This window comes from Pseudarthrobacter sp. NamE2, from assembly GCF_005796205.1.
Taxonomy (GTDB): Bacteria; Actinomycetota; Actinomycetes; order Actinomycetales; family Micrococcaceae; genus Arthrobacter.
In genome coordinates this window covers 1-110,162 of sequence record NZ_VAHN01000013.1, presented here as the reverse complement: position 1 = coordinate 110,162, position 110,162 = coordinate 1, and the positions used below count along the sequence as shown (strand labels likewise).

The 110,162-nt window shown below is 66.0% G+C and carries 98 protein-coding genes and 1 pseudogene; 31 read left to right on the top strand and 68 right to left on the bottom strand.

Annotated features, from left to right (window positions below):
* The first annotated feature begins 142 nt into the window (after positions 1–142).
* Positions 143–778 (top strand): DUF2461 domain-containing protein, encoded by a 636-nt coding sequence (locus FDW83_RS15295; protein ID WP_138138933.1) that lies wholly within the window; start codon positions 143–145, stop codon positions 776–778.
* Between the two features lie 42 nt (positions 779–820).
* Here the strand turns inward: FDW83_RS15295 and FDW83_RS15290 are convergent, their stop codons facing one another.
* From FDW83_RS15290 to FDW83_RS15275, 4 genes are all read right to left on the bottom strand, one after another.
* The gene (locus FDW83_RS15290; RefSeq protein ID WP_138138932.1) at positions 821–1,423 is read right to left on the bottom strand and encodes a TetR/AcrR family transcriptional regulator; all 603 of its coding nucleotides are present in this window, start codon (positions 1,421–1,423) and stop codon (positions 821–823) included.
* Between the two features lie 86 nt (positions 1,424–1,509).
* On the bottom strand, positions 1,510–3,057 hold the full coding sequence (locus FDW83_RS15285; protein ID WP_138138931.1) for an amino acid permease: 1,548 nt from the start codon (positions 3,055–3,057) through the stop codon (positions 1,510–1,512).
* Positions 3,058–3,308: 251 nt separating this feature from the next.
* Entirely contained in the window at positions 3,309–4,739 is a 1,431-nt protein-coding gene (locus FDW83_RS15280) for an FAD-dependent oxidoreductase (protein ID WP_138138930.1), read from the bottom strand.
* 18 nt (positions 4,740–4,757) lie between these two features.
* Complete coding sequence (locus tag FDW83_RS15275) at positions 4,758–5,756, bottom strand: DNA topoisomerase IB (RefSeq protein WP_138138929.1); 999 nt, start codon at positions 5,754–5,756, stop codon at positions 4,758–4,760.
* Between the two features lie 105 nt (positions 5,757–5,861).
* Between FDW83_RS15275 and rarD the strand changes: the two genes are divergently transcribed.
* On the top strand, positions 5,862–6,914 hold the full coding sequence (gene rarD / locus FDW83_RS15270; protein WP_138138928.1) for an EamA family transporter RarD: 1,053 nt from the start codon (positions 5,862–5,864) through the stop codon (positions 6,912–6,914).
* A gap of 84 nt (positions 6,915–6,998) precedes the next feature.
* On the opposite strand, the gene gabT is transcribed toward rarD, so the two are convergent.
* Both gabT and FDW83_RS15260 read right to left on the bottom strand, forming a co-directional pair.
* Positions 6,999–8,369, bottom strand: a complete 1,371-nt coding sequence (gene gabT, locus FDW83_RS15265) for a 4-aminobutyrate--2-oxoglutarate transaminase (protein ID WP_138138927.1) — start codon at positions 8,367–8,369, stop codon at positions 6,999–7,001.
* An 81-nt stretch (positions 8,370–8,450) separates the two neighbouring features.
* Positions 8,451–9,881: a gamma-aminobutyraldehyde dehydrogenase gene (locus FDW83_RS15260; RefSeq protein WP_138138926.1), complete on the bottom strand. Its 1,431-nt coding sequence runs from the start codon at positions 9,879–9,881 to the stop codon at positions 8,451–8,453.
* Positions 9,882–10,051: 170 nt separating this feature from the next.
* Here FDW83_RS15260 and FDW83_RS15255 point away from each other — a divergent pair, with 170 nt between their 5' ends.
* Positions 10,052–11,488: a PucR family transcriptional regulator gene (locus tag FDW83_RS15255; RefSeq protein ID WP_138138925.1), complete on the top strand. Its 1,437-nt coding sequence runs from the start codon at positions 10,052–10,054 to the stop codon at positions 11,486–11,488.
* A gap of 3 nt (positions 11,489–11,491) precedes the next feature.
* Here FDW83_RS15255 and FDW83_RS15250 read toward each other — a convergent pair whose 3' ends face one another.
* The gene (locus FDW83_RS15250; RefSeq protein WP_138138924.1) at positions 11,492–13,087 is read right to left on the bottom strand and encodes a CYTH and CHAD domain-containing protein; all 1,596 of its coding nucleotides are present in this window, start codon (positions 13,085–13,087) and stop codon (positions 11,492–11,494) included.
* A gap of 142 nt (positions 13,088–13,229) precedes the next feature.
* Between FDW83_RS15250 and FDW83_RS15245 the strand changes: the two genes are divergently transcribed.
* From FDW83_RS15245 to FDW83_RS15235, 3 genes are all read left to right on the top strand, one after another.
* A complete protein-coding gene (locus FDW83_RS15245) occupies positions 13,230–14,543 on the top strand; it encodes a CynX/NimT family MFS transporter (protein ID WP_138138923.1) in 1,314 nt (437 codons plus the stop codon).
* Positions 14,544–14,549: 6 nt separating this feature from the next.
* Positions 14,550–15,230 (top strand): FadR/GntR family transcriptional regulator, encoded by a 681-nt coding sequence (locus FDW83_RS15240; protein ID WP_138138922.1) that lies wholly within the window; start codon positions 14,550–14,552, stop codon positions 15,228–15,230.
* Positions 15,231–15,314: 84 nt separating this feature from the next.
* On the top strand, positions 15,315–16,568 hold the full coding sequence (locus tag FDW83_RS15235; RefSeq protein WP_138138921.1) for an AI-2E family transporter: 1,254 nt from the start codon (positions 15,315–15,317) through the stop codon (positions 16,566–16,568).
* Positions 16,569–16,721: 153 nt separating this feature from the next.
* Here the strand turns inward: FDW83_RS15235 and FDW83_RS15230 are convergent, their stop codons facing one another.
* Positions 16,722–17,258, bottom strand: coding sequence for a hypothetical protein (locus FDW83_RS15230; protein ID WP_138138920.1), 537 nt, complete (start codon positions 17,256–17,258; stop codon positions 16,722–16,724).
* 154 nt (positions 17,259–17,412) lie between these two features.
* Here FDW83_RS15230 and FDW83_RS15225 point away from each other — a divergent pair, with 154 nt between their 5' ends.
* From FDW83_RS15225 to FDW83_RS19565, 3 genes are read left to right on the top strand one after another with little or no spacing between them, the layout of a single operon-like run.
* The gene (locus FDW83_RS15225; protein ID WP_138138919.1) at positions 17,413–17,703 is read left to right on the top strand and encodes a hypothetical protein; all 291 of its coding nucleotides are present in this window, start codon (positions 17,413–17,415) and stop codon (positions 17,701–17,703) included.
* Between the two features lie 3 nt (positions 17,704–17,706).
* Positions 17,707–18,534 carry a DUF1206 domain-containing protein gene (locus tag FDW83_RS15220; RefSeq protein ID WP_138138918.1) on the top strand — a complete coding sequence of 276 codons (828 nt, stop codon included), beginning with the start codon at positions 17,707–17,709 and terminating at the stop codon, positions 18,532–18,534.
* 30 nt (positions 18,535–18,564) lie between these two features.
* Positions 18,565–19,776 (top strand): SRPBCC family protein, encoded by a 1,212-nt coding sequence (locus tag FDW83_RS19565; protein WP_240721008.1) that lies wholly within the window; start codon positions 18,565–18,567, stop codon positions 19,774–19,776.
* Positions 19,777–19,838: 62 nt separating this feature from the next.
* Here FDW83_RS19565 and FDW83_RS15205 read toward each other — a convergent pair whose 3' ends face one another.
* The 13 genes and pseudogenes from FDW83_RS15205 to FDW83_RS15145 all read right to left on the bottom strand — a co-directional run bounded on the left by FDW83_RS15205 (position 19,839) and on the right by FDW83_RS15145 (position 34,423).
* A complete protein-coding gene (locus tag FDW83_RS15205; protein WP_138138917.1) occupies positions 19,839–21,305 on the bottom strand; it encodes an FAD-dependent oxidoreductase in 1,467 nt (488 codons plus the stop codon).
* Between the two features lie 97 nt (positions 21,306–21,402).
* Positions 21,403–22,662, bottom strand: a complete 1,260-nt coding sequence (gene cobA, locus FDW83_RS15200; protein ID WP_138138916.1) for a uroporphyrinogen-III C-methyltransferase — start codon at positions 22,660–22,662, stop codon at positions 21,403–21,405.
* Positions 22,663–22,753: 91 nt separating this feature from the next.
* Positions 22,754–23,200 (bottom strand): SRPBCC family protein, encoded by a 447-nt coding sequence (locus tag FDW83_RS15195; RefSeq protein ID WP_138138915.1) that lies wholly within the window; start codon positions 23,198–23,200, stop codon positions 22,754–22,756.
* Between the two features lie 42 nt (positions 23,201–23,242).
* Positions 23,243–24,184: a PLP-dependent cysteine synthase family protein gene (locus tag FDW83_RS15190; protein ID WP_138138914.1), complete on the bottom strand. Its 942-nt coding sequence runs from the start codon at positions 24,182–24,184 to the stop codon at positions 23,243–23,245.
* 150 nt (positions 24,185–24,334) lie between these two features.
* Positions 24,335–25,297, bottom strand: coding sequence for an ABC transporter permease (locus FDW83_RS15185; RefSeq protein WP_138138913.1), 963 nt, complete (start codon positions 25,295–25,297; stop codon positions 24,335–24,337).
* Positions 25,287–26,012 carry an ABC transporter ATP-binding protein gene (locus FDW83_RS15180; RefSeq protein ID WP_138138912.1) on the bottom strand — a complete coding sequence of 242 codons (726 nt, stop codon included), beginning with the start codon at positions 26,010–26,012 and terminating at the stop codon, positions 25,287–25,289. The genes FDW83_RS15185 and FDW83_RS15180 overlap by 11 nt, the downstream gene beginning before the upstream one ends.
* 26 nt (positions 26,013–26,038) lie before the next feature.
* Complete coding sequence (locus FDW83_RS15175) at positions 26,039–27,169, bottom strand: ABC transporter substrate-binding protein (RefSeq protein ID WP_138138942.1); 1,131 nt, start codon at positions 27,167–27,169, stop codon at positions 26,039–26,041.
* Between the two features lie 130 nt (positions 27,170–27,299).
* A pseudogene (locus FDW83_RS15170) lies at positions 27,300–28,464 on the bottom strand (RtcB family protein).
* 133 nt (positions 28,465–28,597) lie between these two features.
* Positions 28,598–30,001 (bottom strand): sulfate adenylyltransferase subunit 1, encoded by a 1,404-nt coding sequence (locus FDW83_RS15165; RefSeq protein ID WP_138138911.1) that lies wholly within the window; start codon positions 29,999–30,001, stop codon positions 28,598–28,600.
* Entirely contained in the window at positions 30,001–30,948 is a 948-nt protein-coding gene (gene cysD / locus FDW83_RS15160; protein WP_138138910.1) for a sulfate adenylyltransferase subunit CysD, read from the bottom strand. The genes FDW83_RS15165 and cysD overlap by 1 nt, the downstream gene beginning before the upstream one ends.
* Entirely contained in the window at positions 30,945–31,751 is an 807-nt protein-coding gene (locus tag FDW83_RS15155) for a phosphoadenylyl-sulfate reductase (protein ID WP_370281326.1), read from the bottom strand. Before FDW83_RS15155 ends, cysD begins: the two co-directional genes overlap by 4 nt.
* Entirely contained in the window at positions 31,748–33,493 is a 1,746-nt protein-coding gene (locus FDW83_RS15150; protein ID WP_138138909.1) for a nitrite/sulfite reductase, read from the bottom strand. The genes FDW83_RS15155 and FDW83_RS15150 overlap by 4 nt, the downstream gene beginning before the upstream one ends.
* Positions 33,494–33,547: 54 nt before the next feature.
* Positions 33,548–34,423: a sirohydrochlorin chelatase gene (locus FDW83_RS15145; RefSeq protein ID WP_138138908.1), complete on the bottom strand. Its 876-nt coding sequence runs from the start codon at positions 34,421–34,423 to the stop codon at positions 33,548–33,550.
* A 60-nt stretch (positions 34,424–34,483) separates the two neighbouring features.
* Here FDW83_RS15145 and FDW83_RS15140 point away from each other — a divergent pair, with 60 nt between their 5' ends.
* Together FDW83_RS15140 and FDW83_RS15135 are read left to right on the top strand one after the other, a co-directional pair.
* Positions 34,484–35,149, top strand: a complete 666-nt coding sequence (locus tag FDW83_RS15140; protein ID WP_138138907.1) for a trimeric intracellular cation channel family protein — start codon at positions 34,484–34,486, stop codon at positions 35,147–35,149.
* 13 nt (positions 35,150–35,162) lie between these two features.
* A complete protein-coding gene (locus FDW83_RS15135; RefSeq protein WP_138138906.1) occupies positions 35,163–35,585 on the top strand; it encodes a hypothetical protein in 423 nt (140 codons plus the stop codon).
* 103 nt (positions 35,586–35,688) lie between these two features.
* Here the strand turns inward: FDW83_RS15135 and FDW83_RS15130 are convergent, their stop codons facing one another.
* The 4 genes from FDW83_RS15130 to FDW83_RS15115 form a co-directional block, all read right to left on the bottom strand.
* Entirely contained in the window at positions 35,689–36,528 is an 840-nt protein-coding gene (locus FDW83_RS15130) for a DUF559 domain-containing protein (RefSeq protein WP_138138905.1), read from the bottom strand.
* A gap of 387 nt (positions 36,529–36,915) precedes the next feature.
* Positions 36,916–38,016 carry a polyprenyl synthetase family protein gene (locus tag FDW83_RS15125; RefSeq protein WP_138138904.1) on the bottom strand — a complete coding sequence of 367 codons (1,101 nt, stop codon included), beginning with the start codon at positions 38,014–38,016 and terminating at the stop codon, positions 36,916–36,918.
* Positions 38,013–39,344: a geranylgeranyl reductase family protein gene (locus FDW83_RS15120; protein ID WP_138138903.1), complete on the bottom strand. Its 1,332-nt coding sequence runs from the start codon at positions 39,342–39,344 to the stop codon at positions 38,013–38,015. Before FDW83_RS15120 ends, FDW83_RS15125 begins: the two co-directional genes overlap by 4 nt.
* A gap of 5 nt (positions 39,345–39,349) precedes the next feature.
* Entirely contained in the window at positions 39,350–40,126 is a 777-nt protein-coding gene (locus FDW83_RS15115; RefSeq protein ID WP_240721007.1) for a demethylmenaquinone methyltransferase, read from the bottom strand.
* A gap of 117 nt (positions 40,127–40,243) precedes the next feature.
* Between FDW83_RS15115 and FDW83_RS15110 the strand changes: the two genes are divergently transcribed.
* The 4 genes from FDW83_RS15110 to FDW83_RS15095 all read left to right on the top strand — a co-directional run bounded on the left by FDW83_RS15110 (position 40,244) and on the right by FDW83_RS15095 (position 44,419).
* Positions 40,244–41,650 carry an isochorismate synthase MenF gene (locus FDW83_RS15110; protein ID WP_138138901.1) on the top strand — a complete coding sequence of 469 codons (1,407 nt, stop codon included), beginning with the start codon at positions 40,244–40,246 and terminating at the stop codon, positions 41,648–41,650.
* Between the two features lie 233 nt (positions 41,651–41,883).
* Positions 41,884–42,687 carry an ABC transporter substrate-binding protein gene (locus FDW83_RS15105; protein ID WP_138138900.1) on the top strand — a complete coding sequence of 268 codons (804 nt, stop codon included), beginning with the start codon at positions 41,884–41,886 and terminating at the stop codon, positions 42,685–42,687.
* Between the two features lie 127 nt (positions 42,688–42,814).
* Positions 42,815–43,606, top strand: a complete 792-nt coding sequence (locus FDW83_RS15100) for an amino acid ABC transporter permease (protein ID WP_138138899.1) — start codon at positions 42,815–42,817, stop codon at positions 43,604–43,606.
* A gap of 12 nt (positions 43,607–43,618) precedes the next feature.
* Positions 43,619–44,419 (top strand): amino acid ABC transporter ATP-binding protein, encoded by an 801-nt coding sequence (locus tag FDW83_RS15095; protein WP_138138898.1) that lies wholly within the window; start codon positions 43,619–43,621, stop codon positions 44,417–44,419.
* 119 nt (positions 44,420–44,538) lie between these two features.
* Here the strand turns inward: FDW83_RS15095 and menD are convergent, their stop codons facing one another.
* The 3 genes from menD to FDW83_RS15080 form a co-directional block, all read right to left on the bottom strand.
* The gene (gene menD / locus FDW83_RS15090) at positions 44,539–46,338 is read right to left on the bottom strand and encodes a 2-succinyl-5-enolpyruvyl-6-hydroxy-3-cyclohexene-1-carboxylic-acid synthase (protein WP_370281323.1); all 1,800 of its coding nucleotides are present in this window, start codon (positions 46,336–46,338) and stop codon (positions 44,539–44,541) included.
* A 203-nt stretch (positions 46,339–46,541) separates the two neighbouring features.
* The gene (locus tag FDW83_RS15085) at positions 46,542–48,617 is read right to left on the bottom strand and encodes a PhoX family phosphatase (RefSeq protein WP_138138896.1); all 2,076 of its coding nucleotides are present in this window, start codon (positions 48,615–48,617) and stop codon (positions 46,542–46,544) included.
* Between the two features lie 150 nt (positions 48,618–48,767).
* The gene (locus FDW83_RS15080; protein WP_138138895.1) at positions 48,768–49,778 is read right to left on the bottom strand and encodes an o-succinylbenzoate synthase; all 1,011 of its coding nucleotides are present in this window, start codon (positions 49,776–49,778) and stop codon (positions 48,768–48,770) included.
* A gap of 125 nt (positions 49,779–49,903) precedes the next feature.
* Here FDW83_RS15080 and FDW83_RS15075 point away from each other — a divergent pair, with 125 nt between their 5' ends.
* A complete protein-coding gene (locus FDW83_RS15075) occupies positions 49,904–50,809 on the top strand; it encodes a phosphatase PAP2 family protein (protein WP_138138894.1) in 906 nt (301 codons plus the stop codon).
* 130 nt (positions 50,810–50,939) lie between these two features.
* Here FDW83_RS15075 and FDW83_RS15070 read toward each other — a convergent pair whose 3' ends face one another.
* From FDW83_RS15070 to FDW83_RS15020, 11 genes are all read right to left on the bottom strand, one after another.
* A complete protein-coding gene (locus FDW83_RS15070; protein WP_138138893.1) occupies positions 50,940–52,718 on the bottom strand; it encodes an N-acetylglutaminylglutamine amidotransferase in 1,779 nt (592 codons plus the stop codon).
* A gap of 740 nt (positions 52,719–53,458) precedes the next feature.
* Positions 53,459–54,274: a gamma-glutamyl-gamma-aminobutyrate hydrolase family protein gene (locus FDW83_RS15065; RefSeq protein WP_138138892.1), complete on the bottom strand. Its 816-nt coding sequence runs from the start codon at positions 54,272–54,274 to the stop codon at positions 53,459–53,461.
* 110 nt (positions 54,275–54,384) lie between these two features.
* Positions 54,385–55,185, bottom strand: coding sequence for a carbon-nitrogen hydrolase family protein (locus FDW83_RS15060; protein ID WP_138138891.1), 801 nt, complete (start codon positions 55,183–55,185; stop codon positions 54,385–54,387).
* A gap of 11 nt (positions 55,186–55,196) precedes the next feature.
* Positions 55,197–56,318 (bottom strand): glutamate--cysteine ligase, encoded by a 1,122-nt coding sequence (locus tag FDW83_RS15055; protein WP_240721006.1) that lies wholly within the window; start codon positions 56,316–56,318, stop codon positions 55,197–55,199.
* A 73-nt stretch (positions 56,319–56,391) separates the two neighbouring features.
* A complete protein-coding gene (locus FDW83_RS15050; protein WP_138138890.1) occupies positions 56,392–56,907 on the bottom strand; it encodes a hypothetical protein in 516 nt (171 codons plus the stop codon).
* The gene (locus FDW83_RS15045) at positions 56,904–57,551 is read right to left on the bottom strand and encodes a signal peptidase I (RefSeq protein ID WP_240721005.1); all 648 of its coding nucleotides are present in this window, start codon (positions 57,549–57,551) and stop codon (positions 56,904–56,906) included. The genes FDW83_RS15050 and FDW83_RS15045 overlap by 4 nt, the downstream gene beginning before the upstream one ends.
* Complete coding sequence (locus FDW83_RS15040) at positions 57,541–58,149, bottom strand: SipW-dependent-type signal peptide-containing protein (protein ID WP_138138889.1); 609 nt, start codon at positions 58,147–58,149, stop codon at positions 57,541–57,543. The genes FDW83_RS15045 and FDW83_RS15040 overlap by 11 nt, the downstream gene beginning before the upstream one ends.
* Positions 58,150–58,217: 68 nt before the next feature.
* On the bottom strand, positions 58,218–58,772 hold the full coding sequence (locus FDW83_RS15035) for an alternate-type signal peptide domain-containing protein (RefSeq protein ID WP_138138888.1): 555 nt from the start codon (positions 58,770–58,772) through the stop codon (positions 58,218–58,220).
* A gap of 112 nt (positions 58,773–58,884) precedes the next feature.
* Entirely contained in the window at positions 58,885–59,814 is a 930-nt protein-coding gene (locus tag FDW83_RS15030; RefSeq protein WP_240721004.1) for an LssY C-terminal domain-containing protein, read from the bottom strand.
* 5 nt (positions 59,815–59,819) lie between these two features.
* Positions 59,820–60,524: a triacylglycerol lipase gene (locus FDW83_RS15025; protein ID WP_138138887.1), complete on the bottom strand. Its 705-nt coding sequence runs from the start codon at positions 60,522–60,524 to the stop codon at positions 59,820–59,822.
* A gap of 83 nt (positions 60,525–60,607) precedes the next feature.
* Positions 60,608–61,825 carry an MFS transporter gene (locus FDW83_RS15020; RefSeq protein WP_138138886.1) on the bottom strand — a complete coding sequence of 406 codons (1,218 nt, stop codon included), beginning with the start codon at positions 61,823–61,825 and terminating at the stop codon, positions 60,608–60,610.
* 157 nt (positions 61,826–61,982) lie between these two features.
* On the opposite strand from FDW83_RS15020, the gene FDW83_RS15015 reads away from it, so the two are divergent.
* Positions 61,983–62,327: a hypothetical protein gene (locus tag FDW83_RS15015; RefSeq protein ID WP_138138885.1), complete on the top strand. Its 345-nt coding sequence runs from the start codon at positions 61,983–61,985 to the stop codon at positions 62,325–62,327.
* Here FDW83_RS15015 and FDW83_RS15010 read toward each other — a convergent pair.
* Entirely contained in the window at positions 62,295–64,223 is a 1,929-nt protein-coding gene (locus FDW83_RS15010; RefSeq protein WP_138138884.1) for a hypothetical protein, read from the bottom strand. The two genes, FDW83_RS15015 and FDW83_RS15010, sit on opposite strands and share 33 nt — an antisense overlap.
* Positions 64,224–64,403: 180 nt before the next feature.
* On the opposite strand from FDW83_RS15010, the gene FDW83_RS15005 reads away from it, so the two are divergent.
* On the top strand, positions 64,404–64,727 hold the full coding sequence (locus tag FDW83_RS15005) for a hypothetical protein (protein ID WP_138138883.1): 324 nt from the start codon (positions 64,404–64,406) through the stop codon (positions 64,725–64,727).
* Positions 64,728–64,892: 165 nt separating this feature from the next.
* Here FDW83_RS15005 and FDW83_RS15000 read toward each other — a convergent pair whose 3' ends face one another.
* From FDW83_RS15000 to aztB, 5 genes are all read right to left on the bottom strand, one after another.
* Positions 64,893–65,216 carry an EAL domain-containing protein gene (locus FDW83_RS15000; protein WP_240721003.1) on the bottom strand — a complete coding sequence of 108 codons (324 nt, stop codon included), beginning with the start codon at positions 65,214–65,216 and terminating at the stop codon, positions 64,893–64,895.
* Positions 65,217–65,500: 284 nt separating this feature from the next.
* Positions 65,501–66,718 carry a zinc metallochaperone AztD gene (gene aztD, locus FDW83_RS14995; RefSeq protein WP_138138882.1) on the bottom strand — a complete coding sequence of 406 codons (1,218 nt, stop codon included), beginning with the start codon at positions 66,716–66,718 and terminating at the stop codon, positions 65,501–65,503.
* Between the two features lie 29 nt (positions 66,719–66,747).
* Positions 66,748–67,668, bottom strand: a complete 921-nt coding sequence (gene aztC / locus FDW83_RS14990) for a zinc ABC transporter substrate-binding protein AztC (RefSeq protein ID WP_171027582.1) — start codon at positions 67,666–67,668, stop codon at positions 66,748–66,750.
* Positions 67,665–68,870 (bottom strand): hypothetical protein, encoded by a 1,206-nt coding sequence (locus tag FDW83_RS14985; protein WP_240721002.1) that lies wholly within the window; start codon positions 68,868–68,870, stop codon positions 67,665–67,667. The genes aztC and FDW83_RS14985 overlap by 4 nt, the downstream gene beginning before the upstream one ends.
* Positions 68,863–69,783 carry a zinc ABC transporter permease AztB gene (gene aztB, locus FDW83_RS14980; protein WP_138138880.1) on the bottom strand — a complete coding sequence of 307 codons (921 nt, stop codon included), beginning with the start codon at positions 69,781–69,783 and terminating at the stop codon, positions 68,863–68,865. Before aztB ends, FDW83_RS14985 begins: the two co-directional genes overlap by 8 nt.
* A gap of 58 nt (positions 69,784–69,841) precedes the next feature.
* Here aztB and aztA point away from each other — a divergent pair, with 58 nt between their 5' ends.
* Positions 69,842–70,480, top strand: coding sequence for a zinc ABC transporter ATP-binding protein AztA (gene aztA, locus FDW83_RS14975; RefSeq protein WP_138138879.1), 639 nt, complete (start codon positions 69,842–69,844; stop codon positions 70,478–70,480).
* Positions 70,481–70,847: 367 nt separating this feature from the next.
* On the opposite strand, the gene FDW83_RS14970 is transcribed toward aztA, so the two are convergent.
* A complete protein-coding gene (locus FDW83_RS14970) occupies positions 70,848–72,350 on the bottom strand; it encodes an MFS transporter (RefSeq protein WP_138138878.1) in 1,503 nt (500 codons plus the stop codon).
* 233 nt (positions 72,351–72,583) lie between these two features.
* Here FDW83_RS14970 and FDW83_RS14965 point away from each other — a divergent pair, with 233 nt between their 5' ends.
* The 3 genes from FDW83_RS14965 to FDW83_RS14955 all read left to right on the top strand — a co-directional run bounded on the left by FDW83_RS14965 (position 72,584) and on the right by FDW83_RS14955 (position 74,656).
* On the top strand, positions 72,584–72,973 hold the full coding sequence (locus FDW83_RS14965; protein ID WP_138138877.1) for an Hpt domain-containing protein: 390 nt from the start codon (positions 72,584–72,586) through the stop codon (positions 72,971–72,973).
* 64 nt (positions 72,974–73,037) lie between these two features.
* Positions 73,038–73,802: an SDR family oxidoreductase gene (locus tag FDW83_RS14960; RefSeq protein WP_138138876.1), complete on the top strand. Its 765-nt coding sequence runs from the start codon at positions 73,038–73,040 to the stop codon at positions 73,800–73,802.
* Between the two features lie 98 nt (positions 73,803–73,900).
* Positions 73,901–74,656: an ANTAR domain-containing protein gene (locus tag FDW83_RS14955; protein ID WP_240721001.1), complete on the top strand. Its 756-nt coding sequence runs from the start codon at positions 73,901–73,903 to the stop codon at positions 74,654–74,656.
* A gap of 16 nt (positions 74,657–74,672) precedes the next feature.
* Here the strand turns inward: FDW83_RS14955 and FDW83_RS19680 are convergent, their stop codons facing one another.
* The gene (locus tag FDW83_RS19680; protein ID WP_255469947.1) at positions 74,673–74,807 is read right to left on the bottom strand and encodes a hypothetical protein; all 135 of its coding nucleotides are present in this window, start codon (positions 74,805–74,807) and stop codon (positions 74,673–74,675) included.
* Between the two features lie 509 nt (positions 74,808–75,316).
* On the opposite strand from FDW83_RS19680, the gene FDW83_RS14950 reads away from it, so the two are divergent.
* Positions 75,317–76,579, top strand: coding sequence for a glycoside hydrolase family 26 protein (locus FDW83_RS14950; RefSeq protein WP_138138875.1), 1,263 nt, complete (start codon positions 75,317–75,319; stop codon positions 76,577–76,579).
* Between the two features lie 291 nt (positions 76,580–76,870).
* On the top strand, positions 76,871–77,125 hold the full coding sequence (locus FDW83_RS14945) for a three-helix bundle dimerization domain-containing protein (protein ID WP_240721009.1): 255 nt from the start codon (positions 76,871–76,873) through the stop codon (positions 77,123–77,125).
* A gap of 72 nt (positions 77,126–77,197) precedes the next feature.
* Here FDW83_RS14945 and FDW83_RS14940 read toward each other — a convergent pair whose 3' ends face one another.
* The 7 genes from FDW83_RS14940 to FDW83_RS14910 all read right to left on the bottom strand — a co-directional run bounded on the left by FDW83_RS14940 (position 77,198) and on the right by FDW83_RS14910 (position 86,393).
* A complete protein-coding gene (locus tag FDW83_RS14940) occupies positions 77,198–78,160 on the bottom strand; it encodes a glycoside hydrolase family 16 protein (protein ID WP_240721000.1) in 963 nt (320 codons plus the stop codon).
* Between the two features lie 412 nt (positions 78,161–78,572).
* Positions 78,573–78,794: a hypothetical protein gene (locus tag FDW83_RS14935; RefSeq protein ID WP_138138874.1), complete on the bottom strand. Its 222-nt coding sequence runs from the start codon at positions 78,792–78,794 to the stop codon at positions 78,573–78,575.
* Between the two features lie 1,165 nt (positions 78,795–79,959).
* Positions 79,960–81,399, bottom strand: a complete 1,440-nt coding sequence (locus FDW83_RS14930) for an SLC13 family permease (protein ID WP_138138873.1) — start codon at positions 81,397–81,399, stop codon at positions 79,960–79,962.
* 258 nt (positions 81,400–81,657) lie between these two features.
* On the bottom strand, positions 81,658–82,041 hold the full coding sequence (locus FDW83_RS14925; protein ID WP_138138872.1) for a universal stress protein: 384 nt from the start codon (positions 82,039–82,041) through the stop codon (positions 81,658–81,660).
* A gap of 34 nt (positions 82,042–82,075) precedes the next feature.
* Positions 82,076–84,046, bottom strand: coding sequence for a tripartite tricarboxylate transporter permease (locus FDW83_RS14920; RefSeq protein ID WP_138138871.1), 1,971 nt, complete (start codon positions 84,044–84,046; stop codon positions 82,076–82,078).
* An 8-nt stretch (positions 84,047–84,054) separates the two neighbouring features.
* A complete protein-coding gene (locus tag FDW83_RS14915) occupies positions 84,055–85,248 on the bottom strand; it encodes a hypothetical protein (RefSeq protein WP_138138870.1) in 1,194 nt (397 codons plus the stop codon).
* Positions 85,249–85,313: 65 nt separating this feature from the next.
* The gene (locus FDW83_RS14910; protein ID WP_138138869.1) at positions 85,314–86,393 is read right to left on the bottom strand and encodes a PrpF domain-containing protein; all 1,080 of its coding nucleotides are present in this window, start codon (positions 86,391–86,393) and stop codon (positions 85,314–85,316) included.
* A 278-nt stretch (positions 86,394–86,671) separates the two neighbouring features.
* Here FDW83_RS14910 and FDW83_RS14905 point away from each other — a divergent pair, with 278 nt between their 5' ends.
* Positions 86,672–87,586 carry a LysR family transcriptional regulator gene (locus tag FDW83_RS14905; RefSeq protein WP_138138868.1) on the top strand — a complete coding sequence of 305 codons (915 nt, stop codon included), beginning with the start codon at positions 86,672–86,674 and terminating at the stop codon, positions 87,584–87,586.
* Positions 87,587–88,152: 566 nt separating this feature from the next.
* Here FDW83_RS14905 and FDW83_RS14900 read toward each other — a convergent pair.
* A complete protein-coding gene (locus FDW83_RS14900; RefSeq protein ID WP_138138867.1) occupies positions 88,153–88,944 on the bottom strand; it encodes an SGNH/GDSL hydrolase family protein in 792 nt (263 codons plus the stop codon).
* 856 nt (positions 88,945–89,800) lie between these two features.
* Here FDW83_RS14900 and FDW83_RS14895 point away from each other — a divergent pair.
* Positions 89,801–90,340 carry a DUF1697 domain-containing protein gene (locus FDW83_RS14895; protein WP_138138866.1) on the top strand — a complete coding sequence of 180 codons (540 nt, stop codon included), beginning with the start codon at positions 89,801–89,803 and terminating at the stop codon, positions 90,338–90,340.
* 103 nt (positions 90,341–90,443) lie between these two features.
* Positions 90,444–90,722, top strand: a complete 279-nt coding sequence (locus tag FDW83_RS14890) for a hypothetical protein (RefSeq protein ID WP_138138865.1) — start codon at positions 90,444–90,446, stop codon at positions 90,720–90,722.
* Positions 90,723–90,785: 63 nt separating this feature from the next.
* Here the strand turns inward: FDW83_RS14890 and FDW83_RS14885 are convergent, their stop codons facing one another.
* The gene (locus FDW83_RS14885; RefSeq protein ID WP_138138864.1) at positions 90,786–91,601 is read right to left on the bottom strand and encodes an MBL fold metallo-hydrolase; all 816 of its coding nucleotides are present in this window, start codon (positions 91,599–91,601) and stop codon (positions 90,786–90,788) included.
* A 191-nt stretch (positions 91,602–91,792) separates the two neighbouring features.
* Between FDW83_RS14885 and FDW83_RS14880 the strand changes: the two genes are divergently transcribed.
* The 3 genes from FDW83_RS14880 to FDW83_RS14870 are packed head-to-tail and all read left to right on the top strand — an operon-like array spanning position 91,793 to position 95,114.
* Positions 91,793–92,176 (top strand): hypothetical protein, encoded by a 384-nt coding sequence (locus FDW83_RS14880; protein WP_138138863.1) that lies wholly within the window; start codon positions 91,793–91,795, stop codon positions 92,174–92,176.
* Positions 92,169–94,205: a matrixin family metalloprotease gene (locus FDW83_RS14875; protein ID WP_138138862.1), complete on the top strand. Its 2,037-nt coding sequence runs from the start codon at positions 92,169–92,171 to the stop codon at positions 94,203–94,205. Before FDW83_RS14880 ends, FDW83_RS14875 begins: the two co-directional genes overlap by 8 nt.
* Positions 94,206–94,238: 33 nt before the next feature.
* Positions 94,239–95,114: an SGNH/GDSL hydrolase family protein gene (locus tag FDW83_RS14870; protein ID WP_138138861.1), complete on the top strand. Its 876-nt coding sequence runs from the start codon at positions 94,239–94,241 to the stop codon at positions 95,112–95,114.
* A gap of 817 nt (positions 95,115–95,931) precedes the next feature.
* Here the strand turns inward: FDW83_RS14870 and FDW83_RS14865 are convergent.
* Positions 95,932–97,455: a SulP family inorganic anion transporter gene (locus FDW83_RS14865; protein ID WP_138138860.1), complete on the bottom strand. Its 1,524-nt coding sequence runs from the start codon at positions 97,453–97,455 to the stop codon at positions 95,932–95,934.
* A 178-nt stretch (positions 97,456–97,633) separates the two neighbouring features.
* On the opposite strand from FDW83_RS14865, the gene FDW83_RS14860 reads away from it, so the two are divergent.
* Complete coding sequence (locus FDW83_RS14860) at positions 97,634–98,005, top strand: MerR family transcriptional regulator (RefSeq protein ID WP_240720999.1); 372 nt, start codon at positions 97,634–97,636, stop codon at positions 98,003–98,005.
* A gap of 36 nt (positions 98,006–98,041) precedes the next feature.
* Here the strand turns inward: FDW83_RS14860 and FDW83_RS14855 are convergent, their stop codons facing one another.
* From FDW83_RS14855 to FDW83_RS14805, 11 genes are all read right to left on the bottom strand, one after another.
* On the bottom strand, positions 98,042–98,338 hold the full coding sequence (locus FDW83_RS14855; protein WP_138138859.1) for a DUF3040 domain-containing protein: 297 nt from the start codon (positions 98,336–98,338) through the stop codon (positions 98,042–98,044).
* 382 nt (positions 98,339–98,720) lie between these two features.
* A complete protein-coding gene (locus FDW83_RS14850) occupies positions 98,721–99,137 on the bottom strand; it encodes a hypothetical protein (protein ID WP_138138858.1) in 417 nt (138 codons plus the stop codon).
* 296 nt (positions 99,138–99,433) lie between these two features.
* The gene (locus FDW83_RS14845; RefSeq protein WP_138138857.1) at positions 99,434–100,489 is read right to left on the bottom strand and encodes a LacI family DNA-binding transcriptional regulator; all 1,056 of its coding nucleotides are present in this window, start codon (positions 100,487–100,489) and stop codon (positions 99,434–99,436) included.
* A gap of 25 nt (positions 100,490–100,514) precedes the next feature.
* Entirely contained in the window at positions 100,515–101,849 is a 1,335-nt protein-coding gene (locus FDW83_RS14840) for a NosD domain-containing protein (protein WP_138138856.1), read from the bottom strand.
* 37 nt (positions 101,850–101,886) lie between these two features.
* Positions 101,887–102,834, bottom strand: a complete 948-nt coding sequence (locus FDW83_RS14835) for a carbohydrate kinase (protein ID WP_138138855.1) — start codon at positions 102,832–102,834, stop codon at positions 101,887–101,889.
* Positions 102,835–102,867: 33 nt separating this feature from the next.
* Positions 102,868–104,451 (bottom strand): glycoside hydrolase family 32 protein, encoded by a 1,584-nt coding sequence (locus FDW83_RS14830; RefSeq protein ID WP_138138854.1) that lies wholly within the window; start codon positions 104,449–104,451, stop codon positions 102,868–102,870.
* A gap of 39 nt (positions 104,452–104,490) precedes the next feature.
* Positions 104,491–105,534: a LacI family DNA-binding transcriptional regulator gene (locus FDW83_RS14825; protein WP_138138853.1), complete on the bottom strand. Its 1,044-nt coding sequence runs from the start codon at positions 105,532–105,534 to the stop codon at positions 104,491–104,493.
* A 5-nt stretch (positions 105,535–105,539) separates the two neighbouring features.
* Positions 105,540–106,490, bottom strand: coding sequence for a carbohydrate ABC transporter permease (locus FDW83_RS14820; protein WP_138138852.1), 951 nt, complete (start codon positions 106,488–106,490; stop codon positions 105,540–105,542).
* Positions 106,490–107,377 carry a carbohydrate ABC transporter permease gene (locus FDW83_RS14815; protein ID WP_138138851.1) on the bottom strand — a complete coding sequence of 296 codons (888 nt, stop codon included), beginning with the start codon at positions 107,375–107,377 and terminating at the stop codon, positions 106,490–106,492. The genes FDW83_RS14820 and FDW83_RS14815 overlap by 1 nt, the downstream gene beginning before the upstream one ends.
* A 66-nt stretch (positions 107,378–107,443) precedes the next feature.
* The gene (locus FDW83_RS14810; protein ID WP_138138850.1) at positions 107,444–108,721 is read right to left on the bottom strand and encodes a sugar ABC transporter substrate-binding protein; all 1,278 of its coding nucleotides are present in this window, start codon (positions 108,719–108,721) and stop codon (positions 107,444–107,446) included.
* Between the two features lie 484 nt (positions 108,722–109,205).
* Positions 109,206–109,664: a DUF4383 domain-containing protein gene (locus tag FDW83_RS14805; protein WP_138138849.1), complete on the bottom strand. Its 459-nt coding sequence runs from the start codon at positions 109,662–109,664 to the stop codon at positions 109,206–109,208.
* Between the last annotated feature and the right edge of the window lie 498 nt (positions 109,665–110,162).

Below are 110,162 nucleotides of genomic sequence, written 5' to 3'. Positions count from 1 at the left end.
AGCCGCCAACAAGATCGGCTAACCCCGCACCCCAAGCAAAGAACCGCCCCGCCACAAACACCAGTGGCGGGGCGGTTCTTTCGCTTTCCACATAGCTGAACCTGCCATGGTGGGAAGGAGGCCAGCTTCCTAGGATCGCCGTATGACTACGTTCCAGGGCATACCTGCCGGTGCATTCGACTTCTACGCCGAACTGCAGGACAACAACAACCGGGACTGGTGGCTGGAGCATAAGGAGAACTACCAGGTGCTGGTCCGTGATCCACTGGCGTCGCTCCTGGCCGAGCTTAAGCCCCGGTTCGGGCCGGGCCGGCTCTTCCGCCCCAACCGGGACATCCGATTTTCACATGACAAGTCCCCCTATAAAACGGCCCAGGGCGCCTTTGCTTCGGTGCAGGAGGGGGTGGGTTACTACCTGCAGATCAGTGCGCACGGCCTGGTGGTGGGCGGCGGCTACCATTCCCACTCGCCGGCACAGCTGGTGAGGTACCGGAACTCCGTGGATGCTTCCGGCACCGGCGATTCATTGCGGCATATTGTCGACGCCATCGCCGCCGCAGGCTTCGCGGTAGAGGGCGAGAAGCTCAAGACGGTGCCGCGTGGCTACGCCCGTGACCATCCGCGCGCAGAGCTCCTGAAGCATAAATCACTGGCAGCGAGCATGGACCTTGGCCGGCCGGACTGGCTGGACAGCCCTGCGGCCGGGCAGGAGCTTTCCGGGCTGTGGGAGAAGCTGCGCCCGATGGTGGATTGGGTGGGCAGGCACGCCGCTCCGTGACAACCGGCCTGCCGCGGGGCGTCCCGTTGTCTCCCCCTGAATTCAGGTCTCCTGGGCCGCGGCCAGGCGGCTTTCAAGGTTGTTGAAGAAGACCGACAGCATCAGCTCAAAGGCCTTCGTGGCCGCCTCGGGTTCATTCATTACCACGAAATCAAACTGCAGGCCGTAAAAGGTGGACGTAAAAAGGCGGGCGTCGGTGTCAGCATACTCCGCGGGAATGCCCTGTACCATCAGCCAGTCGCGGGTCTTGTGGTGGAGCATCCGGAAATGCTCCTGCGACGTCCCCCGCGGTTCGGCAGCAACGATGTCCTGGGCGGTTGCCTCGAATTCAAGCCGGGTGAGGTGACGGTTCCGCTGCGCCATGGTCCACTGCCACGAGTCGCGCAGGAATTCGCGCCAGGCAGCGCGGTCGATATCGTGCACGTCGGTGTTCCGCATCCGGTCAAGCCGGGACTCGATGGACACCACAATGTCGTTGATCAGCTGTTCCCGGTTCCCGAAGTGGTACACCAGCACATACGCGCTCATCCCCAGCCCCTCGGCGAGGCTCCGGAACGTCAACTCCGCAAGGGTCTTATCCATCAAGTAGTCGAGGATGGCGGCCAGCAGTTCGGCTTTTCGCTCGGGTCGTGTCTGGCGTGCCATATGTCCATCCTAAGAGCCGGCGGGTGTCCGGCCCGGCAGGCGAATGCCCGCCCGGGCAGGCCCGGGCGGGCATTCACGGGGAGCCGTCAGGCCCGCGTGCGCTCTTCCTGGTCGGCGGACAGCGGTGCGGCAGCAGTGCCGTTGACAGCAGTGCTGGCCTCGCGGAAGCGGTCATTGAGGCGCGAGTGGCGCTGTCCGTAGGCGAAGTAGATTGCGATGCCGATGGCCAGCCAGATGGCGAAGAAGATCCAGGTCTCCACGGCCAGGTTGGTCATCAGGTACAGGCACAGCACAGCGGACAGGATCGGAAGGACCTTCCCGAAGGGGACGCGGAAGGCGGGCTTCAGGTCCGGCCGCTTCTTGCGCAGCACCAGAATGCCCAGGCTGACCACGACAAAGGCGGACAGGGTGCCGATGTTGATCATTTCCTCGAGCAGGTCCACATTTGTGAGTCCGGCAACAAGGGCGACGGCGGCACCGCAGATGATCTGGAGACGGGCGGGTGTGGCGTGCTTGTCGCTGGTGCGGGACAGCGCCCGCGGCAGGAGTCCGTCCCGGCTCATCGCCAGGACCACGCGGGACAGACCCATCAGAAGGACCATGATCACCGTGGTCAGGCCTACCAGGGAACCGAACGCGATGATCTTTGCAGCCGAGGTATCCCCGACTGCTTCAAAGGCTGTGGTCAGTGTGGGGCTTTCGGCCTCGGCGAGCTGGGTGTAGGACACCATGCCGGTCAGCGCCAGGGACACCAGGATGTAGAGCAGGGTCACCAGGGCAAGGCCGCCGAAGATGCCGCGCGGCAGGGTCTTCTGCGGGTTCTTGACCTCCTCGGCGGAGGTGGCCACGACGTCGAAACCGATGAAGGCAAAGAACACCAGGGCCGCGCCGGCGAAGATTCCCAGGGTGCCGTACTGGGCAGGGGCTGCCCCGGTGAGGAAACCAAAGAACGACTGCTTCAGCACATCCGCGGTGCCGGTGCCGCCGGTGGGTTCGGCCGCGGGCACGAAGGGGGTGTAGTTTTCAAACTTCACGTAGGTGAAGCCCACCACGATCACGAACAGGACGACGCCGATCTTGATCAGGGTGAAGATGTTGCCCACGCGGGCAGAGAGCTTGGTGCCGAGCACCAGCAGCACGGTAAAGACGGCAACAATGAGGAACGCGCCCCAGTAGAGGTCAACGCCGCCCAGCGAAAGAGCCGGCGGGATGTCGGCGCCCATGAGCGCGAACACCTTGCTGAGGTAGATGCCCCAGTATTTGGCGATGACCGCGGCTGCGGTGAACAGTTCCAGGACCAGGTTCCAGCCGATGATCCAGGCGAGGAGTTCGCCCATCGTGGCGTAGGTGAAGACGTAGGCGGAGCCGGCCACGGGGATGGCAGTGGCGAACTCGGCGTAGCACATGATGGCGAGCGCACAGGTGATGGCAGCGATCGCGAAGGACAACGTTACGGCGGGGCCGGAGAAGTTGGCTGCAGCCTTGGCACCGACGGAAAAGATGCCCGCGCCGACAGCCACGGCGACGCCCATGATCATGAGGTCCCAGGTGCTGAGGGAGCGCTTGAGCTTGCGTCCGGGTTCATCGGAGTCGGCGATGGACTGCTCGATGGATTTAGTCCGGAGAAGGTTCATAGGGGATCACAATCCTGGTATGTGATGGAAACAGACTTGTAAACGATAGTGTCCACCCAGTGAACGGCCACAATCGTCCCGGATAGTGAGACGGCCGCCGCGCCAAACATTCTTCAGCAAACAGCAGTTGAGGCCCTCCAGCAGAGGGCCTCAAGTGCTTGTACGCCGAATCAACCCTGCGGGGCAGCTCCAGGACTGCCGGTGCCACCCCGAAGAAGAATGCTCTCGGGCGGCGTCACGGACCGCACGGATCAGTCGCGGGAAATGCGGATCATTTCGTCCCGCGGAACCACCTTGATCCGCTCGCGGATTACATGGTCCAGGCCTTCAGGTCCCGTCCATGCTGCGCCGAGGCCCGCCTCATGGGCGTCGAGCTTGTTCCAGCCTTCCCACGTGGTGTACTCGATACCGCGCTCCTCCAGCAGGTCGATGATGGCCTGCGGATCCGGGTTCCGGGCCGGCGGCAGCATCAGCCGGTCCTCCAGCAGGAAACCAATGGTCTCAAGGGCGTCGCCCTTGGTATGCCCGATCAGGCCCACCGGACCGCGCTTGATCCAGCCCGTGGTGTAGATGCCGGGGACCGGTTTTCCATCGGCGTCCAGGACCCGGCCGCCCTCGTTGGGGATGACGCCGCGCTTGGGGTCATACTCCAGCTCGTCCAGCGCGGAGCCGTGGTAGCCGATGGCCCGGTAGACCGCCTGGACCGGGTACTCGATGTACTCCCCCGTACCCTTTGCGTTACCGGTGCCGTCAAGCTGCATGCGCTCGAACTTGATCCCGCCCACTTTGCCCGTGCCGTCGTCGAGCACTTCAACTGGGCTGTGCAGGAAGTGCAGGTGCAGGCGGCGGGAGGACGGGTTCCCGGACTCGGCGTGCTCCTCCACCAACCAGTTGGTCAGGGTATTTACCATGGTCTTGATCTGGTTGTTGCTGCGGATGGCGTCGTCGGAGGCCTCGTCGAACTCGAAGTCCTCGGGGTACAGGACAATGTCCACGTCATTCATGTGGCTGAGCTCGCGCAGCTCCAGCGGCGTGAACTTCACCTGCGCCGGGCCACGCCGGCCGAACACATGCACGTCCGTCACTGGCGAGGACTTCAGCCCCCGGTAGACATTGTCCGGGATCTCGGTGCTGAGCAGCTCCTCCGGGTGCTTCACCAGCATGCGGGCAACATCCAGTGCCACGTTGCCGTTGCCGATCACGGCAATCTCCTTCGCGTCCAGCGGCCAATCCCGCGGAACGTCCGGATGCCCGTCATACCAGGACACAAAGTCAGCGCCGCCAAAGGACCCGTGCAGGTCGATGCCAGGGATGTCCAAATCAGCGTCCTTGACCGCCCCGGTGGAGAAGATCACGGCGTCGTAGAAGGCACGGAAATCGTGCAGGGTGAGGTCCCTGCCGTACGTCACGTTGCCAAGGAACCGGATGTCGCCGCGGTCCAGCACCTTGTGCAGGGCATTCACGATCCCCTTGATGCGGGGGTGGTCAGGGGCCACCCCGTACCGGATCAGGCCGTAGGGCGCGGGGTAGGCCTCAAAGAGGTCGATACTGACTTCGAAGTCCCCGTCCTTGACACCGCTGGACTTGGTGAGGATGTCCGCAGCATAGACCCCCGCCGGTCCTGCCCCCACTATGGCGACGCGCAACGGACGGGTGGAAGCTGGTTCGCTGGAGTTGGTCACAGTCCCCAATTCTAGGCCTCAGCCGCTTTTGGCCAGCGGAACCACGTCCCCTTCGCGGTATAGCAGCGCCCGCAGTTCCGCCTCCGCTGAGTCCGGCCGTTTCGGATCGATGGTTTCGCCCTCGTGGTAGTGGTCCAGCACCCGGGGATCAACGTAGCTCTTGCGGGCAATGGACGGCGTGTTGCCCAGCACCTCTGCGGCGTCCACCATGGCCCGGCTGATGGCGCGCTTCCGCTTCGCGACGGTCTTTTGCGGGCCGGTGCGGGCCAGGCTGCTGGCAGCTGCCAGGGTGCCCCGCAGGGTGCGGAAGTCCTTGGCCGTGAAGTCGGACCCGGTGCGTTCCTTCACGTAGGCGTTGATCTCGGCACTGGTCACCGGCCGCCAGGTCCGCCCCTCCTTGTACGCCAGCAGCCGGGCGTTGGGGCCCCGGCGCTTGAGCAGGCGCAGCAGGACTGCCAGGTCGGGGTCGCGGATTTCCGATGCCCAGTCCTTCCCGCTTTTGGCCGGGAACCGCAGGATGATCCGGTCCTTCCGGACCTGCACGTGCGCGCACAGGAGCGTCGCCAGGCCCCGGCTCCCGTTCTCGTTCGTATACCTCTCGGACCCGACCCGAAGCGAGCCGCTGTCAAGCATGCGGAACGCCCCGGCCAGGACACGGTCCCGGGTAAAGCCGTCGCTGCGCAGGTCCATGGTGACACGGCGGCGGGCGGCGGGCAGCGATTCGGCCAGTTGCAGGGACCTGTCGAACTTCAGCCGGTCCTTCCGGGCACGCCATTCCGGATGGTAGATGTACTGGCGCCGGCCGACGGCGTCCACCCCGGTGGCCTGGATATGGCCGTTTTCGAAGGGCGCTATCCAGACGTCCGTCCAGGCCGGCGGGATGCCGATGCTTTCCAGCCGTTCACGTACAGGGCCCTGCGGCACCGTGGAACCGTCTAAGTCCCGGTAGCTGAACCCCTTGCCCGAGGCGATCCGGCGGTATCCGCGGCCTGAGGCGTTGCTGCGCCGGAGCCTCATGGTTCTGCAACCGGAAGGTATGCACATGTCATAAAAGCAAGCCTACTGACTATTTGCCGGTTGTCAGGCGTGCTCGCTTGGAATACCTGTCCGGCGGCTGATGTTATGGGTTTCGTGCCCTTCCCCGACCGCTCCCCCGCCAGTTCCCCGGCCCGCGCTGCGGCCGCAGCTTCTTCGACAGGAACGGGCGCCGGCCGCACTGCCGCCGCAGCTGCCCCGAAAGCCGTCGATAAGGACACGACGGCGGGAATCCTGTTTGGCATTGGAGCCTACGGGCTCTGGGGGCTGCTCCCGCTGTACTTCTTTGTGCTTATGCCCGCGGGCGCCGTCGAAATCGTCGCCAACCGCGTGGTCTGGTCCCTTCTGTTCTGCGCCCTGCTGATCACGGTGACCCGCGCCTGGCCGGCCCTGGTTGCCGCGTTCCGGGACCGCGCGGTATTCGGGACGCTGGCCTTCGCCGCCTTCCTCATCGCCGTCAACTGGCTGACCTACACCTACGGCGTAACCACCAACCAGGCGGTGGAAACCTCGCTGGGCTACTTCATCAACCCGTTGGTGTCCGTCCTGCTTGGCGTCCTGGTCCTGAAGGAAAAGCTGCGCCCGCTCCAGTGGGCCGCCGTCGGAATCGGCTTCGTGGCCGTGGGCGTCCTGACCTATTCATACGGCAAGCTTCCGTGGATCGCCCTTACCTTGGCCTTCAGCTTTGGCCTCTACGGCTTCGTGAAAAAGCGCGTGGGGCCCAAGGTCGATGCGGTGACCAGCCTGAGCGTGGAAACCATGGTGCTGGCACCCTTCGCGGCAGCCACCATGGTGGTCCTCGCCCTCAACGGCACGGCCACCCTCACCAGCCAGGGCGCCGGGCACTTCTGGCTCCTGCTTGCATCCGGCGTGATCACCGCGGTGCCCCTGGTCTTCTTCGGCGCTTCGGCGCGCCGGCTGCCGATGACCACCATCGGCCTGCTCCAGTATTTCGCTCCGGTCCTGCAGTTCATCGTGGCGCTGGTGGTGTTTCGCGAGGCCATGCCCGTGGAGCGCTGGATCGGTTTCGGGGTGGTGTGGCTGGCCCTGCTGGTCCTGACCGTGGACATGCTGCGGACTGCGCGGAGACATGCGGCGGCCCGGAAAGCCGCCCTGCAACCGGCCGGCGGACCGGCCTAAGCAGCAGAAGGCTGAAACCACGGAAGGCGGACCCAGCTGGCGCTGGACCCGCCTTCCTGGCGTTGCCGGAGGGAGTCGTTCCGGTTAAGCGTTGGCCTTGATGGCCGCCGCCAGGACGTCCAGGCCGTCGATGAGGAGCTCATCGGTGATGACCAGCGGCGGCAGCAGGCGGATGACGTTGCCGTAGGTGCCGCAGGTGAGGATGATGACGCCTTCCTTCAGGCAGGCGGCGGCAACAGCCTTGGTCAGTTCCGGGTCCGGTTCCTTGGAGCCGGCCTGCACCAGTTCGATGGCCAGCATGGCGCCGCGGCCGCGGACGTCACCGATCACGCCGTGGCCGGCCCCGGCCAGCTCGGCCTGCAGTTCACGGAGGCGGGAGGTGGCGAGGGATTCGATGTGGCGGGCACGGCCGGCCAGGTCGTATTCCTCCATGGTGCCGATGGATGCCAGGGCCGCGGCGCAGGCTACCGGGTTGCCGCCGTAGGTGCCGCCCAGGCCGCCCGGGTGGACGGCGTCGAGCAGATCCGCCCGTCCGGTGATGGCGGACAGCGGCATGCCGCCGGCGATGCCCTTGGCCAGGGTCATGATGTCCGGGACAACGCCCTCGTGCTGGACTGCGAACCATTCGCCGGTGCGGCAGAAGCCGGACTGGACTTCGTCAGCGATGAAGACAATGCCCTTCTCCTTTGCCCAGGCGGCCAGCGCCGGCAGGAAGCCCTCGGCGGGGACGATGAAGCCGCCCTCGCCCTGAATGGGCTCGATGATGATCGCGGCAACCTGGTCGCCGCCAATCTGCTTCTCGATCATGGTGATGGCGCGCTTGGCCGCCTCGGCACCGGTGATCTCCGGGTTTTCCTCGCGGTACGGGTAGCTCATGGGCATGCGGTAGACCTCGGGCGCGAAGGGCCCGAAGTTGGTCTTGTACGGCATGGCCTTGGCGGTCAGCGCCATGGTGAGGTTGGTGCGGCCGTGGTAGGCGTGGTCAAAGGCGACGACGGCGTCACGCCCGGTAGCGAGGCGGGCCACCTTGATGGCGTTCTCCACGGCCTCGGCACCGGAGTTGAAGAGGACGGTGCGCTTCTCGTGGTCACCGGGAGTCAGGCGGTTCAGCTGTTCGGCGACTGCGACGTAGCCTTCGTAGGGCGTCACCATGAAGCAGGTGTGGGTGAAGTGCTCCACGGCTTCCTTCACCGCACCGACGACGGCGGGATCGGATGCGCCCACGCTGGTCACGGCGATGCCGGAGCCAAGGTCGATGAAGGAGTTGCCGTCGACGTCCTGGATGATGCCGCCGTCGGCGTCTGCCACGTAGACAGGAACGCCGGAGGCGACACCGGCAGCGACGACGGACTTGCGGCGTTCAGCGAGGGCGGCGGACTTGGGGCCGGGGAAAGCGCCGTTGATGGAGCGCTTCTGCTCCAGCCGGTAGTTGAGTTCGGGTGCGGTGGTGGTCATGAAAATATTTTCCTTACTGATGGGCCCACGCCGGCAGGGTTCCCTGGCCGAAGCGAAGCGAGGTTAGGGGGCCGGTGGGGACTAGGAGTCGAGGGCGGACATCACGTGCTTGATGCGCGTGTAGTCCTCCACGCCGTACATGGAGAGGTCTTTGCCGTAGCCGGACTGCTTGAAGCCGCCGTGGGGCATCTCGGCAGTGAGGAGGATGTGGGTGTTAATCCAGACGGCGCCGAAGTCCAGGTCGCGGCTCAGGCGCATGGCGGTGCCGTGGTTGGACGTCCAAACGCTGGAGGCCAGGGCGTACTCGACGCCGTTGGCCAGCTCAACGGCCTCTTCCTCAGTGCTGAACTTCTGCACCGTGATGACCGGGCCGAACGTTTCCTTCTGCACCACGTCGTCGGTCTGCTTCGCGCCGGTGATGATGGTGGGTTCGAAAAAGAAGCCCTTCTCACCCGCGCGGTGGCCGCCGGTTTCGATCCGGCAGTTGGCGGGAAGGTTTTCCACCACGGAGGTGACGGCGTTGAAGTGGTTGACGTTGTTCAGCGGTCCGAAGTAATTGTCTTCGTCGTTCTGCGAGCCGGTGTGCAGCGTGCGGGTGTGTTCCACCATCGCGGCCACAACGTCATCGTGGACTGATTCCTCCACCAGCACACGGGTGATGGCGGTGCAGTCCTGGCCGGCGTTGAAGAACGCGAACTCGGCAATGGCAGCCGCGCTCTTCTTGATGTCCGCGTCCTTGAAGACGATGGCAGGTGCCTTGCCGCCAAGTTCCAGGTGGGCCCGCTTGAGTCCCTTGGCTGCGCCGGAGGCCACGGCCACGCCCGCGCGGACGGAGCCCGTGATGGAGACCAGGCCGGGGACCTTGTGGTCCACCATCATGGCACCGGTTTCGCCGGTGCCGAGCACAACGTTCAGGACACCGGCGGGGAAGATCTCCTTGGCCAGCCGGGCCAGGGCCAGGGTGGATTCGGGGGTGGTGTCCGAGGGCTTCAGCACTACCGTGTTGCCGGCGGCGAGGGCGGGGCCGATCTTCCAGATGGCCATCAGGAACGGGTAGTTCCACGGTGCCACCTGGGCCACCACGCCGATGGGCTCGCGGCGTACGTAGGAGGTGTGGCCCTCGAAGTACTCACCGGCGGACTTGCCTTCGAGGATGCGGGCGGCGCCGGCGAAGAAGCGGAGCTGGTCTGCACCGGCCGCCACTTCCTCGGACGCGATCAGGGAGCGGACCTGGCCGGTGTTGCGGTGCTGTGCTTCCACCAGTTCATCGCTGTTGGCCTCTACGGCGTCGGCGAGCTTAAGCAGCATCAGCTGCCGCTGGCCCGGGGTGACGCGCTTCCAGGTCTTGAATGCCTCCTGCGCCGCGTTCATGGCAGCGTCAACGTCAGCCTGCACCGAGATGGGCGAACGTGCCACCACTTCCCCGTTGGTCGGATTGACCACGTCCAGCAGCCTGGTGCCGGCAGGTGTGACGAACTCTCCGTTGATGAAGTTCTGCAAGGTTTGGACCACGGTGTGCAACCTCTTTCATAGGGACCATCAGCGCCGGAGCGTATGGACCAGGGCGGATGGATGGAACTGGTCTGAGCCTATGCCAGCGCCCCTGCCCAGTGAATAGCCACCTGCACACCCTTCCTTCCGGTGTTTAGTGCGCTTGTCCAGCTCCCGTCTATCCTTGATCCATGGCCATTTCCCTCGCTGCCCTGCTGGGCGTGAACTCCTTGAGGCTGTCCAGGGCAGGCGTGGCCGAGACCACCTGGCACCACGACATCAACTGGGTGGCCGTCACGGAACTGGAGGATCCGCAGCGGTTCCTCAACGGCGGCGAGCTGGTCCTGACCACCGGGCTGCGGTTGCGCTCCGCACCCGAGCAGCGCCGGTTTGTCCGCCAGGTGCAGCGGGCCGGCGCAGTGGGTATCGGCTTCGGCGTCGGGCTTTCGCACGAGTCGGTGCCGCCGGCGCTGCTGGCAGAGGCCAACAGGTGGGGGCTGCCCGTGGTGGAAGTCCCCTACGAAACCCCCTTCATCGCGATCACCAAGCTTGTTGCGGATGCCCAGTCCGCGGACCACTACGCCAAGCTGGAGAGGCTGATCGCCGGGCACCAGGTGCTGGCCCGGGCGCTGCTCACCGGCGGCGGGCTGGCGGAGCTGCTGAAGCACCTCGGCGGCATGCTCCGCACGGACATCGCACTAACCCAGTTCACGGCGCAGCTCTACAACAGCAGCAAGGAAACGCCGACGGCGGAGTCCTGGTCCTCCTACCCCATCCCCACCGGCCGCCGTGACGCCTGCACCCTGTGGGTCCGGCAGCCGTTCGAGGACACCGGAATCATCGGCTACGCACAGAACCTGATCAGCGTGGAACTGAACAACATGGTCAAGCAGCGGCAGGCCCAGCGCGCGCTGTGCGGGCAGGTACTTGAAGACGTCATCCACGGGGCGCTGGAAACCAGTGAAGCCCAGCGGCGCCTGGCCGGCGTGGGCATCAACAGCACCCGCAAGAACGTGGTGCTGCTGGCCGTCTCCGCAGCCCATACCAAGGCCCTGGGAAGCACCGCGGTGCCGCGCGAGCTCGAAAACGCCATTGCCGCCGTCGTGGGCAAGGACCTGGTGCTGGTCATCAATGACGACGGCGGGGCGGCGCCGGCCCTCGCACGGAAGCTCAGCGACCACCTGGCCGAGGCCGGTATCCACGCCACCATCGGCATCGGCGGTGCCTACACAAAGCCGAACGGCCTGCGCTGGAGCTACTTCGAGGCCCGGGACGCGGCAAGCCACGGCCTGCCGGTCAACGAGCCGGAGCGGCTCAGCCTGACATCGCTGCTGCTGGCCAGTGAGGATGTGCCCCTTGCGGACATGGCGCATGAATCGCTGAACCCGCTGCGCACCTTTGACGCCGCCCACGGCTCTGAGCTGATGGCCACGCTGGAAAGCTACCTGAACAACAACGGCTCGGTGGCAGCGGTGGCCGAGCAACTCACGCTGCACCGCAACACGGTCCGTTACCGTCTGGCCCAGATCACAGAACTGACCGGCTATGATCCTGCCGTCACGTCGGACCGGGTGCAGCTGTGGCTGGCTTTGGCCGTTGCCCGGCTGACCGCCCGGCCGGACAAGTAGCGGTTAAAGTACGCCCCGGCGCAGCAGGTCGCGGGACTTCTTGCGGGCTTTGCGGTACTTCGCCTCGGTGTCGGCCATCAGCTCCTCCTGCCGCTTCAGGAGCGCTGCGTAGGCTTCCGCCGTCGCGGGCCGGTCCAGGTCCGGGCCGAGGCCTGCCAGCAGGTCCCGGGCCAGCACGGCGTCGTGGAAGTGGCCAAGGATCTTCTGTTGCCGGTGGGCGGCTTTGGCCACCTTTCCTGCCCGCTTGCCCTTGAGCAGCGCCGCCGATTCAGCCACATGCCGCAGCCGCTTGGCGTTGATGCGGACACGGTGGAGGGCGTTTTCGTGGTCCCTGCCAGGCCGGGCATGCAACGCGGCCTTGTGCGAGCGGCGCAGCCTTTTTGCGGCCTTGTCCACGGCTTTTGAAGCAACTTTCCGGCCCGGGGGTACCGTTGCCATCCGCACGGGCGGGTTGTCGCGGAATTCCTCGAGACTGTCCAGAAGCCGGAAGTAGCGGTCCGAGCGCAGCGCTTCCTGGAGCCGGCGGTAGCCGGCGTCGTAGGCGCCCCCGGCCTTGTGCTCCACCCGCTCGCGGGCGGCATCAGTGCCCGGACCGGCCGCGAGTTCGTCGAGGTGGCCGGCCAGCCCGGCCAGCAGCACTTCGGCGTCCCGCGGATCACCAAGCAGATGCCCCAGCCATCGCAGCTCGTCCCGCAGCCGACGCACCGGTGCTGGACGATAGAGCTTGCGGTAGGCGGCAAGGACAGAGCGGATGCGCCGGGCGGCCGAGCGCATGTCGTGCACCCCTTCCGGCTCTTCCAGCCTGATGGAGGCATCCTTGGCGAGGAGTTCCTCGATGTGCGGGGCTATATAGGCCGTGACGATGGCACCGGCCGGGGCCCTCTTTCCAGCCAGCACTGCCGGAGTGGTTGCCTCCCCGTCGCCGGTGCCGCTGCCGGGGACGTCGCGGGCCGCCGTTCCGAGGGCCTTGGCAAGCTTGGAGGCGTGCCCGGCGGGGCGGGCGCCCGCGGCGAGCAGGAGCTTTTCGGCGGGAGCGAAAAGTGCGGCGTCGCCGTTGACCAGTTCCAGCTCCCACTCGCGCCACTCCTGCGTGCGGCCTTCCCCGGCCGGCCCGGCGTCGTCTTCCTGTCCTTCCAGCCGTTCCGCCGTCACCCGGTCGTCGGCAAGGTCCGCCAGGTGCACACCATTTCCCCCATACAGGGCGCGGGTTGTGCGTTTGGTGTGCAGCCGGACCACGGGTGCCAGTTCAGCGCCCCGCAGGTACGCCTGCACCCGGGCCAGGAGGGCCTCGGGCACGACGTCGGCCTGGCCAAGGGGCGCGTGCACCTCGCGGCGTTGCTGGGGTTCTCCTCCTTGCGGCGCAGATTCGGGCGGCAGCTTGAGGTGCCACCCGGCATCCGTTCCGCCCGAGCGGCGGCGGAGGGTGATGCGCCGGGAAGCCAGGGCGTGTCCGGGAGTATCGAAGTAAACGGCCTCCAGCTGCGCCGTGTGGGGCTTCCCCACCCGCACCACCCCGGAAAGGTCTTCAAGCCGTGGCACCTTGGCGTTGGGGCCGACGTCGTACTTCTTCTCTACCTCAAGAGCCTGGGAAGCTGTCACAGCCGTCCTTCCTTCCCGCCGCGTTGCCTGCACCCGGCGCTCCGCACCCGGCGTAGGAAGTCTATTGCCGGGCGGTACCGTGCAGGGAGAGCTTGCGCACAAAACCCTAGACATCAAACGTCTAACCTTTACCCTTGAAGGTATGCCCGCCACTCCACCTGCTTCCGCCCTTGCCCCGAAGAACTGTCCCTCCGGCGCTTCCCGGACCGGGGCATCCGCCGGCGCCGTTGTGAACGCGGCAGGGCAACCGCGGCAGGCCGTGCGGGAAAAGCCGCGGACCGCCGTCGTTTTCAGCGTCATAGCGCTGGTGCTGATCGGCCTGAACCTGCGCGCGGGCATCAGCGGCGCGTCGGCACTGCTGCACGACCTCCAGTCCGTGCTTGGATACGGACCCCTGGTGGCGGCCGTCATACCGTCCATTCCCACGTTATGTTTTGCCCTCGCCGGCGCGGGAACGTCATGGCTTACCGGCCGGCTGGGCGTGGAGAAGGCCATTCTGCTCGCCCTTGCCCTGCTGGCCGGCGGGCTCCTGCTCCGCGGCATCCCCGCCGCCGGCATGCTGGTGGCCGGCAGCGTGGTGGGCATGTCCGGCCTGGCCGTGTGCAACGTGGCCATGCCGTCCTTCATCCGGAAGCATTTCGCTTCGCGGACCTCCCTGATGACGGCCGTCTATACGGTGACCATGACCACGGGGGCAACCGTGACGGCCGTCGCCGTCGTCCCCCTGGCGCAGGTGCTCGGATCGCCCTCCGCCGCCGTCGGCACCATCGGGATCACCGCCGTCGCCGCGTTCCTGGGCTTCCTTCCCGTGGTGCTGCACGCGCACCGCAACAGCAGGCGCGACGCCGCCGTGCACGTCTCCCCGTGGCCGCTGCTGCGGACCCGCAAGGGGCAACTGCTGACCGCGATCTTCACCCTGCAGGCACTGCTCGCCTACGCGCTCCTGAGCTGGTACCCCTACATGCTGACCACCCTGGGGCTGAGCGCCTCGGACAGCGGCCTGATGTTCGGGCTGATGCAGCTGGTTTCGGTGCCGGCCGGCATGATCCTGATCGCCATCGGATCCAGGCCCCGGATGCTCCGCCCGGCGTTCTACCTGGTGAGCGTGGTCATGGTCCTGGGTCTGGCGGCACTGCTGGCGCTGCCCGTCCAGCTGGCCTTCGTCTCCGCCGTGCTGCTGGGCTTCGGGCTGGGAATCTTCCCGCTGGTGATGGTGATGATCAGCCGCAGCGGAACGAACACCGCCGAAACCACCGCGTTGTCCACCCTGGCCCAGTCCTCCGGCTACTTGCTGGCGACGGCGGGGCCGTTCGGCATGGGCCTGCTGCACGGTGCCACCGGCGGCTGGACGCTGCCCCTTGTGCTGCTGCTGGCGCTCGCGCTGGTCCAGGTCGTGGTGGCGCACCTGATCACCGGCGCCGCCATGACCGGCAAAAACCGGGGACCGGTAAAGTAGGACGCCATGGCACTGAGCCCCTCCACCCGCCCGCCGCTGGCAGACGAAGTCACCGCGAAGCTGCGCGCCATGGTGCACTCCGGCGAGTGGCCGCTGAACCAGCGAATCCCCTCCGAAACCGAACTGATTGCCGGTCTTGGGGTTTCCCGGGGCACCCTCCGCGAAGCCGTCAAGGCACTCGCGCACAGCGGCATCCTTGAGGTCCGCCGCGGCGACGGCACCTACGTCCGCGCCACGAGCGAAATCTCCGGCGCGGCCCGGCGGATGTACCAGGACCACACGGACCAGCACATCCTGGAAGTGCGGCTGGGACTGGACACCCAGGCTGCGCGCCTGGCGGCCAGGAACGCAACGGCCGACGACGTTGCAGAGTTGCGTGCGCTCCTCACCGCCCGGGACCAGGCCTGGAAGGGCGGCGACCTGGAAGCCTGGGCACGCGCCGACTGGGGGTTCCACGAGCGGGTGGCGCAGGCTTCGGCCAACCCGTTGCTGCACGAGCTTTACGCCAGCTTTGGCACCGTGTTCCACCAGGACCTGCTCGCGCAGCAGGGCCGGCCGGGCTTTGACGGCCTCCCAGCCGAGGGGCACAGCGTGCTGCTCCAGGCGATCGAACAGCACGACGAGGAGGCCGCGGTGGCCACCGTCAACAGGAACCTGAACTCCTGCGCGGAGTGGCTCAGCTCCTGATCGGTCAGTACGCTTACTATCTGACGCAGGTAGTAAGCCTGCCCCGCACCTGCGGGCAGACGCCGCCGAGGATGAGGAGCTCCCATGGCGCGATCAACTCGCCTGACGGAACACACGTTGGGCAACGAGCCCCCGGAGCCGCACAAGGAGGCTGCGCCTGGGCTGGCGGGAAGCGGCGTTGCCCGGCAGGGCGAGCCCCTTGGCGCATCCACCAGCGGTGGCCTCTCCGGGCAGGACAAGGCCAAACCGCCCAGCGCTTTGTGGACCGACGGGCTGGGAAGGGTCGGGATCCGGGCTGCCCAGATCCTGCTGATCCTCACCGTGGCCGTGGTGTCCGTTTACGGGCTGATGCAGATCAAGCTCCTGGTCATCCCAATCCTGATCGCGCTGATCCTGGCCGCGGCGATCGGCCCGTTCGTGAACATGCTGCGGCGGCGCGGGGTGCCCGGCGGCCTGGCCACCGGCATCGCATTCATAGGGCTCCTGCTGCTGCTCGGCGGCGTTTTCACCGTGATCTACTTCTCCGTCCGCAACCAGTGGGGCGAGCTGGCAGCGCAGGCTTCCTCCGGGCTGGACGAGCTGGAACAGTTCCTCCGCACCGGACCCATCCCGATCGACCAGGAGCAGCTGGGCCAGGCCCGGCAGGCCGTCATCGATTTCGCCACCAGCAGCCAGGTCCGCTCCGGAGCGCTCACCGGCCTCTCCGTGGTCACCGAGTTCCTCGCCGGGACCGCCTTGGTGATTGTCATCCTGTTCTTCTTCCTGAAGGACGGCGCCAGCATCTGGAACTTCTTCCTGCGCCCCTTCAAGGGCCGCCGGGAGGCCAAGCTGCGCCGGGTGGGCAGCAGGACTCTGGAGGTCTTGGGCGGGTACGTCCGCGGCACCGCCATTGTGGCTGTGGTGGACACTGTGGCCATCGGCGCGGCGCTGCTGATCATGCAGGTTCCGCTGGCCTTCCCGCTGGCGATCATCGTATTCATCGGCGCCTTCATTCCCCTGGTGGGCGCCACAATTGCAGGCATCCTGGCCGCGCTGGTTGCCCTGGTGGCCAACGGTCCGGTGGTGGCGCTGATCGTGGTGGCCGTGGTGATCGCCGTCAACCAGCTGGAAGGCGACCTCCTGCAGCCCATCGTCATGGGCAAGTCACTGCAGCTCCACGCTCTGGTGATCCTGATGGCGCTGACCGCCGGCACCATCCTCGCCGGCATCGTGGGTGCCGTGCTGTCCGTCCCGCTGGCCGCCGTGGCTTGGGCCATCATCCAGGTCTGGACGGCGGAAGACCCCAACCTGGAGGACATGAACCCCGACCTTCCGCCGGCGGGCACCAAACCCGTGTAACCCGGCCGGAGTTTTTGTCCAGCTATGCAGACCTGCGAGGCCCGGAAGTCTGCATATCCGGCCAAAAACTCCAACGGGAGGGAAAGCACGACGACGGTCCGGCACCCGGGTGCCGGACCGTCGTCGTATGTGGCGCGTTACTGCCGGAGAAGGCTAGCGGCGCAGGCCCTCGAACACGTTCTTGGGCCGCTGCATCTCACCGTGCTTGGCACCGAGGATGACCACGAGGCCGGCGAAAGCGGGGATGACCCACTGCAGCGTCTTGAGCTGCTGCTGCGCTGCCTTCAGTTCCTCGGAAGCGCCCGGACGGGGCTCGGTGGCACCTTCGGACCCCTCCTCGGCAAGCTTCTCCACCTTCTTGCCGAGGATGCCGGAGTACAGGGTCACTGCGGCGCCTGCCACCGTCACCGCAGTCTTAATCGCCGTATCCCGGGCCACGCCCTCCTGCTTTGCAATTCGGCCCTTGTTCTCCCAGGCGATGGCCAGGTCGGCCACCAGGTGGGAGGCGAACGCGGCCGTCTGGATCGGCGCCCACTTCATCCAGCCGACGCTGGAGAGCCGGGTCCGCTCGGAAGGGTCGCGAGCTTCCGCCGCTGCCCCGTTCAATCCGATGGCACCCATCAGGGAACCGCCGAACCATGCCGCCGCCGTCAGATCGTGGACTGACCGGGCAATGAGATTTCCTGCCATGATGTGCATTCCTAACGTTGAACTGGTTTCGGGATGCCGCTGCCGCGGACTTTGGTTTCCGTGCCCCTCAGGTCAAGGTGCGACTATGGTAAGCACACTTACTAATGTTACGAAAGCCCGTCTTGGTGACCGCGGAACGCGTAATATCGTGGCCATGGGAATCACAGGGACATTGTTCGGCTGGGCCTTTGGGGACCCGGCTAGGGAAGACGAAGGCACGTACGTGGACGGGCTCCAGCGCGAGGCGCTCCGGAACGCCCGGGAGACGGCAGAAGCCAAGGGCGTGTCTGCCGTGGCGGGCTCGGAAGTGTTCACTGTGTTGAGCGGGGACGATTCACTGGTGGAACTGGATAACGCCCCGGGCCGGCTGGTGGTCCGCTGCACCATTCACGTCGAGGGACCGGGCGCGGAAAAGCTGCGTGCCGAAGGGCCCATGAACGGCTGAGCGATGTCGGACGGGGAATCCACCCTCAGCCAGGCTGCGGACGTCATCGAGGAGGCGTCCAACCACAAGATCCTGGACGTCCTCGCACGGGCCGGCTTCGCGGTCATGGCCTTGCTGCACGTCATTGTGGGAGCCATCGCCGTTGCCGTTGCGTTCGGCCAGCCGGGCGAAGCGGACGCCACGGGTGCCATCGAACAGCTCGCCGCCAATCCGTGGGGCCCCGCCGTCCTGTGGGCGTGCGTCCTGGCGTGCGGCGGCCTGTCCCTGTGGCAGGCGAGTGAGGCAACGCTCCGCATGCGCGGCAGGCCCCGGAAGGAACGGGTCTCCAAACTCATCTCTTCCGGATTCCTGGCCGTCGCCTACGGCAGCGTGGGCTTCACCTTCGCCAACTTCGCCGTCGGCCTGCGCGGGGACTCAGGCGACAACACCCGCGACTTCAGCGCATCCCTGATAGCCAACCCGCTGGGCCTGTGGGTCCTCGTGGCCCTGGGCCTGACGATCATCGGGATCGGCATCTACTTCATTCATAAGGGGGCACGGCGGGGCTTCAAGGAAGAGCTTTACCACTTTGACGGGACGCGCCGCGGCAGGATCATCGACAGTCTGGGCGTCATCGGGCACATCGCCAAGGGAGCAGCGCTCAACCTCACCGGGCTCCTGTTCGTCATCGCTGCCGCCAAGCACACCCCGGAAGAATCCACCGGACTCGACGGCAGCCTCAAAGCCCTCCGCGACCACGCCTTCGGCCCGTACCTGTTGGTCGCCATCGGTGCCGGTTTCATCGCCTACGGCATATTCGCCCTCATCCGCTCCCGGTTCGGCCGCATGTAGGTCCGCGGCTTTTCGGGGTAGGTAACAAGCATGACGCAGCTGACAACTGACCAGACGTCCCACGGCGGCATTGCGCCGGGCCTTTCGGTGGCGGCGGGACAAGCCTTTGCCGGGCTCTTCCGCCTGCTGAAGCTCGTCCGGCCTGACCGGCCGATCCATCCCCACGGTTTGGGCCTCACCGGAGAGCTGACCCGGACCGGCAACCCCTTCGAATCCAGCGGCGTCGAATGGCTTGACTCCCCCGGGCTCGATACGGTGGAGGCCCGGTTCTCTCGTTCTGCCGGACTGCCGCAGGTCCTGCCGGACGTTATGGGGCTCGCCCTCCGGGTCACGCCGGGAGATGCTCCGGGGAACGCACCGGCGGACGTTTTGTTCTCCTCAACGGGCTGGCGCGTTCCGGGCAGGTTCCTGCTGCGGCCCCGGCTCGACGTGGACGGCGCCACCATGTCCACGCTTATGCCGTACCGCGGCAGCAGCGGCCCGGTGCTGCTGGGTTTACGGACCCTCAGCCTGCCGCCGGGTTCGCTCTCCGCCGGCGAATGGGTACTGGGCCTCTACTGGGCCCGGCCAACAGGGCGCTGGCAGCCCTGCGGCGAACTCCGGCTGCATGCCGGCGCCGATCCGGGCGACACCCCCCTGCGTTTCAATCCGCTGAAGAACCAGCCACCGGGCGCGCAGGCCTATGCCTGGACCCGCCGGCTGCGGGAGGGCTCCTACCGCGCCGCCCAGCGGAAGGCGCCCGCCGCCGTTGGACGCTCTGCTGAACACCAAACCCCCAGCACTGCAGAAGGAAGGAACACCATGTCCACCGTGTCCAAGCTGTTTAACTCCCCCGCAGCCGACGTCTGGCGGGTCCTTTCCGACGGCTGGCTGTACTCCGGCTGGGTAGTGGGCGCGTCGCGGATCCGGGCCGTCGACGACACCTGGCCGCAGCCCGGCGCCCGGCTGCACCACTCGGTGGGCGCCTGGCCGTTCGTCATTAACGACAGTTCCAGGGTGACCCGCGCCGAGCCGAACCGCACGCTGGAGCTGGTGGCACGCGGCTGGCCAATGGGCGAAGCCAAGGTGGTGATTACCCTCGAGGACCGGGGCAACCAGTGCCTGGTGACCATCGCGGAGGACGCCATCAAGGGGCCAGGGAAGCTGGTGCCAAAGGTCCTCCGCGATGCGACGATCAAAGTTCGTAACCGCGAGACGCTGCAGCGGCTGGAACTGATGGCCGCGGGCGGCGCGGGAAAGTAGCCGCCGGCGGGCTTAAAGCGATGAAGCGCGGAACCGGTGGTTCCGCGCTTCATCGTGAACTCCTAGACCTGTGCGGCTACTCCGTCGCGGGAGATGTCCACCATGTCCTCGCGCGGCACAACCTTGATGCGCTCACGCTTGACCGCAACGCCGTGCGAACTGCCGGCCCCGGTGGCAGCGGCGCCCAGGGCGAGCTCGTGGGCGTCGAGGGCCAGCCAGCCTTCCCAGCTGGTGAACTTCACGCCGCGGGAGTCCAGCAGTTCGACGACGGCCTCTTCCGAAGGGACGCTGGCCACGGGAAGGTTTTCGCGGTCTTCCAGCAGGTAGGTGACGGTCTCCAGGGCATCGCCCTTGGTGTGGCCGATCAGGCCCACCGGGCCGCGCTTGATCCAGCCAGTGGCATAGACGCCCGGCACGTGGGTGCCGGAGGCATCCAGGACGCGGCCGCCGTCGTTCGGGATGACACCCTTGGTGTGGTCGAACTCGATCTCCGGCAGCGCGGAGCCGAAGTAGCCGATGGCGCGGTAGACGGCCTGGACCGGGTAGTCGATGAACTCGCCGGTGCCGCGGACGTTGCCCGTGCCGTCCAGTTCGGTGCGTTCAAACTTGATGCCGGCCACCTTGCCGGGGGTCTCGGCGTCGTCGTAGATCTCCACCGGGCTGTGCAGGAAGTGCAGGTGCAGGCGGCGGGATGCCTTAAGTTCGGAGAGGTCCTCGGGCTGCTCGGCAATCCAGTTGGTGAGTGTGCCCACCATGGTCTTGGTCTGGTTGTTGGTCTGGATCTGGCGGTCCGACTCCTCGTCGAACTCAAAGTCCTCCGGGTAGAGGATGATGTCCACGTCGTGCGAGTGGGACAGCTCGCGCAGCTCCAGCGGGGTGAACTTGACCTGGGCGGGGCCGCGGCGGCCGAAGACGTGAACGTCGGTGACGGGCGAGGCCTTCAGGCCCTGGTAGACATTGTCCGGAATTTCGGTGACAAGCAGGTCGTCAGCATGCTTGGACAGTACCCGGGCCACGTCCAGCGCCACGTTGCCGTTGCCGATGACGGCGATTTCCTTGGCGTCCAGCGGCCATTCGCGCGGAACGTCGGGGTGGCCGTCGTACCAGGAGACGAAGTCGGCGCCGCCGAAGGAGCCCTCGAGTTCGATGCCGGGGATGTTCAGGTCCGCGTCCTTGATGGCGCCGGTGGCGAAGATCACGGCGTCGTAGTGGGTGCGCAGGTCCTCGATGGTGAGATCGGTGCCGTAGTCCACGTTGCCGAAGAAGCGGATGTCACCACGGTCCAGGACCTTGTGCAGGGCGTTGACGATGCCCTTGATGCGGGGGTGGTCGGGGGCCACGCCGTAGCGGATCAGGCCGTAGGGTGCCGGGTAGCGGTCGAAGAGGTCGATGCTCACGGTCAGCTCGCCGCTCTTGACGGCTTCGCTCTTGGTGAGGATGTCCGCAGCGTAGACGCCTGCCGGGCCGGAGCCCACGACGGCGACGCGCAGCGGGCGTTCGGCAGTACCTACGGTGGTGCTTGATGACACGGCTGTGTTCCTTTTCTTGGGTCCGGCCCAACTGGCTGGCACCTAACGTCGTGAAAACGGATTTTTGGTGCGTTAGCTGCGAGGTAGTTGGGTGGGGCTAGGTGGTGAGGACTCGAGGTTTGTTCGGGCTGGTGGTGCTGTAGTCAGCGGCTTTGAAGTGCGACGGCGCGAACGGGCTCACGCGCACCACGTCACCGATGACAATCACTGCGGGATTTGCGACGCCGGCGGCCTCGGCCTGGTCCGCAATGGAACCGAGCGTGCCGATGGTGACGCGCTGGTCCGGCAAATAGCCGTTCTCTACAATACCAACCGGAGTCCCGGCGGGCAGGCCCGCTTCCTCCAGTGCGGACGCTGATTCACGGAGCTGGCCGACGCCCATAAGCAGGACGATGGTGTGGTCGGCACGGGCAGGAACTTCGGACAGCTCCTCGTGGCCGGTGACCACGCTGAAGCCCTTGGCCAGGCCGCGGTGCGTCACGGGGATGCCGGCTGCTGCGGGGACGGAGATGGCGGAGGTGACGCCGGAAACGACTTCCACTTCGACGCCGTGCCGGCGGCAGTATTCGGCTTCTTCTCCGCCGCGGCCCAGGACGTAGGGGTCGCCGCCTTTGAGCCGGACCACACGGTGGCCCTTGAGGGCTTCTTCGACGAGGATCCGGTTGATCCCGGCCTGCGGGACCGGGTGGTGGCCCGGGGTCTTGCCGACCTCGATGACGCGGACATCGGGGGCGAGTTCGTTCAGGAGTTCGCGCGGGCCCAGGCGGTCAGCGACGACGACGTCCGCCTGCCCCAGGAGCCGGCGGCCGCGGACAGTAATGAGCCCGGTATCGCCGGGACCGCCGCCGACGAGGGCAACGGTTCCGTTTTTTGCGGGACGGCGCCGGCGCAACGGAAGGTCACCGGTTTCCAGGGCCGTGGCAACGGCATCACGGACGGCCATGGCGCGGCGCGGGTCTCCGCCGGCGTTGACGGCGATCTTGACGTCCTCAACGTCTGCGACGGCGGGAGTCCAGGCGGCGGATGCTTCGTGATCGGAGGCGTTGACGCACCAAATGCGCTGCGCCTCGGCGTCGGCCGACACCCGGGCGTCCACCTCGGGATCACCCGTGGCAGTCTGGACGAACCACACGCCGTCGACGTCGCTGGAAAGGTAGGGGCGCGCTGCCCAGGTGACCAGGCCGGCGCCGGCCATGTCCTGCAGCGCGACGGAGGCAACGGGAGCCACGACGGTGACCACTGCACCGGCGTCAAGCAGGCCCTTGGCGCGGCGCGCCGCAACGGGGCCGCCGCCCACCACCAGCACGGGGCGGCCGAGCAGCCGCAGCGCTGTGGGGTAGATATCCTGAATTGCCATGAATCAACGGTAGGGCCGCGTCACAATGGCCCACAAAGGCCGAGCAACACCAGTTCACGTAAGGTAACGCTGCGTCACAAACCGCGACGGGCTATTCGAGGCCCGCGACGAACCGGCCGCGGTCCCGGATAAGCCGCTGCAGGTACCGGCGCAACACCATCTGCTCCAGTACCCGTCCCAGAAGCCCGAACGGTGCAGTGAATTCGACCCGGTCAGTCATGATGCTTCCGCCGGCCGTTGCTTCGAACTCATGGACATGGCGAAAGGACTTGAACGGCCCGCGGACCTGCTCGTCCACGAAGCTCCTGGGAAAATCGAGTGCCGTGACGCGGCTGCTCATGGTGAGCGGCAGTCCGAAGTGCCGCGCCCGCCACATGACCTCCTGGCCTTGGCCGATCAGCCCCGACGTCACACCGTCCACCGCCCGCTCCCTCGAGCCTTGTTGGGATTCAACGTGAAGGTCAATGCTGCGGGCCAGGTCAAAGAGCCGCTCCGGGGGCAGGACGGACTCGGTGCGGCACACAAAGCTGACGGTCATGGTGCCAGTCTCCCAGGTTCCCGGAGGTTGGGGTGGGGCGCTCTATCCGTACAGCCCGGTGCTGAGATACCGGAACCCGGAGTCCACCATGATGGTGACGACGGTCGCTTCCGTGCCAAGCTGTTCGGCTACCCGCAGGGCGGCAACGACATTACCTCCCGAGGAGGTACCGGCGAAGATCCCTTCCTCCCGGGCAAGGCGTCGGCTCATGGCCATCGCCTCCTCGGACGATACCCGCTCTATCGCATCAACTTCCTCCGGTTCCCAGAGCGGCGGCGTGAACCCGATCCCGATTCCTTCTATCCGGTGGGAGCCGGTAGGACCACCGGATAGTACGGACGACTCAGCCGGCTCAACCGCAACAACCCTCAGCGCCGGCAGGCGCGGGCGCAGGGCGCGGGCGGCGCCGTGAATGGAGTGGGCAGTCCCGACAGAGTGGACGAAGGCGTTTACCCGGCCGTGCGATTGCTGCCAGATCTCCTCGCCCATGCCCAGGTACCCGGTGATGGCGTCGCGGTTGTTGAGCTGGTCGCAGGCCCAGTGGCCCGGCTGTGCGCTCAGTTCGCCTGCGCGGGCGATCATCGCCTTAATCAGTGTTTCAGTAATGCGCCCGCCGTCGCTTGGGACGTCCTCGACTATTGCCCCCAGCGCCTCCATGGTGCGGCGTTTCTCGCCGCTGAATGCGTCCGAGAACACGACATGCAGCCGGTAGCCCTTGGCTGCGCAGGCCAGCGCGAGCGAGATGCCTGTTGTCCCGGCGGTGTACTCGACGACCGTATCGCCCGGGCTGATATCACCGCGGGCTTCTGCGGCTGCAACCGCGGCCACGGCCATCCTGTCCTTCATGCTTCCGGTTGGGTTCGCAAACTCCAGCTTCGCGAGCACCCGTGCTGACCCCGGCGGCACCACGTTCCGCAGTTGGATCAGCGGTGTGGAGCCTATCCCCGCCAGTATTCCTTGACCTGGATCCAGTGCCTTTCCCATGTGTCCGCCTCATCCTGAGCGCTGCCCCGGCCCGGAGCGGTCCGGTAAAGATCAAGGTATACCTGCTTTGAAGGGAAGCACAGCAAAGCCCGGCGGCGGGAGTCACCGCCGGGCTTGTCCGGACGTTTGCGGGGTGCGGTGAGCCGGAGGCTACCGGGTGCTGCCGGCGAGAAGGCCGCGGCGGCGCAGGAGGCGCTTCTCGACCGGGCCGAAAACCAGGAGTTCGATCAGGATGCCGACGGCGAGGATCAGCAGGATCGCGGACATCACCACAGTCATGTCGGACAGGATGCGGCCCTGGTCGAGCAACGAGCCCAAACCAAACCCGATGGTGCCGCCCACGGCGATGATTTCGGCGGCCATGAGCGAGCGCCAGGAGAAGGCCCAGCCCTGCTTGAGGCCGCCCAGGTAACCCGGCAGCGCAGCCGGAAGGATGACCTGGAGCGCCATCTGCAGCCGCGAAGCGCCGAGGACGGTCCCCACGCGGCGGTACTGCGGCGGGATCTGGTCCACGCCGGATATGAGGCCGTTGATGATGGACGGGATGGCGCCCATGAATACCACGAAATACACGGTGGCGTCTGTGAGTCCAAACCAGATGATCGCCGCCGGCACCCAGGCCACCGAGGGCAGGACCTGGAGGCCGGAGATGAGCGGACCGAACGCCCGGCGCAGCGGTGCCACCTGGGCAAGCAACAGGCCCACGGGCGTGGCGATGGCCACCGAAATCAGGAAACCCACCAGGCCGCGCTGCAGCGAGGTCCAGACAGCTTCCTGCAGCTTCCCCTCGTTCCAGAGAACGCCCATCTGGGTCATGACATCCAGCGGCCCGGGCACCAGGTCGCGCCGCTTCACCCCGAGCGAGACATAGAACTGCCAGACCAGGATCAGGACCGCCAAGGCTGCGATCGGCAGCAGGATCCGGCTCCATTCGATGCGGTGCTTGCGGTCGGCGTCGGACTGCAGCGAGTCCAGCCCCGATTCAAGTTCCCGGAGGTCCTCGTTCCCCGTGGACGTCCTCGTTAAGGCGGCGTGGACGTGCGCGGCCGGCCTGGTTTCGACAGGCTCAACCACCGGTTCGGTCTCGGCCACGGGTGTCTGGTTACTTGGCATGGCGGCGAATCTCCTCCCGCAGCCGGGCGGTGATGACCCCGGTCAGCTGGCCGGCGAGCCCGGCGTCGGTTCGGTGTTCCTCGGTGACGGCCCACTCCTGGACCACGCGGCCGGGGCGGGACGAAAGCAGCAGCACGCGCTGGCCCAGGCGGACGGCTTCGCGGACGTTGTGGGTTACAAAGACGATGGTGCGGCCGGTTTCCTTCCAGATCCGCTCAAGCTCATCGTGCAGCAGGTCGCGGGTGATGGCATCGAGTGCGGCGAACGGCTCGTCCATGAGCAGGAGTTGCCGGTCCTGGGCCAGCGACCGCGCCAGCGAGACGCGCTGCCGCATGCCGCCGGACAGTTCGTGCGGGCGCTTGTCCCCCGCCGCGCCGAGGTGCACCAGTTCCAGGAGTTCCTGTGCCTTCGCCCGGCGCTCCGACTTGCCCACGCCGCGCAGCTTCAGGGCCAGCTCAATGTTCTCCCGGGCGGTCAGCCACGGAAAGAGGGCGGCATCCTGGAACATAAAGGCCGCACCGTCACTGGGCACTTCCAGGGCGCCCGACGTCGGCGCCTCCAGTCCCGCGATGATGTTCAGCAGGGTGGACTTGCCGCAGCCGGAGGCACCCAGGAGGGCAACGAACTCGCCCTGCTTGATATTGGCGTTGACGTCGTCCAGTACCGGGGCGCCGTCGCCAAAGCGCTTGCCCAGATGTTCCAGTACGACTGGCATGGTGCCGTCCTTAGGTAGAGGGTGGATCAGTCCTGGCCGAGGCCGGCCGCTGAAATCGTGGTGGTGGCGCCGGCAACTTCATTGAGGGCGCGGAGATCGAAGAGTCCGTTGATGTCGGCCTGCTTGGTGGTGCCGGCTTCGACGCCGTCCTGCAGCAGCCGCGGGTACCCTCCCGCCAGCGGGTCGAGGGTGAAGGTGATGTTGGCGAGGGACCGGGCCAGGACGTCATCGGCCAGCGCGGCTCCGGCGGACTCCTGGAGAGCGGAGTTGATGACGCCGGCTTTCTGTTCCGCCGGAGTTTCGTTGAGCCAGGCCACGGATCTCACGTGCCCCGCAAGGAGGGCCTTCACCGTGTCCGGGTGTTCGCCCGCGAACTTCTGGTTCACGATCAGGACGGTGGTGGGGAACTCACCGGGCTTGCCGGTCCCGGTTCCGTCCCACAGGTCCTTTTCATCCACCAGCACCCTGGCTCCGGCCTGGAGTACCAGACGTGACGCCCACGGCTCAGGCAACCACGCGCCGTCGAGCTTTCCGTCCTGGAACAGCTTCAGGCTTTGCGCGTTTTCGGTGGGGTTGATGGCAACGTCGCCGCTTCCGTCCACGTTGGTCTTGTACCCCTGGTCCGCGAGCCAGGCGCGCAGGGCAACGTCCTGGGTGCCGCCGAGCTGCGGGGACGCGATGGTCTTGCCCTCGAGGTCGGCCGCCGAAGTAATGTCCGGCTTGACCACCAACTGCGCGCCTCCCGCTGCGGCACCGGCGATGATCCTGACGGATTCCCCGGAGCTCTTGACGAAGGAGTTGATGGCGGGGTTGGGGCCGATGTAGGCGGCGTCGATAGCGCCGGCGTTCAACGCCTCGATGGCCGCGGGACCTGCATTGAAGGTCTCGGTGCTGAGGATGGTGCTTCCCAGCGCCTCGGCCAAAAACCCTTCCTTGACACCAACCAATGCTGGAGCGTGCGTGACGTTGCCGAAGTAACCGAGCTTGAGTTCCGCCGCCGGACTGGGTGCAACGGCCTGCGCCTCGGTATTGCGTGACACAGTGGATGCCACAACGGCACCGACCACGATCAGGAGTACCAGCCCCACAGCCAGGGCGGCCTCGATGGCACGCTTGCGCTTGGGTACCGCGCTTTCGCCTGCCACGATGCGGGTCATCCCGGGCTTGGAAGTAGTCATTGTTTCACCATAGGGAGTGGCCCAAACCCGTTCAATGAAGCCTAAACGGGGGGTCACGCAGGTTCATCTAGCGTCATATTTGGACGCGGGGCCAGCCGGTCCCGGTGTCTTAATTGCCTTTGACGTTGACCAGCTGGCGCAGTTTGTGCCGTACCACCACCAGGTCCGCGGCGTCCTGCATCACCTGGTCGATCGGCTTGTAGGCGGCGGGAATCTCGTCGATGAACGCCTCGGACGCACGGAACTCGATGCCCCGCATTGCGCGCTTCAGTTCCTCCAGGGTGAAGGCTTTGCGTGCCGCGTTACGGGAGTATTCCCGGCCGGCGCCGTGGGGTGAAGAGTTGAGCGAGGCGGCATTGCCGCGGCCTTCCACAACGTACGATGCCGTTCCCATGGACCCCGGAATCAGTCCCGGGTCGCCGTGCTCGGCTTTGATGGCCCCCTTGCGGGACACCCACACCGGCTTGCCGTAATGGTTTTCCTGCTGCGTGAAGTTGTGGTGGCAGTTGATCCGCTCGAGTTCCTGCACCGGCCCGCCCACCCAGTGTCCGAACTGGCTGCTGACGCGGTCCATCATCTCTTCGCGGTTGAGCAGCGCGAAGTGCTGGGCCCAGCGGAGCTCGGCGATGTATCGGTCGAACTGCGGGGTGCCTTCATCCAGGTACGCCAGGTCCGGGTCCGGCAGGTAGACCTGGTTCTTCCGGCTTACGTGCTGGGCAACGCCGATGTGGTGCTGGGCGATCTTGTTGCCGATCCCCCGCGAGCCGGAGTGCAGGAAGAGCCAAACGTCGTCGGCCTCATCGGCGCAGATCTCGATGAAGTGGTTGCCCGACCCCAGGGACCCCAGCTGCAGTTCCCATTTCTCGACGTATTGTGCCGGGTTGAACCCTGCCTTGGCTGCCAGCTCTTTCAGCTCGGCGATCCGCGGTCCTGCCGTGGGCAGGACCTTCCTGTTGTTGTGGCCGGCGGACAGGGGGATGACGCGTTCAATGTCTTCGCGGATCCGCTTCCGGTCCTTCGGCAAATCCTTGACCGAGTACTGGGTGCGGACCGCGATCATTCCGCAACCGATGTCCACTCCAACCGCAGCCGGAATGATGGCGCAGCGTCGGGATTACCGAGCCCACAGTGGCACCCTTGCCCAGGTGGGCGTCCGGCATCAGGGCCAGGTGCGGGTAGATGAAGGGCAGGCCCGCGGTCCTGACTGCCTGCTCGCGGGTCTGGCTGTCGAGGATGGACGCCCAGTTCAAGAGCTTGGGGCTGATGGTTTCCACGGTTCCGCCTTCCGCCTCGCCAGGGACTAACGTGGCATCAAGGCTAACCCCGCGAACGCGAAATCGCCGGAACGCTGCTGAAACGCCGTAGCTATACGGCGATCTCGCAGCGTTCCGGCGATTTCGGCGAGAATTAGATGCTGTAGCGCTCGTCCTCGTGGTCGCCCGGGTGGTCCTTGACCATGCCCGCTGCCAGCGTGTTGCCGTCGAGCGGGTCGATCACCAGGAATGCACCCGTGCGGCGGTGGTGCAGGTAGTTCTCGAGCGGCAACGGCGCGGCGAGCCGGAGCTGCGCGTGGCCGATGTCGTTCAGTTCCAGGGTGGAGGCCTGCTCCAGCTGGAACGTGGACAGATCCAGCTTGCCGTTGACGTTGCGGACCAGCGCCTGGACGGTGCGGGTCCCGTGCTTCACCAGGACCTTGGCGCCTTCACGGAGGGGCTTCGGGGACAGCCAGCACAGCGATGCGTACAGGTCGGCGGAGGCTTCGCGGACGGTGCCGGCAGCGGCGATGGTGTCACCTCGGGCCACATCGAACTCCTCCGCCAGCCGGATGGCCACCGACTGCGGTGCCGAGGCTTCCTCCAGGGAGGCGCCGGCGAAGTCGATGCCCACCACCGTGGTGGTGCGCGGGTCCTGGCCGGGGGTCAGCACGGACACTTGGTCCCCCACCTTGACCGAGCCTTCGGTAATCTGCCCGGCGTATGCACGGTAGTCACGGTAGGCTTCCACGTCCAGGCCGGCAGCTACGGCGTCGGGAGCCAGGGCGCCCTGCGGCCGGATGACCAGCTGCACCGGGAAACGGAAGCTCTCCAGGTGGCTTTCCAGTTCGTCGGCAGCCGGCAGGGTCTCAAGGACCTCAAGCAGCGCGGGGCCGGTGTACCAGGGGGTGCGCCCGGAGCGCTCCACCACGTTGTCGCCGTCGAGCGCGGACACCGGGATGACCAGCAGGTCGCTGATGCCGTCCGAGCCGAGGCCAAGCTCGCGGCCGACCTGCTGCACGTCGGCCTCGATGTCCCGGAACACGGACTCGCTGAAGTCCACCAGGTCGATCTTGTTCACGGCCACGATCACGTGCGCCACGCGCAGCAGCTGCAGCACGGACAGGTGCCGGCGGGTCTGCTCCAGCACGCCCTTGCGGGCGTCAATAAGTACGACGACGGCATCCGCAGTGGATGCGCCCGTCACCGTGTTCTTGGTGTACTGCACGTGCCCGGGGCAGTCGGCCAGGATGAAGCTGCGGCGGTCGGTGGCGAAGTAGCGGTAGGCGACGTCGATGGTGATGCCCTGTTCACGCTCGGCGCGCAGGCCGTCGGTCAGGAGGGCAAGGTCGATGCCGCCCTTGTCGCCGCCGAAACCGCGGTCCGCGGAGGTGCGGGCAACGGCGTCGAGCTGGTCGGCCAGGATCGCTTTGGAATCGTGGAGGAGGCGGCCCACCAAGGTGGACTTGCCGTCGTCGACCGATCCTGCGGTGGCGAACCGGAAGAGCGTAGTTGGAAGGGCTGTTTCCAGCTCAGCTGCCAGGGTGTCGGTGCTCATTAGAAATACCCGTCCTTCTTGCGGTCTTCCATGGCGGCCTCGGAGATGCGGTCGTCGGCCCGGGTGGCGCCACGTTCGGTCAGGGTGGAGGCAGCGACTTCCACCACCACGTCGGACACCGTGAAGGCGTTCGACTCAACAGCGCCGGTGCAGGACATGTCGCCCACAGTGCGGTAGCGGACGGTCTTGGTGATGACCTGTTCGCCCTCGCGCGGCCGGGACACCTCGCCCACGGCACGCCACATGCCGTCCCGGGCGAACACTTCGCGCTCGTGCGCGTAGTAGAGGCTGGGCAGCTCGATGTTCTCGCGCTCGATGTAGCGCCAGATGTCCAGCTCGGTCCAGTTGCTGATGGGGAAAGCACGGACGTGCTGGCCGACAGTGTGGCGGCCGTTGTACAGGTTCCACAGCTCGGGGCGCTGGTTGCGCGGATCCCACTGGCCGAACTCGTCGCGCAGGCTCAGGATGCGCTCCTTGGCGCGGGCCTTGTCCTCGTCGCGGCGGCCGCCGCCGAACACGGCGTCGAACCTGTTCTGCTGGATGGCGTCCAGCAAAGGGACGGTCTGCAGCGGGTTGCGGGTACCGTCGGCACGCTCGGCGAGCTCGCCGCGGTCGATGAACTCCTGCACGGAGCCCACCACGAGCTTCAGGCCCAGGCGCTCCACGGTGCGGTCGCGGAAGTCGATGACCTCGGGGAAGTTGTGTCCGGTGTCCACGTGCAGGACAGGAAACGGAACCTTGCCGGGCCAGAACGCCTTGGTGGCCAGGTGCAGCATCACTACGGAGTCCTTGCCGCCGGAAAACAGCAGCGCTGGCTTCTCGAACTCGGCCACAACCTCGCGGATGATGTGGATGGCCTCGGATTCGAGGGTGTCCAGGCTGCTCAGTCGGGTGGAGACGGCGGAGTCGGTCACCTGGGTGGTCTCCTCGGTTACTGATGTGCTCATACGTGTAGTCCGCATTCTGTCTTGTTGGTTCCTGCCCAGCGGCCGGCGCGGGGGTCCTCGCCGGGAGCCACTTTGCGGGTGCAGGGCTGGCAGCCGATGGACGGGTAGCCCTGGGACAGGAGCGGGTTGACGGGCAGGAGGTTGTCGTCGGAATACTGGACCAGCTGGTCGAACGTCCAGGCGGCCATCGGGTTGACCTTGATCAGGCCGTTCTTCTCATCCCATGTGACCAGCGGGGTGTTCGTGCGGGTGGGTGCCTCATCACGGCGGACACCCGTGAACCAGAGCTCGTAGTTGGCCAGGGTGCGCTGCAGTGGGGCCACCTTGCGGAGGGCGCAGCACTGGGCGGCATCGCGGGCAAACAGGTTCTTGCCGAGCAGCCGGTCCTGCTGCTCCACGGTATTCTCCGGAAGCACGTCCACCACGTTGACGCGGAGGTTCGCGGCAACCTCGTCACGCGTCGCATAGGTTTCAGGGAAGTGGTAGCCGGTTTCCAGGAACAGGACATCGACGCCGGGCATCTGGTCCGCCACCAGCGCGGGCAGCACGGCGTCGGCCATGGAGCAGGCGACGGCGACGGCCGGCATCTCGAAGTTCCGCTCCACCCAGGCGATTACGTCGCGGGCTGGTGCGTCCCAGCCCAGTTCGGCAGCGCCGGCCTCAGCGAGGGCCTTCAGTTCTTCCTTGGAGCGTTTGGGGGTTTCGACAGGCTCAACCACCGCGGTTGCCACAGTGGCCTCAACCTGTGCTGAAGCCTCGGCAGGTGCAACCACCGGATCAACACCGAGTGCGTGCTTACTCACTGGAGTGCCTCCTCGTCTGCTGCGTGGGCCCACTCGGCGAAGGTCTGGCCTTCGGCGCGCTGGGCCACGAATGTGCGGACCACGCGTTCGACGTAGTCGGGCAGGTCGTCGACGTAGACCTTGAGGCCGCGGACGGTGCGGCCCAGGCCTGCTTCCTCGCGGTTGTTGTTTGCCAGCCCGCCGCCCAGGTGGACCTGGAAGCCCGGGGAGGGGTCGCCGTCGGGCGTGGGAAGCATCATGCCCTTGAGGCCGATGTCCGCCGTCTGGATGCGGGCGCAGGAGTTGGGGCAGCCGTTGATGTGCAGGGACAGCGCCTGCGGCAGTTCGCCGGATTCTGCGAGGTCTGCCAGGCGGCGTTCCAGCTCGGCCACGGCGGTGGCAGCCGTGTGCTTGGTCTCCACGATGGCCAGCTTGCAGTACTCGATGCCGGTGCAGGCGATGGTGCCGCGGCGGAACACGGACGGGCGGGCGGACAGGCCCAGGGCGTCCAGTTCGGCCACCAGCGGCTCCACGTGGTCCTTCTCGACGTCCAGGACAACGAGCTTCTGGTGCGGTGTGGTGCGCAGACGGTAGGAGCCGCGGGCCTCCAGGGTGTCGGCGAGCTTGACCAGCGCGGCGCCGGACAGGCGGCCGGCCACCGGGGTAGCGCCGATGAAGAACTTGCCGTCCTTCTGCTCGTGCACGCCCACGTGGTCACCGGGGGTGGTGGGCTTCGGCGCGGCGGGGCCGTCGGCCAGCTTGTAGCCGAGGTATTCGTCCTCGAGGATCTGGCGGAACTTCTCCGGACCCCAGTCTGCCATCAGGAACTTCAGGCGGGCCTTGGTGCGCATGCGCCGGTAGCCGTAGTCACGGAAGATGCTGGTGACGCCGAGCCAGACGTCCGCTGCCTGCTCGGGCTTGACGAACGCACCGAGGCGCTTGCCCAGCATGGGGTTGGTGGACAGCGCGCCGCCGGCCCAGAGGTCGTAGCCGACGCCCAGTTCGGGGTGGCGGACGCCCACCAGGGCGAAGTCGTTGATCTCGTGCACCACGTCCTGGCTGGGGTGGCCGGTGATGGCGCTCTTGTACTTGCGCGGCAGGTTGGACAGCAGCGGGTTTCCGATGAACCGCTCCCCCAGCTCCTCGATCAGCCGGGTGGGGTCGATGATCTCGTCCTTGGCGATGCCGGCCACGGGCGAGCCAAGGATGACGCGGGGAACGTCGCCGCAGGCCTCGGTGGTGGACAGGCCGACGGCCTCCAGCCGGTTCCAGATCTCAGGGATGTCCTCGACGCGGATCCAGTGCAGCTGGATGTTCTGCCGGTCGGTGAGGTCGGCGGAGTCCCGGGCAAAGTCCACGGAGATCTGGCCGATGACGCGCAGCTGCTCGGTGGTGAGCGCGCCACCGTCGATCCGCACGCGCAGCATGAAGTACTTGTCCTCGAGCTCGTGCGGCTCAAGGGTTGCGGTCTTGCCGCCGTCGATCCCGGGCTTGCGCTGGGTGTAAAGGCCCCACCAGCGGAACCGGCCGTGCAGGTCCTGGCCGGGGATGGCGTCGAAGCCCTCTTTGGCGTAGATGGTCTCGATACGCTCGCGCACGTTGAGGCCGTCGTCTTCCTGCTTCCAGGTTTCGTTGGCGTTCAGCGGCGTCTTGCCGTCCACTTTCCACTGCCCGTGCGGCTTTGCAGCGGGACGGGACGGGCGGGCGGGGCGCTTGGGGGCAGCGGAATCCGCCGACGCTCCGGCTAGAGCTGTATCAGTCATGCATCGACTCTAGGTCCCGCCCGAATCGCGTCACAAAGGACCGGAAACGCTAAGTCACCTAGGGAAATATTTCGTCACGAAACGCCGGACGGCCTTGATCAGGCCACCCTGCTGTGTATCGGTTCCACCTGTCGAGGGGGCCGGGCCGCTGGCGGCGCCCGCTGCGGGTGCTTTCACCGGTGCCGCGGCTGCCGCTTCCGCAGCTTTCACGACGGCGGCGTCGTACCTTTCCAGGGCAATTTCGGCAATGACGCGGGACGGCAGGAGGGGCTCTGTCACGACGTCGGCACCCGCCTTGGCCAGCTGGTCGTGGAAGTAGCCCGGCGCCAGGAGATAGGAGGCGATCACCACCCGCCCACCGACGTCGACACCTCCCGCGGACTCCCCCGCCCCGGCGCCTCCGGCGAGCTCCTCCCGAAGCATCGCTACGGCGTCGGGCACGGAAGGCTTGGCGGAGGCACCGTACGCGGCCACCATCCGGTTGGAACGAAGCTGGCTGAGCTGGCCGAGGAGTTCCTCCACACTCTTTGCGGCGTTCGGGTTCGAGGAACCCGCGGCAGCCAGCACCACCACGTCATTGTCCGTGACGCCGGCCTCGCGCAGGCGCTGGTCGAGCAGTGCGGCCAGGCGCGGATCGGGGCCAAGGGGCGCGGCGGCCGCACTGCCCGGCCGGCTCTTCACGGCCCGCGCGATGTCCACTTTCACGTGGTAGCCGACGCTGAGCAGCAGGGGCACCACGACGGCGGACTCACCCTCCGGCAGGCCGGCCATCACATCCACCAGATCGGGCTGCTGGACGTCCACATACGCTTCCCGGACGTCGAGCCCGGGGCGGAGCTCGGCGATGGCGGCGCGCAGGGCGTTGACCTCAGCCGCCCCCTGCTCGTTGGACGTCCCGTGGGCGCAGGCGATCATGATGGGGCTGTTCATAGGGGCTAGCGTAACGTTGGAGCCGTCCTGTCCGCCCTTCTTGAATCACCGGGACGCTCCATGACGTTTCCTTTTGACATCGCCCTGGTGTGGCTGGACCTGGCCGGTGTCTTCTTCTTCGCCGTCTCGGGGTCCCTGCTGGCAGCGCGGAAGCAGTTCGACATCCTGGGGTCGCTGCTTTTGGCTTCTCTGGTGTCACTGGGTGGCGGCGTGATCCGGGACATCATCCTCAATACTGTTCCCGCCGCCTTCACCAATCCCGCCTACCTGGTACCGCCATTGCTGGCCACGGTCCTGGTGTACTTTCTGTATTCCAGCGTGCAGCGCTTTACCTCCCTTTTGGTGCTGTTCGACGCCGGCGGGCTGGGGTTGTTCTGCATCACCGGGACGCTGAAGGCGCTCTCGTTCGGGGTGAACCCGCTGGCCGCGGTCCTGCTGGGCGTGGCCACCGCGGTGGGCGGCGGGCTGTTGCGCGACATCACCGCGAACGAAGTGCCGCAGCTCTTCGATAACCGGGACCTCTACGCCCTGCCTGCCTTCTCGGGCGCGGCCCTGACTTCTGTCCTCTGGGTGACCGGCACTTTCAACGCTGTTACCGCCTGCCTGGTTGCGGGTGTAGTTTTCACTTTCCGGGTGGTGGCGTGGCGCCGTCATTGGTACGTTCCGCTGGCCGTCCGCGGCTGGCACCGGGCACCTGAGGCCCGCAAATCGCGGGGCGGCGATTAGCTAGGATATGACCATGACTGACATGTTCCTCGAGAAATTCCGTGCGCTGGTTCCGAAGTATCTCGAGGATGAATGGCAGGTAGAGGACGGGCTGTCCCAGGCAGAGCTCGATGAGGCCCTCGCCGAACACAAGTTCCAGATCCCGCTGGTCCTGCGCGAGTTCTACCTTGCCCTTGGCGGCTGCGAGGACCTCATGGAGGCCTACCACTACTTCTGGGACCCGGACGAACTTGAGGTCGACGACGAAGGCTTCCTGATGTTCCTCGAGGACGAGGATGAGGAATACACTTGGGGTTTCCGCGTCGGCGACCTCGGCATCCCGGACCCCATCGTGTACCGCCGCAACAACGTCCGCGGCCAGTGGAAGTCCGAGGAAGGCACCTTCTCCGAGTTTGTGTTCGACATGTTCGAGTGGGCCTTCGAGGACGAAGACTAGCTTTCTCCTGCTCCTCCTTCCTGGGGCACATTGGCACGGACACTCCGTAGAGCAGGCCACCTTCCTTGCTGACCGGGCCCAAAGTGCCCTAGGACGGCGGCATTCACCTTGCGCTGAAGGCGCCCCGGCGGCTCTGCTCCAGAACTGCCAAAACCTGGGCTACCATCCGCTCAGGCTGATGAACCACGTCCGCGTAGCTGAATCGCAGGCAGAGGCGTCCTCCGATCACAGTGGCGTTGTTCCGTGATCTGTCCTTCTTCACTTGTTGCGGCTCCAGATGTGTCGCGCCGTCAGTCTCCACCACAAGGCAGTCCTCAATCAGGAAATCCACCTCGCCCACGCCTCGAAGCTCTACATGCCTGCGAAGGTGTAGGTTGGCCCGCCGAAAGTGGTAATTGGCCAGCACTTCGAGAATGGAATCCGCCCGCGGAATCACGTAGTCCAACATCAACCGGGCGCGGGCATTGCGGTTGCCGGGAAGCTTCTGGCGCAGGAACTCCACCGTAACGTCCCCTCGTTGGGCTGCGGACTGAACCATAGCCAGGGATTCCACGACCGGCAGGCAGTGCAGTGCATGAATCAAAACGTCCGCCAGTCCGGCTACAGGCAGCCAGGGGTGGACGGGATGCAGGAGACGCCCGTGTGAAACTGTTCCCGGCACTGTTTTCTTGTGGCCCGGACTCAGGTGGACCACTTCGGGGTCCTGCAGTGTCCACAAGCTGTATGTGGGGGCAGCAGACAGGCAGGTGAGCAACGCGTTGTGCCGCAGGGCCAGGCCGAGCGCGCCGCCTCCACGGGGCAGGCTGTAGACGCCGCGCCGCACCCGGACAATGCGGCCGGCAGCCAACTCTTTATCAACCACGGTTCGCGAATACCCGAACCGGCGGAGGTCCAGAGTACGGGCTCCGCCTCCCCTACCACGGAGAAAAGCTTCAATGTCCATGGCTTCACGATCGCCGGAAGCTCAATTGAGGGACAGATACCGGCTGGGCCATGTGGAGAACAAGCCGTCGAAAGGCATTTGAACACGGACACGCCGCGTTGCAAGTACGGGATCCCGCTATTGGCCCTGGATGTGCCCCACGAAGGCCATGAGGCGCCGGAAAGTGATGTGACACATGCAGTAAAGCCCGGTTTGCATTCTGTGACAGATGTGTCATATCCTGTTTCTGGATCCGCTAAACGCCTCCGGCGGGTCTGATGCGAACGGAGAGATAGCCCCGGTTCAGAGCAACCTAGTTGCCGAGGACCGGGGCTGTCCCGTTTAAGCACAGGACACCAGGAAAATGCCCGGCCCCACGAAAAGGAGCCGGGCACCACGGAAAGAGAACTAGCTGGCGCGGTCCACCACGGCCAGCGCGAAGTTGGACAGCGATTCCTTGACCACGCCCTCGGGCAGGGGGGCCAGCGCGGCAATCGCTTCGTCAGCCCATTGGCGCGCCACAACCCAGGATTCCGCGGTCACCGGGTGCTCGCGCAGTCCGGCCACGGCTTCGGCAAGTGCTTCGTCTGAGGTGAGGTCGCCGTCCACCAGCTTGAGGAGTTCGACGGCGGACTGGTCACCGTTCCCGGCAGCCCTGCGCAGGAGCAGAACGGGCAGGGTGGGAACGCCTTCGCGCAGGTCGGTTCCCGGGGACTTGCCGGACTTCACCTTCACCCCGGTCACGTCGATGACGTCGTCAGCGAGCTGGAACGCCACGCCAACCTTCTCGCCGTATTCCACCAGGACGTCCTCGTAGGCCTCATCAGCCCCGGAGAAGATGGCACCGAGCTGCCCTGAGGCGGCAACGAGCGAGCCGGTCTTGTCCGCAAGCACAGAGAGGTAGTGTTCCACCGCGTCCTCGTCCGGCCGCGGTCCTACGGTTTCATGGAGCTGGCCCAGGCACAGCCGTTCGAAGGTCCGGGCCTGGATGCCCAGTGCACGCCCGCCGAGTTCGGACACCAGGATGGAGGCCCGGGCGAAAATCAAATCGCCGGTGAGCACGGCCACCGAGTTGCCCCACACTTCGTGGGCCGTGGGGGCGCCGCGGCGGAACGGCGCGGAGTCCATGACGTCGTCGTGGTACAAGGTTGCCAGGTGCGTCAGTTCAACCACGACGGCGGCCTGCACCACGGCGGGCAGGGACGCGTCGCCGAGGTGGGCGCAGAGCAGGGTCAGCAGCGGGCGGATGCGCTTGCCGCCGGCTTCAACGAGGTGACGCGACGTTGCGTCTGCCAGGGGGTCGGAGTTGGCGATGGCTTCGCGGAGCTTCTTCTCCACCCGGGCCAGGTTGTTGGTGAGGGCGGGACCCAGTTCGGCATCCTCGGCGATGGCGGCGAAACCTGCGGGCAGCTGGAGTCCGGTGGCGATGGCGCTGGTGTTGAGGCTTGGTTCAGCGTCGGTCATGCCGTGTCCGGCGTGGGTCCAGCTGTGTTCTGCGGGTTTGGTCACGGGTTAACCCTAACTTTTTGTTTCGGATACCGCTGGTTCGAAGCCGACGGGGTATTGGATGTGGCCGGAACCAGCGCTTCGAGGATCCGGATCATCCGGTCCTCGATGCCCTTGGCTGACGGGTCCGTGAGGTTGGCCAGCAGCCGGACCACAAAGCGCATCAGCACCGGGACCGGCATGCCGGTCCGGAGCGCGAGCTGCATGACGGCGGGCTTGCCGATCAGCGCGGCAAAAACCCGGCCGAGCGTGAAGTGGCGTCCCCACTGTTCCCGCACGTAGTCCGCGTACCGGGCAAGGTGCGCGTCGGCGTCGTACGTTCCCCCGCTGGCCAGCGAACGGGCGGAGGCGTCGATGATGAATTCGGCGGCGAAGCGGGCGGACTCCATGGCATAGGAGATGCCCTCGCCGTTGAACGGTGAGACCATGCCGCCGGCGTCACCCAGCAGCAGCAGGCCGGGCGAGTAGTGCGGTGTGCGGTTGAAGCCCATGGGCAGTGCGGCGCCGCGGATCTCGCCCACCTGGTTCTCCGGGGTGAAGCCCCACTCAGCGGGCATGCCGGCGGTCCATTCGCGCAGGACCTGCTTGTAGTCGAGCTTGCCGAACTCCCTGGACGAGTTGAGGATGCCCAGGCCCACGTTGGAGGTGCCGTCGCCGACGCCGAACACCCAGCCGTAGCCGGGCAGCAGCCTGCCGTCGCGGCCGGGGAGCTCCAGCCAGCCTTCCATCCAGTCGTCATCGGTGCGCGGGGACGTAAAGTACGTGCGGACGGCCACGCCAAGCGGTCGGTCGTCGCGTTTTTGGATCCCGAGGGACACCGCGGTGCGGGTGGAGTTGCCGTCAGCAGCGAGCACGACGTCGGCGCTGAAGTCGCGCGTCTCCCCCGTCTTGCGTCCGGACTCGTTTAGGAGCGCTGCGCGGACGCCGGTCACGCGGCCGTCCTCCGAGTGCAAGGCGTCGGTGACGCTGTGCCGCTCGAGGATGGTTGCGCCGGCGGACTGGGCGTGCCGGGCGAGTTCCTCGTCGAAACCCATCCGGGTGCGGATCAGGCCGTACTGCGGGAAGTCCGAAACCTCTGGCCACGGCAGCTCGATGGTCCGGCCGCCGGCGATCAGGCGCAGGCCCTTGTTGCGCCGCCAGCCGTCGTGTTCCGGATGCGGCAAGCCCAGCTTCTGGATCTCCCGGACGGCACGCGGCGTCAGGCCGTCGCCGCACACCTTCTCGCGCGGGAAGCTGGTCTTCTCCAGCACCGTGACCTCAATGCCGGCTTTGGCGAGATAGTAGGCAGCGGTGGATCCGGCCGGCCCCGCGCCGACAATCAGTACCTTCATCCGGGTCAGCGGGTGATGTTGCGGCGCAGCTTGGCCACCGGGCCCTTGTTCGCGGCGATGGCGGCAGCAGCGCCGTCGGGCGTTGTATCGGCAGCCTTGAACGCGCGGTGCACCGCCACGATGCCGCCTGTGAGGTTGCGGTAGGTGACGTTCTCCCAGCCGGTTTCCTGCAGCCAGGCGGCCAGGTTGTCCTGGTCCGGCCATGCACGGATGGACTCGGCGAGGTAGACGTATGCGTCCGGGTTCGAGGCCACCTTGGTGGCAATCGCCGGAAGCGCGCGCATCAGGTACTCGGTGTACATGGTGCGCCACAGCGGAACCACGGGCTGGGAGAACTCGGCGATGACCAGGCGCCCGCCGGGCTTGGTGACGCGGAGCATCTCCTGCAGCGCCTTCTTGGGCTCGTTGACGTTGCGCAGGCCGAAGGAGATGGTGGTGGCGTCGAAAGAGTTGTCCGCGAACGGCAGGTTGGTGGCGTCTCCGGCCACGAAGTTGATGTCCGGACGGCGGCGCTTGCCCACCTTCAGCATGCCGAGCGAGAAGTCGCAGGCCACCACGTCAATGCCGGCATCGGCATAAGGTTCGCTGGACGTTCCGGTGCCCGCGGCGAGGTCCAGGACGCGCTGGCCCTTGGAGACCTCCATCGCTTCCACCACAACCTTGCGCCAGCGGCGCGTCTGCCCCATGGAAAGGACATCGTTTACGACGTCGTATTTGGGGGCGACGTCGTCAAACATCGTGGCTACTTCGTCCGGACGCTTATCCAGGGATGCTCGGTTCACCATGACATTGTCTCAAAGGTTCGGCACGGCCCCGACCACCCCGAACAGGGATGCGCAAACCTGCGCATCCGGTTACTCGGCATGAAGGGTATTTTCGAGTACTAATGTTGTCTCATCATGACGAGCACGCTCCGCACCTTGACAGTCCCCCTTGATGGCCGAAATTTCGCCGGGGGGCTGCCATCGTTTTTGGTCCGTGACGACGTCCTCTGCTGGACACGACGCGAGTCGGGCCTGGCCGGCTTCGGCGAGGTCGCGCGCTTCACGGCCACCGGGCCGGAGCGGTTCCTGGAGGCCGATATCTGGTGGCGCCACCTGGTCATCGAAGCCCGCATTACAGACCCGGTTGAACTGCCCGGCACCGGTCCCGTGGCCTTCGGCTCCTTCGCATTTTCTAAAACCTCGCCGTATGAGTCCCGGCTGGTCGTGCCGGAGGTCGTGGTGGGCGTGCGCGACAACCAGGCATGGGTAACACAGCTGACGTTCGACGACGTTGAGCTCACCAGGGCGGGTGCGCTCGCCGCCCTGGACCGCTGGTTGGCCGGCCCCACGGCATTTGCCGGCGTCCCGGCTGCAGGAACAACGACGGCGGCAGCGGACTCCGCCGGGCACGCCACCTTTGGCGCCGCCCAGGCTCCCGGAGGCGGCGCCGTCGTACGCCCGCTCCCCCTGGCGGCCGGCGCCACGCTTCACACGGGTTCCCTGGGTGAGGAAGCGTGGATGGAAGCCGTTACTGCCGGGGTGGAGGAAATCCGCACGGGTGCGCTGGAGAAGCTGGTGCTGGCGCGGGACGTGGTGGCAACGGTCCCCGCCGGCGTGAACGCATCCCAGGTGCTGCGTGAGCTGGCGGCCCAGTACCGCGAATGCTGGACGTACGGCGTGGACGGCCTGGTGGGCGCCACCCCCGAGATGCTGATCCAGGTGGAGGGCCGGACCGCACAGGCCCGCGTCCTGGCGGGAACTCTGGACCGGCGCGACGCCCACGGCGAGGACGGCCTTCCCATGGACTACGCCACGCGGGTGCTCGCCGGCTCCGAGAAGCAGCGGCACGAGCATGAGATCGCGATCCAGTCGCTGACCACGCAGCTGGCCCCGTTTTCGGAGGCGATGAACGCGCACGACGAGCCGTTCATTTTGGAGCTGCCCAATGTGTGGCACCTGGCATCCGACGTCAAGGCCGAACTTACGGAGGTTGAAGGGCACGTGCCCACCTGCCTCGCGCTGATCAACGCCCTGCACCCGACTGCCGCCGTCTGCGGAACCCCCACCCGGGTGGCCGGCGAGCTGATCCGCAAGCTGGAGCACCTCGACCGGGGACCCTATGCCGGTCCGGTGGGCTGGCTGGATGCGGCCGGCAATGGGGAATGGGGAATCGCCCTGCGCGGGGCCGTCATCGAGGCCCCGGATACCGTGCGGCTGTATGCCGGCTGCGGAATTGTTGACGGCTCTCAGCCCGAGGCTGAACTGGCAGAGACGTGGGCCAAATTCCGGCCCATGCTCGAGGCCCTGGGCATCCGCAGCTAACCCCCAACTAACTCGCACTGAATGTCGCGAAAAAGCACTTTCACGACGTTAACTGCGAGTCAGTTGGGCAGGGTTCGGGATGGCAGACAACTCACATCCCGACACGCTTGGTTTGTGGTGTGATTTAGTTATCCAATAGTGAAACTTGGTTTCCTGTGATGCACATCTCATAATCGGCGCTACACTATGAACCGATTTAGTACCGCATACCCCTGCAACAAAAGGTAAGAATTATGCAGCTCAAGTCCCTGGCCGCGGCCAAAATGACCGCCAAGGCAGCAGCACTCTTCGCCGCCGGCGCCCTCACCCTCACGGCGTGCGGCGGCGGCAACTCCACCCCGGCCGCTTCCGAGGGCGGCATCCAGCTGATCAATGCAGGCAAGCTCACTGTCTGCTCGGACATCCCTTACGAGCCGTTCGAGTTCGAAAAGGACGGCGAAACGGTTGGCTTCGACGTGGATATCGCCAAGGAAGTTGCCAAGGACCTCGGCGCCGAGCTCAGCATCGTGGACAGCTCCTTCGAGGCCATCGAGACCGGCACCGCCCTGACCCAGTGCGACCTGGGCATCTCCTCGATCTCCATCACGGACACCCGCAAATCCGTCATGGACTTCTCCGACCCCTACCTGGACGACGACCTGACGCTCGTGGCCAGCGAGGACTCCGGCATCACCGGTCTGGACAGCGCCAAGGGCAAGAAGGTGGGCGTCCAGCAGGCCACCACCGGCGCCGACTACGCCGAGGAACAGGGCATCGAGGCACAGCAGTTCGAGGACACCGGGCTCCTGGTCCAGGCACTGCAGGCCGGCACCATCGACGCCGCCCTGGGCAACCAGTCCGTGCTGGGCTACGCCATCAAGGACGATCCCAAGTTCAAGAGCGTTGAGGACTTTGCCACGGGCGAGAAGCTCGGCATCTCCGTCAAGAAGGGCAACACCGCCATGCTGGAAAAGGTTAACGGCACGCTGGAGCGCCTGGAAGGGGACGGCTCACTCGAGAAGTTCAAGACCACCTGGTTCGGCGAGACCGCCAAGTAGCAGAACGCAGGCCCGGGGTTCCTTCACCCCGGCGCCTTCGCGGCCCTGAGAACCACGCAGTTGGGGCCCCGGACACGCTGCCATCGCAGTCCGGGGCCCCAGCCACGCATAACGAATGTGAGCAACCATGGCAATGACCGCACGTCAGCGGGCCAGAGTAAGCCTCTACGTCCAAGCCGGAATCTTTGTGGTGGCCATCATCGCACTGATCCTGGCCACGGACTGGGAGACGATTGGCAACAGCGTCTTCAACTTCGCCAAGATCGGGCCGATGTTCCCCGACATCTTCGCCACCGGCCTGGTCAACACCCTGATCTACACCTTCCTGGGCTTCATCGTGGGCCTGTCCGGCGGCCTGCTGCTGGCCCTGATGAAGCTCTCCAGCTTTCCGCTCTACCGCTGGATCGCCACCGGCTACATCGAATTCTTCCGCGGCATCCCCGCCCTGCTGGTGTTCATCGCCTTCGGCTACGGCGTCCCGCTGGCCTTCGGCGTCTCCTGGAACGTCACAGTGATCGTGATGATCTCGCTGGGCATGGTGGCCTCGGCTTACATCGCTGAAACCCTCCGCGCCGGCCTGCAGGCCGTTCCCAAGGGCCAGATGGAAGCCGCCCGGTCCCTGGGCATGCCCCAGTGGCGGGCCATGGTCACCATCGTGATCCCGCAGGCGTTCAAGATCGTCCTGCCGCCGCTGACCAACGAGATCATCCTGCTGACCAAGGATTCGTCGCTGATCTACGTCCTGGGCCTGACCGCCTCGCAGTACGAGCTCACCAAGTTCGGCCGCGACGGCATCTCCAGCCTGGGCGCCGGCCTGACGCCGCTGCTGGTAGCCGGCGCCTTCTACCTGGTCATCACCATCCCGCTGAGCCTCCTGGCCCGGAAGTTCGAAAGCCGCTCCGCGCGGACCAAGCGATAGGCAGGCAAGCCAATGAACGACGTCATACATTCCTCCGGAAGTACCGGCACCATCCACGCCGCCGGGGTGTCCATCAAAGACCTGCGCAAGGCCTACGGCTCCAACGAAGTCCTGAAGGGCATCAGCCTGGACGTGGCGCCGGGCGAGGTGGTGTGCCTGATCGGCCCGTCCGGTTCCGGCAAGTCTACGCTCCTGCGCTGCGTCAACCTGCTGGAGCAGCCCAACCAGGGCAGCATCCAGGTGGGCGGCTTCGAAGCCACCGATCCGGACGTGGACATCGACCGGATGCGCCGCAAGGTGGGCATGGTGTTCCAGCAGTTCAACCTGTTCCCGCACCTTGATGCCAAGCGCAACTGCTCCATCGCCCAGACCAAAGTCCTCAAGCGGTCCCAGGCCGAGGCGGACAAGGTGTCCATGCACAACCTGGAACGCGTTGGACTGGGACACCTTGCCGACCGCTACCCGGACCAGCTCTCCGGCGGCCAGCAGCAACGCGTGGCCATCGCCCGCGCACTGAGCATGGAACCGGAGCTGATGCTCTTCGATGAGCCCACCTCCGCCCTTGACCCGGAAACCGTGGGCGATGTCCTCTCCGTTATGCGCAACCTCGCCAAGGAGGGCATGACCATGCTGGTGGTCACCCACGAGATGGGCTTTGCCCGCGAAGTGGCGGACCGCGTGGTGTTCATGGACGGCGGCGTGGTGGTGGAGGAAGGCGTGGCCGAGCAGGTCATCGGCGCCCCCACCCAACCGCGCACCAAGGAGTTCCTCCGCCGCGTCCTGGACCCGACGCACATCGAGATCGAGGAATAGCAGGCCCGCTCCCCCGGCTTTCGACCTGCATGTCAGGGTTTTGCGGCAGGACGAGACCGGCTGGACCCGCGGGGTACTGATCCGGGACCACGAGCTGAGCCGCCACCGGCAGCGTATGCCTACTGCTGGGCCAGGACTTTCCCGACAGCGGCCGCCACTGCCTCCTCAATCCTGGCGTGCAGCTGCCGCAGCGCATGACGGTCCGTGCGGACTTCCACGATGCTGCGCCCCTTCACAGGCTGGTTGAGCGCTTCGGCGAGTCCCGCCGTCGTACTCACCAGGGAATGCCCGACGCCGTACGCGCGGGCGAGTGCCGCAATGTCAACGGAGTGCGGGGTGGCGAAGAGTCGCTCGACGGTGTCTCCGTAGGTGCCGCTTTCCTCCACCGCACCGTGTTCGAGCAATGCGAAGATGGCGCCGCCGGCATCATTGAGCACCACGACCCGAAGGTCGGGCTGCTCCTCGCCGGAGCCGAGGAGCAGCCCGCCGGCGTCATGCAGGAAGGTGACGTCCCCCAGCAGGACGGTGGTCTCCTGCCCGCCGCCAAGCGCGATGCCCGTGGCCGTGGAGACGGTGCCGTCGATCCCGGCCAGGCCGCGGTTGGCATAGACGGTTGCCGCCGGTTCGGGCGCGGGCAGGCCGGCGAGGTCAACGTCCCGGATTCCGTTGGATGAGCCCAGCAGCAGCTGGCCGCGGGTGTGCTTCCAGACCAGGGCGCCCACGGAGGGACCTGTCGCTGAAGCTTGAGCGGAAAGGACCTGGTCCAGCGCGTGCTGCGCGGCCGAGCCGGCCAGCAGCCAGGTGTCCAGCCATGCGGAGGTGCCGCGGCCCGCAAAATCAGCGAGGTCGGCCAGGTTCTCGAGCGGAAGTTCGGTGCGCCGCCCGGGCTCGTACCAGGCCACCGGAACCGGCTGGTAGAGGGTGGACTGGACGTCGGCGCGGGCCAGCAGTGCGGCCACCGGACGGGACAGGGTGGGCCGGCCGAACAGCACCACCCGCTCAATGGCGTGCCCTGCCCCGGGCCCGAAGTGCTCAAGCAGCAGCCGGTACGGGCCCACGGCGTTGGGCCCAAAGCGCGCATTGGAGGACGGCTCGGCCAGCAGCGGCAGGCTGTGGGCGCGGGCGAAAGCCTCGGCAACTGGCCCGGCGTCGTGTCCGGCGAGAACTACTGTCCGGCGCTCCGGCAGCTCCTCCGCCGCGGGCGGCAAATTCATGACCAGCGGGTCGGTGCCGATGCGGTAGCGCTGCCGCCCCGCCGCTTCCGGGAGCCCGTCGCCGGGCGGCGGGACCAGCGGGTCGCGGAATGCCAGGTTGAGCTGTACCGGTCCCGGGGGGATGTCGGGGAAGGCGCCGGTAGCCGCGGAGAGCCCGGTCCGGATGGCGCGTTCGGGGTTGCTGCCGGCGGGCACGTCAGCGGCAAAACGGACCTGCTCGCCGAAGAGGTCAGGCTGGATGGTGGTCTGGTTGGCGCCGGTGCCACGGAGTTCATCCGGCCGGTCCGCCGACAGGACGATCAGCGGCACCGCGGCATGGTTGGCCTCCATCACTGCCGGCAGCACATTCCCGACGGCGGTGCCGGACGTGGTCAGCACCGCCGCCGGCGAGCCGGTGGACAGGGCAAGGCCCAGGGCGGTGAACCCGGCAACCCGCTCATCGATCCGAACCAGCAGCTCCACCCTGCCGGCAGCCGAGGCCTCCGCCAGCGCGTACGCCATGGGCGCCGAGCGCGAACCCGGCGAAACCACCACGTGCCGCACGCCGCCGTCGAGCAGGATTCCGACGGCGATACGCGCCGCCGCAAATGCGCTCAGCTCGGGTGCCGATTCCCGGGGCTCCGCAGCGTCAGGCGCGTCCGGAGCGCCTGCTGAAGAAGCGTCGTAGGGGGCGGCGTCAGGGGCTGGTTCGTTCAGCGAAGTCACCAACCCAGTCTGCCACCCCCAGCGCTCTCCCACCTTTTGCAGCCAATACCCGAACGTTCTCTCGCTTCTGGCGGCTCAACGGGAAACGCTCTCCCACTGTCCGCCGCCCAGCCGGCGGAAGTGAGAGAGCGTTGGTCCTGAAGTCGCCATAGGTGAGAGAGCGTTGATTTCGACAGGCTCAATCACCGGGCATCCGGAGGGAACTAGGCGTCCGTCCGGAACACCTGGATCACCGACGGGCGGGGCGCACGGGCCTGGCCGGGTGCGGGCGTGGTGCCTGCCGGGACGTAGTCCGGGAAGTAGGACACCTGGTTCTCGAAGGTGCCGTCCTCGCCCGGGTGCTGCACCGCGACGAACACGGTGCGCTCCTCGTCGTGGATGATGGGGCCGCAGGTCTCGGCGTCGCGCGGGACGGCGAGGAACTGCTCCACCTTGCCGCGTTCGGCGCCTTCCAGGGTGACCTTGAACAGGGCGTCGGCCCGGCCGATGCCGGAGGGGGCGCCGTCGGTGGAGATCCAGAGGTTGCCGACGGAGTCGAAGGCCAGGTTGTCCGGGCAGGAGATGGGCGAGACCTTGTCCACCGGGAAGCCGGAGAAGTAGGTGACGTCGCCCTGCGCCGGGTCACCGCAGACCATCAGCAGGTTCCAGGTGAATTTGGTGGAGGTCTGGTCCCCGGCTTCGCTGATCTCCACGATGTGGCCGTCGCGGTTCTGGTTGCGCGGGTTGACCTCGGTGGCGCCTTCGTTCGTGCCGGTGCCACGGTTGGAGTTGTTGGTGCAGGCGACGTAGACCTTGCCGGTGAACTTGCTCGGCTCCACGTCCTCGCAGCGGTCCATCTTGGTGGGGCCAACCTTGTCCGCGGCCAGGCGGGTGTACACCAGGACCTCTTCCACGGACATGCCGGGGACTGCGGACTTGCCGTCGACCACCAGCGGCAGCCATTCGCCGACGCCGTCGAACGCACCGTCAGAAGGAACAGCACCGGTGCCCGTGATCTCGGCAGCCGGCGAGTTACCGGTGAATTTGGCGACGTAGAGGCTGCCGGCAGAGAGCAGCGTCATGTTGTGCTTGCGGTCGCCCTCCCGGTACTTGTCTCGGGAGACGAACTTGTAAAGGTAGTCGAAGCGCTCGTCGTCGCCGGAGTAGGCCACCACGTGCCCGGACTCGGCGATGATCACGTTGGCGCCCTCGTGCTTGAAACGGCCCAGCATGGAGTGCTTCTTCGGGGTGGAGGTGGCGTCGAACGGGTCCACCTCCACGATCCAGCCGAAGCGGTTGGCTTCGTTCTCGTACCCGGCGTTGCGGGTGTCCCAGCGGGGCTCATCCAGCTCCCAGCCCCGGGCGGTGGGCCTGTTGGTGATGCCGTAGCGCTTGTCACCTGCAGAGGTTCCCGGGGCCACGAAATAGCTCTGGAAATTTTCCTCGCCGGAGAGGATGGTCCCCCACGGCGTGGTGCCGCCGGCGCAGTTGCCCAGGGTGCCCTTGATGAAGCGGCCGGCCGGGTCGTCCTTGGTCTTGACCAGGGAGGACCCTGCGGCCGGGCCGGTCAGCTCGTACACCGTGCTATTGAGGAAGCGGCGGTTCAGCTGCGCGCCCTTGACGTAGGTCCACGGCTTGTTCTTGTTCTGGCGCTCCAGCTCCACCACGGACAGGCCGTGCGCAGCCGCCCCCACGGCGCGCTTCTGCTCTGCCGGCATGGTGGCCGGGAACATGATGTTCTCGTTGGTGTACTCGTGGTTGGAGAACAGCACCGCGCGGCGGCCCTTGCTGCCCGGGATCTCCAGGATGTCGGTGTAGTCGTTGTTATAGCCGAACTGCTTTTCCTGGGCAGCGGCGGTCTGGTTGTTCAGGTCGAACTCGGGCGCGTCGTTGAAAATCGGGTCGCCCCAGCGGATGACCGGCTTCCAGGTGAACCCGTCCGGAACGGTCACGGCGTCAACCATGGCGTCGACTGAGGGGATGGCCGTGAACTTCAGCTTGGACTTGCCGAAGCCTTCCTTTGCTGCCTGGGACAGTCCTGCGGCGTTGGCGGAGTCCGGCGAGGTGACGGCGCTGCCGAGGACGACGGCGAGGGCGCCGGCGGCGCCGAATCCCAGGGCGGCGCGGCGTGACAGGGTGGCGGAGGCGATGTCGCGGAAGTAGCTGTTGGAGCTGGTGTTGCAGACGTCGCCGGCGCAGGCGTTGTCGCATTTAAGCGCACACGTAACGGCGCTGCGCTTGCCCTTGGTATGGCCGAGCATCGGCAGCAGGGTGAACTTGCGGGCAGTCGTTTCAGACATGGGTGCCTTCCAGAAAATCGATGCGGTGCCCTCACCCTGTCAGCCGGTTTCTACGCGGAGTCGTCAGCAAGGTGAACCCGGGGTAAACCCGCCGGTAACCGGGAATGACCTGCGCAAATGTAAAAGAGCGTCACGGTTGGAGGAGACGCTTCAGGGGGTGAGCAACGCGTGCACCCGGCGCAGCCGGTCCAGCCACCAGTCCCGGCGGTGCGGGGAAGCCGCGTACCGCTCCAGCAGCCCGGCATCGGCGGCGGGATCGCGCAGGCGGATGGCGCCGTCGTCGGCCACCAAAGGGTCCGCAGTGACGTCGGACTCGAACAGGGACACCGTGCCCAGCCCGCACGCGTACGGCAGCTCCGGCAGCGCAGCAGCGAGCGCCAGCCCCGCGCGGATGCCCACGGAGGTGTCCAGGGCAGAACTGACGACGGCGGGAAGGCCGGCTTCCGCCACAATGTCCAGTGCCCGCCGCACTCCTCCCAACGGCGCAACCTTCACCACGATCAGGTCCGCGGCGCCGGCGCGGGCAACGCGGAGGGGGTCGTCCTCCTTGCGGACACTCTCGTCCGCGGCGATCAGCACCGGAACGCCCGCAGTCCGCAGCCGCGAGCGCACCTCCGCAAGGCCCTCGATGGTTGGCGCCGGCTGCTCCGCGTATTCAAGTCCGACGCCGGCCAGCCGGGTCAGTGCCTCCACAGCGGCGGGCACGTCCCACCCTCCGTTTGCATCGACCCGGATGGCAGCCTCCGGCAGTGCGGACCTGACGGCCGCAACCCGGGCGGCGTCTTCCTCGAGGCTCTGGCCCTGCTCTGCGACCTTGACCTTGACTGCGTCCACCCGGCCAAACCGGGCCAGGACCTCAGGCACCCCTACGGCAGGGACGGCCGGAACAGTGGCGTTGACCGGAACGGCTGTGCGCAGTGGCTCCGGGAAACCGTGCCAGGCCGCTTCGATGGCGGCGGCGAGCCAGCGGGCGGCCTCGGCATCGCCGTACTCCGGAAACGGGCCGAACTCCCCCCACCCTGCGGGGCCATGGAGCACCAGCGATTCACGTTCCATGATGCCGCGGAACTTCACGCGCATGGGCAGGCTGACAACGTGCGCCGCGGCCAGGAGCTGGTCAACCGTGGGCAGGACGGGCGGGGGCTCGCTGGCAGCAGGCATGAACCTCACTGTACCGGCGGCCGGAAGCGGGGGCGGGACCTGGACAGCCTGACGAGGCCGACGGCGGCGGGCGCGCCGCTGCGGCCCCGGGCAGCCTCCCAGCTTTTTATGCCACCCTTATTCCGATGACTTTTTCACGACAGGCACAGGCCAGGACATCAGCCCGACCCGCTCCCGGTTCGGGTTTCCTGTTCGTGCTCGCCACCCTGGCCTGCGTCGCGGGACTGGTGGCCACGTACTACTACTTCGTGCAGACCACCACGGGCCAGTTCATCGACGAGTCCGCCCTTGTGGAGGCCGTGGCCATCCACGGTCCCGCCGGCAAGGCGAGTACCAAGTTCCTCGACTTGTTGCCCACCATCTCCCTGGTGATGGCCGCCGTCGTGGTTTTGTTCGTGACGGTGATCCGGCGCCGCTGGACGGAAGCCGGAATCGCCGTGACGGCGTGCATCGGCGCGAACATCGCGACCCAGGTCCTGAAGGATGTCCTGCCGGCCCGTCCGGACAAGGGCGTGGTCACGCTGGAACTGAACTCGCTGCCGTCCGGGCACACCACGCTTGCGGCGTCAGCGGCCGCGGCGGTGTTCCTGATGGCGTCGCCGCGCTGGCGGCCCATGGCCGGTTTTGTGGGCGGCACGTTCGCCATCGCCTCCGGGGTGTCCACGCTGATCAACCAGTGGCACCGGCCCGCCGACGTGGTGGCGGCGTTCCTGCTGGTGGGCGCGTTCATGATTCCGGCCGGCTGGCTCATCATCCGGCGGGGCGCCTGGACCGCCTGGAACGGGTTCGACCATCACATCGGCTCGGCCCGGATCTGGGTAACGCTGCCGGTGCTGCTTGGTTTGGGCTCGGCCGCCGTCGCCGTCTTTTCGCTGATCCGCATCGCCCCGAGCCCGTGGCAGGAAACCAGCACCACCAACTACTTTTGGGCCGGGATCTCGCTGATCATCATCGCCGGATACCTGGCGACGGTCGCCACCACCTTGATGTTTGCCTACGCTGCACGACGGCGGGACCCACCAAAGAGGTAGCCAGCCTTCACCAACTCCTCCCGGGGGCGGAAGGTTAGCTCGGGGCGTAAAACAGTTCATCGACGGCGGCGGGAAAGTCGGCCTTGACGGCCTGGCGGAGTCCGTCCAGCACCGGGCCCGACGCCATGTCTCAGCCCACCCCGTGATGCTGCAGCCACATCTCCAGCAGCGCGAACTGCCACAGGACATTGCTCTTCACGGGAGTCCGCCGGCTGTTCGGATCCGCCAGCAGCCCGTCGATGTAGTCCGACCGGAAGATCCCGCGCTGCTTCGCCGCCGGCGCGCGGAGGGCGTCCCTGACCATGGTGATGAACGGTTCCTCCAGGTGCCGCAGGGCGGGAACCGGGAAGTAGCCCTTGGGCCGGTCCACAACGGCAGCCGGCAGCAGCTGACGGCCCAGGTCCTTCAGGATTCCCTTGCCGCCCCCGGAAGCCTTGTACTCCGGCGGGCAGGATGCGGCCAGCTCCACGAGTTCATGGTCAAGGAACGGGACCCGGGCTTCGATGCCCCATGCCATGCTCATGTTGTCCAGCCGTTTGACGGGGTCGTCCACCATCAGCAGGTGGGTATCCAGGCGGAGCACGGCATCCAGGGCCGTGTCCGCTCCCGGGGCTGCCAGGTTTTCGGCCAGCACCCGGCTGCTGACGTCGGAGCCGGAGTACCACTCGGGCTCGAGGATCTCCAGGAGTTCCCCGTGGCTGTGGTCCACAAAGCTCTTGGTGAACGCCGCGTGCGCCCCGGGGCGGGGAACGGAAGCCAGCGGCTGGTGGTAGGCGTACCCGCCGAACACCTCGTCGGCGCCCTGCCCGCACTGGACCACCTTAAGGTGCCGGGCGACGGTTTTTGAGAGCAGGTGGAATGCGGTCACGTCATGGCTGGCCATCGGTTCGGACATCGCTTCAACGGCTCCGTCGATGGACGGCGCAAACTCGGCCGTGCTGACGTGGAGGCGTTCGTGCCGGGTGCCAAACTCGCGGGCGATCAGGTCCGAGTACACGAACTCGTTCCCGGAGTCCCCGCCGGCTCCGTCGAAGCCGATGCTGAAGGTGGACAGCCCGTGCTGGCCCTCCTCGGCGAGCAGGGCAACCAGGATGCTGGAATCCAGGCCGCCGGACAAAAGGACACCTACCGGTACATCGGCGACCATCCGCCGTCGTACCGCTGTCCTCAAGGCGGCCCGGACAGCCTCCTGCCAGTCCTCCACGGTCCATGCCGCACGTTCGGGACGGCGGGTATACTCCGGCTTCCAGTACTCGCGGTCATGCCACGTCCCGTCCGCGCGCACCGTCCGGATGGTGGCCGCAGGCAGCTTCTGGACCCCGCGCAGGATGGACCGCGGCGCAGGAACAATCGAGTGCCAGCTCAGGTAATGGTGCAGGGCCACCTCGTCCAGTGAGGTGTCCACGCCGCCGGAGGCCACCAGGGCCGGCAGGGTGGAAGCGAAGCGCAGCTTTCCCGGGAGCTGGGAGACGTATACAGGTTTGATGCCCAGCCGGTCCCGCACCAGCAGGACCTCCTGCCGCTGCGTGTCGTACAGGGCTATCGCGAACATCCCCACCAGGTGGTGGACAAAGTCGTCGCCCCACTTCCGGTAGGCCTTCAGGACCACCTCGGTATCGCTGGTGGACCGGAAGGTGAACTCGGGCTCCAGTTCGCGCCGCAGTTCCTTGTAGTTGTAGATGCAGCCATTGAAGGTGACAGTCAGCCCGCCGTCGTCCACCATGGGCTGCGCCCCCGCCTCTGAGAGGTCGATGATGCTGAGCCGCTGGTGTCCCAGTGCAACCCAGCCGGATTCCCATGTTCCCCGTCCGTCAGGTCCCCTTGATGCCATTGCCTCCATCATCTTCAGGACCGCCTCCCGGGAGGTCTTTCTCCCGTTGAAGGCAATTTCGCCTGCTATGCCGCACATGTGACGTTCCGTTCCTTGTTTGTTGCACCGCTCCCCCTACAGCCTTGAGCTTCTAAAACGATCGGTGGGATTCCTCCCAAACCACCCTGCCGGTCTTGAATGTCGCATCTGAAGGACCAGGCAGGACCATCCCGGCCGCGATGCGCCCCGGGGCCTCTTCCATGGGGATGACCTCCACGGGGCTGAAAAAAGTCGTCGCGGGGCAACATGGCCGTCTCCAGGAAGAGGCCCGCCTCGGCGTGCACCAGTTCGTCTTCCAGAACGTACAGTCCCGGGAGGGCGTCAATGTCCCTGCGGAGGCCCCGGGGCAGTTCAAGGGCCTTTTCAATCATGCCGTTGCCCTCCTGGACCATCTGGCGGCGCCAGCTGTCCATGGCGGCGTAGAGCATCACGTTGGAACTGGTGGTGGAAAGGATGTCCGCGCACTGGTTCACCCGTCCCGGGTCCACGAGGCTGCCCTGCAGGTGGAAAATGGAGCCCTCGCCCCTTGCCTGCGGCGCCCCTTGCCGGGGGCGGCTGTGCGGGCAGGATCTGAAACTTTGCGAATACCAGCCATCGTTGCTCCATGGATAGAACCGTGAAGCATTTGGCTTAACCTCAGCGTCCAAACATACTAAGCATGCTTATTTCTCGAGGGCAAGGCAGAATGCAAAGAACCGTCCCGGGACGAGGCGCGTGCGCGCTGTCCGGGACGGTTCCTGCTGATCAAGGAAAGGATGTTGTGGGCCTGGCCAGTGGCACTATCCCAGTGAAGGCCGTGCAAGGGTGGCGTTGATCCCGCCGGAAACAGCCGACGGCGCCGCGGGCAGGAGCCGGGACAGGAATTTGCTGCGCGCCGCTTCCACGAAACCGCGGAACAGCCCGAAGTCCTCCGGCAACTCCTCCGGGTGCCATTGGATGCCCATGGTGAAGCTTGCGGCGGGATACTCGATGGCTTCCACCACCTGGTCCTCGCTCCACGCGGAAGCCACCAGGCCTTCGCCGAGCTTGTCCACGGCCTGGTGGTGGGACACCGGCACCGTCCCCGCGTTAGCTCCGATCAGCTGTTCGAGCCGAGAGCCGGCCTTGATTTCCACCGCGATCCGGTTGAAGTTGTAGCCGCCGGGCTGGTAGTGGCCGCTGCCCACAACATCGGGCAGGTGCTGGTGAAGGGTTCCGCCGAGGGTGACGTTCAGCAACTGCTCGCCGCGGCAGATGCACAGCAGCGGCACGTCCTGGCGGATGGCCTCCTGGATCAGGGCCTGCTCCCAAGCGTCACGCTCCGGACGGGGAACATCAGTCTCGGGGTGCGGTGCCTGGCCGTAGAGGGCGGGGTCAACGTCCCAGCCGCCGGGAACAACCAGGCCGTCGAGCCTGCCGATGAGCATTTCCACAACGTCGGCCACCACCGGCTGCGGCGGCAGCAGGATGGGAACTCCGCCTGCGGCGATGATGGGTTTCAGGTACGTCTCCGGCAGGAATGCCGCATTCACGGTGCCGCAACCATCGGTTCCCGCCTGCTCCAGGTAGGTGGTGAGGCCGATGACGGGTTTCATCGCGGCGTCGGTTGCGTGCACTTCGATCCTTTCCGGGAGATTTGGTTGCCTCTAATTTTATGGGGGCGTCAGGTCCTGAATGTTTCGACGGCGTCAAATCCCGGTATCAAGCCGGTCACACTTTTCAGGGCTCAGTCAGCACTCCTGGGCACCACATTGAAGCGGCGGTTCTGAAGTGCCGGAACGCGGGTCCGCACGGCTGCGATACGTTCCGGCTCCAGCTCGGCGAACACGACGCCGGGCGCCTCGCCGGCGTTGGCTATGACCACCCCGAAGGGATCCACCACCATCGAGTACGCCGTGGCAAGCGGGCCGCATTGATTGGCCGCCACCACGTAGGACGTGTTCTCGATGGCCCGGGCGCGCACCAGGGTGTTGAAGTGGTCCTCCTTCCCCGGACCCCTGATCCAATTGGCCGGCAGCAGGAGGACGTTGGCGCCCGCATCCACCAGGTACCGGGCGCTTTCCGGGAACCGAAGGTCGTAGCAGGTAAGCATGCCAAGCCGCAGCTGGCCGTGAGAGAGCAAGTAAGGCTCGCTGATGCTTCCCGGGCTGGTTCCATCGCTTTCACGGTGCCCGAAAGCGTCGTAGAGGTGCACTTTCCTGTACGTGCCCAGTACTTCTCCCCCGGCGTCAAGGGCAACCACCGTGTTGTAGGGCAGGCCGCCGGGGCTGGCCTCGGTGGTTCCCACGACGACGGGCAGGTTCAGGTTCCCCGCGAGCGCGGCAACTCCGCTGATGAAAGGACCGTCCAGCGGTTCTGCCACTTCCGCCATAACACTGGGCGGTCCCGTGCCGGCATAGAGGCTGGATTCGGGAAGCACCAGCAGATCGGCATTGCCCAGGGCGGCGGCCTCCATCAATCCGGCAATAAGGCGCAGGTTTTCCCGCGGATCCGTGCCGGCGCCGAACTGCCCCAAGGCGATCCTCACGTCGTCCTCCCTTAGATGGTTAATACGTTGTTGCCGGCCTCGCGCAGCATCGTCGTGGGGAGGCAGGTCATCTGCACGGCATCGGACACCATGTCCCGCAAGCTGGAGGCATGGCCCAATGACTGCCGCTGCATGGCAGCACCGGTCCCGCGGTTCAGGACCTGGAACAGCAGGGACTCCACTGCGGCGAACTCACCCTGTTCCTCCAGCACCGGCCGGAGGTGGTCCAGCAGGGCCAGCACCACCTCGAAGGCGGCCCGGGGCGTCCCCGTCGCCGGGTCCGCCAGTTCACCGTCGAGCCCGTACCGGCTGGCCCGCCATGACGCCAGCTGCAGCTGGGTGACGGACGCCGGGACCGGGGCAACGCCGTCGCGCCACTGCCTCGCCGCGGTTTCCGCAAGGCCACGCACCAGTGCGGCCAGCAGGACGGCGTCGTCCGCGAACAGGCACACGTCTGCAACCCGGACTTCAACGGTGGGATGCTTGTGGCTGAGCCGCGCGTCGAAGTAGAGGTTGGCTTTGTCCAGCGGCACGCCGGAAGCGAGGATCTGGCGGATTTCCTCGTGGTAGGCGGCAGCGGAGCCGTAGATATTCGCCGGCCCCGTGGTGGGCCAACGGGTCCAGGCCTGGAAACGGTAGCTTGCGAAGCTTGAATCCTTGCCGTTCCAGAACGGCGAGTTGGCGCTGATGGCCAGCAGGACGGGCAGCCAGCCCCGGATGCGGTCCAGGATGGCCACGCCCTCCTCGTCCGACTCAATCTCCACATGCACATGGCAGCCGCCCGTCAGCTGCTCGACGGCCGTAAGCCCGAAGCGCTCCATCAGCTGCGCACAACGTTCACCCGGGGCGATGGTGGACTCCACGGGCAGGGGCGAGGTTGCGAGCGCGGCCACCCGCGCTCCTGCCCGCCTTGCCAGGGAGTCCGCGTTCTTCCGCCCCGCGCCGATGTCCTGGGCCAGTTCGGAGAGGCTGAGCCGCGGAAGGGTGCAGGTTTCGATCTGCTCCTGCTTCATCTCGCTGGTCAGGCGCGGATAGTCGCTGAGCTGGTCCAGGACTTCACCCAGCGGCACAGGTGCCCCGGTAAAGCCATCAACGATGAGGAACTCTTCTTCAACACCCATCCTGCGCGTCACGGCATCATTCTCACACACCAGCGCCTGGGCAGGGGGCGGGACCGCCAACGCCAGCCCGGCAGGGTCAGCCGTTCTACATCACAGGAGACACCGGACAGGTGATCTTTCCGTTGGAGAGGCTGTTATGCAGAACGATGTCGAGATGAGCGGTTGTCTGGTCCACGTACGTGGCCGTCACCCGAACGGTCAGCGGGCCTGCCGGATTGTCGCGAATAATCGGTGAGGCAAGCAACGGATTGGTGCTTGACGTCAAAATGAAGCTTCCGGGGGTCAGTGCCAGAAGGCTCGAAAGACCGGCATAGCTTGGCCCGAGTGAACCGTTTGACTGCAGTGCCGCGTAGCTGATGGAGGCCGTAGCAGGGACAGTAACGTGCAGCGTTGCCGTGGATTCAGAAGCATCGTTCGTGCAGGTGAGTGAAGTTATGGCGGGGCCTGGCCAGGCGGCGGCGGCACTTACTGCCATCGTCGCCGTCGCGCTTTGCTGCCACAGGGCGGAAGCGGACGCACCCCCGAGACCCAGCAGTACCGTCAGCACAAAGGCGCCGACGGCGGCTGCCGCGCCGGGCAGGCTCCGGAACCTCCGCCTCATGACGCCTCAGCCGTCCTGTCTTCGCGGGACTTGCGGACCGACCTGAAGACCGTGATTGCCCCGTAGCCGATCAGGCCGAGGGCTGCGATGACGGTCCAGGTACCACGGTCTGAGTTCCCGAGGGCATTCGCCACGAAGCCAACGTACGGTACGGCGTAGAACAGCTTGCCCTTCACCTGGATCCCGCGGACCGGTTCGGGATCGTTGGCCCCGTTGTTGTCTCCCCTGGTGATCAGCGTCTTCGCGCCCTGCTGGGTGGCGCCGAAACCAACCACCCGGTGCGTTTCCACCTCGGGCCGTCCCGAGTAGAGCTGGAACGTGATTACGTCGCCGTACTGGATCTCATTGACCGGCACCGGCTTCATCACCAGGAACGTCCCGGGCGGGAACTTGGGCGCCATGGAGTTGGTGAGCACCGTGTAGGTCTGCGAGCCCGTTGCCACCGGCACCACAATCAGGATGATCGCGGCGGACAACGCGATCATCATGGCGGACATGCTGGCGAGGCGTCCGACGGCGGCCCACGCGCCGGAGCTCTCCGGCCGGCTTGGTGCAGCGTCCGACGGCGGGAGTTCAGCCGGGTGCGGAGCCTTCCCTCGGGCGTTTTCTTCGGCAATCGGACCTGCCGTCAGGTCAGCAGCCACCGGGCACCCCGCAGAGCTGACGTGCCGTGAGCGGAAGGGTGATGTTCACTGCCTGTCCTTTCACGGTGGATGGGGCGCTGGGGCTGAGGCTGGCCTGGAAGCAGAAGACGGTGGAACCGCCCTTGGCGACGGCGGGTGAGACCAGCCCGGCCGAACCCAGCGGCGGGTAGCTGCCGGTTGCGGTGCATTCGGCGGCGGATGCCGCCGATTTTGCGTTGACTGTCACGTACTGCGCTAGGGTTCCGCCTGACACATTGCTCACCACGGCCGGGCCTACGGTTACGGCCGTGGTGAAGGCGCCGCCGGCATTGGTGTTGTTGGCAATCACCACTCCCCCGTACACCGAGCCGCCGGGACTCAGCGTGCCCTCTGGGCTGATGGCCAGGTTGGCGGGCTGGCCGGAGGCCAGGGACATGGTGGTTGCCTGCCCCGATGGAACTGCCGTGAGCGCCACATCGAACGATGCCGAGGCCACGGTTCCGGGGGCAGCTGAAGCGCTGGAACTCCATAGAGCGTACGTTCCCTGGACGGTCAACAGCCCCAGGAGCACTGCTGCGGCGATGAGTGCCGCCGCCTGCAGTGGGCGCTTGATGCGCATGGTCTCCTCCTGGTCCTGATGTCCGGGGGGTTGCGGGCGGGCGGCGCGGCCACCCGCCCGGCGTTGAACTAGGACTGCGCGACGAGGCCGGAGCCTGCCACGACCTGCTGGAGCTGGAATGCCACGTTGTTGAAGTTGTAGCTGGCGTCCACGTTGGCCCGCCCGCTGGTGGTCGAAAGGAACTCAAATGTGATGGTCGCGGTTACCGTCTGGGCGGATCCCTTAGGTGTAAGCGGATTGGAGACGGGGGTGGTTCCAATGGTGAGCGCGGGGCCGGTAACGGAGACGTTGGCCGACGTAAAACCGTTCGTGGGCGTGATGCCCGTGGTGGTGATGTTCGCGGCCATCTTGTCGCCAACCAGGGTAACGGTCAGGTCCTGCGTGTAAGTGAGCTTGTCACCGGGAACCACCTTGTAGTTGGCGATGTTGATGGTCGCCCCCGCGCGGTCCTTCCAAACACCGGCACTGGTGGCGTTGACCACGTCCAGGTCACCGGAAACGATGGTCCCGGGAGTGGCAGTGGCCTCCGCATTCCAGGCTGCCAGGGTTCCGCCGCCGCCCAGCAGCAGTGCCGCGCCCACGGCGATGGCTGCGGTGCCTTTGATCAGAGTGCTGTTCTTCATGACGTGTCCCCTCAGACTGTGGTGGTTGCTGCCTTGCTGGGAACAACAATGCACAACCAAACTCAGGAACAAAGGGGGCAAACAGTCAAAGAAAGCTCAAGGTATTCGAAAATTAAACCGTGCCCTGACCGGTGCTTTTATCCGGCGGCGCGTTTGGCGGACGGCCCGGCTCATACAGGTCGATGATCGGCAGGTGCCCGTCGGTGCGGATGGCGTCGCCGCCGCCGTTGCGGTGGTGGTAGCCGGTGGAGAAGTTGCGGATGACGTGGACGGATTCCACGGCGCGGGCAGCCTGAAGGGTAGAGATGATGAAGTCGCGTTCCTCGTCCGTCCGGTCTGCGATCTTGTGGGTGATCTGGAACGTGAACAGGGACAGGCCCACACTGCGGTCGTAGGTCCCGGCGCCAACAAAATCCACGGAGAGCCCGCCGGGCAGCATCCACCCCTGGGGGCACTTCCAGAACCGGACATGGTGGCGCTTGCGAGGGTTGCCGTCGATTTCGCGCTGGAAGGCGAGGTCCTGCTTGTTGCCGAACACGTACAGGGCGCTGACCGGGGCCTGCGGGTAGCTCCGCCCCATCACGGTGGAGGTCAGCGTCCGCCAGGCCGTCGCCGGGGTAATGGGATGCGCTTCAACCCACCCGGCGGACATCATGGCGCGCCGCAGTTCCTCCAGCGTTCCCACCACGGCGAGGTTCACCGGATCCCCCAGTACGCCGTCGCCCGTGCGGGCCCGGCCGATGAAGTAGTCCGGGATGTAGAGGCTGCTGAGTATTTTGTGGATGCGCGGCAGGAGGGCATACGCCAGGATCAGCCACACCGGGAGGAAAACCCACGCCTGCTCCGGGCCGCGGGCCAGCCGGGAAAGCAAGAAAAACCATACCGCCCACCCCACCGCAAAGGTGACCAGCAGATACAGCAGCCGCTGCAGCACGGCCAGGACAGTGGCCCCCCGGCTCTGCCGCCGCTCACCCGGGCTGTCCGGGCGCGAATGGTCAGGTTCCTCCGGAGCCGGCCGCCCGGCGTCGTAATTCCTGTCCAAGGAACTCACGGTTCAACCGGGGTGAGCTGCTCCACGATGATCCTGGCTGTTTCCGGATCGCCCAGGATGCGGAAGTGCCCTGCCGTGGGCAGCTCGATGTTGGTGGCACCGGGAAGCACGCTGCCTTCCGGGATGTGGGGATCAAAGGGCCCGTAGATGGAGGTGATGCGGCTGTTGATGGTCTCCTCACGGGCCAGTTCCAGGGTGAGCCCGTCGCGCGGCGAGAAGATCCGCAGGCTGGGCAGCAGCATGTAGCGAGCGTAGCTGGACCCTGAGAACGGAGTGCACACGGCCACCATCCGGGAAATGCGCTGCTCCGGATCCAAATTGAGCATGGCGTACTTTCCAATCAGCCCGCCCTTGCTGTGCGCAACGATCGAGGCGTCCCGCAGCCCGGCCTCCTCCATGTGCTGGGCCACCAGCCGGGCCGCGGCCGGGATTTTCAGCTTGTTGCGCTGCAACACGGTCACAACGTGGACTGGATGGCCGGCGTCGTGCAACGACTGGATGAGCGGCAGCATGAATTGCCAGTTTTCGTACACTCCCGGGATGATCACCACCGGATTCCGGTGGCCCTGGTGGAAGGAGCCCGGCTGCAAGCGGGACAGCATGCCCTCAACCTGGCACATTCCGGCGTAGACATAGTCCTGCAGCCACCACAGACCCTTCTGCAGTGCGCTGCTCCGAGTGGGATTCCCCGTTTCGTCCATCTGTCGAGGATAACCGCCTCCCCGTTGCGCCATCACTTTTGGCCCCCAAACACCGGTTTAAGGACCAAAAGTGATAGCGCACGTCAGTAGTTGCGGCGGTGCTTCAGGCGCGGGATCACGACGGCGAACACGGCCGCCGCGGCGAACCCCAGGATGCCGGTGGCCGAGATCCCCGCCCCCAGGGAGGCGAGCGCCGTCACCCCGGAGAGCAGCACCGGCCCGCCCGTGGACCCGGCGTCGGCCATGAACCGCCACAGCCCCAGGAACTGGCCCCGGCCCCGGTCCGGCGAAAAGTCTGCCCCCAGTGTCATGACCAGCCCGGAGCTGATGCCGTTGCCGAAACCGATCAGCAGGGCCGCCAACAAAAGTCCTACAAAGGAGCCGGTGAGGGGAATCAGCAGCAGCGCCGTGCCCATCAGCAGGGTGGACGGCACGGCCACGAACTGCCGCCCCTTGCGGTCCATCAACTTGCCCGCGGGATAGAACACGAGCATGTCGATGGCGCCGGACAGGCCGTAGATCAGGGAGGCGGACGTGGCGTCCATGCCAAGGTGGTCGGCCCACAGCGGGATCACCACCTGCCGCGAGGAGCGCAGGGCGCTCAGCAGCAGGATGCCGGTGCCCAGTGAGAGAAACACCCCCACGTGGGACACCGCCACGCTGCGGAGGGTGGGCTGGAAGTTGGCCGTGCCGCCGTCGGGGCCGTCTGCAGCGGCAAGGTCCGGGATGGTGAGGGACAGCATGGCTGTGGCCGCCATGGCCACCACGCCCACCCAGTAAGCACCGCCGATGCCCGAGAACTGCATGACGGCGGCACCCAGGAACGGGCCGATGAACACGCCGATCCGGTTCACTCCACCGAGGGTGGACAGCGCCCGGGCGCGGAACTCCACCGGGACAGCCTCGGTGAGGTACTTCTGCCGCGCGAGGCCGAAAACGCTGCCGGACATTCCGACGACGGCCATCGCCGCTGCGAGCAGCCACAGCCCGTCCGGGGCCAGGAAGGACAGGCCGGCGGCAGCCATCGCCAGCCCGGCCGCGACGGCTGCACCAACGATGGACCAGCGCTCCCCGAACTTGAGCGTCACCAGCGACGCCGGCAGGTTGAAGAACCACGAACCGAGCCCCATCAGCGTGACGACCAGCGCCGCAACAGCCACTGTGGCCCCGAGGTCGCGGGCAGTCAGGGCCACCACGGGAAGGATGGCGCCCTGCCCGATCCCGAACAGCAAAGTCGGCCCGAAAGCTGCCACGGCGATGGCACGGAGGCTGAAGGGCGGCTGGTCGTCGGGGGAAGTCATCAGATTTATCCTAGGGGCGCGGCAGCACCGCCTTTTGTCCTCCGTGGGCGAGTCCCTATTGCAATAAATTCGGGGGTCACAAACGGCTGCGGTAGGAGTACATTTCGCCTTAGGGGGCACTGTTCCGTGCGCTCACAGCCAAGGGGAGGTCAATTCGATGGGTGAAGCGTGGATCCGTACGATCAGCAACGGGCTGGTCCGGGCAAGCAGAGTCACCGAGATTTCATCCACCCGCGGATCCCTGCACGAGGACCAGGGGTATTCGCTGAAAGTCATCGTGGACGGCAAGGGGCACGTCCTTATTGATGACGCAGACCTGCAGGGCAGCCTGGCCGAGCGGCTCGAGTACGCCCGGCACATGGAGGATGCCCTTCTGCTCGCCATGGACGAGTGCCGGGACAGCGGCGCCACGGTGGTCATCTCCTTTGAGCCGGAACGTCAGCGCTGGTCCTCGGCCCCCGTCTCAGTCTTATCCGGCCGGCTTCCCGAGGTGGTCGGCTGACCCTGCGGCACCGTCCTGCTGCCGGCTGGCGTGCACGACGGCGGGTAGCGGCTCAGGCAGGCCAGGGTCTTGTTCCTTGGGTTCGAGGCGGTCCGGCGCGGGCTGTTGCGCCGGTTCCGCAAGGCTTTGTGTTTGGGCGTCCGTGCGCGCCGGCAGGCCGCTGATGCTGGTACGCGTAAAGGAGAGTGCCCACAGCGCCACCACCAGGACCACCACCAGTACCCATGGCAGATCGGGCCAGGCCAGCATGAAGGGAACGGCCACGGCCACCGTCGTCACGATCAGCAGATACCACGTGACGTACCACCAGGGGTTGGCCGGCGGGTTGCGGCTTGGGTCGCTCGACTGCCGAAAGGAGGGTTTCCGCATGCGCTGGAGCCGGTTGTGCAGCACGCCCCAGACCGGCCCGTTCAGCAAACCGATCAGGAGGGCGGCAAAGGCTGCCGTGGTGACGGCCAGGACGCCCCAGTTCTGCCAGTGCCCCCAGTGGTAGGACGGGCCGGAGCACAGCCAGGAGGACCACCACGGGTCCTCGCCGGCACCCGGCGGCCCGCATTGGACCAGGTTCCGCGCCCACTCCTGCGACCCCAGCCACGTCAGCGCAGCCGGCGCGCTCAGCGCCGAGGTAAGGACCGACAAGAGCCGGGTCACTCCCAGGCTCTTCACCATGACGCGGTGCGGGCGGAGCCGCCGGTCGCCGTCGAGCCCCCGCAGGGCCAGGCCGTGTGGATCGGTTGGCGGGTCCAGGATCAGCCGCGCCAGCGGATCAAGCACCTCCACCCGGTTGCTGGAGTAGACGATGTGGTCGTAGATCAGGCCGGACCTGTTGTAGACGGGGTGCTCCTCCGGGCCGGGGCCGCCGTCGCCCGCGCTGTCCCGGGCATACAGCTTGCCGAAGACGGGCAGCGGACCGTTGGTATGGGTGGAAATCGGCCCGGCCGGGACGAAGTCGAACTTGCCCCAGACGTTGATCCAGCGCGGCCGGTCCGGATTCACCAGCCAGTCCATGACCGGATCCTCCCCCGTGCCGCCGCCCCACTGCGCATAGCCCAGCAGGTCCAGGCCGCTGCCCACGCTCACGAAATTGGTGGCGCGGGCCTGGTTCTGGAACAGGACCTGGCCCGCGATCGCAGCTCCCTGGCTGTGCGCCACCACCGTCACCTGGGTGCCGCCGCCGTGGTCCCAGCGCTGCAGCGTGTCCACTACCCGCTGCCGCATCGCCGCCGCCTGCAGGGGTTTGCGCTTCCATACCTGCGGGTCGCCCAGGAAGTCCGCGAACAGGGACACGAGCTTCCCCGCCCACCGGCCGGGCCCGGGAATCCAGGCCAGGACGATGATCAGCAGCAGCACTACCAGCACCGCCAGCAGGATGAAAAGTCCGGCAAACGCCGCCATGGATGTGAGCAGCAGCTGGCGCAGCCGCGCGCCCAGCCAGGTGATGCCGGCCCGCCGCCGGCCGGGGTAGAGGTTCCAGCGAAGCAGCTGCAGGGACCGCCGGTAGACGCGCAGCGCGGTGCGCAGCGCCCAGGAGTAGGTGGAAGCGGCCGACGCCGGCTCGAAGTCCCTGCCCCAGGACGCCTCCGTCATGAGGACAGTGAGATAGTCCGGCCTGCCGTCCGGGCAGCTTCGCAGCACCTTGGCCCACACCTCGGGTGGGTCGCCGACGGCGTTGGCTTTGGTGATGACCAGGTGCGGGTGCGGAACGTCCGGCGCCAGGTCGAGGGAGAGGTCGTGCAGGCTGAGCATCAGCGGCTGGGCCCACTCCTGCAGCGTGCCGCCCTTCAGCGCCCGCCCCATGCCGTGGACAAAAACGACCACATGGTCCGGCCTGTTTCCGGCGCCGTTGCCTTTATCCGTATCCGCGTCCCCCAGGCCGTCGCTTGCGCGCTTGCCCATGGGCTAATGATGGACCCGGGCAGGGACGGAGGAAAGCGGGTTCATAAATAACCATCGGATGTAATAAATGTCACGGTGTTGCGTGTGTCACATCCCACCCCTACTCTGGATGAGGCTGATGCAAACGGCCATCGCAAGAAGCTGCAGAGTCGCAGCCAATGCCGGGGAAGGCTTTACAACTTGAACTCTAAGCTCAACATTGTTGTCCGAATCGATCTCGACCATGCACGCGCCAGGGTGATTGCAAAGGGGCATATCACCGTCCACAGCGTTAACGCCCTCTACGTCGTAGCAAAGCGGGCCAACTCACTCCGGGAAGGACTGGATCTGGAACTGGACATCTCGCACGCCCGTGTGGATGACGCAGCATTGGAGATGCTGCAGGCCTCTTCCGAAACCCATCACCTTCCAACAAAAATCGATCCGCAGCAGGCACCGTGCACCATAAGTGTGCTGGCGCCGCGCAGGAAGGCCGCCGTTCCAGCAGCCGCCATGGCCGCATAGGCCACTTCCCAGGCAGCTCATAGCGCCCAGCGTGGGGCCCCGAGCCTGCCACATTGATTTTCCGCCAATCGCCCCGCCCACCAGCACGGCCGGACCCAGACATCGGGTAGCCGTCCCGGGCGGGGCGTTTGCGCGGTTCGCCCGTTAACCGTTGTCAGATAGTCCTCAGTACCCGCCGGGCCGCCAGCTGGTGTGGGCGTCCAGCCACTCCTTGAGCAGCGGCGCAGGCAGCGGGCGGGCAAAATGGTAGCCCTGGGCTAGATCGCAGCCCATTTCCATCAATGCAGCAACCTGCCCGGAGGTTTCCACGCCCTCCGCAACCGCGCGGATGCCCACCGCGTGTGCCAGGTCAATGCAACTGCCCACGATGGCGGACCCCCCGGACCCCAGGTCCATGATGAAGGACCTGCCGATCTTCAGTTCGTCAATGGGGAACAGGTGCGCCGGATCCATCTTCCGGAGCTGCAGGGCAGCTTCCACCGTTGCCACCAGCTCGGGGTCGTTGAGCTGGCGGGCGGACAGGTTGACCGGCTTTGACCATAATTCCGGCCCCCGAGGTGATAAGCAGGGTGATTTTCCTACTCAGATAGTACCGGCGGGGGTCGCCGGAATTTTCGGATTAACTAAAAACCATGTCCGTTGTGCGTGGCACCCGCCAGTAGCAAGGCCAACCGCGGACGCCCCGGCCATTGCGCCGGAGCGTCCGCGGTTGAGCAACCGTAAGTGAGAGAGCGTTCCTCAATCCAGTGCGGCAGGTGAGAGAGCGTCCCCGGTCAGCCGGTGACGGCGGTCAGCTCGTTCGGGGTCTCCTCCAGGGTGCCGGTGGCCGTGATCTTGCCGGATTCCACGTCAACCGCGTGGATGGTGTTGGTTGCCGGGTCCGTAATGTACGCGGTGTGGCCGTTGACGAAGATGGTGGGCCGCGGGTCCTGCCACTCCAGCGGTTCCTCCCAGGCCGGAACCACCGGGAAGCTGTCCGTGACCTTGGCGGTGTCCGGATCGATGACGTGCAGTGCGCCATCGGTACCCAGCACCAGCGCCTCTCCGTGCGGGCCGCGGGCCAGCGAGCGGAAGCTGTAGCTGGTTCCCAGATCCACGAACGCCAGCGACTTGGCCTTGGTGTTAATCAGGGAGATCTTTTCCGGGCGTTCCAGTTCGGCGTCCTTGTCCTGCTTGTAATCGCCGAGGGTAATGTGCGACTCCTCGGAGCCGGCCTGGTTGCCGATCCGGCCGTACTCGGTGGGGCTGTCCAGCTTGGTGATCTCGCCGTTGGAGTAAACCAGGACGCCGGTCTGGCACCCGATCACCACCGCCTCCCCGGCCGCAGTTGCCTCCCCGTGCACACCCGGGCAGTCCTCGTTCCGTGCAATCTCCTTGCCGTCCTTGTCCAGGACCACGATGCCCGGGCGCTCTTCCTCGTTCCCCAGCGTAAGGACCAGCTCGCCGTTGGACAGTTCGACGGCGACGCCGTGGTGGGCTTCCTCGGCCCGATGGGTTTCAACCTGGGGCTGGCCGGATGCGAGGTCGTCGGATTCGAAGACAGTCACCTCTCCGGTACCGTCGCTGAACAGGATGGTCTTGCCGTCGTGGCGGACCACATGGCCGGGCTTGCTGGTGGGGAACGAAATGTCCGTCATGGCCGGGTCCTGGGCGTAGTGCTTTCCTCCGTCGGTCCACACGCCGGTGTCCAGAACTTCGAAGCCCTTGGCGGTGGAGATGATGACGTGCCGGCCGTCGCCGGCCGGGTTCACGCGGTTGAAGCCTTCGATCGGGAAGTCGCCCAGCACTTCGAAGGACGCACCGTCCAGGACCTGCACGCCGCCGTCGTACGTTGTAACGATGCGCGGCGAGGCCGCGTCAACGGTGGCAGCGGCAGGGCTGGAGGATGAGACGCTGCCGGCAGGTGTGGCGCTGGTGCCGCAGCCGGTGAGCATCAGGCCGGCGGCGGCGAGCGCGGCCAGCAGGCGGACAGGGGTGTTGCGGTGATGCATTTCTGCTTCCTTCTGTTGTGGGTGCGAGTTCAGGACAATGCGTTGGTGATGCTCTGGGTGTTGGCCCGCATCATGTCCAGGTAGGTGGCGCCGGCGGAACCCTCGGCGCCCAGGGATTCGGTGAACAGCGGGACCACGGCGATCTCCTGCCCCGCTTCGGCCGCAAGGACCTGGGCAAGGCGCTCCGGCTGGGACGAGTCGGCGAAGATGGCCACCACGCCCGTCGACCGGATCTTCCCGGTGAGGTCGTGAAGGTCCGCGGAACTGGGCGAGGCGAGCGTGGTGCCGCTGGGGACCACCGCCCCGATCACCTCGAACCCGAACCGCTGCGCCAGGTAGCCGAACACGTGGTGGTTCGTGATGAGCTTCCGGCGTGCGGGATCGATGCCCGCGAAGCTGGCCTCCATTGCCACTTCGAGTTCTCCCAGCTGCTGCACGTAGCTGGCGGTCTGCGAGCGCACTGCTTCGGGGTCCACCCCGTCAACGTGCTCCAGCGCGCCGTCGGCAATCGCCTTGGCGGCCTGCGCCATCCGGGACGGGTCGGTCCAGAAGTGCGGGTCTTCGGCAGTCCCGCCACCGTCCTCCCCGTGCGTGAACGCGAGGGGTTCGACGGCGTCCATCGCCGCGAGCGTCGGCACGCCTTCCGCTGCGGCGGCTTCCACATGGTTAAGCACGCCTTCTTCCAGTCCGCCGCCGTTGTGGATGATCAGGTCCGCGTTTTCGATCATGGCCGCCTGCCGGGCGGAGATGCCGAAGGAGTGCGGATCGGCGTTGGCCTCCATCAGCACCACCACGTCGGCCTGGTCCCCCAGCAGGTTCCGGGTGACGTCGCCCAGGATGTTGGTGGTCACCACCACCGTGGGTTTCTCCGCACCCACCGCCGAGCACCCGGCCAGGGCCAGGCCCAGCGCGGTTGCCGCGGCCAGCCGGGCAAAGCCGCGGCGCCTCACAGTCCGGTCTCCAGCATGAGGTCGGCCGAAGGGACTTCGAAGGTCCGGGCGACCCGGATGCCGTCCGCGTAGTCAATTTCATGGACCAGCGAGCGGGCGGGATCGCTGAGGTAGGCACGGGAGGCATCGATGCGGAGTTGCGGCCGTGCCTCTCCGGATGGGTACTCGGTTGCGGGTGCCAGCAGGGGCACCTGGGCCGTCACCTCCCCGGCGGCGGGGTTGAGGACCAGGACCGAACCGTCGGTGGCAACGGCGAGTACGCGCTTCCCGTCTCCGACGGCTGCGGCAGCAGTCACGGGCACGGGTGTGGGCAGGTGCAGCCAGGTCCGTTGTGGGACGTCCAGGTGCCAGATGCCGGTGGTGCCAGCAGGCCCGGCCAGTTCATTGGAGCCGGGACGGTGCCCAAGGACGGTGGCAGGCGGAAGGGCTGCGCCGCCGTCGGGATAGGGAATCTTTTCGGCAGCGAAGGTGCCGTCCTCCTCGGTGACCAGCAGGGCACCGTCCGTGCACGCAAACACCACGCCCACACGGGTGGCGGCATGGGCGGAGAGGCCGGGACACTCCTGCCGGCCGAGCACGGTGGAATCGGAATCGTCGCGGACCTCAACGCCACCGGCGGCCCCGGAAACCGAATCAACGGATGCTAGGTAATGCCCCTCGTACGGCACCACCATCCCGTCATGGGGCTGGGTGGTGATCCGCAGTGCCTCAGCCAGCGAGCCGGCGTCGAGGTCCTTGTGCTTGTAGACGGACGCGTATCCGCCCGACCGGGAGAAGACAGCGATGGCTGTTCCGTCGCCTGCCACGGCCCCCGGGTCCGGCACATCGATGATGCCCGCAGACCCCGGCTCGGCGCTGTAGTAGTGCTTGTGCTCGCCGTGGTCCACCGTCCAGGCGCCGGTATCGAACACTTCGATGCCGTTCCCGGTAGTGAGCAGGGCGTAGCGCCCGTCCAAAGACGCGGCATCGATACTGCCGGACGTGCCGGCGTCGGACGTTTGCCCGCTGAGAAGGGAGAGCAGCTGCCCCTCCCCTGTCCGGCGGTTGAAGGTGAGCAGGCCGGTCTGCGGCTCGGGGTTCTCCTGGGCCCCGGCGACGTAGCCGTGAGGGGTGGCGGATTCGTCCGGTTGCGCGTCCGTGGCGGGTGCTGCACAGGCAGCGAGCAGCAGCGGAAGTCCGAGCAGCAGGGACAGTTTAGGCATGGTGCGGAGCACGGGGTCGGGTATCCATTTCTAGCGAAGGTTCGGGAGCGGGTTCAGCGGCGGCACGTGCGACGGCGGCGGCCGGTCCGGTGCCGCGGAACCGGTGGAGTGCGCCACGGATCAGGGCGGAGGCGAAGTAGGACAGGGCGGAGACCAGGGCGATGGTGGCCCCGGCGGCGGTGGACGCGTACCAGGAAATCCAGAGCCCGGCCGCCACGCTGGCGACACCGATAAGGGAGCCGAGGACCATGACGGTCCGCACCGACTTCCCCCAGACGAGCGCGGCGGCGGGCGGGGCGATCAGCAGGCCGAACACCAGGAGCGTTCCCACCACCTGGAACGAGGCCGCGACGGCGAGGGTCACCAGGCCCAGCAGCACCAGGTGGGTGAGGCGCGGCCAGAGCCCGAGGCTGGCTGCCTTCTGCGGGTTGAAGGCTGCAGCGAGAAAGGCGCGGTGAAACACGGCCGCCGCTGCAAGGACAACGAGTCCGACTGCGGCGAGCACTTGGATGTCATCCGTCTCGACGGCGAGGACATCGCCGAAGAGTGTCCCTGTGAGGTCCACGGCGAACGAGCCGGAGGCGGACACGATGATGACGCCGGTGGACAGCATGATCACGAACAGCAGGCCGATGGCCGTGTCTTGGGAGACGCGGCGGTTGCGGGTGATAGCCGAGACGCCCGCCGCCGTCGCCGCCGCGCTGAGGGCCGCCCCCACCAGGAGGTTGCCGCCGAGCAGCGCCGCGACGGCAATGCCGGGCAACAGTCCGTGGGACATCGCGTCGCCCAGGAAGGCCATGCCGCGGACTACCACCCAGGTGCCAACGACGGCGCAAACCACGGCCACAAGGGAACCGCCCACGAGGGCGCGCTGCACGAAAGATGCGCTTAGGGGATCAAGTAACCATTCCATCGCGGATCATCGTACAGTATTAAATGAGAGTCATTCGCAACAAGAGGGGGGCGAGGTCATGGCGGCACTGACGATAAGCGGGATCGGGTACGCCTACCCTGACAGGCAGGTTTTGGAGGAGGTGTCGCTGGCGCTGATGCCGGGCACGCACACGGTATTGACCGGCAGGAACGGGTCCGGGAAGTCCACGCTGCTGGGGTTGGCGGCGGGGGTGCTGAAGCCGGCCAGGGGCATGGTGTCCGCCGGTTCCCGCCCCGCCCTGGTCATCCAGCACACGCGCACGCCGGAGAATCTGCCGTGCACGGTCCGGCAAACTGTGGAGATGGGCCGCTGGCCGCACCGGCGGGGGCTGCTGCCCCTGCGCCGCGCCGACCGGCAGAAGGTTTCCGCCGCCCTGGAACGCATGGGCATTGCAGACCTTGCCGACCGGCAGCTGCAGGAACTCTCCGGCGGGCAGCGCCAGCGGACGCTCATCGCGCAGGGACTGGCGCAGGAGGCGGACATCCTCCTGCTGGACGAGCCGACAGCCGGGCTGGACAGCAGCGCGCACGCCCTGATCCGCGCGGCAGTGGCGGACGAACTTCGCCGCGGCGTGACGGTGCTCGAATCCAGCCATGACCCAGGAGACATTGGCCGGGCGGACCGTGTGGTGATGCTCGACGCCGGGCGCATCGCTTCGGATACGCAAACGGCCTAGGCGGCGGCTAATGAAGCACCCGCCGGCGCCCCGGGGGAGGCGCCGACGGACGTCTTGAGACCTCGGGATAGCTCCCGATGACAGTGTCCCCCACAGCCCGGTTGCGTCGGGCCCTGCCGCACTCTGCTACACGGCGTGCTAATACTGTGGCTTCTGCTCCTCAAGAATCGGTCAAGATGCCGTCAAGGCTATGACATTTTTCGAGCCGTAAGGGCTTCCGTCTTCACCTACGGAGCGCAGATTCATTTGCGACGCGCAAGTTCCCAGGCGCTGGTGCTATTTTCCGGCGCCTGGGAACATGCGCGTCACGGAAAAATGATTGAGTCGCAGGACAAGGCCGGCAAAAATCGTGCCTGCCCGGCCCGGACTAAGCTTCGCTGGGCTTGCCGGCGTCCACCGTTTCCTCCGCTGTGGCTTCGGCGTACTCGGCCGAGACGCGGCGGTAGACCGGCGTGAGGAAGGCCAGCAGCGCGGCCAGGATAAGGATGGTCCCGGCCACCAGGAACACCAGAGCGATCCCGCGTGAGGTGCCCTCCCCCAGCAGCGGGGCCAATGCGGACGCCCCCTCGGCGGACCGGGCGTACGGGATAATCCAGAACTGGGCGATCGGCGCAATCAGGAACGCGGTGATGGGCGCCGCGGCCGATTCGAATGCCATGGCGAACCCGAACACCCTCCCCTGCCGGGGCAGCGGCACCACCTGCTGGATCACCGTCTGCTCGGCGGCCTCCACCACGGGCACCAGGGTCAGGTACAGGAAAATCCCCAGGACATACAGCCACGCCCACTCGCGCAGGGTAAACACCGCGCCGAGGAACCCCATCACCACCACCGCGATGAGCAGGGTCCGCAGCGGGTTCTTTCCCAGTCCGAACTTGCCGATCAGCGCACCGCCCACAAGGAAACCACTGGATCCCACGGCCAGGAAGATCCCCCACAGCTCCACCGGGAACATCTCCAGGCCGTAGGGGTCCATCAACGCCATGTACACGCCCCCAACAAAGTTGTTGAACGTGGAGAACAGGATTAGGGCGAACAACCCGGAGATGGCCAGCACGGCGGCCAGGGCTCCGCGGAAGTCGAATCCGCCGTGGGCGTCGGTGGCTGCGGCGCGCACCTCCTCGGGCATGCGCAGCGTGAGCAGGTGCGCGAAGGCCAGCGCCGTGAGCACTACCGCTACGGCAATGGTCCAGCCCATCCCGAGCAGGCCCACCGACAGCCCGGACAGTACCGAGGTGACGAGGAACATCAGCCCCTGCACCATGCCCACCATCCCGTTGGCGTTGGCCCGCCTATCGGGTTCGATGAGGATGGTCACCGTGGTGGACAGGGCGATGTTGCGCAGGTTCTCCACCACCGCGCCGATGAGGATGACCAGGGTGAAGATCCAGAACCAGGGCTGTCCCAGGGCCAGCAGTTGGGAGGCCGGTGTCACCAGGAACATTGCGCCGGACAAAACGAACATCACCAGCGTGAACACCGCCGCGAAGCGCATCACGGCCAGCTTGCGGTACCGGTCCACGAAAGTGCCGAAGCTGATGCTGGACAGCGCGATCAGCAGCATGTAGGCGCCGCCCACCACACCGGTGGCGATCACGTTCCGCGTTTCCAGGTATACCCAAAACGTCAAGGCGAACCACAGGTAGCTGGTGGTGATGTTGGCAAGCGCAGTGTTCGCCAGGATCCCGGCAAACGTCCGGGACCGCTCCGCCGGGCTGCGCAGTGAAGTGTCGACGGCGGCGGGGTCGGGCAGGTCCCCGGCGCCGCCTTCCCCAGCCGTTCCCCGCGTCTCCTGGCTGTCCCCGGAAAGGCCCGCGCCGTCGTCGTAAGAAGCAGCAGCCCGCCCCCGGGCCGGTTCCTGCTCAGTCATGCGTCCCAGTCTAATGAGCAGCAACCCTACGGGGCACGGGAGAATTCCCCCCTTTATGGCTCCGGGCAGCTCCCTATCGGGATGGGAGTCACCTGCCCAAACCTGAGTACTCACTACTCGTGTCCTGCTCCGCCCCCGGCACATAGTCTCCTACATAAGCCTGGGGGTGTCAGCGGTCCTTCTTCCGTGCAGGAAGGAGGACCACTCGCTCCTGGTGAAGGGACGTTTCGCCGATGCAGGACAACGGCCAGCCCCGGCCCCTCCTTGACCCGTCAGTGCTGGAAAGGCTGCGAGACGGGCTGGACGATGACGACGACATCTGGCGGGTGTTCGTGCAGAACTACATTGACGAACTGCCCCTCAGGATCGAGAGGATCCGCCATACCCTGACCACCGGGGACCTCCCGGGGGCGATCGACGCGGCACTCAGCCTGAAATCCTCAAGCCAGATGGTGGGCGCCGAGCGCCTGGCCGGAAATGCTTTTGACCTTGAACAGGCACTGCGCCAGGACCCGGCCACCAGCGATCCGGGCACGGCGCTGCCCCTCCTTGCGGCGGCATATCTCCGCCGGATCAGACAGTGCAGCAAACAAACCACCTACGCCTTGCGGGCCCTGCTGTGAGGCGTAGGTGCGGCACTGTTTCCGGTGCCCGGGACCCGGCCGCGTCCGGCATAGGATTTCCCGTATGAAGATCGCCGTTGCAGGGGGAACCGGTACTGTTGGGCGCCATGTGGTGGCACTCGCCAAGGAACATGGCCACGAGGTGGTGAGCCTAAGCCGCGCGGAAGGCGTGGACCTGGTTACGGGCCGGGGGCTGGAGCAGGCACTGGCCGGCTCGGACACCGTCATTGACGTCTCCGGCATCAACACCACCTCCACCAAAAAGGCCGTGGACTTCTTCACCAGCGCCTCCCAGAACCTGCTGGCCGCCGGGAAGACAGCAGGCATCAAGCACCACGTGGTGCTCTCGATCGTCGGCATCGACAAGGCCACTTCCGGCCTGTACGCGGGGAAGTTGGTCCAGGAGGACACTGTCAGGCACGGTGGTGTGCCGTGGACGCTTCTGCGGTCCACCCAGTTCCACGAGTTCGTGCCGCTGGTGGTGAAGACCGCCTCAGCCGGGCCGCTGGTGGTTGTGCCCAAGATGTTCACCCAGCCCGTGGCCGCCCGCGAGGTGGCCGAAGCATTGGTCAACGCTGCGGGCCAGGGGCCGCAGGGCCGCCTGAAGGACCTCGCCGGTCCCCGGCTCGAGGAGCTTGACGGGCTGGTCCGCGCCTACCTGGCCAGAAACGGGCATCGCGGAAAGGTGGTGGAGGTGCCGCTTCCGGGGCCCATGGGAAGAGCCATGCGCAGCGGCGCGCTGATCCCGGCGCCGGGCGCCGCCGTCGGACGCCAAACCTTCCGGGAGTGGCTGGAAGCAAGTAGTCCGCTTGGGGGTACCGAAAAGTAGAGTACCCGCTACTCGTGTCCTTCCCGGGGCCGCCCCATAAATTCGAACAAAGCCTGCAGCGTGGCGGGTACAACGGGCATCGATGGGGGGAAAGAAGCGTGGCAGTACAACCGATATCCGGCACCAGGCGGATGGAACGAACGGGGTTCCTGTTGGATCTGGTCAGCGGCGCGGACACCGACCTTGATTCGGTGCAGCGGTTGGCCGAGGCCGCCGCGCTGGCCCTCAGCGGGAAGGTGGGCATTGACTGCGCCGCCACGCTGCAGCGTCCGGGAAGCCCGCCCGTGACCGCCGGAAGCGTGGGCACCGCGGAGTGCCTGGCCGGGTCCGAGGACAGGTACGGCGATGGGCCGATGGCGCAGGCGGCGGCGACGTCCGAACCTGTGCAGGTGACGGGTGAGGGCTCCTCGCAGCGCTGGGAGGCATACCGACGGCGGCTGGTCGCCTCCGGTTACGGCTCTGCACTCGCGGTGCCGCTCGAGCTTGAGCCGCGTGTTTCCTGTGCCATGGTGCTTTTAGGTCCTGCCAACTTCGATTTCACCCCGGACCTGGTGGCCGAGGCCACCTGGTTCGCGTCGGTGGCGTCGCAGAGCATGAAGCTGGCCCTCGAGGTGCGCAGCGTCCGGTCCGCCGGGGACAACCTGAAGGCCGTGCTGGAAAGCCGCACCTCCATTGACGTTGCCTGCGGCGTGATCATGGCGCAGAACCGCTGCTCCTACCCCGAAGCGTTCAGCAAGCTGGCGGGGGTGTCGCGGCAGCGGAACCTGAAAGTCCGCAGTGTGGCCGAAAACATCCTCAAGGCCACCTCGGGAGGCTCACCCTCGACGCGGTTCGAGCCGCCGGTGCTGGCGTAGCAGGGACGGGCCCGGCCTAGCGGGTCATTGCATAGACGGCGATCACCAGACCGACCGCGAGGACTACGTTTACCAGGATGTAGGGTTGGATGCCGCGTTTTGCGTCCGGGTGCCTGCGGCGGCCGTGCTTGCGATTGATTACTTCAGCCATGCCCCCGAATCTAGGCAGCGCTGCAGTACCTGCACCCGAGTATCGGCTACTCGTATTGCTTGGCCCCCACTACGTGGATGGCCGTGCGGAGGCCGTAGTTCCCGCAGACAAGGGGAAAGCCCCTCCTAGGAGGGGCTTTCAACGTAGTGGTCAATTGTCTTTCGGTTACGGTCAGCAGTAATACACTCCCCCTTCCCGAACGCCCCCCGGCGTCCATCCGGACTATGACACCACCGACTTTAAAACTTTGGCCCCGGGAACGTAAAGGGGTTCCAGGCAATTTTTTTGCCGTACGTTCCTGGTCCATTGTCGGGCCGTTTGCCAGGCGGCCATGAAGCGCTGGGTTTTTCCTCGAAGAAAGCTGGGCAGATCCTGCGCTGTTTTGGCTCCCTGAACCCTGCGTAGTGCGGAGACTTATTAGGGGGTCTTTCCGTCCGGCCCTTGTCCTTCGCAGTGGCCGGCTTCCTTCCGTCATCTCCGGCTGCTGCCGAATCCTACTGGAGGGGTATATGAAACTGCTTAGAACACTGGCCTCAGTCCTGGCTTTGCTCGCCGGCGGCACAGTCTGGGTTGCGGCACCGGCGCATGCCGCCACGGCCGGCATCACGCTCAGCCCGGATCGGGGACCGGCCGGCACGTCGGTGACGGTCACCGGCACCGGCTTCCCCAAGAAAAGCCCGGGGACCATCACTGCCGGCACCACAGCGGTAGCCTTCAAGACCAGCGCATCCGGATACTTCACTGCCGAGGTGGTCATGCCTGTGACGGAGGAAACCGCACTGACGGTCCGGGCAACCTCGGGCACAGCGAACGCCTCTGCCGCATTTACCTACACCTATAGCTCGCCGTCGGTGGCCGAGGAGGACCCCAACCTGGTCCAGGCGCCCGCACCGGCTCCCGCCGCGCCGGCTCCTGCCCCGGCCGCTCTCCGGTTCGGCGTGGGAACACCCGGCGGCCCGCTCGCGTCCGCGGAACTCGACGCCGTCACGGCACTTGCCGGGGAGGCGCCGTCGATCGTTTTGTCCTACAAGGACTTCAACCAGGCTCCCCCAATCACCGAGCTCGAAGCGGTCCGCGCCCGCGGCGCCCAGACCCTGCTGACCTGGGAGCCCTGGACCTGGGGCGGCGGCACCGAGCAGCCTGCCTACTCCCTGGACCGGATCGCTGCCGGGGACTTCGATCCCTACCTGCAGCAGTGGGGCCAGGCGCTGGCCAAGTGGGGGCACCCGGTGATGCTGCGGTTCGGCCATGAAATGAACGGCAACTGGTACCCGTGGTCTGAGCAGATCAACGGCAACGGCAGCGGGGACTACGTGGCCGCCTGGCGCCATGTCCATGACGTGGTCGCCGCGACCGGAGCCACCAACATCACCTGGGTGTGGAACCCGAACGTTCCCTACTGGGGCTCCATCCCGCTCTCCGGCCTCTACCCGGGGAACGCCTACGTGGACGCTGTAGCGCTGGACGGCTACAACTGGGGAACCTCTGCGTCCTGGAGCAGCTGGCAGTCGCCGTCGCAGCTCTTTGGTGAGGGCCTGTCCCAGCTCCGGGCCCTGGCATCGGGCAAGCAGATCCTGATCGCGGAGACGGCCTCCGCTGAGCAGGGCGGTTCCAAGGCGGACTGGAACACTGCCCTGATCAGCTACCTGGCCGCGCAGCCGGACATCACCGCCGTCACCTGGTTCCACTTCAACAAGGAAACCGACTGGCGGATCAACAGCAGCACGGCCTCCGCGGACGCCTTCCGGCTGGCTTTGGCGAGCCGCCGGTAACTCTCCGGTTAGCCTGCCCAAACCTGAGGGGGTTTTGAGGTGTTCTTGACGGCAACTGCGCAGGCCCTTGAGCGAAGCAGTCCAAAGTAGTCCATGAGAGGCCCGGTGCATGGGGGTGCGGCTGGAACTGGATGTTCAGCAGTACCGGGCCTTGCATCGGGAAACCGATGGTCTCCGCGCTTGGCGGTGTCAAGAAGCTGGCACCGCCAAGCAAACAACGTCTGCTCAGAGGCGTATAGGACGCAAGACACGGTTGAAGACATACCGGTTAGGCAGGCTGACGCGGTGGGAATGCTCAACGAACCCGAAGCCCGGGCGCTTCTGGCCGTCATCGAACGGCTCGCCGGACACTTTCCCGGCCATGAGCGCTCCGTGATCGAGCAGGTGGTCTCGGAGGAGCACCTGCTGTACGACGGCGTCCGCATCCGGGACTACGTTCCTATCCTGGTGGAGCGCGCGGCCAAGCTCCGCCTTGCCCGGCCAGGTGCGCCGGCCGGATGGACCCCGTTTGCGCCGGCAGTCCAAGACGCTGAAAAGCCCCTCTGAGGAGGGGCTTTTCGCTTATGGTGTCTCCCGCCGCCGGACAGCGGATTCCATTCGCTCAGTACCGCCCCGTGGTCAGTCCCTGGCCCAAATCGATACCCAGTCGACGTACACGTGGCCGCGGGTGTCGGGCGCCGGGCAGCCGGTCAGGCAGGACTCGGTCTGCAGGAGGTAGCGCATAGGCTTGTCCGGGACCATTGACGTGGCGACGCCGATTGATTTGCCGTCAAGGAAGAACTCGATGCGGCCGGGACTCCACTCGGTGGTGGCGACGTGCCAGGTGGTAAACGGAACCTCGGGCCGGAAGACCTCGAATTTGTGTCCCTCTGAGGTCACGCCGTGCAAGGCAGCGTAGACCACCTTGGACAGGTCCCCTTCCGGAAAATCAATCTCCCCGTCCTGCGGCCAGTTCTTGCTGACGGGCCAGAGCAGCCAGGCCACCTTGAATCCCGGCAGGGAGTCGGCCTTGAAACGTACGGAGTAGCGCCCGTACAACTGGCTGTTGTACGGCGACTGGGTGGCCCCGTTGAGTCTCGGGGAGGGCGCCGCGCCCATGGATACGCCGTTTTCCGAGTGCAGATACATGTCCAGGAGGCCGTCATGGACACTTAGGACCTTTGATGGAAAGTACCCGGACGTCCTCGAGCCCTTTTCCTGCCTTTTGGCAGCTGTGTCCGGCGTGCCGTCCACGTAGTTTTCGCTCCACCTGGAGCTGTAAATGCCGGGGAAGCCGCCGATGGGCACGTCCCCGTCCGTGAAGTCTTCAGCAAAAATCTGCCTCCACCCGGGCAGGTCCCCCACCGGCATGGCCTCGCCGTATGAGGCGTCGGTGTTCCCTGTTGAGTCTGCCGCTGCCGGCTTTGCGGCACCGGGCTCTGCTGTGGGCGCGGGAGAATTGGACTCGGCAGTGGGTTCGGCCGAGCCGGAGTTCCCGGTGGGATCGGTGGGCGCGGTGGGCTCGGCAGATGCCGGGCCAGGGGTTGGCTCGGCAGGATCCGGCGCAGTAGTCGGCTCTGCAGAGCCGGAAGCCGTGCTCACCGGTTCCCGAACATCCTCCTGGGAACTTCGGGTCGGCGTTACGTCTGCGGCAACGCTTAGGGTGCCGAATGCGAGCGCGGACAAAGCTACTACCGAGACGAGGACACGGGCCCGCGAATCCTGCTGAAACGCCTGCAAAGGCGTCGTTCCGCTTTCCGGCGGCTGACGGTGCGCCTTCCGGCGCGCACCTGCCCATGGAAACCGGGAGCTGCGACGGCGGTCTGCCACGGTGTCCTCCCCTGCATGGTCCGGAGACGGGGACCCGGAGCAGCGATGGCGCGGCGGCCTGATCCCCTTGTCCGATCCATTTTAGAAGTGGCGTCACATCTCGGTCACGAGTACCGGGTACTTATGTTTGGCCCGGGATCCCGGCTCGCGGCTACCTGTGCTACTCGTTTTTAGGCTTCCACAATCACACCGGGTTGTTGGTGTTGGGCTCGTCAGGATCCTGGCCGGTTCCGTAACCGGTGGCCGAAGCCAGGCCGCCCACCTGCTGACCGGCGTTGGTCTGGCCCGGAGTGAAATGCTCGGGATTGGAAGACTCGGGCTCGGCTTCGGACGCCGGAACGACGTCGTTGCGCAGGTGTTCGTCGTCGGGAAGGTCGTCAGTGCTGCGGGCTTCTGAATCGCTCATGGCACCAGCCAAGCACCATGCCGAGCGGCAGGCAACCGTGCGCATGGTCTGTCCCCTGCCTGCCATTTCCGGAAAATCCTACAGGCCAGTCCGGGTGTTACCGCCTGACGGGATTGGAAGCTTGCGGAAGTCTTGAGGAATTTTTGACCCCATCGAAACTTGTTCTTGAGGTACTCCATGCACAGTGATGGAAGAAGGTCGGGAGCGCATGGGGGTGCATCTGGGAAGTGAGGCCCAGTCAGCCCGCACCTTTTCAGTCGGCAAAGCCGATGGTCTCACGCCTGGCGGCGCCAAGCAGCGGCGCCGCCAGGCAACAAACTTTATTCGAACTGTCCAAGACCCGGGGCCGATGGCGGAGGCGGCGGATCGGCGTGGATCCGCAAATAGCTGTCGGCCCCCTCATCCCTGACGTGCTCGACGGCGGCGCGCGCCGCCGTCGTAAGGCTGCCGTGATGCTTCGCAACAAGTGCTCATCCAGCCCGTCGCTAACTCTCGAGGCGTGAGGCGTCAGACGACGGCGAAGGGGGCATCGTCCCCCCGCCCGGGCCGGTAGGCGAACCTTCGGTCGAATGCGCCTCGGATTCCCGTGCGCGCTGCCTGGCGGCTTCCGCTAGGCAGGCGTTGCAGCGTCCCACGAATTGATGCGGGCAATCGGTGTTCCAGTCGTCTTCGAAGGGGATTGTCACGTGCATCAGACGTGCCGGGATAAGGGCGAGGCGGGTCTGAAAGCGGAACCAGTTATGGGGACGACGTCAATTGGATGATGCGGCCGGGCGAAACGCGGAGTACCTGCAAGGGGTCTGCGACGTCGTTGCCCAAGGCCAGAAACTCGTGCCATGACCCGAATCTAGGTAGCTTCTCACGCGGGCGCCCGAGTAATGTCTACTCGATTTAGAAAATGAAATTACGCACTCAGATGCTAACTCCCACTCTTGCTGGCCCGACGCCGGACGGGTATCCCCACCAACCGGTATGACAAGAAGGCAAGGGCGACGGTCAACGCTGCCGTAAGCGCAACCCGGACCGGCGCCGTCGTTACAAGAGGCAGCAGCAGGAGGTACGCCGACATGTGCCAGAGGTACATGCCGTAGGAGAGCTTGCACCGGGCCAGGCGAGCCAGGGATGGTTGAGGACCCGGCCCAAAACGTCCTCCCTGGGGCGGGACCTACATGATGCCGGTGGGCACCAGCAGCGCCCACGCCAGGACGGGTGCTGCAAGCACGACGGCGCCGGCGTAGATCATCAGCTGCTTGTAGACGCGCTGCCGGTCCTCGTCCCGGGCATTGGCAATAACCAGTGCGCCGTCGGTGGAGAACGGGGAAACGTCGACGACGGTGGCGGCCACGGCAAGGGCAGCAACCGTTCCGGAGGCGCTCAGCGTGCTGGCGGCCAGCAGCGGGCCGGCCATCGGGATGAAGGCGGTCAGCAGGGCAGTGGAGGAGGCGAAGGCGGACCCGATCCCGATGACATAGCAGAGCACGAGTGCGATCAGCAGCGGCGCCCCCAGTGCCAGGGCCTGCTCCGCGAGCGTGTCGATGACGCCCACGTGCTGGAGCAGCGACACGTAGGTGATCATGCCGGCCACCAGCAGGACGGTGGACCAGGAGATGCCCCCGATGAAAGTCTGGTGCTCCTTGATGTTGACCAGCGCCAGCAGGAGCCCGGCGGAGAGGGCCACGAAACCGATCGGCATATGGAAGCCCAGGGTGCAGACAAGCATCACCGTGATCAGAACAAGGGTGAGGATCTGCTGGCCGTGCGGGCGGACGGTTGCCGAGGTGTCCAGGTCCATGTGCCGGCCTTCCCCCTCGCGCAACCTGCCCAGCAGGGCGAAGACGACGATGGTGAGGACGGACAGGATGAGGTTGATGGCGAAGCTGGCGGCGAAGAGCGCACCCTGGGAAATTGGAAAGCCATTCTCCTCGGCGATGTTGTGCACCAGCACGCCGGCCACGGACAGCGGCGAGAAGCCGCCGGCGTGCGCGCCGTTGATGATGAAGGCGCCCATCACCACGGGGTGGATGCGGGACTCGTAGGCGAAGCCGATGGCCGCGGGTGCGAGCAGCGCGACGGCGGCGGGCGAGAAGGTGCCCAGCGCTGTCAGTGCCGCGGCGAGCAGGAAGAACACCCAGGGCAGCACCATGGTTTTGCCGCGGACGAGGCGCACACAGGTTTGCACGATGATGTCGATGGTGCCGTTCCGCTGCGCCATACTGAAGAAGTAGGTGACGCCGATGATGGTCAGCACGATGCTGGCGGGAAACTCGGCCAGGATCTCCCGGTCCGTCATGCCGAGCATGAAATAGCCGACGCCGAACGATGCGACCAGGCCCATGACCCCGATGTTCAACGGCCATTTCGTGGCCACAACAAACATCACGACAAGGATGACGAGGGGGACGAGCTGCGTCGCGGTCATGGTCGGCTCCGATTCCGTGGCGGCCGCCGGGTCGAAGAGGTTCCCTCCCAGCACCAAAGCAGCCAGGCCCAGGATCAGGAAACCGGCCACTGCCACCAGTAGCATAAGGCTGCGCGGGCGGCGGCCGCGGCTTCGCTCACCGGTTTCACCGGCAGGGGCCGTGACCCGTTCTGCTGTCTTGGTCAAGATTGCTCTCCTTGGTTTGTGGTCCGCGCCGGTAAACGGTGATGCCGTCATTCTGAAGGTAAGGCGCACGGCTGGGGATGGCGTGACGTAGGGAAGGAGGCAGAAGGACCATCGGATCCTCCTGCCTCCTTCTCCTGCGTGCCCCTCCCCCGCGCCCGTCCTTCGGGTTCCTGTTGCGATGGAATGCGGGGGTAGGCTCGCCTGCCGGATGGTCCGGCAGCCAGAGCGGGACCGGTGTGGAAGCGGTCCCGCTGTGGGCTAGTTGAGCCGGTCCGCCCTGACGGCCAGGACCGGGCAGGTGGCGTCCAGCAGGATGCGCTGGACAGTGCTTCCCAGGATCAGTTTCCCCACCATGGACCGGTGCCGCAGGCCGACGACGATCATGTCGGCGTTCTTGTCCTGGGCGATCTGGATGACGGCGTCTCCGGGGTCCGAGAGGACAGACGACTCCAGCGTCATCGTGCGTCCGGCTGCGCGCAGCTGGTCTTCGACGTCGCGGATCTCTTCGGTGTGGAGGTCGTGCTGGCCGCGGCCCACGTTGACGATGAGGAGGTCTAATTTTCGAAGGACTGCTTCGGCAACGCCCCGGGCGAGGGCTTCCCGGCCCTCGGGGGCCGGGGCGTAGGCAACGAGAACCGTCATGGTCTTGCTTCTTTCCGTAGTTGGTCAGGTCGTGCTAGACGAGGGTGTTGAGCCAGCCCTGGGGCAGGTCGATGGGGAGCAGTGACGGCAGGGCCAGAAGCAGCACGTAGAGCGCCACCGTGTAGATGAGGGCAACCTTGACCCGGGCCCTGGCCACCACCAGCAGGAATGCCGGGATGAACACGGTCACGGCCACGAGGTAGCCGAAGGCTGCGGTCAGGGCGAGGAAAGCTGTCATCCATACGAAGGTCTTCATGGCGAAACCTGCATCGAGTGTCCATCCGGTCCGTGCGGTCCTGGTTTTGAGCCAGGTACGGACCTCCGTGAAGAGCAGGATGCCGGTGAAGATCAGGCCGCCGATGCTCACCAGCTGCGGCACCAGGCGTGCTTCCGGCGAGAACGATTGCGAGGAGACCAGCGCGGCGGCGAAGGCAACGGCGAAGATGCCGGCGGCAGCCAGGGACCAGGTGGAGTTCTTCAGCGGGCTCTCGTCGTCCTCCGGGCGCTCGTCGCGGTGGCCGTCGTCGAGGTTGGTGTTCCGGCGGGCCCGGATGAACTTGATGAAGGCCCAGATCATCGGCAGGACCAGGATGGCGAGGAAGACCAGGACGCCGGGGCGTGCCATCCAGTCCAGCCCGTTGTAGAGGCTGTCCGTGAGGAAGTAGTAGCGTTCCAGCGGGATGGCCAGGACGAAGCCGATCAGGAAGGGGGCCCGCGGGAATCCGGTGGACTTCAGCAGCCAGCCGAAGACGCCGAGGATGATCATCACCCAGAGGTCGCCGAGCTGGCCGCCCTCCTGGAAGGAGCCGAGCAGCATGACGGCGACCAGGCCGGCTGCGAGCACGGCGAACGGGACCTTGGTGAGCCGGGCGAGCTGCTTGACGCTGAGGAAGCAGAACAGCGCGCCGAGGATCGAGGCGATGGCGAAGGACCAGACGATGAGGTACATCAGGTCCAGGTGTTCGGTGATGATGGACGGGCCCGGCTGGATGCCGTAGGTGAGGAGCATGCCCAGGAGCATGGCCGAGGGGACGCCGCCGGGGATGCCGAACAGCAGGGTGGGGATCAGGTCCCCTGCCTCTACAGAGTTGTTGGCGCTTTCGGGGCCGACGATGCCGCGGGGGTCGCCCTTGCCGAACTTGCGCTTGTCCTTGGCGGTGGCCACGGCCTGGCCGTATGCCAGCCAGGTACCAGCGGTGGCGCCGACGCCGGGCAGGACGCCGGCCCAGATGCCGATCAGCGCGCCGCGGATGACCTGCGTCCAGTGCGACAGCCACTCACGGATGCCCTTGCCCCAGCCACCGCCGAGCGTAATGTTTTCTTTCTGGCCGCGGCGCTGGCTGGCGCGGGAGGCGATCTCGGCCAGGCCGAAGATGCCCAGGGCCACTGCCACGAGGGAGAGCCCGTCACCCAGGAACAGGCTGCCGAAGGTGAAGCGCTCCTCAGCGGTCGTGGGCGAGGTGCCCACCATGCCGAGGACCAGGCCGAGCAGGCCGGCCGAGATGCCCTTGATGATGTTTCCGCGGGACAGCACTGCGGCGAGTGCGACGCCGAGGACTGTCAGCATGAACAGTTCGGGGCTTGCGAAGGAGAGGACCAGGGGCCGGGCCAGTGGAATGGCCAGGGTCAGGCCGATGGCGCCAATAATGCCGCCCGCCATCGAGGACAGGAAGGCCAGGGTCAGTGCCCTGGCGGCCTGGCCTTTCCTTGCCATTGAATAGCCGTCCAGCATGGTGACGCTGGCGGAGGCTGAGCCAGGCGCGCCGAGCAGCACGGCCGAGACGGTGTCGGAGGTATGGACGACGGCGAGGGCACCGATCAGGAGCGCAAGCGCCTGGGGCGGTTCCATGCCGAAGGTGATGGGCAGGAGGATCGCGACGGCGCCGGTGCCGCCAAGTCCCGGGATGAGGCCCATGACCAGACCGGCGACAACGCCGATCAGGAGCATCAGCAGCAGCGACGGATCAGCAAGTGATGCCAGCGCTGCCATAGCGGAATCAAGCATGGTGGTCCTTATTCAACGTGGATGTTGTAGGTGTGCTCGAGCAGTTCCTTGACGTAGGACCTGACGGAGCTGCTGACGGTGTAGGCGGCCCGGACGCGGTCTGCCATGCCGGCGTCCGCCACCAGGGGGTAGCCGCCGAGGACTTTGGCGGCCTTGGCCTGGAAGTCCTTGTCCGCGCCGAGCTTCTCGCTGGATTCGCGCAGCAGGGTGACGGCCTTTTCGGGTGTTTTTTCGGGGACCCACAGGCCCTTCTGATAGGTGTAGGTCAGGCCGAGGAGGGTCTTGTAGGCCTCCAACTTTTCGCCGGAGGGCTTCTTGCCGTGCAGCTGTTCGTAGGCCTCGGCGACCGTGGGGACGTCCGGGAAGTTGGGGTCCCGAACGACTTCGCCGGAGCCGTCCAGCTGGCCGAAGGACATCAGCACGGTGGCCTTGCCCTCCTTGGCGATGCCTTCGACGGCCGAGCCGTAGGCAGACGTTGTCTGGTAGTCCAGGTCGATTTCCCCGCGCTGCAGGGCCAGGTTCACCGGGCCGCGGCCTTCAAAACCGAAGGTGGACGTGACGTCGGCTTCGAGCAGGTCGAAGGCCACCAGGGTGGTGATGTCCAGGCCGGTGGCGCTGATCCCGCCGAACTCCAAAGGTTTGTCGCGGTTGATGAGGTCCTTGACCCCGGTGACGCCCGCTTCGGTCCGCGCATAGATGACGCCACCGGTGCCATTAACGACGACGGGCTGCAGGTTTTCGAACGAGTACTTCACTGCGGTGCGTCCCAGGACCCAGGGCACCACGGTCGAGGCGGTTCCCACCAGGACTTCGGTGCCGTCGGCCTTCGCGGAGCGGGCGAACTTGTTGGTGCCCGAGATGCCTTCGCCGCCGGGTTCATTAACCGGGGCGAACCCCGGCCGGCCGGGAATGTAGTTCGTCAGTTCGGTGCCGATGAAACGGGCCCAGGTATCGGTGCCGCCGCCGGAAGCCAGCGGAATCAGGAACTCGACGGTTTCGCCGCTGAAGTCACCGTCTTCCGTACTGGACGGCGGGTTAAGGAGGCCCTCCCCCAGGACTGTGGTTCCGAGTCCGAGTGCGGCCAGGGCGGCAACGGAGGCGAGGATAGTGCGCCGGGAGTGCTTGGGCGGTTCGGGAAGTTCGGTGGCTGCTGCGTCCACCAGGTCCCCGGGAGGTTCCAGGGAAGACTTTTGGCTCGTCATTGAGGGTGTCCTTCGTTGGGGAGTCCGGTGCGCGCGGCGGCGTCCGGAGCTTTGTGGTGGAGTGCTTACCAGGTGTCCGGCAGCAGGAGGTCAGCGTCGGCAAGCCGGCGGGCACTGCGGAGGGCGCCGACGACCGGGGTGCCTTCGCGGGTTTCGGCCCAGGTCTGGACCAGGCCGGCCGGGGTCCGCATGGTGACTCCTGCCGAGACGTCGCCGGTGATGAGGTTGGCAGCGACGGTTCCCTGGTGCTGCGCGGCCATGGTGAGGGCCACGCTTCCGGTGATGGCGAGGGCCGGGTGCAGGCGGCCCATGGAGAGCATCCGGACCAGCAGGTCGGCTTCGTCGCCGTCGTCGGCCTTTGCCACGAGGGCAAGCTTGGGGATGGCGCGCTCGGCGTCGGCCCGGGTTTCCGCGAGACCCATCTGGACGGCGGCGTCCCGGCGCATGTCGTCCAGGTGCACCAGCAGTTCCGTGCGGGTGTCGATCTCGGCCGCGGTTTCGTGGCCGGTGAGGCCCACGGTTTCGGCTTCGACGATGACCACGGGGGCGCCGGCGTCGATGAAGGTGGCGGGCACCTGGCGGCCGTCAAAGGTGACCTTGTTCATCGGAATTCCGGTGGGAAAGAGCCGTCCGGTCGTCCTGCCGGCGGGGTCGAAAAAGCCCATGCCAACCGGCATTCCGGGAAAGGGAACTCCGGGGATCATCTGGGTGCCCGAGTGCCCCAGTTCGCCGCCGGGGGTATCAACTTTCTGCAGGATGAGCTGGTTGGTATTGGTGTTCAGGGTGCGCACGGAAGTGGTCTCGGGTCCGGCGGCAACCCAGCCGCGCTCGATCGCGTACGGAGCGACGACGGCGGAGCAGTTTCCGCAGTTGCTGCCCCAGTCAACCCGCTGCTCATCAATGCCTACCTGCGCGAAGGTGTAGTCGACGTCGGCGTCCTCGCTGACGGACCGGGACAGGATGACAGCCTTGCTGGTGGTCGAGGTTCCGCCTCCCACGCCGTCAACCTGGCGGTTGTCAGGGCTTCCGAAGAGGCGCAGGAGCACCTCGTCCACGGTCTTGCCCGGAACCTGGAGGTTGTCCCATTCGAAAACCCAGCACTTGCTGGTTCCTCCACGCATCCACGTAGCTGGGATTTTGAACATGTTTGCTTTCACCTTTCAATGCGGCGCCAAATCGGGCCCTCAGCCGTACTGGCCTAACCAAGTGTGATGCGGACCGAAGATGAATTACAAACGCCAAAAAATGCACCTCCATGCACTTTTACTTCAAACGTGGCGAGTTGAGGTGTGTACTTTAAACCCACTTTTCGACCCATGCCGTCAAGAGCGGTGGGTGCGTCGGCGCACAGGCGCGCCGAAGATGAAGTACTTGTATAAAATCAGCAGTAGGGTGTTACAAATGCTTCAAGGAGGATTGGGCAGTGCTGAACATTAGAAGGCTTGAACTGCTGCTGGACGTGGTGGAACTCGGATCCATCACCGCCGCCGCGGACAAGCACGTCTATTCGCCGTCGGGAGTTTCCCAGCAACTCCGCCGCCTGGAGGCGGAAGTGGGGCAACCGCTCCTCCAGCGCCAGGCGCGGGGCATGGTCCCGACCGACGCCGGGCATGTCCTCACGGCGCACACCCGCCGGATCCTGCGGCAGATGGCAGCCGCGGAAGCGGACCTTGCCGAGATCGCGGGCTTGAACCGGGGCAGCCTCACCATGGGGACCTTTCCCACCCTCGGCGGTTCCTTCCTTCCGCTGGTCATCAGCAAGTTCAAGGCGCAATACCCGGCCATCGACCTCCACGTCCGCAGCAGCAGGTTCAATGACCTCATCGAGATGCTGGAGAACGGCCAGGTGGGAATGTCACTGCTGTGGGACTACGAATGGAACCGGATTGATCCGGAGAACTTCGCCCTCACCACCGTGTTTGAAGATGCCACCGCACTCATTGTGGGCAAGGACCACCGGCTCGCCCGCCGCAAGCAGGTGGACATGGCGGACCTGGCCAATGAGGAATGGATTGTCCGGGAAGAGGAACACCCGGTGGTCGAGGTGCTGCACCGCAGCGCGCAGGCGGCAGGGTTTGCGCCCCGGATTTCCTTCCACGCCAATGATTACCAGGAGGCGCAGGCGATGGTCAGCGTCGGGCTCGGCATCGCCCTGGCGCCCCGGACGGCTGTGGTGAACAAGCACCCCGGCGTCAGCATCGTGTCCCTGGGCTCGAGTGCCCCGTCCCGACGCGTGCTGCTGGCCCACCGGCATGACAGGGTCCGCGCCGCGGCGGAAATTGCGTTCCAGGCCACTCTCTTGGAAGTCGCCAAGGAAAACAGCGCCGACTTCCGATAGCCCACCTCAAGCCCTCCCCTGGAAGGGCGGGTCGCGGAACACACATGTAGCAAAGACCGAAATCGCAGTGACGCATGGCGAACTCGGACCCTTGCTAGCCGCTCACCGTACGACGGCGGCGCGCTTCCGCCGTCGTACCCTTTCCTTACGCAGGAGTCCCGCGCAGTCCACTGCCGCCTGCAACGGTTACGGCAGCGCAGCGACCAGCGCTGCCACTCCGGGAAGCGAAGCGGATGCTTCCGCAGCACCCGGGCCGCGACACCGGCGAGTGCCGCGGCACTCCACACTTCCGGTCCGGGCAGAGGAGCCTGCACGTCGGCAGCGATCAGGACTTCCGCCGCCGTCGTGGTGGCCAGGATCAACGGGAGCTGCAGGGCCGCCCTGTCCTGCACCCACACCCAGGTACCGGACAACCCCACGCCGCAGCAGTGGCCCAGCCGGTGCGTTGCAGCACCGGATCCTTACGCCGGGACGGCAGGGCCTGGTACACGACGTGCCCATAGTCCCGCCGGCCCCGACAATAATCCCTCCGCATAAGCAGGCGGTTTAGCTCACGACCCCTGCAGCTATCCCACCAGCGCGTCCCAGGCTTCCAGGAACTTCTCCGCGATGTGGGCGTGGCCAGCGGCATTGGGGTGGGCGCCGTCGAAGTCGAAGCCCGGACTGTTCCCGGCCGTGAACCAGCCGGCCTCGATGGCGTCGATAAAGGGGGCGTTGGCCGCCTCGGCACCGGCTCGGACGGCGGCGTTCACCGTGCGCAGGTCCTCCGACAGAGGCTGCGGCGCCGACGGCCCCAGCACCACCACCTGGATGCCAGGCCAGAACCGGCGGGCCGCCTCGATGGTCTGGGTCGTGGCAGTGCGGACCTCGTCGGCGTCCTGAATTTGGGCATCGTTCTGGCCGCCCTGCAGGATAAGGACGTTGGGGACGAAGGCGGGACCGGCGGCGAGCTGACGCAGCCGGGTCTCGTACTCGCCGTCCAGCTCGTCCTGCGCCCCGCCGCCCCACGCAAACCCGGTGCCGCCCGCACCGTCGATGGTGGTGGGATACCGCAACTGCCGGGCCACCAGGTTCGCCCACCCCTGGTCAGGCCGGCCCGCACCGTCACCGGCAGTGTAGGAATCGCCGAGAATCAGGAGCACCGGTTCGGCGGGCAGCTCAATCGTCGGCTGTCGGACCGGTGCGGAGGAAGTTGCAGTGGGAGTGGCAGTGGCCGCAGGCGTCACGGCCGGGATCGAAGCAACAGGGGCGGACTCCCCCGCGCCGCGCGGATTCATCAGCGCCAGCGCGGCCACTCCGAAGGCGGCCACCGCCAGCACAAACAGCGCTGCGTACTTGATCCAATCCCGTTTGGTCATGCTGCCCCCGTTTCCGTAGCCCGGCACATCATACGGCCTGTCCGCAGGCAGCCGCTGCCCTGTGGCACCAAAGGCAAGGCGTACGACGGCGGCACGCGCCCGCCGTCGCCTTTGCCCGCGCCCTTGCCCTTGCCTCCGGCACTCTTCTGCAGCGCTTACTTGCAGCCCAGGTTGCGGCAACTACCCCATACTCAGGCCGCCCGCCGGCCGGTACTTCTGGATGACGAGGCCGCGGGATGTAGCGTGCGACTCGAGGAGCTAGACCCTGCAGTCAGGTCCGGGTCGTTAAGCGCTTCAACGTCATGCTCATCTACTCCCATGAGCTGCTGCCAGGGCCGCCAGGTCCCGGATGACCCGCTGTACCTCGTGTTCACGGCGTGCCGAACGCGGATCCCGTTGTACCGGGAGCGGTTTGGTCAGGGGTTTCTTGGGTGGCGTGGGGACTGGAAGCGGGCCCCTCGACGGAGCCTCGGTGAATCCTTTGACCGCCATAACTCCAACACTTATGCTCATGCATCCCCCTTTAAGTCAGTAGTTCGGGGCAGACCCCTGGTTCAAGCTGCAGGGACAACTTTAGGAAGCCATGGGCTTAGGAGGAAGGGTTTAGTCCACCAACGGGAATAATTGCCCCAATCTTGAGTGAATCGGCGGGACTACGAATTCTGTCCGGCCGCGTCTGGGCAAGCGAGCGCTCCGGCCAGCGTTCCGAAAATTTGTTGGCGAGGTAGATCGTGTCGGGCGGTTTGGCTGCCTTAGGTCTCCTCGCTGTCAGAATGGATACCAGAGCAGTACCACGCTTCGGAGGATGAGCTTGTCCGCAGGCCACCCCGATAACCAGAGCCTGAATAATTGGCGTATGCCGACGTACATCGCGTTCCTCCGGGCCATCAACCTCGGGGCCAACCGCAAGTTCCCCAAGGAAGACATCCGGCGGGCGGTTGAGTCAGCAGGATTCCGCGACGTCGAAACCTACATCAACACCGGCAACGTCCGGTTCACCACCGGCATGCGGTCACTGCCGAAAATAGAAGCGGCCCTGGAAGCTGCATTCCTCGCTGACCGCGGCTTCGAAGTTCCCACCATCGTCTACGGGACAACCGAGCTTGCAGGAATTGCAGCAGACGCCGCCAGCCTCGCCGTCGAACATCCAGAGGCCGCGCGCCGCTACGTGGACCTTCTCCGCTTCCAGCCGGGAGCGGATACGGCACGGCGTATGGAGGCCGCCTCGACGGAAAACATCCATCTCTTCGTGCGCGGTCGCGCCCTCCACACCCTCGTCGACCATGGGACGGAGTCCGCAGGCCCGGTGCTTGTGACTGTCAGCAAGATGCTCGGGGTCTCAACGAACCGGAACGCCAACGTGATCGCCGCGGTCGCCGGGCGCTGGTGCCGGTGAGGCTCCGGCCCGGCGTTAGGCAACCGTGACCTGCGGTTCGTTCCTTCACGGCCCAACAGCCGCTACTGTCAGCAGCACCATCCGGCACAACGGGGGAGGCACAATGAGCATCGATATCGGAATCGGCATGAGCCTCAGCAACGGGGACGCGACGCTATTTGCAGCAAAGTCCGAAGCAATCACAACGGCGATGCAACGTGTACGCGAAGGGCACCCTGCCTACAGTTGGGTGTGGACGGACGAGATCCGTTGCCGGGGGTGCGACGCCAGGCTCGACATCCCGGTGCTGGCCAGCACCAGGGCAAGTGCGGACAGGGCCTTCCAAGCACACCAGTCAGCCGAACTGGACGCGTTGCTGGCTGCCGGCGGCAGAGCCGCCTAAATCGCGCCACAAAGGTAGTGCGGGCTCCACTACAAACAGTGAAGGTCTGCCTGTCGGAACCGGCTAACTTTCCCGGCGGGTCTCCTGGAGCCGTTTGATAAACCAGCGCGACTGCTCCGGGCCGTAGGGCAGGACCGGGATCGCCTTCGTGGCGTCGTGCGGGGTGTCGCGGATGGATTGGCGTGCCTGGCGGACCGCGGTGGTCATGGTGTTCGCCATGGTCTTGACGAACTGGTCGCTGCACGGCTTCCCGTGTCCGGGGATCAGGTGCTCATAACGGTGGCGCAGCGCCGAAATGTGCCGGAGCGCGTCCGCCCACTCCTCCGGGTACGAGTCCTCGAAGGACGGGTGGGCGCCCTGCTCCACCAGGTCGCCAACGAACAGGGTGGTGGGCGTACCGATCAGCAGGTCGCCGTCGGTGTGGCCGCGGCCCAGGTAGAACAGGGTGGCGGTCAGCCCGCCCAGGTCAACCAGCACCGGCTGGTCCTTGACGATAACGTTGGGAACCACAATGTCCACGTTCTCGCCCTCACCGGCGGACATTTCCGGCTCCAGTGTGCCCACCATGCGGCGCTGCAGGTCCCCGCGGTCCTCGATCTCGGCGGCGCAGTTCTGGTGCGCCCAGAATTCGGTGGCGCCGGCCGCCGCGAACACGGCGTTGCCGAAGAAGTGGTCGTAGTGGGCATGGGTATTGACGACGACGAGCGGCAGCCGGGTCTTCTCCCGCACCGCCTCCAGGATCTCCCGCCCCTGCCGGGGACCGCAGCCGGTGTCGATCACCATCGCCCGCTCGGATCCCACGATCAGTCCGGTGTTCAGCAACGACCCTTCGGTCACCAGCACATAGTTGTTCGCGCCGACTTCGACCCATTCCGACATTGTTTCTCCGTACCTCCGGCTCAGCAGTGTGCGTGCTTCAGGCGTCGATTGTACCCACCGCGTTTGTGGGGATCCTGAGGCCACGCCCGCATCGGGTGTTGGCCCTGCTGAAAGCAGGACCCCCGTAACGGTGCAGTAATGCGCGTCTGGTCAACTCGTTTCGGTGGTCCCTCGCAGAGAAGGACGGTGAAATGGGGCAGCCGTGGACTTCCTTCCGCATCGCGGGCCTGGCGCTTGACGTCCCGGACCAGCTCGCACCCTCGCCCGAGCGCGGCATCGAGGGCGGCACCGCCGTCCTCGAAGGCGCCGGCATGCGCCTGACCGTTGATGCCAGCGCCTTCGCCGACCCCCTCACCGGCTATGCAAACAAGCCCGGCTACGAGCATTGGCGGGAGTCCCTGGGCGGCGACACCGCGGACTTCGTCCTGTTTGAGGAGGATGGCGTCCGCACCCTTGCCGTGAAAATCCCCGGGCGCGCCACCGCCGTCGTCCATCAACCCGCCACCGCACAGCAGGACACCGCCCTGCAGATCCTGCGCAGCATCCGAAAAGATCAAGGAGAGTTCAATGACTGAAGAGCAGTACAGTTCGGCGCCTTACCTCGCCGCCGTGGCAAACGCCGGCCCGGGCGAACGGAGCACCGGCTTCAGCAAGGTCCAGAGCTACCTCGAACGGTTTGGCTACCTGGGCCCGGCCACCAGCCCGGAACTCGGCCTCCTGGACGACCCCACGGCGGGAGCCCTGCGGAGCTTCCAGGAGTTCTTCCACCTGCCGGTCACAGGAGAGTTCGACGACGCCACGCGGGAAGCCATGATGCGGCCCCGCTGCGGGCTCCCGGACATGAGGAACGGCGAACTTGCCTTCTCCACCACGTGTGCCTGGGCCGACAGGTCGCTGACGTACGCCTTCGACACCGGCACCGGCGACGTGGCGGGCAACGCCGATTTCGATGCCGTCCGGCGCGCCATCCAGACCTGGCAGAACGTGGGCGGCCTGACGTTCACGGAGGTCACCCTCAGCGCCAGCCCGGACATCAGGATCGGATGGCGGCCCGCGGCGGACCCGGACCACTCGATGGTCGGCGGCGTCCTGGCCCATGCCGACTTCCCGCCGGGCTGCAGCGTGGTCACCAATACCCTGCCCAAGCCGGTCCACTTCGACGACAGCGAACACGTCTGGAGCGTGGGCGCCGTGGCCAGCGCCTTCGACATCGAAACGGTGGCGCTGCACGAATTTGGGCATATCGTGGGGCTCGCACACTCCAGCGTCGCCAACGCCGTGATGGCACCCACCGTGTCTGCCAACTTCACCAAACGTGTCCTCACCCAGGACGACATCGACGGGTTCCGGGGACTGTATCCGCGAGCGCCGGAGCCATGGTCCGGCTGGAGCTCCCTGGGCGGCGTGATCACCTCGGACACCTCCGTGAGCCGGAACAAGGACGGCCGGCTGGAGGCCTTCGCCCGGGGCACCGACGGCGCCGTGTGGCACCGGTGGCAGACCGCGCCGAACAGCGGATGGGCCGGCTGGCACTCCCTGGGCGGGATCATCACCACGGAGATCGCGGTGGGCAGCAACGCGGACGGACGGCTGGAAATCTTTGCCCGCGGCACCGACAACGCCCTGTGGCACAAGTGGCAGACGCCGTCGATCAGCAGCTGGTCAGGCTGGAGCTCGCTCGGCGGCATCATCACCGGTCCCCCGGCGGTAGGCCGCAATGCGGACGGCCGGCTGGAAATCTTTGCCCGGGGCACCGACGGCGCGGTCTGGCACCGGTGGCAAACACCGGCCACCGGCGGTTGGTCCGGCTGGCACTCCCTGGGCGGTGTGATCACCTCCGAGATTGCGGTGGGCCGGAACGCCGACGGGCGGCTGGAACTCTTCGTCCGCGGCACGGACAACGCCCTCTGGCACAAGTGGCAAGCCCCGGGCGGCTGGTCCAACTGGGTTTCGCTGGGCGGCATCCTCACCTCCAACATCACCATGGCCGGCAACGCCGACGGCCGCCTTGAGGCCTTTGTCCGCGGCACGGACAACGCCCTGTGGCACAAGTGGCAGACGGCGCCGAACAGCGGCTGGTCCGGCTGGCACTCGCTCGGCGGCATCCTCACCTCGGACATCGCTGTGGGCAAGAACGCGAGCGGCCGCCTGGAGGCGTTCGTCCGCGGTACGGACAACGCCCTGTGGCACATGTGGCAGACGGCACCGAACAGCGGCTGGTCCGGCTGGCACTCCCTGGGCGGCATTCTCACCTCCAACATCACGGTGGCCAGCAACGCCGACGGCCGCCTGGAGACCTTCGTCCGCGGCACGGACAATGCCCTCTGGCACAGGTGGCAGAACCGGCCGTTCCTGACCGTGGACGCAACCGGTGCTTCCGGCGCCATGGCGATGACCGCCGCGGCAGACGCAGAAATGGCCACGAACGGCGCCGCTCCCCCATCGGAAGAGATGCCGGCGGGCGCCATGGACGCAGACCCGGCAACCAATGGCCAGCAACGCCCGGCAACCCTGGGCATGCCTGCCGGAGCGATGGCCGGCGCAGCGGCAGAGCCTCCGGCCGAGCTGATGCCCGCGGACGGCATGCAATCCATCGGCGGTTAACCCCGTCGGCGGACGCCTCACCTAAGGAGAGACATGAGAAAGCAATCGCTGAGGATTACCGGCCGCTTGGGGGCCCTGGCCTTTGCCATCACCGGACTGCTCGCCGGCTTTTTGGCCGCACCTGCGGCGGCACACAGCTCCGGGCACTTGGATTATGTAGCCTTCGGGGATTCCTACAGCGCAGGCATAGGTGCGGGAGAGGCCGCGCCTTCCCAGCTCTACCTGGACCTGGATGATCCGGTGTTGTGCTTCCAGGCCTCGCCGGGTTATCCCGACATTCTGGACTACTTACCAGGGGTCGATCTCACAGGTAAGGCCGCCTGCGCCGGCTGGAGTGCCGCCATGGTGCCCTTCCAGGTACAGATTGCATCGAACGCCGGGGTGCTGGATGACGAAACGGACCTGGTCACCATCACCGCCGGCGGCAACGACGTCGACTTTGCGGGCCTGCTCAGATCGTGCCTGCACCCCAGTTCCTTGGACCTCTGCATCACGGCTGTACGGAACGCCGAAGCAGTTGCCGAGACCCAGGTCCTGGCCGCCCTGGTCAATGCCTACTCAGCAGTCCGTGCCAAGGCACCGGAAGCCACCATCATCGCGCTGGGGTATCCGCATCTGTTCTCACCCGAATTCGAAGGCACCACAGTCATTACGGATGAAGCCGCCACCGTGTTCAACAACGGCACCGATACCTTGAACAAGGTCATCGGGAAGGCGGCCAAGCAGGTCTCCGGGACTGTCTATGTGGATGTCACCGACGAATTCGAGGGGCACGGCATCGGCTCGCCAAAATCCTGGTTCGTGCTCGACGGCAGTGCTGCCAGCTTCCATCCAACTGCGACAGGTTATGCCTTTGGCTATGCTGCCGCTTTAGTTCGCGAAGCGGTGAGCGCCGCAGCACGGTCCTGACGCCGATTGAGCTAGCGGTCAACTAGCTTCTATATACGTTTCTCGGGAACACTCGTTCGATGGCACGGCCGAGTCCGGCGATTGCGCGTTCAGCACAGCGGCTGGATGCTCAGCGCAGTGCACATCGGGAATCATCGCGTGCCCCGCGTCATCCTTGATGTAGTGCGTGAAGTGATTGGTTGTCCTGCCACAGGTGTTACAGAAAGTTTTGTGCTGCTTGGTCCACATGCTGGTGTCCTGACTTTGCTTTAGGAGGATGTTGTCCACAGGGTGGGCGATTACGCGGGCAGTGGGCTGGGATTGCAGCCTCCGCTAGGACAGCAGCGATTCTGGATTGAGAGTCATCTTTGGCCTCCAAACCTGAATGCCGCACGAACTGCGGTGCTAGGACCTTAGCCCTCTTGTTCCGGGTTTATAAGAGGCTTGGAAGATTAGGGGGAAAAGAATAGGGGTCAGGGGTTCCCGGAGACTAGGAGGTCGGCGCCTGGCCCGGGCGCCCTGGCCCGGAAAAGGCCTTACAATGCGCAATTTCACTGGCGCGCCCGTCATGTGGGTTACGTCAGCGAATTTGCGCGTCGGATTTCAGTCCCGCGGGTGTCGGCAGGCTCAGCCGGAGGGGGAATCCGCAGGCTCAACCATCAGGGGTTTCGTCAGGGCTCAACCAGCGAATGCGGGCACCAGCGGGCACTCCGGAAGCTCTTGAGGCGCAGGCGGGTTGCCGGGACGTCGTCGGTGCCCTTACCAGCGGATCTGCGCGTCGCTACAGTGCTCGGAGGGCACGACGGCGGCGCGCGCCGCCGTCGTACGCGTGCCTTTGCTAGTGTCCGGCTCGGAGTTTCCCTCCGAGACGTTCGCACATGGCTGTGCTGGCGTCGTTGAGGCCGATGATTTTCACGTCTTTGCCGTGATGGTGATACTTCTCGGTGATCGCATCCAGGGCTGCGATGGTGGAGGCATCCCACAGGTGCGAGGCGTGCATGTCGATGACTATGTGGTCCGGGTCCAGGGCGTACTCGAACTGGGTGTAGAGGTCGTTGGAGGAGGCGAAGAACAGTTCGCCGTTCACCACGTAGGTGGCGGTCTCGTGGCCCTCAACACTGGTGACTGTCCGTTCGACGGTGACGAGGTGGGCCACGCGGCGGGCGAACAGGACCATGGCCACGAGGACGCCGACGCCGACGCCGATGGCCAGGTTGTGGGTGGCGACGGTGACGATGACGGTGGCCGCCATGACGATGGTTTCGCTCTTGGGCATCATCTTCAGGGTCCGGGGATGGACGCTGTGCCAATCGAACGTGGCCCAGGAAACGAAGATCATCACCGCGACCAGGGCAGCCATTGGGATCACCGAGACCACGCCGCCGAGGGCAACAACCAGGATCAGGAGGAAGACACCGGCGAGGAAGGTGGAGATCCGGGTGCGGGCCCCGGAGGCCTTGACGTTGATCATGGTCTGGCCGATCATGGCACAGCCGCCCATGCCGCCGGTGAAGCCGGTCACGATGTTCGCCACGCCCTGGCCCCATGCTTCGCGGGTCTTGTGGGAGCGGGTGTCGGTCACGTCGTCCACGAGTTTGGCGGTCATCAGGGATTCGAGCAGCCCAACGAACGCCATGGCCAGGGCGAACGGGAAGATGACCTGCAGGGTGTCCAGCGTGAAGGGCACGTTCGGGATAAACAGTGACGGCAGCGAGTCAGGCAGTTCGCCCTTGTCCCCCACAGTTGGAACGGAGATGGCGGCCAAGACCGTGATCACGGTCAGGACCACGATCGCGATCAGTGGCGCGGGTACCGCCTTGGTGAGCTTGGGCAGGCCGAACACGATCACCAGGCCCAGCGCCACGAGTGGGTAAACCAGCCACGGCACGTTGAGCAGTTCCGGGACCTGCGACATAAAGATCAGGATGGCCAGTGCGTTAACGAAGCCGACCATCACAGAGCGCGGGATGAAGCGCATCAGCTTTGCGACCCCGGCCAGGCCCAGGATGATCTGGAAGATGCCGGCGAGGATGACGGCGGCGATGAAGTAGTCCACACCGTGGGACCTCACCAGCGGGGCAATCACCAGGGCGATGGCCCCGGTGGCCGCGGAGATCATGGCGGGGCGGCCACCGACGAAGGCGATGGTCAATGCCATCGTGAAGGAGGCGAACAGTCCAAGCCTCGGATCGACGCCGGCGATGATCGAGAATGCGATGGCTTCCGGAATCAGGGCCAGGGCTACCACGAGGCCGGCGAGGACTTCAGTTTTCAGGCGGCGCGGGGACTTCAGGGTTTCCCGGACTGACTGCAGCTGTTCGGGTGTGTGGGACGGGGCGTCGCCCGCGGTGTTGACGGCCATCGCTGGCTCCGTTCATGGTCAGGAAGACACGGCAGCGCCTTCGCTTTTTCGAAGAATGAAGGGGCGCGGCGATGCGCCGGAAGGAGGGGAACTACGCTTGGAGAGCTCACCGCTCAGCCAAGACTCTACCCTAACGTGATGGTAGAGTTTAAGCCCGGACAAGGAACGGAGGTCTCTGGTGACGGCCAAAACCGGCAGCACGACCATGCACATCGGTGAACTGGCAGAACGGACGGGCCTGTCCCTGCGGACCATCCGCCACTACGACGAGGTAGGCCTGCTCCCCGCGACAGCGCGAACCGGCGGCGGGTTCCGCGTCTATTCGGAAGAAGACTTCGAACGGCTCATGGTCATCAAGCAGATGAAGCCGCTGGGCTTCTCCTTGGAGGAGATGGCGGACATTCTCGCCATTCTCAGGGATGGACAGGCATCCGGACATGGGCCGGGGAAGCTTGCCCAGTACCTTGAGAAGGCGATAGAACAGCGGGCCAAAATGGCCCGCAACCTGGCGCAGGCGGACGAGTTCATCAAGCGCATCAGTGCCCTATAGGTGCCGCCGGACCGATGGCGGACGCGTGGTCTGAGGCTATGGTTTGCCCTTGTGCCCGTCTTGGGGGCCATAGCCCCTGAGCAACCAGTTCGCGGCGGCGACCATCAGCAGGAATCCGAAGGCGCCGACGATGACAAGTTCCGTGGCAATTCCCACGATGACGAGCGTGAAGGCGCCGATCAGTGCCAAGGCTCCCCAGAGCGTAGTGGCAGCCTCCCTGCGCTTATTTCCAGGTGCACCGAACTGTAACGTCCGGTAAAGATCCGGATCGCTGGACGCTAGCTCCTGTTCGAGCTTTTCAAGGCGTCTGCGCTCTTCATCTGACAATGCCATGGGAATTCGTCAGTCCCGCTCCTGATCAAAGCTGAACCCACAAGAACACCGGTAGGTCAGCAGGTTGCACTCGCGCTTTGCTGAGCCTTGTTCCCCTGGGAGGATGACCAGTTGCATTTCCTCGCAGCAATGTATGTGTGAGGTCAGCATCCGCCGCAGTTCCGGGTCTGCCGGCGGTCTGCCGTCCCTCCAGCTTCTGAGCTGTTCCCTCTGGCGCGCACGGCGGGCTACCCGGGATGCCTGTGGTTGCGTCATGTCCAGGTCTCCTTCCTCAGCTCAGGGAGGTGAAGAGCTCGGCGCGCGTCCATCATGGACTGTACAGGTGTCATTGAGTTTTCTTTCCTTAAACGGCGGTTCGCGGAGATGGAAACGCGTGCCGTTTTTATGTCCTGCTGATCGAAAGCTGGACTACCGAAAGCACCGGCAGATCCGGCTCCGGAGGTGCCACACTGGACAGCAAACTGTTGTCGGCCTGTGGTGTGGTCAAGGATGGCGGTTCCACGGCGCCTGTCCGGACAGGTGCCGGTTCACTCCGGGGAGCATGGCGCCGTTCGCAGCAATCCTTGTCCGATTCCTCAGGATCATTGATCAGGCCTGGAGCGTGCACGACGACGGGCGTAGGCCATGCGGAAGCAGAGGCATCAACCGGACTGGCTGCAGTGGCCGCCGTCGAAGGCAGCTCCTCGGAGATCTGCTCGTCTGCTGCCTGCACCTGTCCGTGACTGGGAAGGAGGGCATACCGGCTGCCTTGGGTGTAGGAGGCAGCTCCGGCCAGGAGGAGGGCCAAAAGGAGCCACACGAAAGCACTTCGCAGTGGATTACAGCGAAATGTTCCAAGCGTAAAAACGCTTAGCGCAGCCATGCCCAGTTCCCTGTGACTACCATCCAGACAGCGTAGCCAAGGGTACTTATCGATTGGTCACGCGAGCATTACTTTTGAGCTTCAACTTGAAGGCGCCAGGCAACCCAACTCGCCCGGCAGCAACGGCAGGACCGGCTGCCTGGCTCCGGGTGAGGATGAGTTTGGTGCGTAGGCGCCGCTGGCCACTTTGATGTTCAAGGGTTTCGACAGGCCCGCCAAGTGTTCCGGCCGGTTCAACCGGCGGGAGTTTCGGCAGGCTCTGCCACCGAATTGCGTGACACCAGCGGGCATTCCAGGATGGTCGGCTTGGCCGCCGTCTGGGCGAGATCCGTCTTGCCTTCGATGGCGTCGATAAGTTGCTCCGTTGCCCAGGCGCCCATCTCGTAGTGCGGGAGGGCGACGGTGGTGAGCCCGGGGTGGAGGTTGGCGGCGATGAGTTGCTGGTCATCGAACCCCACAATGGACAGGTCGTCCGGGATGCTCAGCCCCAGCACGGCGGCTGCGCGGTAGGCGCCCATCGCCATCCGGTCGTTGTAGCAGAACAAGGCCGTGGGCCTGTCAGCACGGTTCAGCATCCGCAGGGCCGCCTCATAGCCGCCCTGCACCTCAGAGGCCTCAGCCTCGACAGGTGCCGCGCCGCCGTCGAGCCCTGCTGCCGCCAGCGTTGCCCGGAAGCCCTGAAGGCGCAGGCGGGTTGCCGGGACATCGTCGGTGTTGTTCAGGAAACCGATCCGGGTGTGGCCGGCGTCCAGGAGGGCAGTGACGGCGGTCCGGGCGCCGCCTTCCTCGTCAGGGACCACCGCGGTGATATTTTTCCCGGTGGATACGGAGTCCACCAGGACCGACGGGATGCTGCCCAGGTTCGCCGGAAGTTCCACATTGCGGTGGTACATGGTGGCGTAGAGGATGCCGTCCACCCTCCGCTCGAGCAGGGCCTGGACGTCTGCCGTCCGTGAATCCAGGCTGGCCGAGGCTGACGTGTTGATGATCATCAGGTTGTAGCCGCGGCGCCTGGCGGCCTCGTCGGCGCCCAGGATGATCCGGCCGGCGTGCGGGGTGGTGGCGATGTCCTCACTGAGCAGCCCCAGCATCCCGGTGCGCTGCGTCCGCAAGGCCTGCGCCAGGCGGTTGGGTCCGTAGCCGAGCTGTTCGGCGGCGGCACGGACCTTTTCTTTCGTTTCGGGGCTGACGCGGGCATAGGCAACGTCATTAAGCACGTGGGAGACAGTGGTCACCGACACCCCGGCCGCCTGTGCCACGTCCTTGATGCCGATGTTCTTGGTGCTCATCTGTCTCCCACGTCCTTTGTGTCTCCTAGAAACCTACCGTGGGTGTGGCCCGAATCGCGTTGACGGCCCTGTCGGCGACAACCTGGGCGTCAGTTCCGGAATCGAGGATCGTGTTCCGGGCCGATTCGGAATCGACCAGCACGGCCGTGACGGTGAGGCCGTCCGAGGCTCCGGTGGCCAGCAGGGCGTCCACCTGGGACTCGAAGCAGGAGTCACTCGTCTTGGAGTCGACGTCCAACGCCACCACGTGGTTGTTGGAGACGAAGTTGTTGACTCCCGACTCCAGCCGGACGACGACGGGGGCAGCACCCGCCGGCCGGATGCTCTGGGCGTCGATGACTTCGGAGAAGTGGTTGCCGATCACTGAGTTGTTGCTGCCGCTGATGCTGAGGAGCCCGGTGAGATCGTCCCGTCCGTTGTCGATGCCCAGGAACGGCGTCCACGGCTCATGGTCACGGAGGAAGTGGTTGGTGGCCACGAGGTTTTCGGAACTGCTGTCCTCGAGCAGCACCATGCCGGGGTAGAACGAATGCAGCCGGTTGTTGGTGACGCTGGACCGGGTGACGCCTTTGAAGCGGACGCTGCTGGAACCGCGGGGAAAGACGTTGTTCGCGGTGACCAGGAGCCCGCCATGGTTCTCGGCGTAGATCGAATGCCCCTTGAACCCGGCACCCACCAGGTTGTCGGTGATCTTTGATGCCTGCCCCCAGCCGCGCAGCTCGATGCAGCTTCCGCATTCGGCGATGAAGTTGTGGTGGATGGACAGCGCGTCCGCTTTGTGGATGGTGAGGGCGTTCTCCAAGTAGATGAATCCCATGTCGGTGACCCGGAAAGAGTCGTTGGCGCTGGCCACATAGATGCCGGTCTTGCCGTTCACGTAGGTGTTCTCGGCGGGCAGGCCGGAGCCATCCGCGACGAAGTGCAGCCCGTCGATGCAAAAGTTGGCGAACTCCACGGAGCTGATCCGCGGGCTTCCGCTCCGCTCGACATAGAAGGCAGCTCCCTGGGCCTCTTCGGCCCCGGCGGGCAGGTCCACGATAATGCGGCTCCCTCCGGGCCACAGTTCATGCAGGTCCGGCCATTCGTCTTCGGGGACGTTGAACCGGATGCTCGACGACGTGAACCCGTGCCCCGAGCCCTCAATCCGAAGGAAGCTGACGTCTATCAGCACCTGGGTGCGGAGGTGGTAGTCCCCCGGCGGGATGTAGATCACCGCGCCGGGCTTTCCGCCGTCATTCACGTCGGTGGCGTTCTGCCGTTCCTTGATGTCCGCGATGATGCTGTTGATGACTTCCCCGACGTCCTTGGCCGGATTGCCGACAGGCCAGTCGGTCACGTCGTAGCGGTTGGTGCTTGGCATAGCTTTTTCCTTGATCTTGAAGTTTCGCATCGAGAATTTACGGGGCCACGGGCAGGTGTTCGGCCAGGTCGTCCCGCAGTTCTTCCAACGACGGCGGCTGGGCGCCGGCGCGGCGGACGGTTATGGCCGCTGCCTTTGCAGCCATCCGGCCCAGAGATTCCAGCACCGACGGCGCCAGCCCGTCCGCGCCGCGCATCAGGAGTCCGTAAATTAGGGCGGACATATATGAGTCGCCGGCCCCAATGGTGTCGACGACGGCAGACGGCACCGCGGGAACCGCCACCTGCGCGGCCCGGGTTGTCAGCAGCGACCCCTCCCCTCCCCGAGTGACGGCGACGAGTTCCGCCCCGAGCCCGAGCACCCGTTGCGAGACCTCATCAAGGCTGAGCCGCGGGTAGAGCCAGCATGCATCCTCGTCACTGAGTTTGACCACCTCCGTGAACGGCACAAGCTCCTCGAAAATCGCTACGGCCTCTTCCTGGCTGCCGAGCAGCGCGGGACGGATGTTGGGATCGTAGGTGACCATGCAGCGCTGATGCGATTGCTCGAGCAATTCCCGGACCACCGCGGCTCCCGGGGCAAGGAACGTGGCGATCGAGCCGGTGTGCAGGATTTTGGGCAGCGTGGCCGGCGCAACCCGCGGGAGGTCCCAGCGGATGTCGAAGTCATACTGCGCCGACCCATCAGAGGCCAGGGTCGCCGTCGCGGTTGCGGTTCGCCCTGGGCGAGCGGACCCAGGCAAAAGTTCGACGCCGGCACTGCCCAGCTGCCTTTCGATGGACGCGGCATGGAGGTCGTCGCCGATCGAGGTCAGCAAGCCGGTGGCCACGCCCAGCCGTCCGAGCCCGTACGCAACGTTGGCGGGTGATCCGCCCGGGTGTTCCACGGTGCCGGCGGACGAGACGACGATGTCCATCAGGGCTTCCCCCACAACCACCACGTCAAAGCCCTGAGTGGGCTCCGCGGTGTGCTCAACTGCTGGCATTTCGAGACCTTTCTCTGTACTCGTTGGGTGCTTCTAGTTCAGCGCCGTGACAGTCAGGGAGCGGATGATGGCCCGCCCTCCCCCGACCACCAGCCGGTTCCGCACCTGTCCCTCGTGCGGAAAGACGAGGTCGGTCAGGACCAGCTTTCCGTCCTGAGCGAACACTTCCACCGAGCAATGGTCGACGACGATGCGCAGCTTGAGTGCCCCGCCGTCCAGGACCAGCGGGGCTGACTCCGCAGAGGAGAACTTTTCGTGGAAGGCGGTGTCACCTGACAGCCGGCGGTCCAGGACGAGCCGGCCGGCCGCGGCGTCGTAGCCCAGCATGGTCGCCGAGCTACTGTCAGCATTAGCGGACAGGTGGAACGCCACGGATTCGGCGCTTTCTGGCAGGATGTCTGCCTCGATCACCTGGGCGCTGCCAGGTACCGTGTCCGGCAACCGGAGCTCGGAATCCTGCAGCTCAAACGCGCCCGTGCGCAGCAGCTCAGGGGCCACAGCCGCATCGCCGGCTGAACCTAGTCCGGCCAGGACCGGTTGCTGGACCAGGCGGGTGCTACCGTCCACCGCCGTAAGGCGCACCCCCCGGGCGAGGGTCATGGAGGACCGCCAGGGCGCGGTGGGCAGGTGGTTGGCGTAGTCCCAGTTGTTCATCCAGCCGATGATGATCCGACGGCCGTCCGGGACGTTGCTGAAGGATACCGAGGCGTAGCAGTCGCGTCCCCAGTCCAGCCATAGGCATTCCTGCAGAGCCGACTCGGCAGAAGCAGAGTCACCAAGGGCCCTCACCCCCGCCGGCGCCGCAAGCGAGCCGGCGTCGGGAACGAACCGGACGCCGTCGAACTGCCCCACGAAGTACTGCCCGCCGGAACCGCCGGCCACGGCACCGGGATTGACGTTGACGATCAGCACCCACCTGAGGTTGTCCGGGTCCCCGTCCACCGGCAGCGGAAACAGGTCCGGGCACTCCCACTCCCCCGCGTCGGCGTTGGCCGGACCGAAATCGCTTAGAAATTCCCAGGACTTGAGGTCGGCCGAACGGTAGAAGACAACCTTCTGGTGCTGCGCCTCGACGGCGACCATGATCCAGCAGGCGCCGGAATCCCCTTCATAGCGGAAGACCTTGGGGTCACGGAAGTGCGCTGAGTTCCGGGTGAGGACGGGGTTGCCGTGGTACTTCCGCCAGGTCATGCCGGCGTCCGTACTGTAGGCCAGTGACTGGGCCTGCGTGCCACGGTGCTCGGACGCATCCTTGTAGGCACTGGTGTAGATGGCCACCAGGGCGGGCTCGTCCGCCGTGCCGAAACCGGAGGTGTTGCCGTAGTCCACCACCACGCTGCCGGAGAAGATTTCCTCCGAATCATCGCAGGCGATGGCAACGGGATGTTCCGTCCAGTGCAGCAGGTCGGTGGAGGTGGCGTGGCCCCAGGACATGTTGCCCCACACGCTGCCGTACGGGTTGGTCTGGAAGAACAGGTGGTAGAGGCCGCCGTAGTACACCAGGCCGTTGGGGTCGTTCAGCCAGGTGTCCTGTGCCGTGAAGTGGATGGCGGGCCGGAACCTGGTGGTCTCGGCGTGGGCTGTTTCCGGGAGAGCGGCGTCAAGGCTGCTGGACATGGGTGGCGTTTCCTCTGGGGGACGTTAAAGTGACTGGGTTCAGCCTTGGGGAGCCGCGACGGAATCGCGGCGCACCAGGGGGCAGCCCAGGATGGTCGGGTGGAGTGCCATGAGGGAAAGGTCGGTCTTCCCCTCCACGGCGTCAATCAGGTGCTCGGTTGCCCAGGCACCCATTTCGTAATGCGGCAGGGCCACGGTGGTGAGGCCAGGGCTGGCGTTGGCGGCGATCAGCTCCTGGTCATCGAAGCCGACGACGGACAGGTCGCCGGGGATGCGCAGTCCCAGTTCGGCGGCGGCACGGTAGGCACCCATCGCCATCCGGTCGTTGTAGCAGAACAGTCCGGTGGGCCGGTCGGCACGCGAGAGGATCCGGCAGGCCGCCTCATAGCCGCCGTGCACCTCGGAGACCGCCGACGCCACAGGCGCCGCGCCGCCGTCGAGCCCTGCTTCGTCCAGCATGGCCCGGAAGGCCCGGAGCCGCTGGCGGGTGGCGGGGACGTCGTCGGTGTTGTTGAGGAACCCGATCCGGGTGTGGCCGGCTTCAAGCAGCGCGCCCACGGCGGCGCGTGCCCCGCCTTCCTCGTCCGGGATCACGGAGGTGATGTTCCCGGCGGTGGACACGGAGTCCACCAGGACAGAGGGCACGGTGGCGAGGTTGGCCGGCAGTTCCACGGTGCGGTGGTACATGGTGGCGTAGAGGATGCCGTCCACCCGGCGTTCCAGGAGGGCCTCGACGTCGGCCTGCCGGGATGGGAGGCTGGCGGAGCCGGAGGTGTTGATGATCATGAGGTTGTAGCCACGTGCCTTGGCGGCCTCGTCAGCGCCGAGGATGATCCGGCCGGCGTGCGGCGTGGTGGCGATGTCCTCGCTCACCAGCCCCAGCATCCCGGTGCGCTGGGTGCGCAGGGCCTGGGCCAGCCGGTTGGGGCCGTAGCCCAGTTCCTCGGCGGCGGTCCGCACCTTGTCCCGGGTTTCGGGGCTGACCCGGGCGTAGGAAACGTCGTTGAGGACGTGGGAGACGGTGGTCACGGACACGCCCGCGGCGACGGCCACGTCCTTGATGCCGATGTTCCTGTTGCCCATAATGTTCAGCCCTTGACCGCGCCGAGCGTCATGCCGGCCACGATCTTGCGTTGCAGGAGCAGGGTCAGGAGGATGACCGGGATGGAGTACACGGCGGCCAGGGCCGTCATGGAACCCCAGTCCAGGCCGAACTGGGTCTGGAAGTTGGCGATCACCACGGGCGTTGTCTGGGAACGGATCGCGGTCATCAAGAGCGCGAACAGGAACTCGTTCCAGGAGGCCAGGAAGGCGAAGATCGCGGTGACGGCGATGCCGCCGGACACCACCGGGATCACTACGCGCCAGAGTGCGCCTAGCCTGCTGCAGCCGTCCACGGTGGCGGCTTCCTCCAGGTCTTTCGGCACCGCCTCGAAGAAGCTGGACATCAGCCAGATGGAGAGCGGCAGCGAGATGGTGGTGTGCGCGATGGACAGGGCGATGGGCGTGTCCGAGAGGCCAACGGAGCCCATCATTGAGGCCAGCGGAATACCGATTGCCACGGGCGGGACCATGCGGGTGACCAGGGCGGCCATGATGAAGATCCTGCCGCTGAGGGTTTTGTAGCGGGTGATCCCGTACGCGGCGGGGACCGCCAGGACCAGGGACAGCACGGTGCTGATGACGGCCGTCTGGATGCTGTTGATGAAGGAGGCCAGGACTCCGTTGCGGCCGAGCGCGCTGGTGTAGTTCTCCAGCGTCCACTCCCGGGGAAGGATGGTGGGCGGCACCGCGATGGTGTCGATGGGCGTCTTGAAGGACGTGAACAGCAGGTACAGGAACGGGAATCCGTACAGCACCATGGCCGCTGCGAGGAGGACCCACAGCAGGGTCCGGGTACTGCGGCGGCCGGCTTCCAGGCCTTCCCGGTTGACGCCGCGGCGCTTGCGGGGAGGTACGACGGCGGCCGGTGCGGAAGGTGCCTTGGCCGCCTTGGCCGCGGTCCCGCCGTCGTGTTTGATTCTTTCGGCGACGCGCATCAGTTGTCCTTTCCTGGCCGCCAGATGGTGGCCACCGCGACGAACGCGACGGCGAGCATGGCCAGCAGGTAGATGGTGCCCATGGCGCTGGCCAGGCCGGGATCGCCGAAGCGGATCATGGTGCGGTAGATCAGCAGGCTCATGGTTTCCGAGGCGGACTGCGGGCCGCCGTTGGTCTGGATGAGGATGGTGTCGAATGCCCGGGCGGCGTCGATGCCGCGGACCACCAGGGCGACGGCGATGACGGGGCGGAGCAGCGGAAGGATGATCCGGAACAGCAGGGCGGGTGCCCGTGCGCCGTCCAGCCGGGCCGCCTCGATGAGGTCCCCGGGGATGTTCTGCAGCCCGGCGAAGAGGACCAGGCACATGAATGAGGTGGTGAGCCAGATGTCCGGGATGGCCACCGAGTAGAGCACAATGTCCGGGTCGGAGAGCCAGCCGATCTGGTTGGGGTTGTCCAGGATGCCCGCCTGGTGCAGGACGGTTCCGATGAGGCCGAAGTTGTCGATCATCAGGAATTTCCACAGCAGGCCCGCCACGATCGGGGCGATCATCAGCGGGTACATGAACACGGTCCGCCAGATCTGGGAGCTGCGGCCGAGCATGGTGAACAGCAGGGCCATGCCCAGACCGAGTGCGAACTCGAGCGTGACAACTATCAAGGTGTAGGCCAGGGTCCGCCAGCCGGCGCCGGTGAAGGCCTCGGAGGCGAAGGCGTTGATGTAGTTGTCCAGGCCGACGAAGTCGCGGGGGCCGCCAGCGATCGGGGAGATTTTGAAGAAGCTGTCCGTGATCAGGCGGAACAGCGGGAAGGCCACGAAGACTGCCAGGAACAGCGCCGCCGGGGCCATCAGGTACAGGGCGAAGCGGCGATCGGAGATGCGCACGGTTTTCTCTTCCGCTGGTTGGGGCCGCGGCCGGCACCGGTTGGTCAGGTGCCGGCCGCGGGGGTCTTACTTGAGGAGGTCCTCGATCTGCTTCTTGGCGTCGGCGAGGAGGGCGGCGGAGTCACCGCCGGCCACGGCCTTCTGCAGCATGGGCACCAGGACGGTGTCCACAATCTGCTGCCACTTTTCGGTGGCCGGGCGGGTGGCGGTGGCGGGGCCGTTGAGGGTCTCGATCAGGGGGCCGAAGCTCTCGTAGCCTTCCTTGTCCTGGTACTTCTCGAACGCGGAGATGCGGGAGGCCAGGCCGAGGTTGGATTCGATGCCCTTCTCGTTGTGGTCGTAGGCGCACTGGACGAACTTCTTGGCAGCCTCGGTGTTCTTGGTGGCCTTGGGAACGGTCAGGTACCAGGGGCCGGGGACGCCGCCGATGCCGGCGGAACCTGCGATCATCGGGGCGGTGCCCACCTCGCCGGCCACCGGGGAGTCCGCGGGGATCTGCCGGTAGGCGTGGGCCCAGAAGCGGGTCATGGCCGTCTTGCCCTGGTTGAACAGGTTTTGCGCTGCGGCCCAGTCCACCTGCGCTGCGCCGGAGGGGGCGGACTTGGCGAGGCCGACGTAGAAGTCCAGGGCTTCCTTATGGGCGGCATTGTCGATGACCACCTTGTCGCCGTCCAGGACCATGGGCGAGCCGGCCTGCAGGACGTGGGCCAGCCATTCGGTTTCCACTCCGCCTTTGACGTCCGTGCCGTACATGCCGTCCCTGGTGAAGAACTCGGAGATGTCCTGGTACTGCTTCCAGGTGGTGGGGGCGGCGAGCTCGTAGCCGTACTTGGCCTGGAAATCGGCCTTGTTCTTGGTGTCCTCGAACAGGTCCTTGCGGTAAAGGATGATTTCGGCGTTGGTCCAGGCGGGCAGGCCGATGAAGTGCCCGTCCACGTTGGCTTCCTTGACCAGGGCCGGGAAGATGTCCTTCTTTGCTTCCTCGGTGAAGATCTCGTCGATGGGCTGGACGGCGTCCTTGAAGCTGGGCAGCCAGACGGAGTCCAGGGCGGCGACGTCGAAGGAGACGTTGCCGGAGGAGAATTCGCTGGAGAGCCGGTTGAACATGCCGTCGTAGGGCAGTTCGACGAAGTTGACGTTGACGCCGGCGTCCTGCTTGCACTGTTCGGCGACGCCGGTAAGCACGGCATGGCCGCCGGCTTCGACCAGGACGTTGACGGTGTTGGTGCCCGCGCTTCCTGACGTGTTGGCCGGGCCCCCTGCGCCGCACGCGGAGGCGGCCAGTGCGGCGGCGGTGCAGATGCCGCCGATGGCGAGCCTACTGATGAATGTACGAGTGGACATCGCTGTCGACTCACTTTCTCTCGAACGGAAGTGGTGAGAATGACTTGGGGTGCAAAATCGTTTTGCCAAAACGACTTGGCACTTAGATTAGGATGCGCGGGACACGGGTGTCAAGGGTCACAGGGAAAGTTGCAAAACCGTTTTGTCCACTGAGAGGACAAGGAGTACGACGGTACGCACCTCCGCCCCGCGGCTCCCCTTCGCCGCCTGGCCGGTTCAACCCCCTTCGCTCCCCCACCGCCGCGAGTTTTTGTCCAGATATGCAGACCTCCGGGCACCGGAAGTCTGCATACATGGACAAAAATCCAAGTGCCGACGAGTGTGAAGTTGCCGCCACAGCAGTCGGGGAACGCGTACTGCCCTCGACGCGCAAAGAGGCTGGTGCTACCCGAATTCAGGTAGCACCAGCCTCGTTTGCGTGTCGGTAAAACTATGCGTCTAAGTACGGTGTCCGAAAGCTGAGTGTTGTTTCCGCGGTTTGAGGTTACCGGCTGGCTGTCCCGGCGGTGCGTGTGTTGCGGGAAAGCAGGACGGCCAGGGCGATCATGCCGATGCCAAGGACGAAGTGCAGCCAGTTGTCAGCGGTGTTGACCGGGACGAAGTTGGCGGGAGTGTCATGGCCGATGATGAGGCCGTACAGCCACAGGACCAGGTAGATGACGCCGCCGTAGAGCAGGTAGTTTCGGGACTGGGTGTTGGTGCGCGACATCAGGATCCCGGCGACGCCGAAGAGCAGGTGGACGATGTTGTGCAGGATCGAGACCTGGAAGATGCCCAGCAGGAGCGCTTCAGAGTCGTGGCCGGCGAAGGAGAGTGCTTCGTAATTGCTGGTGATGCCGGGAATGAAGCCGAGGACGCCGACGAGAAGGAAGACTGCTCCCACCGCCTGGGCTGCCTTTTGAACATTCGTTTTGGGTTCGGTGATGCGGTTTTCTGTCGTCATGTGGTTGCTCCTGATTCGTTGAAATGCGTTATGTGCTGTTCCTGCCCCTGGCGGGGCCGTGCAATCGTTCGTGTCCGTCGTTCCCGTGCCCCGTGCATGCCAGAGCCTGGTTCGGTGTTTCTTAGGTGACGGATGTGTTGTTCCAGTTGTTGGCGGAAGAGGTTCTCATCGGATGGTTCATTTCCGGTTCCTTTTCCGATGAGGCTTTCAGCGGCGGAAAGGGCGGCACGTCCTTCCGGGGTGAGGTGAAGTTCGGCGCTGCGGCCGTCGCGGCCCCGTTCCTTGCTCAAGTACCCAGTGCTTGAAGCCGCCGGAGAACTCTGCCGAGGTTTTGGCTTTCGCCGCTGGTGAACTGCTGGTCCGGGTCCGTGCGCTGCCCCGCCGGGTTGCGGGTCGGCGTTGGAACCAAGTCCTGGCCGCTCACGTGTTTTGGACGTTGGTTTTGGCGTCGGTGGCGCGGTCTTTGACGTCGGTGGCGGCTTGCTGGCCTTCGGTTTT

What these genes read in the sequence shown, in the direction of transcription:
- FDW83_RS14830 (WP_138138854.1), bottom strand. Translation starts at nt 104,451, where the DNA reads ATGTCCAGCAGCCTTGACGCCGCTCTCCCGGAAACAGCCCACGCCGAG.
- cobA (WP_138138916.1), bottom strand. Translation starts at nt 22,662, where the DNA reads ATGGCAATTCAGGATATCTACCCCACAGCGCTGCGGCTGCTCGGCCGC.
- FDW83_RS15190 (WP_138138914.1), bottom strand. Translation starts at nt 24,184, where the DNA reads ATGGGAAAGGCACTGGATCCAGGTCAAGGAATACTGGCGGGGATAGGC.
- FDW83_RS15235 (WP_138138921.1), top strand. Translation starts at nt 15,315, where the DNA reads ATGGCGCGATCAACTCGCCTGACGGAACACACGTTGGGCAACGAGCCC.
- FDW83_RS15015 (WP_138138885.1), top strand. Translation starts at nt 61,983, where the DNA reads ATGGGTGAAGCGTGGATCCGTACGATCAGCAACGGGCTGGTCCGGGCA.
- FDW83_RS14845 (WP_138138857.1), bottom strand. Translation starts at nt 100,489, where the DNA reads ATGAGCACCAAGAACATCGGCATCAAGGACGTGGCACAGGCGGCCGGG.
- FDW83_RS15245 (WP_138138923.1), top strand. Translation starts at nt 13,230, where the DNA reads ATGCCCGCCACTCCACCTGCTTCCGCCCTTGCCCCGAAGAACTGTCCC.
- FDW83_RS14885 (WP_138138864.1), bottom strand. Translation starts at nt 91,601, where the DNA reads ATGTCGGAATGGGTCGAAGTCGGCGCGAACAACTATGTGCTGGTGACC.
- FDW83_RS15025 (WP_138138887.1), bottom strand. Translation starts at nt 60,524, where the DNA reads ATGGACGAAACGGGGAATCCCACTCGGAGCAGCGCACTGCAGAAGGGT.
- FDW83_RS15150 (WP_138138909.1), bottom strand. Translation starts at nt 33,493, where the DNA reads ATGACTGATACAGCTCTAGCCGGAGCGTCGGCGGATTCCGCTGCCCCC.
- FDW83_RS15145 (WP_138138908.1), bottom strand. Translation starts at nt 34,423, where the DNA reads ATGAACAGCCCCATCATGATCGCCTGCGCCCACGGGACGTCCAACGAG.
- FDW83_RS15035 (WP_138138888.1), bottom strand. Translation starts at nt 58,772, where the DNA reads ATGAAGAACAGCACTCTGATCAAAGGCACCGCAGCCATCGCCGTGGGC.
- FDW83_RS15110 (WP_138138901.1), top strand. Translation starts at nt 40,244, where the DNA reads ATGACGAGCACGCTCCGCACCTTGACAGTCCCCCTTGATGGCCGAAAT.
- FDW83_RS14875 (WP_138138862.1), top strand. Translation starts at nt 92,169, where the DNA reads ATGACTGAAGAGCAGTACAGTTCGGCGCCTTACCTCGCCGCCGTGGCA.
- FDW83_RS14820 (WP_138138852.1), bottom strand. Translation starts at nt 106,490, where the DNA reads ATGCGCGTCGCCGAAAGAATCAAACACGACGGCGGGACCGCGGCCAAG.
- FDW83_RS14865 (WP_138138860.1), bottom strand. Translation starts at nt 97,455, where the DNA reads ATGGCCGTCAACACCGCGGGCGACGCCCCGTCCCACACACCCGAACAG.
- FDW83_RS14880 (WP_138138863.1), top strand. Translation starts at nt 91,793, where the DNA reads ATGGGGCAGCCGTGGACTTCCTTCCGCATCGCGGGCCTGGCGCTTGAC.
- FDW83_RS14985 (WP_240721002.1), bottom strand. Translation starts at nt 68,870, where the DNA reads ATGCCTAAACTGTCCCTGCTGCTCGGACTTCCGCTGCTGCTCGCTGCC.
- FDW83_RS15105 (WP_138138900.1), top strand. Translation starts at nt 41,884, where the DNA reads ATGCAGCTCAAGTCCCTGGCCGCGGCCAAAATGACCGCCAAGGCAGCA.
- aztB (WP_138138880.1), bottom strand. Translation starts at nt 69,783, where the DNA reads ATGGAATGGTTACTTGATCCCCTAAGCGCATCTTTCGTGCAGCGCGCC.
- FDW83_RS19565 (WP_240721008.1), top strand. Translation starts at nt 18,565, where the DNA reads ATGACGCAGCTGACAACTGACCAGACGTCCCACGGCGGCATTGCGCCG.
- FDW83_RS14970 (WP_138138878.1), bottom strand. Translation starts at nt 72,350, where the DNA reads ATGACTGAGCAGGAACCGGCCCGGGGGCGGGCTGCTGCTTCTTACGAC.
- FDW83_RS14945 (WP_240721009.1), top strand. Translation starts at nt 76,871, where the DNA reads ATGCTCAACGAACCCGAAGCCCGGGCGCTTCTGGCCGTCATCGAACGG.
- rarD (WP_138138928.1), top strand. Translation starts at nt 5,862, where the DNA reads ATGGGTTTCGTGCCCTTCCCCGACCGCTCCCCCGCCAGTTCCCCGGCC.
- FDW83_RS15100 (WP_138138899.1), top strand. Translation starts at nt 42,815, where the DNA reads ATGGCAATGACCGCACGTCAGCGGGCCAGAGTAAGCCTCTACGTCCAA.
- FDW83_RS15255 (WP_138138925.1), top strand. Translation starts at nt 10,052, where the DNA reads ATGGCCATTTCCCTCGCTGCCCTGCTGGGCGTGAACTCCTTGAGGCTG.
- FDW83_RS14965 (WP_138138877.1), top strand. Translation starts at nt 72,584, where the DNA reads ATGCAGGACAACGGCCAGCCCCGGCCCCTCCTTGACCCGTCAGTGCTG.
- FDW83_RS15175 (WP_138138942.1), bottom strand. Translation starts at nt 27,169, where the DNA reads ATGACCCGCATCGTGGCAGGCGAAAGCGCGGTACCCAAGCGCAAGCGT.
- FDW83_RS14915 (WP_138138870.1), bottom strand. Translation starts at nt 85,248, where the DNA reads ATGACGAGCCAAAAGTCTTCCCTGGAACCTCCCGGGGACCTGGTGGAC.
- FDW83_RS14895 (WP_138138866.1), top strand. Translation starts at nt 89,801, where the DNA reads ATGCCGACGTACATCGCGTTCCTCCGGGCCATCAACCTCGGGGCCAAC.
- FDW83_RS19680 (WP_255469947.1), bottom strand. Translation starts at nt 74,807, where the DNA reads ATGGCTGAAGTAATCAATCGCAAGCACGGCCGCCGCAGGCACCCGGAC.
- FDW83_RS14910 (WP_138138869.1), bottom strand. Translation starts at nt 86,393, where the DNA reads ATGTTCAAAATCCCAGCTACGTGGATGCGTGGAGGAACCAGCAAGTGC.
- FDW83_RS15120 (WP_138138903.1), bottom strand. Translation starts at nt 39,344, where the DNA reads ATGAAGGTACTGATTGTCGGCGCGGGGCCGGCCGGATCCACCGCTGCC.
- FDW83_RS15050 (WP_138138890.1), bottom strand. Translation starts at nt 56,907, where the DNA reads ATGAGGCGGAGGTTCCGGAGCCTGCCCGGCGCGGCAGCCGCCGTCGGC.
- FDW83_RS14925 (WP_138138872.1), bottom strand. Translation starts at nt 82,041, where the DNA reads ATGACGGTTCTCGTTGCCTACGCCCCGGCCCCCGAGGGCCGGGAAGCC.
- cysD (WP_138138910.1), bottom strand. Translation starts at nt 30,948, where the DNA reads ATGAGCACATCAGTAACCGAGGAGACCACCCAGGTGACCGACTCCGCC.
- FDW83_RS14935 (WP_138138874.1), bottom strand. Translation starts at nt 78,794, where the DNA reads ATGAGCGATTCAGAAGCCCGCAGCACTGACGACCTTCCCGACGACGAA.
- FDW83_RS15180 (WP_138138912.1), bottom strand. Translation starts at nt 26,012, where the DNA reads ATGCCAGTCGTACTGGAACATCTGGGCAAGCGCTTTGGCGACGGCGCC.
- FDW83_RS15020 (WP_138138886.1), bottom strand. Translation starts at nt 61,825, where the DNA reads ATGACTTCCCCCGACGACCAGCCGCCCTTCAGCCTCCGTGCCATCGCC.
- FDW83_RS14805 (WP_138138849.1), bottom strand. Translation starts at nt 109,664, where the DNA reads ATGACGACAGAAAACCGCATCACCGAACCCAAAACGAATGTTCAAAAG.
- aztD (WP_138138882.1), bottom strand. Translation starts at nt 66,718, where the DNA reads ATGCATCACCGCAACACCCCTGTCCGCCTGCTGGCCGCGCTCGCCGCC.
- FDW83_RS15070 (WP_138138893.1), bottom strand. Translation starts at nt 52,718, where the DNA reads ATGTGCGGCATAGCAGGCGAAATTGCCTTCAACGGGAGAAAGACCTCC.
- FDW83_RS15130 (WP_138138905.1), bottom strand. Translation starts at nt 36,528, where the DNA reads ATGGACATTGAAGCTTTTCTCCGTGGTAGGGGAGGCGGAGCCCGTACT.
- FDW83_RS14920 (WP_138138871.1), bottom strand. Translation starts at nt 84,046, where the DNA reads ATGCTTGATTCCGCTATGGCAGCGCTGGCATCACTTGCTGATCCGTCG.
- FDW83_RS15290 (WP_138138932.1), bottom strand. Translation starts at nt 1,423, where the DNA reads ATGGCACGCCAGACACGACCCGAGCGAAAAGCCGAACTGCTGGCCGCC.
- FDW83_RS15095 (WP_138138898.1), top strand. Translation starts at nt 43,619, where the DNA reads ATGAACGACGTCATACATTCCTCCGGAAGTACCGGCACCATCCACGCC.
- FDW83_RS14960 (WP_138138876.1), top strand. Translation starts at nt 73,038, where the DNA reads ATGAAGATCGCCGTTGCAGGGGGAACCGGTACTGTTGGGCGCCATGTG.
- FDW83_RS15010 (WP_138138884.1), bottom strand. Translation starts at nt 64,223, where the DNA reads ATGGGCAAGCGCGCAAGCGACGGCCTGGGGGACGCGGATACGGATAAA.
- FDW83_RS15085 (WP_138138896.1), bottom strand. Translation starts at nt 48,617, where the DNA reads ATGTCTGAAACGACTGCCCGCAAGTTCACCCTGCTGCCGATGCTCGGC.
- FDW83_RS15040 (WP_138138889.1), bottom strand. Translation starts at nt 58,149, where the DNA reads ATGCGCATCAAGCGCCCACTGCAGGCGGCGGCACTCATCGCCGCAGCA.
- FDW83_RS14870 (WP_138138861.1), top strand. Translation starts at nt 94,239, where the DNA reads ATGAGAAAGCAATCGCTGAGGATTACCGGCCGCTTGGGGGCCCTGGCC.
- FDW83_RS15295 (WP_138138933.1), top strand. Translation starts at nt 143, where the DNA reads ATGACTACGTTCCAGGGCATACCTGCCGGTGCATTCGACTTCTACGCC.
- FDW83_RS15185 (WP_138138913.1), bottom strand. Translation starts at nt 25,297, where the DNA reads ATGCCAAGTAACCAGACACCCGTGGCCGAGACCGAACCGGTGGTTGAG.
- FDW83_RS15240 (WP_138138922.1), top strand. Translation starts at nt 14,550, where the DNA reads ATGGCACTGAGCCCCTCCACCCGCCCGCCGCTGGCAGACGAAGTCACC.
- FDW83_RS14950 (WP_138138875.1), top strand. Translation starts at nt 75,317, where the DNA reads ATGAAACTGCTTAGAACACTGGCCTCAGTCCTGGCTTTGCTCGCCGGC.
- FDW83_RS14890 (WP_138138865.1), top strand. Translation starts at nt 90,444, where the DNA reads ATGAGCATCGATATCGGAATCGGCATGAGCCTCAGCAACGGGGACGCG.
- FDW83_RS14840 (WP_138138856.1), bottom strand. Translation starts at nt 101,849, where the DNA reads ATGCCAAGCACCAACCGCTACGACGTGACCGACTGGCCTGTCGGCAAT.
- FDW83_RS15275 (WP_138138929.1), bottom strand. Translation starts at nt 5,756, where the DNA reads ATGAGGCTCCGGCGCAGCAACGCCTCAGGCCGCGGATACCGCCGGATC.
- FDW83_RS14810 (WP_138138850.1), bottom strand. Translation starts at nt 108,721, where the DNA reads ATGTCCACTCGTACATTCATCAGTAGGCTCGCCATCGGCGGCATCTGC.
- FDW83_RS15230 (WP_138138920.1), bottom strand. Translation starts at nt 17,258, where the DNA reads ATGGCAGGAAATCTCATTGCCCGGTCAGTCCACGATCTGACGGCGGCG.
- gabT (WP_138138927.1), bottom strand. Translation starts at nt 8,369, where the DNA reads ATGACCACCACCGCACCCGAACTCAACTACCGGCTGGAGCAGAAGCGC.
- FDW83_RS15225 (WP_138138919.1), top strand. Translation starts at nt 17,413, where the DNA reads ATGGGAATCACAGGGACATTGTTCGGCTGGGCCTTTGGGGACCCGGCT.
- FDW83_RS15135 (WP_138138906.1), top strand. Translation starts at nt 35,163, where the DNA reads ATGACTGACATGTTCCTCGAGAAATTCCGTGCGCTGGTTCCGAAGTAT.
- FDW83_RS14825 (WP_138138853.1), bottom strand. Translation starts at nt 105,534, where the DNA reads ATGGGCAACAGGAACATCGGCATCAAGGACGTGGCCGTCGCCGCGGGC.
- aztA (WP_138138879.1), top strand. Translation starts at nt 69,842, where the DNA reads ATGGCGGCACTGACGATAAGCGGGATCGGGTACGCCTACCCTGACAGG.
- FDW83_RS15195 (WP_138138915.1), bottom strand. Translation starts at nt 23,200, where the DNA reads ATGACCGTCAGCTTTGTGTGCCGCACCGAGTCCGTCCTGCCCCCGGAG.
- FDW83_RS15075 (WP_138138894.1), top strand. Translation starts at nt 49,904, where the DNA reads ATGACTTTTTCACGACAGGCACAGGCCAGGACATCAGCCCGACCCGCT.
- FDW83_RS15220 (WP_138138918.1), top strand. Translation starts at nt 17,707, where the DNA reads ATGTCGGACGGGGAATCCACCCTCAGCCAGGCTGCGGACGTCATCGAG.
- FDW83_RS14835 (WP_138138855.1), bottom strand. Translation starts at nt 102,834, where the DNA reads ATGCCAGCAGTTGAGCACACCGCGGAGCCCACTCAGGGCTTTGACGTG.
- FDW83_RS15080 (WP_138138895.1), bottom strand. Translation starts at nt 49,778, where the DNA reads ATGCCTGCTGCCAGCGAGCCCCCGCCCGTCCTGCCCACGGTTGACCAG.
- FDW83_RS15285 (WP_138138931.1), bottom strand. Translation starts at nt 3,057, where the DNA reads ATGAACCTTCTCCGGACTAAATCCATCGAGCAGTCCATCGCCGACTCC.
- FDW83_RS15140 (WP_138138907.1), top strand. Translation starts at nt 34,484, where the DNA reads ATGACGTTTCCTTTTGACATCGCCCTGGTGTGGCTGGACCTGGCCGGT.
- FDW83_RS14855 (WP_138138859.1), bottom strand. Translation starts at nt 98,338, where the DNA reads ATGGCATTGTCAGATGAAGAGCGCAGACGCCTTGAAAAGCTCGAACAG.
- FDW83_RS14900 (WP_138138867.1), bottom strand. Translation starts at nt 88,944, where the DNA reads ATGACCAAACGGGATTGGATCAAGTACGCAGCGCTGTTTGTGCTGGCG.
- FDW83_RS15165 (WP_138138911.1), bottom strand. Translation starts at nt 30,001, where the DNA reads ATGAGCACCGACACCCTGGCAGCTGAGCTGGAAACAGCCCTTCCAACT.